Source organism: Marinobacter sp. G5_S1_61_S3, assembly GCF_054968585.1.
Window position 1 is genome coordinate 57,672 of sequence record NZ_JBQKUK010000010.1, and the last position, 109,750, is coordinate 167,421.

The following is a 109,750-nucleotide window of genomic DNA, read 5'->3' on the forward strand; positions in this document are numbered from 1 at the left end:
GTTGGGTGATTGCAAGCCAGGCGGCGATCAAGTCGCTGCGGCGTTTTCACATGTTCACCACCTCTGTCGCCAACACGCCGTCCCAGTTCGCGGGCGTCGCGGCACTCACCGGAGACCAGCAATGCGTCAAGAACATGGTGGACATCTACCGTGAACGCCGCGACAAGGTGGTGGAATTGGTCGACCAGACACCGTATCTGACAGGGTACAAACCCGGTGGCGCCTTCTTTGCGTTCCCGGATTTGCCGCCCCACGTGGACGGCTCCGATCTGGCGCTGCGAATGCTCAAGGAAACGGGTGTTTGCCTGGTGCCGGGAGATGCCTTCGGGGAAGGGTGCACGAACGCCGTTCGGATCAGTTTCTCGACCACGTGCGAGAAACTGGATGAAGCCTTCGACCGGATCATCCCCTGGATGGCCAAGCAGCAGTTCTGACCGTCATGTCGGCTCTGGACTCAGTGCTTGTGCAATGCCCCTACTGTTGGGAGACGCTGGATCTCAGCGTCGACCCTTCGGTGGAAGATCAGGAGTACGTGGAGGATTGCCAGGTGTGCTGTCAGCCCATCCTGGTCCACGTGGTCCTCGACGAGAACCTGACCCCCTCCGTGACTGTCCGGGCCGAGAACGAATAACCGCCCGCCAACCTTCGGCGGGGTCTATTTATTCCTGAACGATGATTAACCTGCCCGGCTTGCCCGGGCAGCCACCTTGGCTCAGGATAGGAGGAACTGCAAAGGAGAGTCTTTCGATGGTCAACGCATCAACCCGCCTGTTTTCGGCCGTTATTCTGTTATCCATGTTTGTGCTAGGCGGCTGTGCCAGCCTGTCACCCTATTCCATTTCCGAAGCGACGTTGGAGCGCCACTTTCAGGATACCGTCAGTGACTTTGATCGCCGGCAGCTGCAGAGCGGGTCGCCACTTAGCCTGAGTCTGAGCAATGCGGACATTACCCTTGGCCCGGATGGCCGTGACGTGGCGGTCATTGACCTGAGAGGGCAGGTCGCCCTGAATGCGCTGATGGCAAAGCTGCCAGTCGATATTGCCCTGAAAGTGGAAGGAGCGCCTGTTTACGACAGTAAGGAGAAAGCGATCTACATTCGGCGGCTGCAACTGTTGGAAAGCAGTATTGATTCGTCGTTTTTCAAAGGGGATCTCAAACCGGTTACGGATAACGTCATGAGGGTGGTTGCCCAGATGCTGGAAACCATGCCGGTGTATCGGCTGGATGAAGCGGACTTCACCCAGCGAATGTTCGGTATGGTGCCCATGGACGTGAGGGTTGCGCCCGGGCGGCTGGAATTCGTTATGGCCGAGTAAGTGATTCCAGGCGTTCGCGCACGGCGGCGCCGATTTCCTGTGTACCCCTGGATTTGCCGGCGTTCTCCGCCAGATCAGCGGCTACTGCATCAAACAATTCCCGCCCGGCCGCTGCCACAGCCGGGTCTTTCCGCCCCAGCCACTCCAGCATGCGTGCCGTGGTGAACAGCATTGCTGTGGGGTCGGCCAGGCCCTGGCCGGCAATATCCGGTGCGCTGCCATGGGTTGGTTCGAACATCGAGGGCATGCCGTTTTCGTCGGGGTTCAGGTTGCAGGAGGGCGCCACGCCCATGCCGCCGGACAATACGGCTGCCAGGTCGGTCAGGATGTCACCCTGCAGGTTGCTGGCCACCACCACATCGAACGCCCAGGGCGCCTGAACGAACTTCATGCAGGCCGCATCCACCAGTTCGTGGTGCGTTGCTACGTCGGGGTACTGTTTCGCCATTTCTTCGAAGGCTTCGGTGTACATGTCGCCCCAATAGCGCAGGGCATTGCGTTTGGTCACGATGCACACCTGGCTTTCGCAGGTTTTACCGTCCAGAGTACGGAAGTGTCGGGTGCGGCCTTCTTCGGCGCGTGCGGCGGCTCGCAGGCGGGCCTGCTCGAAGCCATAGCGGATAATCCGGTCGGTCGCCCGGCGGGTGAATACTTCCATCTGGGTAGCCACTTCATCCGGTGCGCCCTTACGGAGCCGTCCGCCCTGGCTAACGTACTCGCCCTCGCTGTTTTCTCGAATCACCAGCATGTCGATGTCTTTGGCGCGCTCATCCGCCAGATACTGACGGGCACCGGGAAGCAGTCTGGCGGGCCGTTCGCAAACCCACTGATCAAATCCCTTGCGCATGTCCAGCAGGGGGGCCAGGGAGATGCTGTCTGGCAGCAGGTAACGGTCCGGGTCGTCGACCGGGCCGGGGTCGCCCAGGGCACCCAACAGAATCGCATCATAGGATTTTAATTGGTCCAGAGCATCAGCCGGCATGGATTCGCCGTTTTCTTCGTGCCAGGCATGGGATGGCCAGGGAAAGCGTGTCCACTCCATCGGCAAATCGTGTCGTTTGCGCAGGGTCTCCAGGCAGTGTACCGCCTCGGCAACCACTTCAGGACCGATGCCATCACCGGGGGTCACCGCAATTCGGGTTTTCTGGGCCATTCCGGATACTCCTTCCTGTTGCTGTGATCGTAGAGTCAGTCGTGTGATTCAGTGTAGTCATGTGCCATGGGGATTCCACACCATTTAATCCCTCGTTTGTTTTACCAGTTATGGATTGCTGGTTATAGTGCTGTGGTTGACTAATTTTACTGAGGATTTGCCTTGTTCTATCGCCTGATTACCGTCGTTGGCGGACTGTTGTTTGTCATCATCCTGTTCGCGCTGATCTGGTTCTTCTGCAAACAGTTCCTGCTTCGCCATGGCGTCAAGGAGCAGGTATCTGATCGCGCCACGGTGCTGGCCACCTGGACATTTGCTGGCGTCAGTGTGGGGCTGGTGTTTGCGGTGTTGGGTGCCTTTATTCTTGGCCCCTGGGCGTTCTACCGCACCTTGCGAGGGCACGACACTGAGGTGTCTGATGGGGCCGCGATCTGGTGGGGCTTCGGCATTGTTGTAGCGTCACTGGGTATTACCGCCGCCGGATTTCTTGGTTTCCTGAAACTGGTGGGGGCCTACTGAAGGTGGCGCTCACACGATGCTGGCCAACTGCTCCCGGAACCAGATGAGCGCTGGCTCCCTTTCATAGGCCTTGTGCCAGTATAGATGCACATCGATACCGGGTAGGTCCACCGGAGTGGTCAGAATATCGATGTCAGCCCGTTCCGCGATGATCCGCGCGTAGTTTTCCGGCATGGTCAGCAACAGGTCGGTTCCCTCAGCTACCCGGCAGGCGGCGTAGTAGTGCTGGCATCGCAGGCGAATGTTTCGCTGCACTCCGAACCGTGAAAGCTCAAAGTCCTCAATGCCGGGGCCCTCCGACCGGGACGAAACCAGTACATGCTTGGCTTCGAGATACTTGTCCAAGGTCAAGCCGCCGCCGGTAAGCGGGTGGCCCTTTCTCGCCAGCACCACCAACCTGTCGTGTCGCAATAGTTCATGGCCCGTCTGATTGCTGACCGGCAACAGCACATCCACCGCAAAATCCAATTTGCCCGCTGCTAGCTGGGTTTCCATATCCCGCCGGGGCACCCGCTGGCTGACAATCTCCAACTCAGGGTAGCTTTCCAGCCGGCCCATCAGTTTGGGCAGGAACGTCGACTCGAGGATGTCCCGCAAGGCCAGCGAATAGGTTTTGCGCTGATTGGCCGGGTCGAAGGCGTGGAACTGGTTCACCGCACTCTGTATCTGGGTCAACCCTGGGCGCATGGACTCCAGGAAACGACGGGCCAGGGGAGTGGGCACCATCTGGTTGCCCTGACGACTGAACAATGGGTCATCAAAATGCTCCCGCAGACGTGACAGGGAATGGCTGACCGCCGGCTGGGTGAGGTGGAGGGCCCGGGCGGCACGGGTCAGACTGCCCTCCCGGTAGATGGTGTCGAATACATGCAGCAGGTTCAGGTCCAGTCGATTCAGTGCCATAAGCATCTCCCCTTCGCGAATAAGCCAGTCTTATGATAGATGATAAGAATTATTCAGTCGCGTAATAGTGGATAGAAAACTAGACTGGCTCGATATCGGTCAAACCAAGAGGACATGGCAATGGATTTCAGTATTTCCGAGAAGGGCCAGGACTATCTCAAGCGCGTCAAAACTTTCATGCAGGAAGAAATCTTCCCGATTGAAGAGCAGTACCATAAGGAACTGATGGCGCAGGAAAACCGCTGGGTGGTGTTGCCCATCATCAAGGAACTGAAAGCAAAGGCCAAAGCACAGGGCCTGTGGAACATGTTCTTCCCGGATGAGAAATACGGGTGTGGGCTTCTCAACTCCGACTATGCCCTGATTGCCGAAGAAACTGGCCGCAGCTTCATTGCCCCGGAAATCTTCAACTGCAACGCGCCGGACACCGGCAACATGGAAGTGCTGATCCACTACGGCTCCGAAGAGCAGAAAGCCGAGTGGCTGCCCCGTCTGCAAAGCGGTGAAGTGCGCTCCGCTTTCTGTATGACAGAGCCGGCTGTGGCATCTTCAGACGCCACCAACATGGAAGCCACGGCCACTGTGGATGGCGACGAGGTTGTTCTCAACGGTCGCAAATGGTGGAGCACTGGCGTTGGCCACCCGGATTGCAAGGTTGCCATTTTCATGGGCCTGACTGATCCGGATGCCCACAAGCACCGCCGTCATTCCATGGTGTTGGTGCCGCTGGATACCCCTGGGGTCAAAATTGAGCGAATGCTGCCGGTGTTCGGCGCCTACGACGAGCCCTACGGTCACGGTGTTGTGTCCTTCGACAACGTGCGCCTGCCCAAGACTGCATTTATTGCGGGCCCCGGCCGTGGCTTCGAGATTGCCCAGGGCCGTCTTGGGCCGGGGCGTGTTCACCACTGTATGCGTGCCATCGGTGCGGCGGAGCGTACTCTGGAATTGATGATCAAAAGGGCGACCAGTCGTGAGGCGTTTGGTCGGCCGATCGCTAAACTGGGCGGTAATCCGGATGTCATTGCCAATGCCCGTATGGCGATTGAGCAGGCGCGACTGCTGACGCTGAAATGCGCCTGGGCATTGGATACCAAGGGTATCTCTGGAGCCTTGCAGGAAGTGTCCATGATTAAGGCGGTTATTCCGAAGATGCTTCAGCAGATTGTGGACGATACGATTCAGATTCACGGTGGTGCGGGTGTCAGCGACGATGATTTCCCGCTGACTCAGCTGTTCGCCTACGCTCGGGTTTTGCGCCTGGCTGATGGCCCTGATGAGGTTCACCGTGCGATGGTTGCTCGTCTGGAGCTGGCTAAATACCGGAACTGAAGCTTGGGTGCCTGGGGACGGAGGGAGGCTGTTTCAGAAACACGCTCCTTCGGCACATCCATGTGGCGCTTGGACTCCGCCATCCATGGCTCCGTACAGTTTCTGAAACAGCCCCCTCCGTCCCCTGCTAACTCAGGGAGTCGGCATGTGGGGCCATTGCGGGCTCTTGCACCGAAACTAAAAACGATAGAAAACAGCGGAAGACAACGATGACACAGCGAGTATTTATTACCGGCGGGGCCAGCGGCCTGGGCCGGGCTATTGCATTGCGGTATGCCAAAGAAGGCGCGAAGGTCTGTATTGGCGATATTAACCCCGAGCAGGGTATTGCCGTAGAGCAGGAGATCAACAACGCCGGTGGCGAAGGTTACTTTGTTGAGTGCGATGTGCGCCGGCTGACCGACCTTGAGAAGATCTGCGAGGACCTCACCGGCAAATGGGGTGGGGTAGACGTGGTGGTGAACAACGCTGGTGTCGCTTCCGCGGGCTCGATTGAAGACACCACCATGGCCGACTGGGAATGGATCATGGACATCAACGTGTTGGGTGTCGTTCGTGGCTGCAAGGCCTTTACCCCGCAGTTCAAGAAGCAGGGCTCCGGCGCGTTCGTGAACATCGCCTCCATGGCCGGGCTGATGCTCGCGCCGTTGATGAACAGCTACAATGTGTCCAAGGCCGGTGTCATCGCGCTCTCGGAAACCCTCAGCCAGGAGCTGCGAGACTCCGGTATACACGTTAGCTGCGTATGCCCGGCGTTTTTCCAGACCAACCTGACCAGCAGCATGCGGTCGGATATTCCGGGGATTCAGCAGAACGTCAACAAGCTGATGAAGCGTTCGACCATCACCGCCGAAAACGTGGCCGACGATATTGTCCGCTCGGTGGAAAAGAAGGATTTCTGGGTGCTGCCACACGCCAAAGAGCGCCGTATGTGGGTTCTAAAGCGCCACGCGCCCAAGGCGTTTGACTGGTTGATGCATCAGGAAAGCAAACGTTGGATGAAGAAAATGGGCGGCAAGGCTTAAGTCATCATTTAACACAGAATCAGGAAGTAAGGGAGAGCCGAATGACCCAGATCGACCAGGCTGTTGATATCCGCGAAGGCGAAGAGCTGGATATTGCGGCCGTTGACCGCTTCATGAAGCAGGCCATCCCGGACCTGGAAGGCGCGCCTGCGATCAAACAGTATCCTGGTGGCGCATCCAATCTGACGTACCAGGTGGACTATGGCGATCGTTCTTACGTGTTGCGCCGCCCGCCGTTTGGCCATATTGCCAAGTCTGCCCACGACATGCTGCGGGAAGCCAAGGTGATGCGGGCTCTCAAGCCCGAATTCCCGTATGTTCCGAACATTGTCGCCATCTGCGACGACCACGACATTCTGGGCTGCGATTTTTACATCATGGAGCGCCTGAAAGGCATCATCCTGCGCCAGGATTTCCCCAAGGACTTTGAGCTCAGTGAGGCGGATACTCGCAAGCTGTGCCTGAATGTGATCGACAAACTGGTGGACCTGCACAATGTCGATGCCAAGGCCACCGGCCTCGATAAGTTGGGTAAGGGCGCCGGTTATGTGCAGCGCCAGATTGGCGGCTGGAGTGACCGTTTCCGCAAGGCGAAGACGGATGACGTGGGTGACTTTGAAGCGGTGATGGGCTGGCTGAATGACAAGATGCCGGACGACGTTGCCCAGGTGGTCATCCACAACGACTACCGCTTCGACAATGTGGTGCTCAATCAGGACAACCCGTTCGAGGTGATTGGTGTTCTGGACTGGGAAATGGCGACCATCGGCGACCCGCTGATGGACCTCGGCAACAGCCTGGCCTACTGGATTGAGGCCGATGACGAAGGCCCGTTCCAGATGCTGCGGCGTCAGCCGACCCACCAGCCGGGCATGCTGACCCGCAAGGAAGTGGTCGCTTACTATGCGGAGAAATCCGGCCGCAAGATCGACAACTTCGATTTCTACGAGATCTATGGTCTGTTCCGGCTGGCGGTGATTGTCCAGCAGATCTATTACCGTTTTTACCACGGCCAGACCAAAGACAAGCGATTCGCCGCCTTTGGCCATGCCGCGAACTACCTGGAAAAACGCTGTCAGCGACTGATCGAGGCGAGTGACCTGTAATGGCAACGATCTATCTGATTCGCCACGGGCAGGCCAGTTTCGGCAAGGAAAACTATGACCAGCTTTCTCCTCGTGGTTGGGAGCAGGGGCGTGTCCTCGGCCGGTGGCTTGCGGGCAAGGTGACGCCCAACGCGGTCTTCGGCGGCAACATGGAGCGCCATAGGGAAACGGTAGAGGCGATCGCCAGTGGTTACGGTGATGCACTGCCAGACATGCAGGCGGTGGATGGCTTCAACGAGTTTGATCATACCCAGGTGGTGGAGCGTTTGCGCCCCGAGTGGCAAGACCGCGAACGCATGGCGCGTGATCTGGCCGCCTTCCCCAAGCCGGCAAGGGCGTTCCAGCAGGTGTTCGAGGAAGCCATGCAGCGCTGGGTCAGTGGCGGACACGATCACGAATACACCGAAAGTTGGCAAGCGTTCCGTCAACGGGTGATTACGTCGCTGGAGCAACTGATTGAGTATGCCGACGGTGGCGAGACCCTGGTATCCACATCCGGCGGCCCGATTGCCGTGATCGCCCAGCACCTGCTGGAACTGAGTGATCGCAAGGCCCTGGATATGAATTCCGTGATTGCCAATACCAGTGTTACCCGGGTTCTGCATTCCGGGGCCCGGCGCAGCCTGGCGGTGTTCAACAATTACAGTCACCTGGAAGCCGAAGATCCCTCCCTGGTGACCTTCCGATAACGAACTGAGGTGAAGAATGAGTAAGCAAGACCTGTTTGATCTGAGTGGGAAAGTGGCCCTGATCACCGGCGCCAGCCGTGGCATCGGCGAGAGCATCGCCCGCACCCTGGCAAACTACGGCGCCCATGTGATTGTCAGCAGCCGCAAGATTGACGGTTGCGAGGCGGTTGCCAGTAGCATCCGCGAAGCCGGGGGCAGCGCCGAAGCCTATGCCTGCCACATTGGCGAAATGGATCAGATTGAAGACATCTGGCAGCACATCGAATCGAAACACGGCAAGCTGGATGTTCTGGTGAACAACGCTGCAGCCAACCCCTATTTCGGTCCCATCGAAGACACGGATCTGGGCGCCTACCACAAGACGGTGGACGTGAACATTCGCGGCTATTTCTTCATGTGTGCCCGCGGCGCACAGATCATGAAGAAGAATGGCGGTGGGTCCATTATCAACGTGGCCTCGGTCAATGGTGTTAACCCTGGCCATTTCCAGGGTATCTATTCCGTCACCAAAGCAGCGGTGATATCCATGACAAAGTCCTTCGCCATGGAACTGGGGCAGCAGAAGGTTCGGGTAAACGCCCTGCTGCCGGGGCTGACCGACACCAAGTTCGCCAGTGCGCTGACCAGCAACGAAGCCATCAAGAAGCAGGCGATGGCCCACATCCCCATGAAGCGGGTGGCAGACCCGGACGAAATGGCCGGCACGGTCCTTTACCTGGCGTCGGGTGCTTCCAGCTATACCACAGGCACCTGCATTAACGTGGACGGCGGTTACCTGACGATCTGAGCCGGGCGTCCTGACGTTAGCCGTTAAGGCTTCCGGTACCCTCGCTGGTGCAGGCGAGGGTATCGAAATCGCCCTGCATGGTTGCCGCCTGTTCCAGCAAGTGGTCAAGGTGGCGCTGGTCGGCCTGCTGCAGTAAATCGGTCATCAGGCCCGCCATGGCTGCCCGGCTTTCCGACATCATCCGCTGGTATCGTTCCCCCCGAACTTCCTCGTAGTTGCTCATTAGATAATGGACTCGATCTGAAAAATCGTCGCTGTCTCGCGTTGCCAGGGCATCGATTAACGCCTGTTGCCAATTCCGACGCCCCTCCAGCCAGATTTCAGTCTGCTTGCCCCGGCCTTCCGACCAGGCGTTGACCGTGTCACGCTGTCGCTCGTTGAGGGACCCCAGCCAGCGTTCAACCCGTTCCATCGTGCGCTCGGCCCGGGCTTCCCGGGTTTGTTCCGGGTTGTCCGCCAGGAACTCGTCTTCCAGCTCTTTTTGGCTCTCTTCCATATTGCTGGCCAACTGTTGAACCTGTTCATCGCTGAGGCTTGATAACAGGCGTGTGGCTGCCGGCCTTGCGCGCTCCATGAGTGGGGGGAAAAAGGAAAGCAGCTGTTCCTGGTGGTGGGTAACGGTGGATTGACTCAGGTTGCCAGAGCGAACATCGCTTTTTAACTGGGCAAGCCACTCGGAATAGCGTGGCAATTCAGTGGCGCAATGCCATTGGCGGAGGCCACGGATGTCCTGTTCAAGCCGGGATTCCTGTTCGGCGGTCATGGGTATGTAGTCGTCCACCCACCATACGATGCCCCAGTCCGCATAGCGATATGCCATCTTGGTGGAGCTGCAGCCGGCGAGGAGTACGAGGCCCAGCAGCGCAATGGAAATAATCCGAATCATGATCGGTCCTCGGGAAAAGCGGGTAACCTGATCCAAAAACGATGAGTGACGTATAACACCTCAGAATCAGGTTGAAGCGTTGATTCTTTGCATCTTTTGAAAAAACTTGCCCCGGTTAAACCGGGGCTTTTTTATGGGTAAGTGGCAACGGGGTGATCAATTCTCCCGCGCTTTGATATTGCCCTCTTCGTCGGAGATGACAATCTCTACCCGGCGATTTTGCTGCCTTCCGCCAGAGGTGTCATTGCTGGCAACGGGGAACTGCTCACCAAACCCTTTTGTCTCAACGCGGCTTCTGCTGATGCCCATATCGACAAGGGTATCGCGAACGGCTTCCGCACGACGCTCGGACAGCCCCTGATTGTAGGAGGCCTCACCGGTGCTATCGGTGTAGCCTTCCACCCGCACACGCCGGTTTTCATACTCGGCCATGAACTCGGCCAGTCGCCTGACAGTGGCTTCACCGGAAGACTTCAGTTCGGCCTTGTTGAGATCGAACAGCACATCTCCGAGGGTCAACACCATTCCCCGGTCGGTTTGCTCTGCCTGCATGGCTTCCATTTGCAGGCGAAGCTCTTTGGCTTCCCGCCTGGCCTGTGCCGCTTCGTCAGCGCGCATCTGCAGTTCCAGCTCCTTGCGACGCGCTTCCGCGGAATCAATCTGCTCCTGCAGCTCTGCGCGCTCTCCCTGCTCACCGGCTATTTGTGCATGCCGGTTGGCAAGATAAGCCGCGTGTTCAATCTCGGTAACGTCCGCACCGTCCGCGAGCAGAGTTTCAGCACGGGACAATTGCTCCCTTGCGTTCCTCAACTGGCGATCACCACTGCGGGCTACGTTCGGGTCGTTGCGGATTTCCTCATAGGCGGCCCGTGCTTCATCGACCTTTGCGTTATCCTGGGGCGTGCTGGCGCAGCCTGCCACGAGGACAGAAACGCTTACTGCCATACCCAAAGTCATGTTGCGCTTATTCATAACCATCTCCCGTTTCCGATGAGGCCTTTACTGGCGTTCGTCGATTCGCTTGCGAAGAGACTCAATATTGCGATTGACCTCATCAACCGCTTGTCTTGCTTTCGCGGTTTCCGAGCGAGCGCCGGCCAGTTGCGCATCCACGGCTGCCTTTTCGAGTAAGCGGCTTGCCTCAAGGTATTGTTCGCGATTGATCAATTCCTCGGCATCCGCAACCCGGTTCTGAGCCTGATTCAAGAGTACGGGTTCAAAATCCCTGGCATCGGACGACACCGCCTGCTGAATGGCAGACTCGGCGGACCGGAGTTCACCATCCGGTCGCTCAACCGAACTGGCGCAGCCTCCGGCAATGACAGCGATGCTGATTACACCTGCAGCACCTAACATCGAAGTATGCTTGCTCATGCACAATCTCCTTCCAGTGAGGAACGGGGCGATATAGCCCCGTCCAGACTCTTGTTGGTACTTGTCTTTGGCGACACCCCTGAAGGCTCCGCCATTTAAGCACCTAGTGCTACTGCTACGCTTAAGATTAGCAGCGGGATCTGATTACGGCATGAAGGTATGGAAATAAACTTGGTAGGGAGAGGCGTCGCTACAACGGATCTGTTGCCGAATGCGCCACAAAAGGTTGCGGGTGCGGGGGGTGGGCTTTGGGCCGGTAAATGACAGAACGGTAACCACCGAAACCCGGCAGCTACCGCTTATTGGTTTGGTTCAGCGTATTTTTGTGCCGCTGGATTGGGCCCTGGAGAGGGTGGTTCCGGTGGGCGGACGGTAGTGAAGGGAGTAGATAATCCGGTCCAGCACGGCCTGACCATTCCAGGCAGGGTCGTTGTTGACCATGCCGACAATGGCCCAGGTGGTGTCGGTGTCGTCGCGGGTGAAGCCTGCAATGGAGCGCACGTTCTCAAGGTAACCTGTCTTGATGCGCCCTTTGCCGTCCAGGCCGGAATTCCGCAGCCGTCTGGCCATGGTGCCATCCATCGCGATCAACGGCATGGAGGCCATCAGGTCCGAAGCGAAAGGGCTGTTCCAGGCGTGCTGTAGAATCTGCGCACCCTGGCGCGCTGTAATACGGCCCTCGCGTGTCAGACCCGCACCGTTTTCGATCACCAGGCCAGCGGTATTGACGCCTTTTTCCTGTAGCCACTCGTTAACGACGCGAATACCGGCCACACGATCGTCTTCTTCATCTTCCAGGCGATTCTCGGCACCAATGGTAAGGAGCAACTGGCGAGCCATCACGTTGCTGCTCCACTTGTTGATGTCCCTAACCATCGTTACCAGATCCGGAGACGTGGTCCTCAGCAACAGGCGGGCATCATCCGGCGTTTTGGCCAGCAGGCTCTTGCCGTTGATGTCGATGCCCATGTCTGAAAGCAGTGAACGTATCATGGATGCGGTGTACTGTTCGTGAGGCAGAAGCGACAGATAGGCCGTGGTGCGGCAGCCCTGCGGTAATTCGCCTGACACCCGAACGGTGACCCGGTGGTCCTCGTGGAAAAATGGCTCCCAGGTAAAATGACGGCGAGCGGGGCAGGGGGCTTCCGCAGTAGCGATCACCCGATTGTCGATCACCACGTCGTTCAGCGAAGGCGCGCTCCAGGCCTGTGTTCCGCGTTCATCCGCGCGAACCTGAAAGTGAATCAGGTTGAGATTGCTCAGGTACGGCGACGGCTTTACCAGAAACGGAGCGTGGGGGTTGTCACCGTTGTCGTCGAAAACGGGTTGCTCGTCTGCGATGCGGAACACATCACCGTCCAGCACCAGATTGCCATTGATGGCACTGATACCCATCCCGCGAAGCTCGTTCAGGGTGCTCCAGAGCCGTTCAATGGTCAGCTTGGGATCACCCCCCATGTCAACGTAGAAATTGCCGTTGAGAGTGTCGCCCACAAGCTCGCCATCGGTGTAGAAGCTGGTGTCCCAATGATAGGTGGGCCCCAGGATTTCCAGCGCCGCATAGGTGGTGACCAGCTTCATGATAGAGCCGGGGCTCATCAAGGCATCTGCATTGATGTACTGCTCGATGCCCGGCCCGTTCATGGGGATGGCCGCGAGGCTCAGCGCCTGTTCGTCGTTCAGGGATTCGGTGGCGTAATCCCGCACCTGATTGCTCCAGGTCTTATTGGTGCCACCAGCTTCGGCTGACTCCGAGGCAAAAACACAGGCGGACCCGACTGCCAGCACTGCAGTCATGGTGGAGACCACCATGCCACGGGCCACCCGACCATGCTGGCGGATAGTTCCATTACGGGACGTGTTCGGGTGGCGTCGTGCCTTCAGCAACATGGTGTGGCGCTCATTGATTCCAGGTGCATTAACAATAGCTCATATTCTAAGCGTGTACTATGTGGAAAGGCTCTACATGACGTTAAAAAATGCCAGTAGGGGCGTTGTTTATATTGCGTTTTTGTTAACGGATGTAAGCGCCTATGCTAATCAACTGGTTAGCATTTGTACAACCTCTTGATTAGTATGATGGAAACAGAAAATGGAGTGAGTATGGCGCACGAACTGACTCGGCGGCGATTTCTGGCTGCCATGGCCGCGGCAGGTCTTTCATGTCGGATGCCTGCGCTGATGGCTGCTCCGAAGGGGGATGTGATGACGAATCCCATTCCTTCCTCCGGCGAACGGGTGCCTGCCGTGGGCATGGGTACCTGGCGTACCTTCAATGTCGGCGGTGACCAGTACCTGATTGATCAGCGTACCGAGGTACTGAAAACCTTTTTCGATCTCGGTGGCACCCTGGTGGACTGCTCACCCATGTACGGCTCGGCGGCAGAGGTGATGGGCGAGGCGTTGGACACCCTCAATGCCCGTGAAAAACTGTTTTCCGCCACCAAGATCTGGACCGGAGACGGCGATGCAACCCGGCAACAGGACCGGGAATCCCGCAGGAAGTGGGGTATAGAGCGTTTTGACCTGCAGCAGGTACACAACCTGGTGGCCTGGCAGCAACACCTGGCAACCTTACAGCAAATGAAAGCCGATGGTGACGTGCGCTATATCGGCATCACCACCTCCCATGGCCGCAGGCACGGAGACTTTGCACGCATCATGGAGACGGAACCGCTGGACTTTGTGCAGCTGACCTACAATGTGCTGGACAGGGAGGCGGAAGACCGACTGCTGCCTTTGGCGAGGGAACGCGGGATCGCCGTGATTGCGAACCGGCCTTTCCAGGGCGGGCGACTGTTCCGGCGCTTCCAGTCCGAAGCACTGCCGCCCTGGGCCGATGAGGTGGGCTGCCGCAACTGGGCGGAGTTTTTCCTGAAGTACATCCTTTCCCACCCGGCGGTTACCTGTGCCATTCCGGCCACCACCAGCGTTGAGCATATGAAAGAGAACATGGGCGCCCTATACGGTGCTTTGCCGGATGAGAAACAACGGCGCCGAATGGCGGCCTATGTCGCAGGGCTGTGATGGGGACCACCTGGCTCAGCTATTCCCTGTCGGATTTCCTGATGTTCGGGCCGGAGGTGTTTCTTCGGCTCTTTGTTCGCATCAACCAGGATCTCTGGCCATGGCAGGGTGTTGCGGTGGTGATGGTGATCGCGATTGGCGCCTTACTGGTACGTGGGGACGCGATGGCGAGGCGCAGTGCACTGCTGCTGGTGGCCGCGGCGTGGCTATGGAGCGGGGCCGGCTTCCTGATGCATTACTACGGGCCGATCAATCTGCCGGCAATCTGGTTCGGCTGGGCCTTTGTCCTGCAGGGTGCCTTACTGACGGTGGCGGGGCTGTTCTGGCCCTGGAATGCGGCAACGAACCGGCCGATATGGTCTCGCTGGCTGATGGGCATCGGCTGGATCGCATTGATGGGGCTGTCGCCTCTCCTCGCAGTCGCTCAAACCGGCAATGGTCAGGCAGCAGCGCTGTTCGCCGTTACGCCGGACGTCACCGCGTTGGGCGCGGTGCCCTGCATGCTGCTGTTTCCCCGCCGGGTGCGGTGGTTGTTTCTACTATTACCACTGATATGGTCACTGTTCAGCATGGCGACCCTTTGGACATTAGGCACCTGGGTGCTGGCGGTCATTCCGGGTACCACGCTGGTGTTGGCGGCGATGGCCTGCTTCGTCAGTCCCAGGCAGGCGCGAAATCCGGATTAGCGATCCGATCACCACGGTCCAGGCCGTCAATTTCCGCAATTTCATCCTCGCTGAGCGTGATGTTCAGCGCGTCGAGGTTGGACTTCTGGTGCTTGGGCCGGGTTGACGACGGAATCGGTACCACGCCTCGGGAGGCCACCCAGGCAATGGCAATCTGCGCAGCAGACGCATTGTGTTCGCGGCCAATGCGAGCCAGGGTTTCATCGTCCATTACCTTGCCCACCGCCAGCGGCATGTAACCGGTTACGGTAATGCCCAGCTTCTGGGCATGCTCCACCACCTTGCGGTTGGCGAGAAACGGATGCACTTCCACCTGGTTGGTGAAAATCGCCGTGTCACCCAGTATTTCCTTGGCCTTGTCCATTTGCGCGCAGGTGAAGTTGGACAGCCCAATGTGGGTGGTTAGCCCTTCGCGTTGCGCGTCGCGCAGTGCACCCAGGTATTCCTCCATGGGGATGGCGTCGCCCGGCGATGGCCAATGAATCAGTGTGAGGTCGACATGGTCGGTCTTCAGTCGCGACAGGCTGTCGTGCAGGCTGTTGATCAGGTCGCTGTGCTGGAGCTGGTCGTGCCACACCTTTGTCGTCAGGAAAATCTCCCGTCGTGGAATACCGCTTGAGGTAATGCCATCGCCTACTTCAGCCTCATTCCCGTACATCTGGGCGGTATCGATATGCCGGTAGCCAAGGGAAAGGGCACTCTTCACGGCGTCTCGTGCATCGTTGCCCTTCAGGCGGAATGTACCCATACCGATGTTCGGAAGTGTGCTGAATGCCATAGTGTCCTCCTTCGTGAACGCTGTGACTTATATGTGGTGCCCGCCCGCTGGTTCTTCAAGTGGCGGGTGGTTATCATACCGGCCTTCGGAACCCGCAAGCGAAACCATGGTTGAGGTCACGTTATGCTGACAGGGCAATGCCTGTGCGGCGATATAAAACTTGAATACGACGGCCCGTTGGGGCCGATTGCCCTGTGCCACTGTAGCCAGTGCCGCCGGGCTCACGGCAGCGCATTTTCCGCCAGTGCGCCGATCCAGAAAATCCATGCCCGTTTTACGGCGGGTGAGGATCTGATCCGTGAATACGAATCCCGGCCGGGAAAGTACCGTGGGTTCTGCCCCAGGTGCGGTAGCCAGTTATACAGCCGCGTGGATGCCATCCCCGGTATACTGCGCCTGCGGGTGGGCGTGATCAATGAGCCCCTGGAAAAGGGGCCGGCATCACACGTTTATGTGGGCTCCAAGTCGGACTGGTTCACCATCACCGACGATACCCCGCAGTTTGAGAAAACCGAGAGAACCAACGATCCTCACTGACGCGTCGTTGCTTTCTTCGTCGAACTATTCTGCTGGAACTATCCGGTAGACCTTGCCGTTGTCCGCGTCCGTCAACAGCCACAATGCACCGTCGGGCCCCATTCGCACATCACGGATGCGTTCACCCAGGTCTTCGAGAAGATCTTCTTCTTCCCTGACCGTGCCGTTCTCAATGCTCAGGCGCACCAGCTTCTGCATTTTCAGGGCGCCCACAAACAGATCTCCCCGCCACTCCGGGAATTCGTCACCGGTATAGAATGCCATGCCCGAGGGGGCAATGGACGGGTCCCAATAGTGCAGCGGGTCGGTCACGCCCTTCATGGTGGTTTTGCTGGTAATGGGCACCCCGGAGTAGTCGATGCCATAGGTGACGTCTGGCCAGCCGTAGTTGTTACCCGCACGGATGATATTGATCTCGTCGCCACCCCTGGGGCCGTGCTCATGGCTCCAGATGTCGCCTGTTTGCGGGTGAACGGTCATGCCCTGAATGTTGCGGTTGCCGTAGGTGAAGAAGGTGTCATTCACTGACGGGTCGTCGACAAACGGATTGCCCGGCGCGGGGGCGCCGTCAACGGTCAGGCGGTGAACGCCGCCGGCATCGTCATCGGTGGCCTGGGCACGATCCATTTCACCCCGGTCGCCCACCGCGACGTACAGATTGCCATCGCGATCAAATTCCATGCGGCCCGCGAAATGACGGCTGGTGTTGCCTCGGGGGAGGGCCTCGAAAATCACTTCAACCTCTGACAGCCGGTCGCCGTCCAACGTTGCACGAGCCACTCTGGTCGTCAGCCCGTCGCGGCTGATCTTATGGGCGTAACTCAGGAACAGAGTGCGATTGTTTTCGAAGTCCGGATGCAGGATTACATCCAGCAGGCCACCCTGGCCGGAGACCACCAGCTCGGGAACACCGGCAATTGGCTTGTCCTGCAATTCACCATTCTCGATTCGGCGTAGCCGGCCTTCGCGCTCGGTCACCAACTGTGAACCATCGGGGAGAAAGGCGAGGCTCCAGGGATGTTCCAGGCCTTCCGCGACCGTATCCAGACGAAAGTCGGCTTTGTCTGAGCTGAACGTTTGCCCGAAGGCTGGCCCGGCCGCTGCCAGCCCAGCCAACGCCAGTAGAGTCGCGATGTTGCCGAGTCGATTCATAGAATGATCTCCGTGCCAGGTTATTCCTGCATCGATAAAGTCTAGCATTTGATACGAACGGAATGGCCGGCAGTATCAGGCGATAACATTACGACTAGGCATTACGACCCTGACGTCACCAAAAACATTAATGAGAACTATTAACATTTGGGCGAGTATCATGTACTGTTACTTCAATATCAACGGGAACCATCCATACCCATGGACACAAGGAGACGTACAATGACCCCGGAAGAGGAAGCGATTGAAGGGCTGAAACTGGCCGCCGGCGCCGGTGTGTTTGTTCTGATCATAGCCAGCCTCCTGGTGCTCTGGTGACACGTCCCGTCGGTCACGCTTTACCGTGCCGGCTTAGCCCCCACAAGAAGTAGACGCCACCAACCAGCGCAGCCAGCAAGCCCGCCGGTAACTGGTTGGGGAAGACCACAATGCGCGACAGGTAGTCCGCCAGGGCCAACAGAAGGCCACCCACCAACCCGGCCACGATCAATTGCCTGCCAACGGTTTGCTGCCCCAGTACCCGTGCCAGGTGCGGTGCAATGAGCCCTACGAAACTCAGAGGGCCAATCACCACCGTAGCCGATGCAGTCAGTACCGCGGCAAGCAGCAGCAGTAGCAGGCGGGCTTTAGTGACCGGAAGCCCGAGGGACGATGCCGAAGTATCTCCCAGAGGCAAGAGCGTCAGGGGCCTTACGATCAGCGCCAAAACGCCGCAGATAAGAAGGATGAATCCCAGCAGCCCAAACGCTTCGGTTTCGGAAACCAGCCAGGTGGAACCGTACATCCAGTTCAGCAGTTGTGACGCGACGGTGCCGCCGGAGGCCATGACCAATCTCAGCCCCGCATCCATGAATACATACAGGGCCAGGCCGCCCAGCAGCAGTTGGTTACCGGCGAATCGATGTTTTCGGGCCAGGAGAATCAATAACCCGAGTGCGCCGGCCGCGCCGAGCGTCGCAGCGCCAAGCTGCCCGGCCCGGCCTACATCCGCGCCGGTGAGCACGATAAGAACCATGGCCAGCGCGGCGCCGCCGCTGATACCCAACATCTCCGGGCTCCCCATTGGATTACCTGTCATCCGCTGAATCAGCGTGCCGGCGAGACCCAATGCGACCCCTGCCAGCATGGCGGCCAACAGGCGCGGGCCGCGCCACACCCAGGCATTGTCCCATTGGGTGACAGGTGTCCAGTTCCAGCCATCCAGGCCCGGGGACCAACCCATGGAAACGACAACGGTCAGTGCGATCAGCCCGGTCACGATACCACTGACCAGCAACGGCGCGCGCCGCCTGGGCTGGAAGCCCGCAAGGTTGGATTCCTGCCCGGGCATGTGATGGGTGTTTCTGAAACCCTGTAACGCCAGCAGGATGATGGGGCCGCCAATGAGGGCCGTGGTGGTTCCCGTCGGCACCAGGGAGCCATCACCCCAGGTAGATGCCCAATGCGCCAGAGTATCCGCCAGCAGCAATAGCCCGCCGCCCATGAGCGTGCTCCACAGGATGCGACTGGCTAATGTACGCGCGCCCAGCAGGCGTGCCAGTACCGGCGCTGCCAGCCCCACAAAGGCCACGACGCCCACCCGGCTGACAACCGTTGCCGTCATCAGTACCACCAGGAACAGAGCCAGTGCCCGAATAAGCCCGACCCTGGCACCCAGTGAACTGGCGGACGACTGCCCCAGTTGCAGCACCTGCAACGGGCGCATCAGCAGCAATATCAGCACCGAGATGATCAGCACGCGGGGCCACAGCTCCATGAACGGCCCCCAATTGTTCTGTACCAGGGAGCCGGCGCCCCAGATGAAAAGATTGCCCAGCCACTCACCCTTGAGCAGCAGAAATGCCATGTTGAGGGCGCCCAGGAAGAAGGTGATGACAAGGCCGGCAAGGATCACCGTCACGGGTGAAAAACCAAGCCGCCACGTCAGGGCGATGACCATGCCGATGGCGATGAGGCCACCTGCAATGGCCACCAGATCCGGGCTGAAGGCCAGTAACCCGGGCGCGAACAGCGTGGCAACGGTCACCCCGAATTGGCCACCCGCTTCCACACCGAGGGTGGTAGGCGAAGCCAGTGGGTTGCCCAGCACCTGTTGGGTAACCGCCCCGGCCAGACCCAGGCCGCAGCCAATCAGAATGGCGATGGATACACGTGGCGCCCAGCTGAAGTGAGCCAGAACCGATGAATAGTCGTCCGGATTGAAGGCCCAGAACGCTGACACCACAGCGCCGGCATCCAACTGGTTGAGCCAGGGAGCGGCGCTGGCAAGTAACGCGCCCAGCAAGAGGAGTGTGGCGGCGATGGGCAGCCTGGCGGGCATATCAGGCCGGGAAGCAGGCATGCCGGAGGTGCTAGCGTACATTGTCAGAGCCCCCGGCCAGCAGGCTGTCTGTCAGCATGGTGGCCAGCCGTTTCACCGGAAAAACCCCGCCAAACGGCCAGATGGCGTCGATCTCGTAAACCTGATGGCGGTTGACCGCTGGCAGGTACGTCCAGAACGGGCTGGCGGCCAGGGTGTCTGCAAGCCCGGGGGCGGTGGGCGCAATCACCACAATACGGCTGTCTTCATAAGGGGCTATGGATTCCAGGCCCACCACCGAGAAGCCCCAGAAGTTGCCTTGCCGGGGCCAGGCGTTTTCCAGCCCGAGGGCATTCAGGGCACTCTGGTAAAGGCCGTTGGGGGCATAAATACGCACGTGGCGGGCGTCCATGAAATTAACCAGTGCAACCGGCCGGTCTGTCAGTCCCGCCGCTTCCAGCCGGCGGCGTTGCGTTTCCAGAGTGGTGTCAATATCCGCCAGAATCGATTCGGCGCGAGCCTCGCGGCCCAGCATCTCGCCGAGGGTGGTCAGCATGTCACTGGCTTTCTCGAAGGGTTGACTGCCCTCTTTGTACACACTGATAACGTAAGTGGGGGCGATACGCTCCAGCAGTTTTGCGGCGGGCGCCATTTCGGCACTGGTAACAATCAGATCCGGTTTGAGTTCGGCAATGGCTTCGAGGCTGGGGGCGACGCGGGTGCCGATGTTGGCAACCTCCTCTGGAAGCTGCGGCTCATTCACCCACACGTCATAGCCATCGCGGTCAGCGACGCCCACGGGCGTCACGCCCAGCAACAGCAAGGCTTCTGTGGCGGCCCAGTTGAGGGCAACAATCCGCTCAGGTTGCTCGTCCAGGGTGAGGGTGCCGCCTTCATGCTGCCAGGTGCCGGCGCTGGCGGGCAGCGACAGAGCACCAATGAACACCATGGCAATCAGGGTTTTAGCCACACGCTCAGTGCACATACGAGACCCACTGGCCCGGCGCCCGCTCCATCACCCCCATTGGTACGCCGTAAATGGATTCCAGGATTCCCGAGTCCATGATGTCGCGTGGGCTGCCATCTGCAATCAACCGGCCGCCTTTGAGGGCCACCAAGCGGTCGCAGAAGCGGGCGGCCAGGTCGACATCGTGCAGTACCACAATCACCGTCAGTTCCCGTTCTTCGGCCAGGCGGTGCACCAGGCGCAGGGTTTCCACCTGGTGTTTGACGTCCAGGGCGGAAATCGGCTCGTCCAGCAGCAGGCAGCGAGTTTGTTGCGCCAGCAGCATGGCAATCCAGGCGCGCTGGCGTTCGCCGCCGGAGAGCGTGTCCACAGAGCGGTGCTGGAAGTGGTCGAGCCCGGTATCGTGTATGGCCTGGTCGATGAACTGGTGGTCTTCGCCGGTATAGCGGCCTAAAGGCCCGCGCCAGGGATAACGCCCCAGGGCAACCAGTTCCCGTACGGTGAGGCCGTCTGTGCCCGGTGGATGTTGGGGGAGGTAACCGACCGTACGGGCGAATTCCCGCGCGCCGGTGGTCCGGAATGAGCTGCCAAGAAGGCTTGCATTGCCCGAAGAAGGCGACATCTGGCGGGCCAGCACTTTCAATAACGTGGACTTGCCGGAGCCATTGTGACCGAGCAGGGCAGTGACCTCGCCTTCACGAAACTCGATGTTGATGTTGTCAAGGATGGCAGCGTCACCAATGTGCACGCCCAGGCTGGATACTTCAAAGAACGCAGACATGCAGGCTCCCGTGGATCTGAGGGCCTGCAGAATAATCTAAATGCGAATTACTATCAATGTATGCCTGGCAATGTATGGCGTGCTGTCAGGCCTGACCGGTCTGTACGCGCCATTGTGCGGAATAGGGGCCGTTGTTCTCCAGCAGTTCCTCATGGCGGCCGGATTCCAGAATGCGCCCGCCGGCTACCACGGCAATGGTATCGGCATCCACAATGGTGGACAGCCGATGCGCGATCATGATCACGGTGCGATTGTGCCCAATCCGCTTCAGGGAGCGCTGGATGGCCGCCTCGGTTTCGTTGTCCACGGCACTCGTGGCTTCGTCGAGCACCAGAATGGGCGGGTCTTTCAGCAGTGCGCGGGCCAGTGAAAGGCGCTGGCGCTGGCCACCGGAAAGCCGAACTCCTCGTTCACCCACGGCGGTGGCAAGCCCTTCGGGCAGTGCCTCGATGAATGACCAGGCCTCCGCCGTCCTGGCCGCTTCGATAATCTGTTCGTCACTCGCGCCGGGGGAGCCGTAGGCGAGATTGTCACGAATGCTGCCCTCAAACAGGTATACGTCCTGGCTGACCAGGCCGATGGCCTCCCGCAGGGACTTCAGGCTGACGGACTGGATGGGCTGGCCGTCGATGCGGATCTGGCCGCCCGTGGGGTCGTAGAAACGCAACAACAGCTTGATCAGTGTGGACTTACCGGAACCGGTCGCCCCGACCAGCGCCAGGGTATTGCCGGCTGGTACCGCTACCGAAATGTCGTCGATACCGGCACCGCTGGACGGGTAGTGGAAGCTCACGCCCTCGAAGGTGACTTCGCCCTTCACCGGCTGTTCCAGCGTTTTGCCGGATTCATCCCGAACGTGAACCGGCTCAGCCAGCAGGTCCAGGATGCGGCGGGTGCTGGCCATGGCCCGTTCAAACAGGTCGATTACTTCCGCAAGGCCGGTCAGAGGCCACAGCAAACGTTGGGTCAGGAACACCAGCACGCCGTAAGCACCGACGTTCAGAGAGCCTTCCAGGGCCATCATGCCGCCAACAGTAAAGGTGGCCAGGAAACCCGCCAGGATCGCCATGCGGATCACCGGAATAAACGCGGAGCTGATGCGAATAGCCCGGCGGTTTGCGTCCACATAGGCTTCACTGCTGGCTTTCAGCCGCTCCGCTTCCCGGTTTTCGGCTGTGAAACTCTTGATGGTGGCAATGCCGCCCAGGTTGTTGGCCAACCGGCTCGACAGGTCACCGACCTTCTCGCGCACGTCGGCGTACAGCGGGCCAGCCTTGCGCTGGAAGTAGAACGCGCCCCAGATAATCAGCGGAATGGGAGTAAACGCCAGCAGGGCAATGAGCGGTGACAATACGAAAAACACAGCGCCTACGGCAACGACCGTCACCACCACCTGAATCATGGCGTTGGCGCCGCCATCCAGGAAACGCTCCAACTGGTTGACGTCGTCGTTCATGGTGGCGACCAGTTGCCCGGAGCTGCGGGCTTCAAAGAAGCTCATGTCCAGCTTCTGGGCATGCTCGTAGGCGTCTTGCCGCAGGTCGGACTGCAGGCGTTGGGCCAGGTTGCGCCAGAGGATCTGGAACAGGTACTCGAATATCGATTCGCCGGCCCAGATAAAGAAGGTCAGCACAGCCAGGATGGTGATCTGCTCCTGAGCGGTCTCAAAGCCCAGGCCCGCCACAAAGCTTTCTTCCTTGTTTACCACCACGTCGATGGCGATACCAATCAGGATCTCCGGTGCGATATCGAACAGCTTGTTGATGATGGAGCAAGTGGTGGCGGCAATGATCTGGCGACGATAGCCGCGAGCGTATTTCAGCAGTCGGCCCAGGGCGGCAAAGCTGCTGGTGGTGTGGGGGGAAGACTCTGTCATGGTTCGCTCCGCTTGCGCCAGAAAGCGGCAAGGGTAGCGGATTTGTCGAGAATTTAAAATGGAATCATTATCACCTACTGGCGTTCTGTTGCAGCCAGCGGTCAAGCTTGTCGGCGAATTCCTTGCGGTCGGTCTGGCTGAAGGGCGCCGGGCCACCGGTGACCTGGCCAGCATTGCGCATTTCTTCCATGAAGTTGCGCATGGCCAGGCGCTGGCGGATATTCTCTTTGGTGAAAGCCTGGCCGCGCGGGTTGAACACGTCCGCGCCTTTTTCGATGGCTTCGGCAGCCAGGGGGATGTCCTGGGTGATCACCAGATCGCCTGTCTCCATCTGGTCAATGATGTCGTTGTCGGCCACGTCGAAACCCTGGGGTACCTGCCGGCGTTTGATGTAAGGGCTCGGGGGCAGGTTAATGGCGTGGTTGGCGATGAAGGTGGTATCGACCTGCCAGCGGGTGGCGGCGCGGCAGAGGATTTCCCGAATGGGCACGGGGCAGGCGTCGGCGTCGACCCAGATTGGCATGTTTGGTTCCTTTGTTGGTTCGGTGCTTGGTGAAGTTTACCTTTTGATGATGTGAGCCTGGTAGGTTTGGGGTGCGTATTAATTACGTGGTTGCATGCTTTGCGGGTGGAGGATCGACAAACTTATGAAAACTCACAGTTTTCTTACTGCACTTCTTGTGTTTTCGCTGGGGCTGATTTCCCTTTTTGCAGGAACTGCGTACGCCGATGAATCAGAGGCCTGGGAGGCTCTCCGGGAAGGCCGGGCGGTTTTGATGTTGCGACACGCCCTGGCACCGGGAACAGGCGACCCCGCGAACTTTGATGTCGACGATTGCAGCACGCAGCGAAACCTGAATGCCGAAGGGCGCGAGCAGGCGCGGGCTTGGAAGGTCTATTTGGCGGAGCATGGCGTTGAGGAGGCCAGGGTCTTCAGCAGTCAGTGGTGCCGCTGCCTCGATACCGCGCGGGGAATGGATGTGGGGCCGGTGAAGGAGATGATGTCGCTGAACTCGTTTTTCCAGAACCGTAGCAACTCAGACATGCATACCCAGCAGACCATCGCCATTGTGAATGAAATGGAGCCAGGCCTGCCAGTGGTGCTGGTATCCCATCAGGTAAATATTACGGCACTGACCGGCATATACCCATCGTCGAACGAGGGAGTGGTTATGGCACTGCCGTTGTCAGAAAACCCGACGATACTGGCGCGTGTGTCGCCGGGGAGTTAGGCGCTCAAATCCAGGGCTCGATGTTCCCTATCTATCGGTCAACCGGCCTTCAGGCGTGGGAGGTCGTACACCTCCTGCCCGCTCAGGTGAAGGTATTTCTGGATCACCAGCAGTGCAATGGTCTGTTCCATCTGCTGATCGAAAAACTTCTCTACATACCGGTTGGCGTTGGCAATGATGGCCTCTGCCTGTTCAGGGTGATTCTGGTAATAGCGTACTTTTTCCGGCAGGTCAGAGTGGTCATCGGCCAGTTCTACATAGTGATAACCGGGCACCAGTGAGCCTTCCATGAACCAGGTTTCAAAGCGGGGCCGGCGCATCAGGCACAGGGAATTGGAGGCCATGATCCACTTCAGGTTCGTCGCCACATCAATGCCTTCCACGCTCACCACAAACTGGTGCTGCAGCTGTTCCTCAATGCTCATGAAGTCCTTGTGGTAGGGCTGGGGTGCGGGTTCCTTATGTTGAGTGCAGCCAATATCGCAGAGGGGGTGGTCATTAAAGCGGGTAGCAAATTCGATGCGGTGCTGGCGGTTGGATTTGCCGCGCCACACCGCCAGGGGCTTCTTTTGGCGGAAAGGTGTCGGGTCCTCTACAAACTGGTAATGCCGAACCGAGTTGAGTTTGAGCAATACTGAGTTACGGTTGGAGGCATCACGACGTACCGGGCGGCTTTTCACGAAACGGGGTTCGTTCGGGATTTCGGTTACATCACCGAACTGGTAGTCCACTTTTCGGTTCCGGGGGAAACACTGGATCAGATTGCGAAAATCGAAGCAGTAGGCGCTGCTTTTGCCGGCGAAGGTAAAGTCGCCGGCGGGTTCGGCGGTTGCTGGTAGCGTGAACGGGTTTGAAAGGCGATTGTAGTACGCAACCCTTGCGTCAATCGCCGCTCTGCGTTCGCCCGTCATCGCCTCGTATTCCGACATCAGCAGGTCGCACTGCCATTGCCAGTAGGCTCGAGGAACCAGGGAGCGCACCGCGTTCCCGGAGTAATAACCCAGTTTGTGCAGGTTCTTGGAAAAATTGTCACCGACTCGCATTGTGGTCACCAGACGTTGGTTTAGATGCCCATACCGTAGTGGGCAGAGCGCAAGGAAATGTCAGGTAAACATCAATAAAACATCAAAGTGTGTCAGGAGGATTAAATGAATGAGCGATCTTCAAAGCCCCTGTCGCCGGTGTTGGCCGGGCCTGTTCTCCGGCATACCTCTCTCAACCGGCTTACGCTCTGGCTGGTCGGCTCCTGTGCGCTCGCCCTGAGATTGCGCCTGTATCTGCAAGATGCGGATGAGCCATGGATGGACCGGGTACTGACAGAGAAGGACGTCACCAGGGTGCGATTCGGCGCCTCCGCCTACCTCTATCTGATCGACGTTGGATTGAACGACCCGTTGCCAGCCAACACGCGCATCGGTTACGACCTGGGCGTTTCGGACGACACCGTGGATTCGGTCGGGAGCGACGAGCGATGGATACGGGAATGGGCGCCACACCTGTGCCTGCCGGGCGCCGAGCGGCCTGACTTCGTGATCCGGGAGCGATTGGACCGGATCGCCCATGGTTCCTGCCGGCGGCCCCATTCCGCCGCTGCCGACGGTTTGGTGAGAGTGGATCAATCGTTACTGGAAGCCAAAGGCGATATCACAGAGCGGCCAGCATTGTTGTTGATGACCGGCGACCAGATATACGCGGACGACGTGGCCGGCCCCATGCTGCGGGCCATACATCACCTGATCGACCGTTTGGGTTTGTATGAGGAAACGCTCTCCGGCGGTTCGGTCAGCGACAGCAAAACCTTGCGGGAAAACGCAGACACCTACTTTCATAGGGAAAAGCTGCTCCCGGATGTGCGTAGCAATGAAGCGCTGATCGAGCGATTCTTCGGCGGTGTGCGAAAACCGGTGTTCACCACTGCCAGTGCCCACAACCACCTGATTTCCCTCAGCGAAGTGATGGCCATGTACCTCTTGGTGTGGTCGCCTGTGTGCTGGGAACTGGTCGAACGGGACCAGCCTGCGCTGGCTTCCAAGGATGCCGCCGTTTTTCAGGACCAGCAGGCCGCCATCGATGACTTCGTCGCTGGCCTGCCACAAGCTTCCCGGGCGCTGGCACACTTGCCTACCTACATGATCTTTGACGATCACGACGTGACCGACGACTGGAACCTGTCTGCCCTTTGGGAAACCACCACCTATGAACACCCGTTTTCCCGGCGCATCGTTGGCAATGCCCTGGTGGCCTACCTGTTGTGCCAGGGCTGGGGCAACAACCCCGACGCCTTCGATGACATCATGCCCGCCATCAAGGAACTGGCCGCCTCCGCAGAGCAGGATGGCGTGTTTAATCACGCCGGGCAGGACCAACTGATTGATGATCTGCTGCAGTTCCAGCGATGGCACTACACCCTGCAGACGTCACCTAAAGTGGTGGTGCTGGATACCCGCACCCGCCGATGGCGAAGCGAGCTTAATCGGGCGCGGCCTTCCGGCCTGCTGGACTGGGAAGCGCTGACCGAATTCCAGCAGGATGTGATGGGCGAAGACGCTGTCATTGTGGTGTCGCCTGCGCCCATGTTCGGTGTAAAACTGATTGAAGCCATCCAGAGTGTGTTCACCTTCTTCGGCAAACCCCTGGTGGTGGACGCTGAAAACTGGATGGCCCACCGGGGTGCTGCCAACGTTCTGCTCAATATCTTCGGCCACTCCCGCACACCGGAAACCTTCGTGATTCTCTCGGGTGACGTACATTACTCATTCGTCTACGATGTTCGACTGCGGCACAGGCCGGAACGGCCCAGAATCTGGCAAATTACCAGCAGCGGCCTCAAGAACGAATTCCCCCACACCCTTATGGAGTGGCTGGATAGGATCAATCGCTGGTTGTACGCGCCCTGGTCCCCGCTGAACTGGTTTACCAAGCGCCGGCGCATGCGAGTGAGCCCCAGGCTGCCCGAGGGGCGTGATGCTGGCGAACGGCTATGGAACAACGCCGGTATCGGCCTGGTAGAGCTGGATGGAACCGGTGCGCCAACCAATATCCAGCAACTGAATTCACGCTATGGCGGCACACGTTTCCTGAAACCGGAACGCCACGGACCTGACGACGACTTCCATTGAAACAACCATTGATGAGGTAACAAGGAACATGAGCCCACTCAAAAAACTGGCCGCCAGCGCCCTGATCGCCTGCAGCACCCTGATCGCCACACCCGCACTTGCTCACGACTATTCCAACGAAAACGTCACCATCGACCACCCCTGGAGTCGCCCAACACCCCCGGGTGTGCCCGTGGGCGTTGGCTACATGGCCATCACCAACCACAGCGATAAAGACATCACCTTCACCAGCGCCACCACACCCAGGGCGAAGAACGTCTCCATTCACGAAAGCGCGATGAAAGACGGCACCATGACCATGCGCCCGCTGAAAGACGGACTGACCATCCCCGCCGGCGACACCGTGGAATTGAAACCCCACAGCTATCACCTGATGCTGGAAAAGCTGGAGGCGCCTTTGAAAGAAGGGGAGAGCATACCGCTGACGGTGAGCTTTGAGGGCGCCGAAACCATGGAGGTTGAACTGAAGGTTGTGCCGCTGGATGGGGAGATGAAGATGCAAGGGGATGGGATGGATCATTCCGGGCATTGACCGATGGGGGCTGGAGTTATACGAACGCGTTCGTATAACGCCGAATCCAGTACCTTGGGTGCGCCATTTAAGTTTATGAACTATATTGGGTTTTTGGGGCAATATTCGGGAAGGTATGTGGAGTTATGCGAATGCTGGATATACGCCCGGATTTTTGCGAACGAGTTCGTATAACACGCTGTTATGCTTTAAAGCGGAGTTTGAAATGAAGTCTTTCCTGTTCGCGGTTTTGCTTTTGATCTCCGGTCATGCATTTGCTGCTGATACCTATGCATTTTGCCAAGCGCAGATTGATCAAATGCGAGAGCTGACTTCCTACCCAATAGAAAATTTGAATGCGTACAAGGGGATGCTCGCAAAAACCACCTCTTTAGAGGAGCTGGGGGAGCTGACCGGCAAAGACTATGCTCAATTCGTTCCAATGGCCCAGAAGCATCAAGGGATCACTCGAGCCGAGGCGGAAGTTAAAACGCTGGAATTATTCAAGACCATAGAGATAAATGCGTTGAGCCGGGCTATTAAATTCCACGGCCTTTCGGATGAGCAAACATGGAGCACGCTTTTTGATAGATGCGTTTCGGAAAATCAATAGCATAACCAACTGTTGTAGTTCGTTCCAGGCCTATCGGCCGTCCACCGGACGCCTACTACGCTGCGCTCCGTAAGCGCCGCTAAACCAGGGCGTTAGGCTTTAGATTGTAAAAGGGCTTTGCAATATTATTGAGGATAGAAATGCTAGGAGAGTTGATTTCAGAGTTGCGGCTTCAGGCAGCTGATCGCATTAGAAACCCTTTACTTGGACCATTCACTGCTGCGTGGATGGTTTCAAACTGGAAGCTTCTAGCGGTACTTATCGGAAGCAGTGCAACTGTTGAGCAGCGGATTAGCATTATTGAACAGAACTATCTAAATATTAATAACCTATTGATTGCTCCACTTCTATTCGCAATCTTCTATGCGCTCGTTTTGCCTTGGATAAACTTTGCAATCCAAAAACTCCAAGAAGTAGCAAACCTGCACAGGAGAAAGCACAAGCTAGAGGTTGATACTGATTTTTTAGTGGCCTCTGTTGCGAGAGCTGAAGCTCAGGCAAACCTGAATAGAATTTTAACCAAAGACCAGTTGGCCCGTGAGCAGCAGGACGAGATCAATCAGCTGAAGAACGAGTTAACCGAAATGCAGAACCTTGCACAAACTCGTATCGCTGAGAAAGAGGCCGAACTGGAAAAGAGAAAACAGGAGTATGAGAAGAGAGCGTATCGAGACACTTCAGAGGCAGAGAAAGAGAAACAAAAAATCGAAGCTCTCAGAGATCAGTTACAGAGTGAGCGGGACAAAGCGAGATATGAAAGTGAGCGTGTGAGAGCGGAACTAGAGCATAAGCAGCGAGAGATAGAAAAGAGCCTTAGTGATGGTTTTGCCTATCAATTGGCTGAGAGTAACGCTGATTTTGAGAGCCTCCTAATGTCGAAGAGGTTCAGACTTTTTTACAACCCAAGCATGGGGTTGGATCAATCCAAGAATATTAGGTTCGGGCCTGGTGGCAAAATCAGTGAGGGAGGGAATGACAACGAGAATACATGGAGAATTGTAAATGGAAAGCTTGAGCTAGTTCAGGCCGATGGGCATGTACACAGTCGATTTTTCTATCTTCCAGATAGCCAGATGTTTATACACACAGGCGACAACGATACTAAGTCGATTCGTGGCCAATATATAATTCCAGATGGGAAGTAGGCCTAGCAATGCCAATCAGTGCGAACCATTTTTCATTCCGCTTTGCTCCATTACAAATGGTTGCCTGTTGGCGGCATTAAAACTTAAGGGGCGGGAACTTGGCTCTCGACCTTTCATAAAAAACTTAATCCAGATGCCCTACAAAAAGACTTTGATGTTTATACCAAAAAACCAGTTCTACCTGACTGTATTCAGAGTATCGAGGTGGTGTCTGGGTATTAGTTTTAACAAATGCGGTCAAGGGAAGCTCCTGACGTCGCGCCCCTGCCGCTGGCGTTTTAGGGTATAAGTTGAGGAAATTCTGTGACTCGGCCTATCAGTACTCCCGAAGAGAAAATCGCTGGCTCAGAGCTTCTTTCTCACCTGGCCGCAATTGGCAGGTCGGTAACACCTATTGAGCGAGAAATACCGGATAGGCCAGATTTGTGCTTCCTTCTTGATCAGTTTCGTGTTGGCTGTGAATGCGTACAGGTTCCGCCTGCTCGAGTATTTAAATACCTACATACACGATTCAAGCAACTAGAAAAATCAGACGCGGCGGCAGTTCGAATTATCTGGCCTCAGGAGCAGCATTTCTGGATTAAAGAAGCCATCGAGTCGAAGAACAAGAAGATTGGAGCGTACAAGAAAAATTGTAATGCAGATAAGATCTGGTTGCTCATTCATGATCCCCTAGCCCAGAACATAAACCTAGTTCGGTCTGACAATGATGAAATTATGCACCTAATTAAATATTCTGCGAATAGACATTCACATGGCTTTGACGAGGTCTATTTTTTCTCAAAATTTTCGGGTGTGACCAAGATCTTCCCAGTGAGTGATGCCTGGGCGTCTGTGAACTTTAATTTCTCTGATGGCTATCCTACTTCTGGCTTTGTGCAGGGAAGAGGAAAATATACTACCACAGCCCATGGAGCGGAGCCGAGAGTTTACGATTATGGCATCGTGACGCCAGAAATAATCGAAGTTCCGCCGCAAGATCCGGAATTCAGAAAACATCGGCCGAGCTATAAACTACAGAATTACCGACTTACGATAGTTACGGGGGCGACCAGTGCCGAAGCTAAATTCGACCCCGTTGATGAGTAGCCCTAACCCATATGAGCCTTCTATGAATCAATAGGCAATAGTCATTTTTTTGGCCGCGCCAGCGGCCAACCCAAACCGTGAGCGAGAACGCCTTCTTCGTCAGTCTTGTGGGGCTTCAGGTACTCACAGCAAACACACATAGGGGCTCTCTTGCGTCGCTTTAGGCCACGGCCCGGCCGGTCGTTCCAACGGGGGTAGAGGCACCAGCTATTAAGCCTTCAATCCCATTCCGAGGGCGTGCATACCGCAAAAAATAGGGCTTTTGAGCCTAGCCAACCTTTGGGTTAACATCTGATATTCGTAGGGAACTCAAGGAAAGGAGAGCAGGACACATGGAATGTCCAACCATTTCCGGACTTCGGCTGGATTCCGAAGATCTGGAGGCTATCGAAGCCATTCGAAAAGCGCAGCGTAATGGGAATATGCTGGAAATCATGTTGCCGGCAGGTGTTCTAACCACCATTTTCCTTGGCAACAACTCCACACAGGCTGCGTACAATATCCACTCCACGGATTGGGCTCAGTTTGCAGAAGCAATGACCCACATTTCACCAATGGTCAAAAAGAGAATTGTGACCATCTCCCAGATGCAACGTTTACGCGCTGGCTTGTCCTACGAACAGACTCAATTTTGGCGAGCAGTCGAGGCGGGGTGTCAGCCATGAGAATGGGTAAAGCAGCTGTTGTTCTGTGTTTAAGTTGGCTTTCCGCATCGTGTCAGGCCGGGGATGCGTCTGTCTCTAAGCGGTATATCGAGTCAAATATAGAGCGATTGGAAGCGGCGATCGTGAAGTGTGATTCAATGGCTGCTGAGAACGGCATGCCGGATTCAGACGTTGTCGATCTACTCCGGCAGTACGAGTATGAAGACGTGCGAGCCTTCCTCATTACCCGAAGTGCGGCGATGGCGAATGAGTGCCAAAAGCCCCACCTGACTGATTTGGCATACACAATTGGCATGCTAGAGGCATCTACTGCCTACGCTGAGGTCGATGATTTGATTTCCAGCGTGAAATCCCTGATGTACGGAAAGGAAACATGGGCGCTCAAGGAAAGGTATCTGCAGTTGCCGGACGACATGAGGGAAAATCTCGAGGCGATACCATACTTCCAGGAGCCTTTTCGTGATATTCCAATAATCGAAAAGCTGGAATCTGCGAATAGGCCGTAAACATTCGCTGTACATGGATGGCCTTTACGCCGCTCCGTTCTGTTAAAACCATCGGTGAGCTTCGCGTTAACTTCCACGGAAGAGCAGAGTGAAATTCGAAGTATCGAGCAAGCTTGAAATCAGCCCAGATGAGGTCAGCGAGCTTCTCACCATGAGAGGAGTAAACTCGGAGCTGAGCCCTCTTATACGCATGACCGCGCCTCCCCAATGGGCGAACCGACCGATCTTCGAGTGGCCTACGGGGCGAGTGCTTTTTTCGAGCTGGATACTGCTTTTTGGGATCATCCCGATTGACAGGCACACGTTCTTTTTCCAGAGCATGGATCGTCAACGGGGCTTTACGGAGACGTCTAGTTCTTTAACCAACAAATTGTGGCACCACTGTCGGGACATTGATTGGAGTGGGGCAAACTGTCTGGTTACCGATACTGTTGAGTTCCAATGCAGAGTGCCCCTAATGACATACCTACTCGCGCCAGCTTACCGGTTCGTCTTTCGGCACCGTCACAAGGTGCTAAGGTCATGCTATGGGGGCAGTGCAGTTTAACCAGTCAACTAACTGTAGTTCCGCCGGTGCTGCAGGAAAGGGATAAAGCCCGGTTTCGGCGTTTTGAATCAGGGAGTAGCCATCGATGGAGTGGCGCAAGAACGAATACCTTATCACCGACGACAAATCCCGGGTGCAACTGGATGTTGTCCACCGCTTGCTTGCCGCAACCTATTGGGGTAGCCGTCGTCCGAGGGAAATCGTAGACAGTATGGTTGCGGGTTCCATTTGCTTCAGTCTTTACCGTGGTTCGATGCAGATTGGTTTCGGGCGAGCCGTCACCGACAGTGTTACGTTTACGTGGGTAGCGGATATTGTCGTTGAGCCGGAGTTTCGCGGTGCGGGTCTGGGGCAGTGGATTGTGGAATGTTTGGTTGCGCATCCGGCTATTGAGGGCACTCAAATGGTGTTGCAAACCCGTGATGCTCAAGGGTTGTATGAGAAGTTTGGCTTTTCTGGGAACAGCGCTCTCATGAGCACCAACGTTGCTGGTTTATAGAAAGTGATTGAAATCACGGTAGCCTCGGCACTGATCGTCCTGTACCTGGTCTTGAATCGTGAGGATGTCTACGAGGTGCAGGTTGCCTATGCATCAGCTTTCATGGTGATTTATCTGGCGATCTATTTGTACGTTCCCCCCAAACTGGGGATAACGGCTACTCATTTGGGCCATATTTTCGGGTTTGTCCCGGCGGTCTCCTTTGGGGCAATTCTGTTCCCGGAATTGAATGCTCGATTTCCGGTCGGAGTTACCAGGTTCTGTGGATGGCTTGGGTTGGTGGTGGTTTTCTCAATCCTTTGCGTTTTGAAGGTCTTTGTTTGGTGAGCATTAGCCTTACTGGTGCTCTGTCACCAAGTTTGTAAGTGTTTGTATGGGTATATGGTGAAACCACGATGTACTTCGCAGTTGTAACTATGAAACGGCTTTTGCGGCCGTTTATGGCGGGTGTTCGATGAAATGACGATTTCCATCCCTGGTATAAGAAACAAACATGGCGCCACAACTGCGGATGTGGTTGCAGAGCAGATTGCGCTTTGCAAAGCGAACCTTTTTACAATTGAGAAGGTTGCTTTTTTTCGCAGGCCCAGAGAAAAGCGAGACGAAATCAATCGCAGGTTGAGAGGGTGTCATGATTTCATGGGTATGGCTGGTTCTCGAAAATTCGGCTGTCTCTATCGCGAAGTGGGTCTAAATCCTGAGATCCCAGTAGTCTGCGAACACGCTATTCCGGTATCAGCAATGGTGTCCTTATACGAGGCAGGAATTCCCTTTGAGGAGTTAGTATTCTTCCCAGTAGCTCGAATTGCCAGAACCTCAGATCAAAAGTTTGGCCGCCTAGGCCTCACAAAATCTGGGCATGACCTTGAGCGGCCGTTCTTGCGCTACCATACCGCCGGAATAGAGGTTGAAACCCACTTCGGTGAAAAGATTTCCTGTAAGGACTGGAGCATTGAAGATCATTGGAACTTGGTAGATGAAACGCCGGAACTCTCAAACATTCGACAAGAAGTGATGGATAAGCTCTCAGTCGATCAATGTACGGTGTGAAAGCTACGTTACATTTTACGGCTCCGATCTTGAGGTTTATACGGCAGAGCCGTATATTCTGGTAATGCTATTCATCGAAACCTCAACGTTCACCAAGCTATTGCCGAACTACCTCACGGACGAGGAATACCGTGGGCTTCAAACCTACCTTTTGCAGAAGCCGGATGCCGGGGATCTAATCAAAGGCTCGGGTGGCGTTCGTAAAGTTCGATGGGCACCAGCGGGTTCGGGAAAGAGCGGTGGTATCAGAGCCATTTACTACTGGAAGAAGTCTGACCACGAGATATGGATGCTCACGCTGTACAGTAAATCAGAGCGCGCCAGCATTCCTGGCCATACGCTCAAGCAGATAGCGGAGGCGATCAAAAATGGGTGACAGGAACCTTGGAGCAGAGATTCTTGACGGTATCAATGAAATCAAGCAATTCAAGAAGGGCAAATTGGCTCTACGAACACATGAGCTTTCTGAGCCCTCACCGCCCAAAGTGATTAGGCTGAAGTTGAATATGTCGCAATCAGCGTTTGCAGGTCTAATGGGAGTGAGCGTGCGAACTCTTCAGGATTGGGAGCAAGGACGCAGGGAGCCACAAGGCCCAGCGGTTGCTCTTTTGCGCATTGCTGAACAACACCCGGAAGTTTTTAATCAGCTTCACTGACCAAGATGAGGTGTCATCAAGCTATGTACCGGATGCCAGAACCCCCGCTTCGCTGTGGCTGTGTCATCGGTGATGGTGGGAGTTGTAAATAATTATGGGCATAGAGATCGCTGACATACTAAAAGAGCATTCCGTCACCTTAGTCTTTGCAGTGATGGTGTCGGTTGTTGGGCTAGCTCTGAAAGTTGCCAAAAGCATTTACGACTTCTATGAGGAGTACATTATTCGTAGATCATATAGGCGAATTGCTGATCTATCCGAGATAGTCAAGGAGTCTGGGCTTCATAGGGATTTTCTAAGTGACTTGAAAAACAATGAGGTATTTAGGGTGGTCTCTGGAATAAAGTCATCACCAAAAAAGTCGAAAGCGTTAATGCGACTTTATTTATCGGGTAACGTTTCTCTTGATAGATTGCAAGGAATCTCGAGGTATTTGGAGCCCTCCTCTGACGGCGGACTAAAGCTGTCGATATCTAGGTTCGAGAAGTTCGCCTCTTTATACTCTTTAGTCTCGGCTTCGATAATTTTCTTTCTTGGTCTTCTGATGGCCACTCAGCTACTGTTTTCAGATAACAGTGTAACCAGCTTCCTAGGAATGTTAGTGATGTTGGTTTTTTCATTCTTGGCAAGGCTTATGTCTAAGGACTTCAGAAATTTGCGAGATGTAAAGAAAATCGATCTCAGCGAGGTATCTAATAACTCACTTGCAGATGAACGCTGATATATCGATTGAGTGAGGCATTGATGTGCCGCGTCACCTGCAGATCATAGAAGAGAATCCTATGACTAAGCATGTCGGTTCTTGCCTGTGTGGCACAGCGAAATTTGAGGTCCATGGGGACTTCGACAGCTTTTACCTGTGTCATTGTGAGTATTGCCAGAAAGATACGGGATCCGCTCATGCGGCAAATTTATTCTCGCAGTCAGCTAAATTGGTCTGGCAGTCGGGTGTAGATGCTGTGACTTCCTTTACGCTCCCTGGCACTCGTCATAACAAAAGCTTCTGTAAGTTGTGTGGTTCGGCATTGCCAAACACTCAGGTCGCAGGTTTGCTCGTTGTTCCCGCAGGGTGTTTGGACACTGAAGTCTCTGTGTTGCCAACTGCGCACATCTTTACATCGAGCAGAGCGGTTTGGGACGAAGCGATTGGAGACGTGCCAGAGTTCGAGGTCCTGCCAGAGTGAGCTAGGATCACATAACCAGAGATTCTTGGCGGAAGAGCATGCTCTGGCGCGTTTAGCAGAGTGAAATATAAAAAACCGTTCAAACCAACCGGTACTTCGCTGTGTTCGGCACCGGCGCTTTAAAGTAGACGTTACCTCAGTTATGAAACAACAATCGCAATCTGAAGCAGATATTGCTCACGAGGATCGAGTGGTCCTGTTCGACGGAGTGTGCCGATTGTGTTCCGCTTGGGCGCGGTTCCTCATCAGGTTCGATAGAGAACGTCGATTCAAGTTGGCGACTGTTCAGTCACCTGAAGGCCAGGCCATTCTGGAATCGCATGGTTTCCCAACGGATTCATTCGAAACCATGCTGCTTGTTGAAGGGCCCAACATATACACGAAGTCCTCAGCGTTTTTCAGAGTAATGCTTCGGTTACCATGGCCGTGGCCACTTTTCTGTATTGGCTGGGTTGTCCCCTCAGTCATTCGGGACTGGCTTTACGACCGCATCGCACTAAATCGTTACAAGCTTTTCGGTCGCTATGAAGTTTGTATGATTCCGGATAAAGATCATGATTCGAGGTTCCTGGGCGAGTAGCCCATTTTTTAGCTATGCAGTCTGCCGTGGCGCTATCGCCTTTATTTGGTTCTATCATGGCTTGATTCCGAAACTGCTCTATCCGCATGAGGATGAACTGGCTATGGGGATGGCAGCGGGCTTTTCACCGGCTGGTGCGTTGCAGTTGGCAACTATCAGTGGCGTACTAGAGATCACCATGTCGGCTGTTGTCTTGATATTTTGGCGCCAGCGATGGCCGATAGTCGTTACATTGATTGCAATGATCGGCTTGCTGGCATTTGTGGCTCTGATGCAGCCCATGCTGCTTGGGGCAGCCTTCAACCCTGTGTCAACGAATGTCGCTGTAGCCGCGCTTTCAATCGTTAGTTTGCACCTTCTGAGCGTGGTAGAGAGTGGTAACCACGAGGATTAATGGCGAGCTCATTAGCCTCGGTAACCCAATTTCAGACGGTAGCTTGGTAGTGTATTACCATCAGCTACTCGTGCACCCAGATCAACACGGTAAAGGTGTTGGTAGGAAAATAGTTGAGGCGATGCAGCGGCGAATGCCAAAGATATGGACTTACCCGGCCTTCGTTTGCACGAACTCTCTGGCACCCGGGTGAAGTACTGCGAGAGCTTTGTCTTGAGCCCCTTGGCCTCCCTGTCACGGCGGCGGCTAAAGCATTGGGTGTTAGCCGCAAAACGCTAAGTGCCGTGTTGAATGGCAAAGCTGGTATCAGTCCTGAAATGGCGATCCGGCTCTCTATTGCTTTCGATACTTCGGCAGAAAGCTGGTTGAATCAGCAGTCCCAATATGAACTCTGGCATGCCGAACAACATCGCAAAGAGCTCAACGTGAAGAGGCTTGTTGCAGCCTGAAGCAGCGCATAATCAAGCCATACAGCTAATGCCATTTTGTTGCGCTACATGGGCGCTGCCAAACAAAGGTGTTGAGTAATAGTCTAAAACACGGAAGAGATGGTTATGATCAGGGATGTGGTCTTCCCCGCAGATAGCGATGAGTTAAGAAAGCTTATTCTCGAGTATGCAGATTGGCTGGGTATCGATCTTTCCTATCAGGATTTTGAGGGAGAGATGGCCTCGCTCGAAGCACTGTTCTCGCCGCCTAGCGGCCAATATACATTCGCAATAGAAAGTTTTCGTATCGCCGGTGGTGTTGGGTTTAGACGGATTGAGGAGTACACAGCCGAGGTGAAGCGCCTGTACGTACGTCGACAGTATCAGGGTAAGGGACTCGGGCGTGTGCTCATGGACAATCTGCTATTGAAGCTGAAAAGAATGGGTTATACCCGAGTCGTTTTGGACGCCGTGCCTCCTACGAAAAAAGCCCAGGAACTATACGAGTTAATGGGCTTTGAGGAAATCGAGCCCTATTTTTTCAACCCGACGCCCGGCACCAAATTCTATGGCCTTGATCTGCAGAGTTATGCTCTGGAGTCAAATGCTTAACGAGGTCAAGAGATGCTACTGATGTGGCGCACATGTTGCCTCGTTTCATTCCAATGGATGCTGAGGACTTTTACTATCCAGGTGGTAGATCACCCGCTTACACGGTTATTAAGATTAATATGATGCAGGGGCGCACCTCGGTGATTCGGAAGGTTCTAGTTAAGGAGTTATTCAGCAAAATCGAGTCGGAGGTTGGCATTCGTTTTGTGGCAATTGGAAAAGAGACTTGAATGACAGCAAAATTTAGCCAAGCGAAAGAAAAGCTTTTAAGCACGGGTTACCCGCGTTGGCGCAATATTCTATCTTGCGTGATTCTTGTGCTACTCGCTACGGGGGCAGTTTCGGCTTGGTGGTATGCGTATTACACAGCAACTGACGTAGAGTGCCACAAAGGTTTTCTGTATTTCTCAGTCGTGTGGCTGGTTGTGCAATGGGTGGTGATCGGGTATTTATTCCGATATCAAAATATTCCGGCCTTTGCGCGGGGCGGCATCAAGTTACTGATACTTCTTGGTAATGTGTGGTTTGGGCTTTTCATTTTTTCACTCCAACCGTGTGCCTCATAGGTCAAGCACATCACCAGAGACTATGGTTTCGACCCCCAAGCCTCAAATAAAGGCCATCTCACCTTGCTGCCAGTAGAAAATAGCAAGCTGCGATGGTAATTCTCTATACGTGTCGGTGGACGCGCTAAAGTAAGCCACTACACCCTGACCCTGCATCAAAGGAATGAATCGGATGGCGAGTGAAAGCTGGTTGTTAATTGGTGGACTGGTCGCCATCGTTGTAGCGGTTGTCCATTCAGTGCTTGGCGAAGTTCTGATTTTCCAGCGAATGCGTAAAGAGACAATTGTCCCAACGCAGGGGCAGCCGGTCCTCAGAGAGCGTTACGTTAGAATTTTGTGGGCCACATGGCACATCGTTTCTGTATTCGGTCTGGCCATTGCGGGGGTACTCATTTTCATGTCTCTTCATCCGGTCACCGATGTCCGAGGCTTGTTTCTCCGAGCGGTGGCAATTTCAATGGGCGTGTCCAGCGCATTGGTACTTTTCGCAACTAAAGGAATGCACCCGGGGTGGGTTGGGCTACTGATCGTGGCGATATCATCGGCAATGGCATTTTGAGAATGCTGCATAAACACAGCAATATTGAGGTCTAGTAAGTTGAGAAGAGTATTAATGAGCGCCTGCCTTCTAGGGAAACGGGTTCGATACGATGGTGGGAGCCTTTCGATGAATGATCAGCTTGTAGAGATCTGGATAACAGAAGGTCGGGTTGTTTCAGTGTGTCCCGAAGTTGAAGCCGGAATGAATATCCCAAGGATGCCTGCGGAGATTTACGGAGGAGGCGGGAACAATGTATTAGACGGCGAATCCGACGTTATTGAAAAGGGCGGAAATATTGTCACCGACGATTTTATTGCAGGTGCTTCTATTGCTCTGGAATTGTGCAAAAAGTTCAGTATTGAGATAGCGATACTGGCCGATTCCAGTCCTTCTTGTGGAAGTTCATTTATCTATGACGGTCGCTTTTCAGGTAACCGAACTCCAGGCATGGGTGTTACGGCTGCGTTGTTACGTCGGCATAATATCCAGGTATTTAGCCAATATGAGATAGCAGAAGCTAATAGCGCCATCCACGCGACAAGCGCGTGATGGTCCTTTTCCAAGGCACCACCTGAACCATGATTAGAACGGAACGATTGATACTTCGGCAATGGGATGTCAGACCTACCTATGCTGCGCTTTTCTGCGCAGTGCAGCCACACGTTAAACAGTTCATTACTCATCTTGAATGGCTGCCACTGCCGATATATGATCCGTATATAAATCGTATATTAAGGGGCTGCTATGGGAATTGTTAAGATTGACGATGAATTACACGGGGAGATCCGCAAGGCAAGTGCCGTGATGGTTCGCTCTATCAATGCTCAGGCTGAATATTGGATAAAAGTTGGCATGCTTGCCGAGGCGAATCCCAGCATGTCGTTCTCCGAAATCATGTGCGACCAAATGAAAATGGCCGAGGTAGACATAAGGAAGGCTGTCGGTGGCTAGTGTAAAACGGAAAAGCACCGAGGAACTGAATGCAATGCGGGAGTCCGGTCGGCTCCTCGCAACGGTTTTCGACTACCTTGATGGCCATATCGAGATCGGCGTATCTACTATGGATATCAACGATCTTGCGGAGAGGTACATCGTCGATCAGCTGAACGCTCGCCCAGCGAGTAAAGGTCAGTATGGGTATCAGTATGTTCTGAATAGCTCTGTAAACCGGGTTGTATGCCATGGCGTTCCTTCGACCGCTCAGAAACTGAAATCCGGGGATATCATCAACGTAGATATCACGTTAGAGCAGGGCGGATTTATCGCTGACTCCAGTAAAATGTACATGATCGGCGACGTACCTCCGGTCGCCAGGCGTTTGGTCGATAAAACCTATGAAGCCATGTGGGAAGGGATTCGAAGCGTAAAGCCTGGTGCCACACTTGGAGATGTCGGCCATGCCATTCAAAGCCACGCCCAGAAGAACGGCTATTCAGTTGTTCGCGAGTATTGTGGGCATGGGATTGGTCGAGAAATGCATGAAGAGCCACAGGTTCTGCACTATGGCCAGCGTGGAAAAGGGTTGGTCCTCCAGGAAGGCATGGTGTTTACAATAGAGCCCATGATTAACCAGGGTAAGGCCAAGGTTAAGTTGAAGAAGGATGGGTGGACCGTTGTCACCAGTGACAAGAAGCTGTCGGCTCAGTGGGAGCATACAGTGGCCGTTACCTCCGATGGTTATGAGGTACTGACACTCCGGGCCGAAGAGCATAGTTAAGAGCCTTTAAGTCCACGGCTTTTTCGTTGCGGCGGCGCCTTCACTACAAAACCGTGGACTTCCCTCACTTCAATAGACAGGCATCGATAACTCCGCAATAGCCTTTGTTATCACCTGCTCTTAAGCAAGCCCCTCCAACATTCCCTGAAGGCGCTGCTGTGCCTGCTCATTCAAAGGAAGAAGAGGCTTTCTCGGGTTGCCGACATCGTTGCCTTGCAGGGCCAGGCCGGATTTCACCGCTGCCGCCAAGCCCGATGAAACGATAAACTCCAGAAACGCGTACTGCCGGTAAAACAGCTCTTTGGCTTTCTCGTTTTCACCTTGCTTAACGGCATCATACAGCTGCTTCGGCTTGTCACCGATCAGGCAGGGGGCCGCCGTACACCAGCCGGTGGCACCCGCATTGAGGGCTTCCAGGGCCATGTGGTTGCAGCCATTAAAGAATGGCACTTTGCCATCCGATAGCGTGTAGATTTTATGCATACGCTGAATGTCGCCGGTGCTTTCCTTGATCATGCTGGCGTTCGGGATGCGCTCAACCATTTCCAGCATGAATTCTGGGGACATATCCACGCCGCAGGTGGCGGGGTTGTTGTAGATCATGATGGGCAGTGGGCTGGCGCTTGCGACTGTTTCGTAGTGCTGGAAGATTTCCGCCTCGCTCAACTTGTAGTACGAGAATGGCGAGAGCATGATCGCGTCCGCACCAATTTGATAGACATGCTGCGCTTTTCGCACAGCCTGTTCGGTGGTCAGCTCGGCGATGCCGATGACCACCGGCACCTTACCCGCAATATGCCGCACCGTGTACTCGGCCACCTGCTTCCATTCCGCTTCACTCAAATAGGCGGCTTCACCGGCACTGCCCAAGGCCGCTATGGCGTCCACTTTGGCTTCAAGCAGCACATCGATGACGTCGCCGAGCTTATTGAGTTCAACCTGTTTATTGTCCTGGCTAAAAGGGGTTACCGGATAGCCAATGATGCCTGATAGGTTCATGTCCTGTTCCTCGAAAAAAGGTTGTTAAATGCAGTCCGCGTGGTGTTTAAGCGCCTGCCGTGCGTAGTAGGCAAAATTCACTTTGTTGCGCTTGTCGGTGGATACCCAGTCGTGTGCTTCTCGGGCCAGCTCGTGTGGCAGCGGCTTGATCTCTCCTGCAGCCATCGCAAGCAGCTGCAGCTGTGCCGCGCGCTCTATCAGCACGGCCAGGTTGCAGGCCTCTTCGATCGTCTTGCCGGTGACCAGTTGGCCGTGGTGGGAGAGGAATACGGCGCGGTTGTTGCCCAGGGCGTTTGAGATCAGCACGCCTTCCTCATTGCCTACGGGGACACCAGGCCAGTCCGCGACGAACGAGCAGTCGTCGTACAGAGCGCAGACGTCCATCTGGGAGATCTGCAGGGGTACCTCCAGCATGGCCAGCGCAGCCACGTGGGTCGGGTGGGTGTGAATAATGCAGTTAACCTCCGAATGCTCTTTGTAGATCCAGGTATGGAAGCGGTTGGCGGGGTTGGGCATGCCTTCCCCTGCCAGCGACTTGAGATCATGGTCGACAGTGATCAGGTTGTCGGCCGTAATCTCGTCGAACCCCAGCCCCAGTCGCTGGGTCAGGAAGGTGTCGCGGTGCCCGGTACGACAGGTGATCTGGCCCGCCAGACCCGAGTCATGCCCCTTGTCGAACAGAATGCGACAGGTGAGTGCGAGCTTCTCACGGTCGGACAGCTCCATATCCTGAATCATGCTTTGCATATCGCGTTCGGTACTCTGCATCAGTGCCTGCTTGCTTGCGGCGGCGGTCTTCATACGAGTTCTCCTTGGTGTCAGCTTTGACGTGGGGAGTACGATATCGCTATTCTGGACCGGCAATAAGAGCCAGTTTTGTTAGGTTATCTGGTCCAGTGGAGAGTCAGGCATGTTAAGACCCTGGAAAACGCAGCTGTGGCTGGAGGACAGCCCCGGCAAAACCCTGCATGCAAGATTGCTGAATACGTTGACGGTGGATATCAAGGAAGGCCGGCTGTCGCCGGGGAGCATGCTGCCGGGCTCCCGCTCACTGGCCGAGCAGTTGGGTGTAAATCGCAAAACCGTGCAACAGGTGTATGAAGAGCTGGAGGCCCAGGGCTGGCTGGTTACGCGCCCGCGGTCGGGAACCTTTGTGTCCGAGACCCTGCCCGAGCAGGGGCTCTCGTCCTCTGACCATCAACTGGTTAACAGTACCAACAGGACTCGATCCGCCTCGGAGCTGGTGGAAATCCTCTATCAGGACGCGCTTAGCGCCTACGACGCAGTGCCGGTCACCAATGACGGCACCCCGGATTCCCGGTTGATCCCCTATCAACTGCTGGCGCGCACCTATCGACGGGTCTGTATTGAGCTGAGCCGCAACTCCAGGCTGGGCTATGGCGATCCCAAAGGCAGTGTTGATCTGCGCAAGTCGGTTGCGAAAATGCTGTCTGGTGACCGCTTTATGAATTGCTCAGCCGAGCAGGTGTGTATTGTCAGGGGTAGCCAGATGGGTATCTATCTCGCCTCCCGTATTCTGGACCCGAGTAAGGGGGCCATCGTGATGGAAGACCTCTGCTATCTGCCCGCCCGGGCAGCCTTCGAGTCGAATGGTTTCAAGGTGCTGAAGTGCAGGCTGGATGGCCAGGGGCTGGATATCGAACACCTGCAGGCTTTGCTCGCCGAGCATTCGGTTGCCGCTATTTATGTCACACCGCATCACCAGTATCCCACCACCGTTTGCTTGCCCATGGATCGTCGGCTAGCACTGTTGGAACTTTCCAAAGCACACAGATTCGCGGTGCTGGAGGATGATTATGATCATGAATTCCACTACGAGACGAACCCTGTTCCCCCACTTGCGAGCTTGCCCAATGCCGAGAACGTGGTGCACATTGGCTCGATGTCCAAAGTATTTGCGCCGGGTTTAAGGCTTGGCTACATCGCAGCGGACACCCGGTTCATCGAACGAGCTGCGCAGGAAATCATACTAATTGACCGCCAGGGCAATACAGTCACAGAGCAGGTTTTGTCTAACCTGATGGAGTCTGGTGAGGTCCGGCGCCACATTCGTAAGACGCGCAAGGAGTATGAGGCCCGGCGTAATTTTGCTGCGACCGAGTTCACCCGGGTGTTTGGTGACAAGGTATCTTTTACTTTGCCTACCGGCGGAATGGCTATCTGGGTTGATATTTCCAAGCTGGCCAAAAGCCGGGAGCTGGATAGCCTGCCAGGTAAGGATTCGACCCTTAGTACTGCCTATACGGACGATCAGGTGGCGCCGACTCACCTGCGATTTGGGTTTGGAGCGTTAAGTAAAGCTGAGATAACCCAATCGGTGGAGTTGTTAGCGGAGGAGTTGAACTCGACAGGACGTTAGACAGCGAAAGTGCGGCGCCTCAGCAATCAGAGGCGCCGCGAGTGGAGGCAACGATTACTTCAGATCTGAGATGCTTGCCCCAAAGTTGATATGGAACGGAGCCCCTTCCAGGACAAGAGCCGGGACTGACTTGACTCCGGCTGCCTCGGCTTCGGCGATCCTCTTCTTGTCGTTGCCGAGATGGACCACTTCAACATCGTAGCGAGAGCGATCAATCGCCTCGGCAACATGGTCCTCAGCGGCGACACATACAGGGCATCCTGCGTGGTAGAAAATAGCTTTGCCACTCATTATTGAACTCCTAGAATCAGTTGGTTGATTGGCGTGCGCACGACTAAACGATAGAGTTGGCAGAGTGCGTTGACTAGTGGGCACAAATGAGTGGGCTGGGCACCTTTTGGTGTAATTTGTCGAAACTAAAGGAGAAAATTTCTTGCAGACTCGCAGTACCTATCGAAAGTTGGAGGATATAGTGGGCTGCAAATGGTCGGTTTCCGTCCTTCTCGCCGTGGAGAAGGGGATTAACCGGCCGGGGGCCCTTGAGCGACATATTGAAGGAATCTCGGCAAAAGTCCTCTCTGAACGACTTCGAAAACTTACGGCATATGGCCTGATGGACAAGGAGAGCTTCCCGGAGGTCCCACCGCGTACCGAGTATTCGCTTACTAAGTCTGGTCAGAGGCTCATCAAAATCATTCAGCAAATCCAAGATCTCGATGTCGAAATGAGCGAAAAGAGTGAAAAGTCTGTGTAGATGCAACTATCACATAACGCATATGATCCTTCTCGGAATCAACAGAGAATAGGCATTTTGTTGGCCGCGCCAGCGGCAAACTGAACTCATGAGCGAGAACATTTGCCTCGACAGTTTTGTTCAGCTTTCAGACGATTAGCGACTCACCGGTTAGAGCTAAATGAACCTCAATCTGCGGGAGACAAAATGAAGGTAAAACGAATCGTTACCAACATAGCGGCGGCAACCCCCTCCGAAGCAGAGAAATTCTACTCGGCTATTTTTGGGCTTAAGGTTGTGATGGATCATGGATGGCTAAGAACCTATAGCTCGGGCGAGGAAATGATCACTCAGGTAAGCGTGGCATCGGAAGGGGGCTCGGGAACGCCAGTTCCTGATCTGTCTATCGAGGTTGATAACCTGGAGATCGCTTTGGAGAGAGTGAAGAATGGAAATATTGAGATTGAGTACGGCCCGGTAAGTGAGCCCTGGGGTGTCCGCCGGTTCTATGTTCGTGATCCGTTCGGAAAGCTCATCAATGTATTACAGCACGAGTAACCGTTGGGGAATGCTCTAACGGTTCGTTCCGTGTCAGATGGTAAAAATATGGAACCCGTTGTTCAGGAAGAAACCACTGGTTGTGGTATAGCCGCAAGTGCAGCTTTAGCAGGCATCAGTTATGCCGAGGCTAAACGGACTGCAAACGCGCTGGGTATTTACGCCGACGATACGGCGCTTTGGTCAGAGACAGATCATGTCCGGAAGCTTCTACAGGAGTTTGGTCTCTCGGTGTCGCCTAAAGAAACGCCATTTGAGTCCTGGGACTGCCTTCCCGACAAGGCGCTCTTGGCTATCAAGTGGCACGTAGAGCGTGATAAGCCGTTCTGGCATTGGGTAATTTTTGTCAGAGAGCGTGGTGATGCAAAGGTGTTGGATTCCAGGAAGGCACTGAAAGCAAATGTCCGCCGGGATTTCGGGCGCATGAAACCCAAGTGGTACATTGAGATATAAAGCGAATAGGCCGCAGCAGTGGTGGCCTGCACCGGTTCATGGGTTTGGTTCAAAAGGGAGCCAAAATTCAAACTGAATGTTAGGTATGTAACAGTCGATTCAGTCTAGGTTCTGACGGGATCAAACAAGCAGACAAGGAGGTGTACAGATGAAGCAAATGGGTCGCTGTCTCTGCGGAGGCGTTCAATCGTGAAAGAAACCCCGTCAGCAAAGCTTGTATCGTCAGCTAATCATACCGCCTCGCCATTTGGCACTCAGTTTTGCGATCATATGACACTCGTCCGTTTTGCCGATGGGCGTTGGTCTGAGGTGGAGACACTGCCGGTAGGACCTTTGCCGCTACACCCAGCATCTCATGTGTTGCATTATGGCAGTTCGTGTTTCGAGGGCATGAAAGCTTTTCGGATGCAGAATGGCGGCGTTCGTATTTTTCGCTTCGACCGCCATGTTGAACGCTTCCAGCGCAGCGCCGAGTTGCTTTGCTTGCCTCTGCCGCCCGCCGACATTGTCGAAGCAATGATCCGCCAACTCGTTGATTTATGTCTTGACGATATACCGGAAGCACCTGGTGCGCTCTACCTACGGCCGGCACTGATTGGCACGGAGGAGAACATCGGTGCGGCGGGTGCGCCCTCTGCACAGGCCATGCTCTATGTGTTGGCGTCGCCCGTCGGAGATTATTTCTCGAGAGGTGGTCATGGTTTGACTATCCTGATCGAAGATCAGGAGTTGCGGAGTACTCCCGGCTTCGGTCAGGCGAAAGCCGGAGGTAATTATGCCTCAGCGCTTCGCCATGTCGTTAAAGCCAGGAAAGAACATGGAGCAGATCAGGTGTTGTTCTGCCCGAACGGCGATGTGCAGGAAACAGGGGCGTCGAACTTCTTCCTGATCAATGATTCTCAGCTGCTCACGAAGCCTTTGGATGCGTCGTTTCTGCATGGCGTCACCCGGGATTCGGTAATAACCCTTGCTCGAGACTTGAACTATGACGTCATCGAACGAGATTTTACCGTTGCTGAGGTCATGGATTGGATTCAGACCGGAGAAGCCGCGTTATCCGGAACAGCGGCTGTTCTTTCTGGTGTGGGGTCGTTTGTGCACAAAGGCGCTACATACAAGGTAGGCGATGGTAGCGCCGGCCCTAACACTCGAAAACTGAGCGACGCACTGCGGGCACTGCAATCTGGTAGAACTGAAGATAGATTCGGCTGGCTGAGCTGATTGTTGCTTCTGGAGTAGCGACGTGAAACTCAAGGAACTTTTAGAAGAACTCGAGACGCTAGGGAAAGAGAACGATGCGTCGGTAGAGCAGAAAGATCGCAAGTACCTCAACATCACCAGGGATACCGGGGAGTTCTTGTCGGTACTGATAAAAGCTGGCGCAGTGAGACAGGTTCTGGAGATCGGAACGTCTAACGGTTATTCCACCTTGTGGATAGCGTCCGCGCTACCAGAGGATGGACATGTGACCACTCTGGAAGTGTCTCCGTTCAAGATTAGTCAGGCCAAAAGCAACTTCAAACGTGCCAATCTCGATCATAAGATCACTGTGGTACAAATGGGCGCCGTCGATTATCTCGGGCAAGCTAGCCGTTTGTATGATCTGGTTTTTCTTGACGCCGACCGCGCGAGCTACGTTCAAGTTGCTGACCAAATCGTTTCCCTCATTCGGCCCGGGGGCATTCTGGTGTGTGACAATGCGGTTTCGCACGCTGAGGAACTGAGGGAATTCATTGATTTTGTCGACAGCACTGGCGGGTTTACCACCACTACTGTGCCGGTAGGCAAAGGTGAGTTCGTGGCGTGTAAAAAAACATAATCAAGACTGGTGGTGGGAACGCTTGGAACCGGTTTCTTTACAACCTCGTTAAGCACCGGCGGATGCGCGCGTGTGTGGTCCGCTGCGGAATGTTATCTGATTGGAACGGAGGCACAGATGAAATCCATCGCAACGTCACTCATGTTTGTTGGAGAGCAGGCTGGGAAAGCCGAGGAGGCCATCAGGTTTTATACCTCGCTATTCGTTGGTTCAGAGATCGACGATATTCAACGTTACCAGGCCGGCGAGCATGAACCAGAAGGTTCTGTGAAAATGGCGAAGTTTAAGATAAACGGTCGAGAGTTTATGGCGCTCGACAGCCACCTTGATCACCAATTTACGTTTACGCCCTCCATGTCGCTGTATGTTGAGTGCGAATCGGCGGGCGAAATTGAGGAAGTATTTAAAGCCCTGGCAGAAGGTGGCTCAGAGCTAATGCCGCTGGATAATTATGGTTTTAGCCAGAAATTCGGGTGGTTGAATGATAGGTATGGTGTGTCTTGGCAGCTAAACCTGTCGAACTAGTGTGGCGACAACTCCAGCCCAAAACCGTGCGCAGTGTTACGCAGTTTCCGCGGTTGCCGGAGGCCCTACATTGAACGCATAGGAGACTCAGACAATGGCGACAGATAAACAGCCACTACCGGAGGTCGTTTCTCCGGAACAGTGGAAAGCGGCGCTGGATCAGCTTCTTGTAAAAGAGAAAGAGTTAACCCGGGCACGGGATGCACTGAACGCTGAGCGTCGGAAGTTACCGATGGTGAAGGTGGCCAAGCGCTATACGCTCCAGGGAGAAAATGGCGCAGCGTCCCTGCTCGATTTGTTTGAAGGGCGCCGTCAGCTCATTGTTTATCACTTCATGTTTGCCCCGGATTGGAATGCTGGCTGCGACGGTTGCTCCTGGTTGGTAGATGCCATGACTCACCCGGCCCACCTGCATGCTCGCGATACGTCGTTGGTTATGGTGTCACGTGCACCAAGAGAAAAGCTCACGCAGTACAGGTCGCGGATGGGATGGACGGCGCCTGTTCCATGGTATTCGTCTTACGAGAGCGACTTTAACGTCGATTTCGGCGCAACCACGGATAACGGCGAAAGGCACGGTGCCAGTGTTTTTATTCGCGACGGAGATGATATCTACCGCACCTACTATACGGGTGCGCGTGGCGTCGAATATCTCGGCACTCTCTGGACATATCTGGATTTGACCCCCTTTGGTCGTCAGGAGACGTGGGAAGACTCACCGGAAGGCTGGCCGCAGACGGAGCCCTATGTCTGGAATCGCCGCCACGACGAGTACGACGTCTGACAACTCATATGGAGGAAAGATGATATGAACACGGCTCCCGCACCCTATCCCATCGGTAAGCCTGGCACTCCCTGGGGTGAGGTGGAACGTGCTGAGTGGTTGTCACAGCAGACCCGTCAACGGAGCTATGAGTCTGATGTGTTGAGCGTGATCGAGCGTCTGCGCCCACGTTTTGATGTGGAAGAATATGGCCGTCTGGATTATGGCGCCAACCATTATCCGCTGATGGCGATTCGCAGCCGCGACTGGCGTGAGGATTTGCCAGTCGTGCTGATAACAGGCGGGGTACACGGCTATGAAACCAGCGGTGTACACGGCGCACTGCAGTTTCTTGATCAGCATGCGGCGGATTACGCGGGCCGTGTCAATCTGTTGGTCGCGCCGTGCGTCAGCCCTTGGGCATACGAGCGCATTCATCGCTGGAACCCGAACGCGGTCGACCCGAACCGTTCGTTCCGAGATGACGGTTTGGCGGATGAGGCGGCGGCGCTTATGCGACTGGTGGCCCCCGTTCGCGATCATGCATTGATGCATATCGATCTGCACGAGACCACTGATACGGATGAAACCGAGTTTCGTCCCGCGCTCGCGGCCCGAGACGGCAAGCCGTTCGAGCCGGGGGAAATTCCTGACGGCTTCTATCTGGTCGATGACAGCGAAAGCCCAGAGCCCGAGTTCCAACAGGCGTTGATTGAGGCGGTGGAGCAGGTCACACACATCGCACCGGCTGATGGTAACGGCGAGATCTTTGGCTCACCGGTCGCCGCTCGGGGCGTCATTCAGTACCCGCTCAAACAGCTGGGCCTGTGTGCCAGTATCACTAGTGCTCCATACAGAACCACCACCGAAGTCTATCCCGACAGCGCACGAGTGACCCCCGAGCAATGCAATGCAGCGCAGGCTGCTGCCGTGTGTGCGGCGATCGACTACGTGCTGGTGAGCCCGTAGGGAAGGACAGTCATGATTCTGCAACTAACGTGGGTCGTTATGAGCAGCACAAATGTTTGAGGGGCTGCTCAACCCCGGCGGCTTCCAACTGTCTATTCCGTAATTTGTCTCTGGTTGAAAAAGCCCCTTCCGGCCGTAACGTCATGATGAGTGAGGCGAAAATTCCCCATCACTCAATTGCACCAGTGGGAGGTAAGCAATGGCAAACGCACAAAACTGGAAACGCGAGCGGGAACAGTATCAGGCGGCCTGGGCCAAGTACCAGAACGTGGCTGAGCGGATAGATGCCAAATACGAAAGCCTCGATAGTGGCATCAAGGACCAGGCGCCCGCCGAGGAAGATCTATCGGAGCTACAGGAAGCCTGGAAAGAGCTTGAGAACGCTCGTGAGCGCCTTGGTGAGTATAACAATGAGCTCCATGAGCGGCATATGGCCCAAGGTAAAAGCATGTGATTTTGTTGAGCAAGACCGCGCCATTCTGAGGAAGCGCTAGAGGCGTATCCTGAACGCGTGTCTAGATAGCTTTTATCCGTGTCAAAGGCCGGAGAGTAGTGCTACTCTCCGGCCTTTATATTTGGATGGCAGTTAAAGCCAGGTCAGGCCCGCGCTGATAATGATGCCGGTGACGATCAGCAGCATCAGGCAGTAGCCCATGATGTCCTTGGCTTTCAGCCCAGCGATGGCAAGCACCGGCAGAGCCCAGAAAGGTTGCAAGAGATTGGTCCAGGCGTCGCCCCACGCAACCCCCATGGCCACTCTGGATATGTCAGCGCCAAGCTCCTGTGCAGCAGGCAGCATAACCGGCGCCTGAACGGCCCACTGGCCGCCGCCGGATGGCACAAATATGTTGACCACCCCGGCGCTGATAAAGCTCCAGAATGGCAAGCTCTCGGCGCTCGCAATGGACACAAACCCTGTTGAGATGCTTGCTGCCAGTCCGGAAGCTGTCATTACGCTCATGATGCCGGCGTAGAACGGAAACTGGATAACGATGCCGGCGCCGCCTTTCACGGCTTCATTCAGGCTGGCAAGCAGGCGCTTTGGGGTCTGGTGCAGGATGATGGCAACGAACAGGAACATGAAGTTCACGATGTTCAGGTTCAGCCCGCGACCCTCGATAAAGTATTGGAAGATGAATGCGATACCACTGAATCCGATCAGCCAGGCAAGTGTTCTGCTGTTCTCCAGATAGTCGGCCGGGCGATTGATAACAACCGAAGTGTCGGGCTCATCGTCCAGGATTTTGGGGTCCGCGTACACGCTGTCTCTTTCGTTGGGCAGCATGAGGCGGTTAACCAGGGGCACAATAATAAAAAGTGCAGCGACGATGGCCAAGTTGAAGAAGGCGAAGATGGTTTCACTGGTGCCGATAACGCCGATCACATCTGCAGTGAAGTGGTTTTCGGTGGCAATCGTCAGTGGGATGGAGCCTGCAAGCCCGCCGTGCCAGACAATGAACCCGGAATAGGCACTGGCAATCAGCAACGGATAGTGTACGCGGATTTGCCGGGCGAGGGCTTTGGCAAACAGCGCGCCGACCACCAGGCCAAAGCCCCAGTTGATCCAACTGGCGATCAGCGCGATGAAGGTAACCAGTACAATTGCCTGGCCCGGTGTTCTGGCAAGGCCTGCAATCCGGTTCAGGATGCCACGCACCAGTGGGGTGCTCGCCATCATGAAGCCGGTGACCAGTACCAGCAGCATTTGCATTGAGAAGGTCAGCAGGTTCCAGAAACCGTCCCCCCACATCTCTACTACCGCCATGGGGCTATGCCCCTGGAACGCCATAGCGGCAACGAATGACAGCAGTGTCAGTATGATGACGAATAGGTAGGGGTCCGGTAGGTATTTGTCTACCAGACTGACCATAGGTTTGGCTGCTCTGTCTAACACATTGTCCCCCAATATTTTTTTCAGCTTGTTTTGTTGCTGGCAAGCTAAACTAAAAGCCTGGGGTAGCACCAACTATCCTTTCGCCGTATTGCATTACTCATTCATTGGGGGAGGGGGTACTCCCACCTTCGTCTATTGCTCCCAGATAGCCCGATTTCTATAATCAATCGTTGGTCCGCTGCCTGATAGCGGCACAGCGATCTTCACAATCCCAATAAAAAGGAAAACCACATGTTGAAACGTCGCTCTCTTCTTGCTGCCGCGGCGGCTACCCTGCTGTTCAGTGCCGTTGCTCAAGCCGACTACAAGGATGAATACACCGTTTCCACCGTACTGCCGTCTGCGTTTCCCTGGGGCCAGGCTGCCGACAAATGGGTGGAGCTGGTGAAAGAGCGCTCCGATGGGCGTATCAACATGAAAATCTACAGCAACTCCCAACTGGTTTCCGGTGACCAGACCAAAGAGTTCTCGGCGATGCGCTCCGGGCTGATCGATATGTCGGTGGGGTCCACCATCAACTGGTCGCCTCAGGTGCCCGAGCTGAACCTGTTTTCCCTGCCTTTCCTGATGCCGGATTATGCCGCCATCGATGCGATCACCCAGGGCGAGGCTGGCGAAGCTGTCTTTGCCGCGATCAAGAAGCGTGGTGTTACACCGCTGGCCTGGGGCGAGAATGGCTTCCGCGAGCTCTCCAACTCCAAGCTGACCATCGATGAGCCGGCCGACCTGGATGGCCTGAAAATACGCGTAGTCGGTTCGCCGCTGTTCCAGGATACCTTTACGGCCCTGGGCGCTAACCCCACCCAGATGAGCTGGGCCGATGCCAAGCCGGCGCTGACCACCGGTGCCGTCGACGGCCAGGAGAACCCGCTATCGGTCTTTGACGTGGCGCGTATCGATCAGGTTGGCCAGAAGTACCTGACCCGCTGGCACTACATGGCAGACCCGCTGGTGTTTGCAGTCAGCAACAGCATCTGGGACCAGTTCAGCGAGGAAGACCAGGCGCTGCTGAAGCAGGCGGCGATTGATGCAGGCCAGTGGGAAATCGAGAAATCCCGTAGCGAAATCGATGCGACCCTGGCCGCCATCAAGGAACGTGGCGTAGAGGTCACCGAACTGACTGATGAGCAGCGTGATGCCTTCATGAAGGCCACCCAGTCGGTTTATGAAACTTGGACTCCGCGCATTGGCGAGGATCTGGTCAAGCAAGCGCAGGAAGCGGTCGCCAACCGTAACCAGTAAGCGCGATCTGTTCAGGCGCCCACCGTTGCAGGTGGGCGCTCTTTCCGAACCGGAGTTACCATGCCGTCCCGTCCTCCCAAATTCCGGCTCGATGCCTGGCTGGCCACCATTGCCCTGGTTGCGATCTGCTTGATCAGCCTCGGCAATGTGATCGTGCGCTACGCGACAGATGCCTCCTTTGCCTTTACCGAGGAATTCTCGGTGTTCCTTTTGGTGGTGCTTACCTTCGCAGGCGCTGCGGTGGCTGCGCGACACAACCAGCACATTCGCATTGAGTTGATCGAGCACTATCTGCCGCCCTGGGCACGAAAGGTGGTGTTTGTCCTGCAATGGCTGGGCGGGGTGACAGTCCTGGGGATCATGACGTGGTATGGCAGTACCTTCGCCATGCAGGAATACCAGTGGGAGTCATTGTCACCAGGCCTGGGATTACCTAACTGGATTTACGTGATCTGGCTGCCGCTACTATCTGCAGCCATCATTATCCGCCTGACCCAGAACCTTGTTGATCGCCTTCGCGGCCGGGAAGCCCCAGAGGTGATCCATGAGTCCTGATCTGCTGATGATTGGCAGTTTCCTGCTGGCGTTGCTGTTGGGCATGCCGGTCGCAATTGCCCTGGGCCTGGGCGGGCTGGTGGGTATCGTCGCGGGACTGCCGCCCGCGATGCTGGGCACGTTTGGTACCAACACGTATAACAGCGTGGCCAAATACCCGCTGATTGCGATTCCCCTGTTTATCCTGACCGGCCTGATCTTCGAGCGTGCGGGCGTTGCCGCCGCGCTGGTGCGGTTTGCCCAGTCGATCATCGGCCCCCGCCATGGTGGGCTGACCGTTGTTGCGGTGCTGGTGTGCCTGATCATGGGTGGCATGAGCGGTTCTGGTCCAGCTGATGCGGCCGCTGTTGCCATGGTGATGCTGCCAAGCATGCAGAAGGCCGGTTATCCGAAGCCGTTTTCGGCGTCATTGATTGCGGCTTCGTCGTCCACAGCAATCCTGATTCCGCCGTCCATTGCATTGATTCTTTATTCCATCGTGGTGCCTGGTGTTGATCTGCGGGCGCTGTTCGCCGCCGGTATTTTTCCGGGCATTCTGGCGGGCGTGTCCCTGCTGGCGCCAGCGTTGTATTTTGCGAAGAAGTACCGTTGGGAAGACCCCGAAGCGGTAGAACGCCCGCCTTTCTGGCCCAGCCTCAAGGCGGCCTTGCCCGCGCTGTTTGCACCGGTGATCATTCTTGGCGGCCTGCGCTCAGGCCTGTTTACGCCCACTGAGGCGGCCGTGGTGGCGGTGGCATACGGCGTGCTGGTCGGTTGCGTGTTGTATCGCAATCTCAGTCTGCGGAACCTCTGGGGCCTAATGACAGACGCCGCCGTTACCTCCGGCGTGGTGATGTTTATCATTGCGCTGGCGGGCATCTTCGCCTGGGCGGGGACGACGCTGGGTACTTTCCAGCACCTTGCGGATGCCTTGTTGTCGCTCTCGGAAAACGGCTGGGTGCTGTTGGGTCTGGTGATGGTCCTGGTGCTGATTGCCGGGATGCTGCTGGATGCCATCTCGATCTACCTGATCCTGATTCCGATTGTTCTGCCGCTGATGAATCACTTTGGCTGGAACCCGATCTGGTTTGGCATATTGCTGGCCATGAACATCGCCATTGGCCAGTTCACACCACCGGTCGCCGTGAACCTGATGGTCACCACCCGCATCGCCAACATCCGCCTGGAACACACCATCGGTTGGGCCATGGTGTTTGTGGCTGCGATGGCTCTTAGCCTGGTGTTGGTGATGCTGGTGCCGGGGATTGCGTTGTGGTTGCCACAGAAGCTTGGTTATGTGGTGGGGCCGTGGTAGTCCGGTTTGGTGCCATACCAAATACCATAGGAACGTCTAGCAATGGCTAAAACCAGAAACATTGAGTCAGTTGTCGAACTTCAGGGTGACTTGGCCAATAAACATAAGGCGTACAAGCCTGGTGAGGAGAACTCTTCCGAAACTCTTCATGTCCAGATAGCGGAAGACTTTGAAACGTTACAGAAAAACGGCTATGTCATTATCGAGGGCCTGCTTTCCAGCTCAGAGCTACAGTCCATTCGCCAAGCGACCGGGCCGCTTCTGGACAAGCCAGGGCGTAACAGCTTTGAAGGTGTAAAAACACAAAGGGTTTATAACGTTCTGGAACAAACGCGGGTGATCGATTCACTGGCGGTTCATCCAAGAATCACAGGCTTGCTGAGTCGCCTGTTTCAGCCCAACTACTTGCTCAGCCAGGCACAGATCATCAATATCCTGCCTGGAGAAGCAGCCCAACCTTTGCACTTCGATGACGGTTTCTATCCCGTTCCGCGGCCACGAAAACCCTTTGGCGCCGCCACCGTTTGGGCTATTGATGAATTTACCGAGGACAACGGGGCAACCGTTCTCATTCCAGAAAGTCACTTGCTCGGGCAGGAAATAGTCACCGACCGAAGTAAAACCATTCCAGCCATTATGCCTGCCGGTTCTGTGGTGTTTTTCCTGGGTACAACGTGGCACGGAGGTGGCGGAAACCAGTCCGATTCTTCTCGTCTCGCGGTGACCTGTCAGTATTGCGAGCCATGGCTCAGGCCTCAAGAGAACTTCTTTCTTGAGTTGAGCCAGGAAACCCTGAAGAGTATCCCGGAGCATTTGCTGAGTATGGTGGGATACTCTATTCATCCGCCGTTTATGGGAATGGTCAATGGCATGCATCCCAAGCGGACTCTGAAGAATCGAACTCAACCGTGAGATAAGAATGACCATCCAGAATTTGCTCGGTGGTGATTTTCCGATTGGCATCAGCCGCTATTGCCCTGTTGCAAGCAACGGCCGAAGCTGAAGGGCGCGGGGACTTTTTGCCGTTGTAAGCCGGGTAAAATGGCAGTGGCCGTAAAGAAGTGTCGGCTGCAATGCTTACACGAAAATGGGCGGGTGTGGGTGAGTAATCACGTTCACAATATCCTATGACTGAACATGTTCTCTATCACTATTCCAAGACCAGAAAACAGCGGGCGAAACTGTTCGTTCGGATGGGTGTTGTTTGCTGGGTATACGTCATTGCCTTGTTGCTTTATGAGGAATTTGGAGAACAATCAGTCCCGGAAAGCCTGTACCTGGCCACGCTGATTGTGTTTCCGGTGGCCAGCGTCATTCTGTTTCTGATTGCGCGGTGGCATATCCGCAACCCTGCTACCTATCGTGCGGTGATCACACCTGAACGGTTTGTGGTCGAGTATCCCAAATCTGAGCAATGGTCGTTCAGTGTGAACGTTGCAGACATCAAGCGTTTTGAGAACCGGCAAACTCGGTCCCATGCCGGCAAGGGCATACCGGAGCATGGGATTCTTATGAAAGATGGGAGTTTCCACCACATTTCCATGAACTATGGAAACAACATTCGGGACATGTACAACGCCGTAAAAGCGGTGAACCCCGACGTCGTATTTCCATACAAGGTGAACACTAAGGCGCAGGGTCTAGGTATCAACAAGGATTACGATACTTAGTGCCAACAGGTTTTCGCGCGCGATACTCAGGCACCGGCAACCCACCAATTCCCCAATCCTCCAGCGCCACTTCATCAATCACAACCATTGTCGAGCCTGGATTCTTGTTCAGTACCTGAACAAGCAGGTCGGTAACGCCCGCGATCAGTTCCGCTTTCTGTTGCGCAGAAGGTCCCTTGCCCTCCGGGCCGCCTTCGCGGGTAATTTTGATATTGACGTACGGCATGGTCAGTCTCCCTGGCTTGTCATTTCATAGTGAAAGATTTTGGCCATGATGGCCCAGCGGCCTTGATCGTAGATCAGGGTCAGGAAATCGGTGTAGTCGCGGCCCATCATGGTCATTTCCACTCGCGCGAACGCGAGAGTCGGGCCTCCCGTTTCGATCGAAATGATGCGCTCGTTGCGGGTTTCTCCGTTGCTTGCTGGCGGCACCCGTTGATCCAGCACCTGCCGGTATTCGTCGAACGACAGTACCCGGTAATCCTCTGGTGTTGCACTCACATACTGGGCGTGCGGATGGAACACGCCAGAGAGCATGGCGCTGTCGGCCTTGTGCAGTCCTTCAAAATAGGTTTCGAGCAGGACCGGGATGGCTTCGTAAGGCTTGGGTGAGTTCATTGTGCGACCAGTCCTTCCGACAACATTGCGGCTTTAACGCTCGGCCGGGCCGCCATGCGATTCCAGAGGGTGTTCAGGAACGGCCAATCCTTGAGATCGATCCCGGGCACGGCGGCCCAACTGCACACTACAAAAAGGTAGGCGTCAGCAACGGTGAAGGTGTCGCCCACCAGATAGGCTCGACCATCGTCGAGCAGAGACTCCAGGTAGTCGAAATGGCGGAGGATGGTCTCCAGTGCCTGGGCACGCTGTTCGTCCGTTGCGCTGGCTTTGAAGAAGGGGCCAAAGGCCTTGTGCAGCTCTGATGCAATGTAGTTCAGGTGCTCCTGCAAACGGGCTCGCTCAAGGGTGCCTACGTCGGGTATCAATGTAGTTGATTCCGCCAGGTATTGAAGGATCGCAGCGCCTTCGGTCAGTACCGCTCTGCCGGTATCCAGCGCCGGCACATAACCTTTGGGGTTGACGGTTTTATAGTCGATACCGGACTCGGTGCGCTGGGTTTGGGTATCAACGGGCTCAAGGGTGAAATCAATACCCAGTTCTCTAAGTACAATGTGTGTCGCCAGTGAGCAGGCGCCGGGCTTGAAATACAGTTTCATGGGTGGATCTCCTCTGTGTGATAAGCACTGGGCTTGGACACAGAGGAGATTACTGCCTGCAATAAGAATAAAATAATATTGAGTTATTATGATAATGATAATTTAATAGAATCATCTTTGGGTGAAGAAACAAGAGGCGTCGATGAAGCTGGAGCAATTGCGTGTACTGGATGCCATCGTGACGCAAGGCAGCTTTCGCAAAGCGTCTGAGGTGCTCTACAAATCCCAGCCCGCTTTGAGCCAGGCTATCAAAAGCCTGGAAGAGGAAACCGGGCTAACCCTGCTGTCCCGGGAGAGTTACCGCCCGGTGCTTACCCCAGCCGGTAAGGCCTATTACCGCCAGGCACGGGGTGTGCTGGACCAGGTACAGGCTCTGAAGGAGTTGGCCGGCAAGTTGTCGGCCAGCCAGGAAGCGGAGGTGCGGCTGTCGGTATCCGCCACTTGTCCGTTGGGTAATCTCCTGTCAGTGATTGGTGAGCTCAAGGAGGCATACCCAGCCACGGATATCCGGCTGATGTCGGATGCCATGGGTGGCAGTGCAGAACGACTCATGGCGGGCGAGGTTGATTTTATCATCGCCACAATGGATGGTCTTTCCACAGAGGCAGTTCATGCTTCGCCCTACACCGCCGTGAATATCATCCCGGTAGCCCATCCCGGCTATGGTCCGGCAAGCAGTCGCAAGCGGCTGAGCAATGCTGAAATGCGCCCGTACGTTCAGGTTGTGGTGGCGGGTACCGGGCAGGGGCAATATGACCAGAGCCGGGACGTGGTTCCGGAGAGCCTACGGTGGACGGTGTCGGATTTTGCCGCTAAAAAAGAGATTGTGCTGGCCAGAATGGGATGGGGCGGTCTGCCGGAGCACTTGATTGCCCGTGAATTGGAGGCCGGCGAACTGGTAACGCTTGATCTGAAAGGTTACCCGATCCGCCGTTCACAGCTTCATCTGGTGCGTCGTCGGGAAGGCGCTCTGGGGGTGGTTGCCCATGAGCTTTGGGAGCGACTCTCCACCAATTAAGAATCTAGAGGTAAAAAATGACCATCCAGAATGTGCTGGGAATTGATCTGCCCGTCATCCAGGCGCCAATGGCCGGTGTGCAGGGGCATGAACTGGCTGTAGCGGTGTCCAATGCTGGAGGGCTGGGCTCGTTGCCCTGTGCCATGCTTAGCTCTGAGGCACTGCGAAAAGAGTTGGAAGCACTGACAAGCCAGACCAGTAAGCCCTACAACGTCAACTTCTTCTGTCACACGCCCCCAGAGCCAGATGCCGATGCAGAGCATCATTGGCGCAAAGCGCTGTCGCCATATTTCGACGAGTTGGGTATCGATTCTAATGATGTATCCGCGCAAGCGGGAAGGGCCCCTTTCAGCTCTGAGGCAGCGGATGTCTTGGCGGACTTCAAGCCACCGGTGGTGAGTTTCCACTTTGGCTTGCCGGCACCCGAGTTGATGGCTCGTATAAGAGGGTGGGGCGGGAAGATACTGTCGACCGCCACAACCGTGGACGAAGCGCTTTGGTTGGAGGCGCAGGGCGTCGATGCCATTATCGCGCAAGGGCTTGAAGCGGGCGGCCATCGCGGGTTTTTTCTGTCGCGGGACATCAGTACTCAGGTCGGCACTTTTGCCTTGATTCCACAATTGGTAGACGCGGTGAACATTCCCGTTATCGCCGCTGGCGGTATTGCAGACTCCAAAGGCGTAGTGGCTGCAATGGCGCTTGGGGCGGCCGGAGCGCAGATTGGCACCGCGTATTTGTTGTGCCCCGAAGCTCAAACCAAAGCAGTGCATCGCGCCGCCCTGAAATCAGAGACCAGCCGTGTAACCGCACTGACAAATCTGTTTAGCGGTGGCGCCGCCCGGGGTATTGTGAACCGAATAATGCGTGAATTGGGGCCGATGAGTTCCAAAGCTCCTGCTTTCCCCCTGGCATCATCCGCCATTGCACCATTACGTGCGAAAGCCGAAGCTGAGGGGAGCGGTGACTTTTCGCCTCTGTGGGCGGGGCAGAATGTTGGTGGCTGCAAGGAGGTTTCGGCGGCAGCTCTTACGCGGGAACTGGCAGGTTGGGTGGGTAAGTAACTTCAAAACCGAGTGACAGGCTCAGGAGCAAGTTTGCATGGAAGATTGAGACTTCCGCGAATCAGCAAGCCAGAGCCGGTGATGTTTGAGGGCTAGTCGACGCTATGATGCAGCGAGAAGCCAAATTAACCTTGTCTTCGTAGTTGCCTGCAATAGACTGATAACAGCAGCCGGAAGCCCGTCTTAGGGTGTTGTGGCAGCTTGATAATCTGATAATCAAAGAAAGGCCAACCAATGAGAGGAATAATCGTGCCCGCTATCTTTCCTTTTTACCGCGCAGCGGCTTTTACCCTTGTTCTGATCTCCGGGCCGGCTCTGGCGGCTGACCCTGTGGTGGTGTCGTCCAAGATCGATACGGAAGGTGCTGTGTTGGGCCAGATGGTCCTGCAAACCCTTGAAGAAGCCGACATTCCGGTTGAGAATCGCCTGCAGCTCGGCGCGACCAACATCGTGCGCAACGCCATCAAGGCTGGTGAGATAGACCTGTATCCGGAGTACACCGGCAATGCTGCTTTCTTCCATGACCAGGCAGATCGGGACATCTGGAAAGATGCCGCCAAGGCTTACGAGCAGGCTGCCAGCCTTGATAAGAAGGCCCATAACATTGTCTGGCTAACACCGGCGAAAGCCAACAATACCTGGGCCATGAGTGTGCGGGGCGATCTGGCACGTGAGAACGGCTTGAACACGCTTGAAGATCTGGCTTCCTATATCAATGGCGGCGGCGCCTTCAAGTTTGCGGCCAGTGCCGAGTTTGTTGAATCCGCCAGTGCCTTGCCGGCGTTCCAGGAAGCGTACGGTTTCAAACTGGGGTCTGATCAGTTGCTGATCCTGTCCGGCGGCAACACTGCTGCAACGCTCCGGGCTGCGGCCCTGACCGACAACGATGTGAATGGCGCCATGACCTACGGCACTGATGGTGGTCTGAACGCACTCGATCTGAAGGTGATGGAGGACACATTGGGTGTCCAGCCGGTCTATCAGCCCGCGCCTATCGTGCGCGCAGAGGTGCTGGAAACGTATCCGAACATCCGCGAAGTTCTTGCGCCGGTCTTTGAGTCACTGGACCTGGAGACTCTTCAGCGCCTGAATGGCCAGGTTGCGGTGAATGGTGTGCCTGCCGAAGCAGTTGCGCGGGACTATCTGGATTCCCTGGCTCAGGACTAAGATTTGGCGATCACCGAGACTTTGCGCCCAAACCGAGTCATTCCGGTGCTTGGGGTGTTGGCCCTGGCACTGGTCTGGTTGCTGGACCTTGGTACTATCCAACCCAACCGTATTGTTCCGGGCACCGGCCATGGCCTGCTTTCGGCCGTGGGATGGACAGGGGCAGGGCTGGTTACGGGGATTCTGCTGGCGACCATTGTGCTGTCCACATTGCCGTTGCGTCGGCGCTATGAGCTCCTGCTCGGTTTGATTGGGCTTTCACTGGCAACGATGCCGCTGTTGCTGGATATGTTTGCCGCCCTCCATCTGCCCGAGGGGGCGCCCTACGCCCGTTCGTCGGTCGGGGCAGGGTTCTGGTCTCTTCTGTTCCTGCTTTCGCTGATGTTGATTGAGACCCTTGGCCGGCTCGAAGCCCGGCGTTGGTTGCAACTGATACTGCTCGTGTTTATCGGTGGGAGCTGGATTGTCCTGCTGCGTGGCGAGGGCCTGGAGAGTCTGTCCCTGGTGCGGGAGTTCAACGCTCGCCCCGACAAGTTCCAGCAAGCGCTCTGGACGCACCTGGCCCTGGCATTGGGTGCGGTCGCCATCAGTGCCGGCCTGGCGTTCGCCCTGGCGCTTAAAATGATCCGCAGCCCCGCCTGGCAGCGCCCTCTTCTGGGCGCCGTGAGTTTTCTGCAAACCATTCCAAGCCTTGCGGTGTTTGGTTTGCTGATTGCGCCACTCAGTGCGCTCTCGTCAGCGCTCCCGTTTCTGCAGGATCTTGGCATCCGGGGAATTGGTTGGGCGCCAGCGCTGCTGGCGTTGATCGCTTACAGTTTGCTGCCGATGGTGCGCAACACCTTTGTGGCCATTACCGAAGTTCCCGAAAGCCTGGCCGATGCGGCGCGGGGTATGGGTATGAATGAACACCAGGTGTTTTATCAGCTCAAGCTGCCGTTGGCGCTGCCGGTGATGATTGAGGGTGTACGTATCACAACCATTCAGGCAATCGGCCTTACTGCGGTAGCCGCCCTCATCGGAGCGGGTGGTTTCGGTGGTTTTATCTTTCAGGGGCTGGGGCAGGCGGCTATGGACCTGGTGTTGCTCGGCGCCTTGCCTACGATTGCGTTGGCGCTGCTTGCCGATGCGTTACTCACGATGCTGGCGGCCAGTCTCAAGCCGACACCGGCAACGGCCTGATAGGGGAAGGAACTGGTCGGATGATTGAACTGAAAAATGTCTCCCGGCGTTTCGGCGATACTATCGCAGTGGATGGGGTTAACCTGACCATCGAAACCGGTGAAGTCTGCGTGCTGGTGGGCAGTTCCGGCTGCGGTAAATCGACCACGCTGCGCATGATCAACCGTCTTTTGCCCCACAGCGTTGGCGAGATATTGGTGGATGGTGAGGACATCACCACCATGAATCCGGAACAGCTGCGGCTGAACATGGGGTATGTGATCCAGGGTACGGGGCTGTTTCCTCACTGGACGGTGGCGCGCAACATCGCCATGGTGCCCAGGCTATTGAACTGGCCGAGGGAGCGGATCGACGCACGCGTCGACGAGTTGATGACCTTGCTGGATCTCGACCCCAGCGCCCACGCCAACAAATACCCCCAGCAATTGTCTGGCGGCCAGGCGCAACGGGTCGGTGTTGCGCGGGCACTGGCGGCGGACCCCAACATTTTGTTGATGGACGAACCTTTCGGTGCATTGGATGCGATAACGCGGGAAAACCTCCAACTGGAAATGCTGCGGATCCAGAAGCAGGTCCGTAAAACCACTGTTTTCGTGACCCACGATATTGATGAAGCACTGAAGCTGGCCACCCGCATTGCCGTGATGGATCAGGGGCGCATCATCCAGCATGACACGCCGGAGAATATCCTCCGACATCCAGCATCTGACTTTGTTGAAAACCTGATTGGCAAGCAGGACCGCGGTCTGAAACTGATGAGCCTGCGGCCTGTGCGGGACCTGATGGCCAATCACACCGAGCCGCGGCAGTCCGAACCTGGGGAGCATGTGCTCAGGGAGGAGGACAGTATTCGCCTGGCCCTGTCCGTGATGCTCTGGCAGGACCTGCGACAGGTTGCGGTGTTCAATGCGCAAGGGCAGGAGACGGGTGTGATTACCCGTGAACGCATTATCCAGGAAGGCGTGTAATGCGTGTCTGGTTACCTGCCACTCTTTTGGCCTCGCTGCTGCTCGCGCTGAGTGCCGGCATGCCGGTGCTGGAGCCATTGTTTAACTGGGTGCAGCCGGGCAAGCAGCAGGTGATCTATGACCGGGAGAGCTTTTTATTCCTGCTTCAGAATCACCTGATGCTGGTCGTCGTATCGGCGGCCGTGGGTACGTTCGTTGCGGTGGCTGGCGGCATCTTTGTTACCCGTCCTTTTGGCCGCGATTTCCTGCCTCTGGTCGGCCAGGTGGCTTCTATTGGCCAGACCTTTCCTCCAGTGGCTGTACTTGCGTTGGCGGTACCGGTGCTTGGTTTCGGCGAGGCACCGATTCTTCTCGCGTTGGTCCTTTATGGCTTGCTTCCCATTCTGCGTAATACCCTGGCGGGTCTGGAAGGTATCAATCCGGCTGTGCGGGAGGCCGCACTGGGTATGGGCATGTCGCCAGTGCAGGTCCTTGTGCGAGTAGAACTGCCCCTGGCCGGAAGGGTCATTCTCGCGGGTATTCGAACCTCTGTTACTATCAATATCGCGACCGCCGCTATCGGCTCAACCATTGGAGCCCGCACCCTGGGCGATCCGGTGATTGCCGGGCTGGTGAACGGCAATACCGCGTATGTGCTGCAAGGGGCGATTCTGATCGGGTTGCTTGCGCTGACAACGGATAGCCTGTTTGAAGCACTTGAACGATTCTGGGATCGTCGATTGCAATCCGTAGGAGTCTAGATGGGTAGTTATCTGCTGTTCGTAGTTATCGCTATAGCGACTGTCCTCAGCCCGGGGCCAGGCGTTATGTTGACACTGACCAACGCCATTCGGTTCGGTGTGTCCGGTGCCTTCGGCGGAATTCTGGGGATTGCCTTTGGTACGTTCATTGTTGCGGGTATTTCAGCCACAAGCCTGGGCATTGTACTGGCGACGTCGGCGACGGCGTTTAGCATCATGAAGTTTATTGGTGCCGCCTACCTGATTTATCTGGGGGTAAAACTGTGGCGGTCTCCTGTTGCGGAAATGGAGGAAGCGGCGGCGGCAGCTCGGAGCAGGAAACTCCAGTTTCTTGAGGGGCTGACATTGCAACTCACAAACCCGAAAGCCGTATTCTTCTTCCTGTCTGTTTTTCCTCAATTTATTGATTACTCGACTGAATTTGTCGGCCAGTTTGCCCTTTTGGTCGTCACTTACAGCGCTTTGGTTGTCGCCATCCACTTGCTGTATGCGCGCCTCGCCAGATCAGCCCGTGGCTGGCTTTCTTCCGAGAAAGGTGGGCAGTTAGTCAATAAACTGGGTGGGGCGACGTTTGTTGGTTTTGGGGTGGGGCTGGCAACGGCGAGCAGGTAGCGGCGAATCACTTCCAGCGCTTGTATGGGTGCTTCAGTCGTTGGAAACTGCTCCATTGTCTGTGGTGTAGCCATCGGTTAGATTTCCCAAACATGTCGGCGATAAGGTCAAAGAAAGTGGTAATGCCTAGTGCATGTCGAGGGGAGGAAAAGCATGGAGCAAAGTGAAACAAACTCTCAGTTCAACGCGGAATTACTTTGTCCGGCGAAGCCCGGCGAAGGCGCTCCCTGGGCCTTTATCGTTCTGCCCCGGGAGGCAAGCGAAAAGCTTCCCAGGCGGGGAAGAACAACGGTAGAGGCCAGCCTCAACGGTCATCATTTTCAGGTAACGCTCGAGCCCGATGGTCAATTGAGCCATTGGCTAAAGGTGAGCAAGGAACATCTCGAAGCTGCAGGTGTGAGCGTCGGTGATGTTGTTGATTTGGGCATCAGGCCGGTGGACCAGGAACCTGAACCAGAAGTTCCCTCGGACCTGCAAGAGGCGTTGGAAGCGGCTCCTGAGGCTCGGGTGGTTTGGAATGAGACAACCACCATCGCGCGTCTGGACTGGATTCATTGGATTGTCTCAGCCAAGCAGGCAAAAACCCGGACGAAGCGGATTAGCGATGCGTGCGACATGCTGGCCTCGGGAAAGCGGCGCGTTTGCTGCTTTGATCCTTCAGGGTATTACAGCAAAGCACTCAGTGCGCCCAAGGCGGCGGACACACAGGAGATTGGATGAGCAAGCCCGTTGTTTCAAGCCCCCTGCGGCGAGCTTTCCCGCTTGTCGCAATCCTTTTGCTCACCGCCTGCGATGCGCCACAACTTCTTCCGCCTGACGCCCGCCTTCCGGACGGCAGTACCTATTCCGGTGATATTCAGGATGGTTACTTTCACGGTGAAGGCGTTCAGGAATTTGCCAGTGGCATGGTCTACACCGGCCAGTTTCAGGAAGGCTACTGGCACGGCCATGGTGAGCTCGAATCTCCGGCGGGTTGGCATTACGAGGGCGAGTTCCAGAAAGGGACGATGTCGGGACAGGGCGTAATCGAAGACGACGGCAGTCGCTACGAGGGGGAATTCCGGAACGGTGAGTTTCACGGTGAGGGGCGTTACGAAGCCGGTGGCAGTGTCTATATCGCTGAGTTTGAAGATGGCGAGCCCGTGGAGGGAAAACACGTTACGGATTACGGCACCTACGAAGGGGAGTTCCGTGACTGGTATTACCACGGGGAAGGCAGCTACGCCTTTACCGGCGAATCGGAGGATCTGGGCAGCCTCACAGGAACCTGGGAGTTTGGTGAGTTCGTCGATCAGGAAGAGTACGTCGCGGAAGCACCTGTCCCGGAAGAACCAGCGCTTTTGACCGAGACTATTCTCGTCGAAGACCGTCAGCGCCTGAACAACCAGATCGAGAGCCTGGCACCGGAACAGGCGGGGGCGGCAGACGCCTACTTCCTGGCCGTGGGTGGCGACGGCACCGAGTCGGTGTTCATGCGCGATATCCAGGTTGCCAAAACTGGCCTTCAGGCGCAGTTCGATGTGGAAAACCGCGCCATCATGCTGCTCAATCACCGGGACTATGAAACGTTTCCTCTGGCTACCCGGCCATCCATTGCCTCAGCTCTGGAGGCATTGGATGCGCAGATGAATCCTGAGGAAGACCTGCTTGTGGTTCACCTGGTCAGCCACGGTATGCAAAACGGACAACTGCTGTTGCAGCAACCCGGTATCGAGTTGCCGAACCTCTCGCCGCAGGATTTTGCGAAAATGCTGGAACCACTGAACGCGCGCCGAAAATTGCTGGTAATTTCGGCATGCTACTCCGGCCAGTGGATAGAGCCACTCAAGGACGAAGACACACTGATCATGACCTCCGCGCGGGCAGACCGTACCTCTTTCGGCTGTGGTGATGACTCGGAAATGACCTGGTTCACCAAGGCGGTTTATCAGAGTGTGGGGCTGTCATTGGCCGACCCTGATGCCATGTTCGAGGACATCAACCAGCAGATCCGAACCTGGGAAGAAGAGATTGGTATGGAGGAATCGAATTGGTCCTATCCCCAGTCGCACGTGGGTGAGAACCTGCGAGAGTGGTTGAGCCAGATGCCTCAGCCTGCACCTTAGAAAGCTAAAACACCGTGACGAGCTCGCGATGGACCCGATGATCACAGCCGCTGGCCGAGCGCTTGCGATGGGCGACCCGTTGGCCGCGCTGAACTGCGTTGCCTTGCGCGACGACGCGCCGTCGCTTGCGCTGCGTGGCATCGCCATGGCCCAGCTCGGAGAACTGGACCGGGCCAGGGTGTTGATAGGCAACGCTACCCGTGCTTTTGGTTCGCAGAAACCGTTGGCACGCGCAAAGTGCATTGTGGCCGAGGCGGAAATTGCGCTTGCTTCCCGTGATCTCGGCTGGCCATCCCGCAAGCTTGACGCAGCGCGCGAGGTGCTGGAACAGCATGGCGACCGGGTGAATGCAACGCATGCGCGCTATATCGATATCCGGCGCCGGCTGCTGATCGGTCGACTCGATGAAGCTGAGCTCGAACTGGGGGTTATGGACGTAGCCTCGTTGCCGCCGGCGTTGAGAGCCATCCATGAACTTATTGTTGCCGGGATCGCTATGCGGCGCCTGGAAACCCAGGTGGCACGCGATGCGCTCCTGCAGGCCGAACGCGCCTCACAAAACGCCGGTATTCCGGCTCTTGTGGCTGAAGTCGCCAGTAAAGTTGAACTTCTGGGCTTGCCCGCCGCTCGCCTGACCAGGATGGGTAGTGAGCGGTTGCTGCTTCTGAATGAAGTAGAAGCGTTAATGGCGTCCCAGGCGTTTGTGGTCGACGGGTGCCGTTTTACCGTGAAGCATAAGGAAGCTGTTGTGTCACTCGCGACGCGCCCTTTGCTGTTTGTGTTGCTTCGCATCATGGCTGAAGCCTGGCCCAAAGAAGCATCCAGAGACGAGCTGATTGCACGGGCGTTTCGCATGAAACAGGCTGATGATTCCCATCGTGCGCGTCTGCGGGTGGAGATCGGGCGCCTTCGTGAGTTATTGAAGCCGTTGGCAACCGTGGATGCCACCTCACGGGGTTTTGCACTGGTGCCCCATGAGGCGTGCGAGGTGGCCGTCCTGGCACAGCCAGTGGAGGAAAAGTACGCGCCTATACTGGCACTGCTTTCCGATGGTGAGTCCTGGTCGAGTTCCGCCTTGGCTCTGGCGTTGAATATCGGCCAGCGCAGCGTGCAGCGGGCACTCGATACGTTAGCGACAGAAGGCAAGGTTTATTCGTTTGGCCGGGGCCGCAACCGCCGCTGGACAACGCCACCCATTGCCGGATTCGCGACAATCTTGTTACTCCCTGGTTCACTGGCCCTTGGCTAATATGGGGACGTGATTCAGTCAACCAGGAGATGACCATGAAACAGTTTAGTGCAGAGATTCTCAACGAGTACGGCCCCTTCCACGGAGCTGAGCAGATCCATGGGGTTACATTCGATGGGCAGCGCGTCTGGTTTGCATCCGGTGACAAACTGAATGCAATCGATCCGGATAGCGGCAAGCCGGTCGATTCCCTTAGTGTGCCCGCACAAGCCGGGACCGCTTTTGACGGACACCATATTTTCCAGATTGCGGACAGCCAGATTCAAAAGGTTGATCCAAAAACCGGCGAGGTACTTGGAACCATCCCTGCGCCAGACGGCTGCTCGGGGCTGGCATGGGCGGAAGGTTCTCTCTGGGTGGGGCAGTATCAGGCGTGCAAGATTCATCAGCTGGACCCGCAAACAGGGAAGGTTCTTCGTAGCATCGAATCCAACCGACATGTGACCGGTGTTACCTGGATCGACAGCGAACTTTGGCACGCCACCTGGGACGGTGACGACAATGAGATCAGGCAGATCGACCCTCAGACCGGGGACGTTCTGAAAAGCATTGCAATGCCGTCCGGCGTTGGCATATCGGGGCTTGAGGCCGATGGCCGTAGTCGCTTCTTCTGCGGAGGTGGCCAGAGTGGGAAGTTGAGGGTTGTTCGTCGTCCGGATTAGCTGCCCAAACCATCCATGGACAGGTGGCTCAGTGGGGTTGTTGCAGGCGCATCCTACGCATCCTAGATGTCTCGTGATTCAAACTCTGTATTGCGCGGATCAAGTTCCTCAACCCCCAATCCTGCTTCCGGAGTGACGGTGTAGTACTGCTCCTGCTGCTCCACAGTTGGGTGTTGGCGCTTCGGCCCCGCAACCATGAACAGGATCAGCCCTCCCAGCATCAGGGCATTGCTGACGAAAAGGCCCCGCGGCCCCAGAAGGTCCATGAACAGGGAACTGACCAGCGGGCCGATGATGCTGCCAATGCCGTAACTCAGTAACAGTGCTGTGCTCGCTGCGGTGATCTGGTGGGTTTCCATCAGGTCATTGGTGATGGCCACAGCGATGGGGTAGATGGCAGCACTGATGCCCATGTACAACCCGACAAACAGCACCAGGGCCACCATGCTGATGTTGCCAATAATGGCCGCAGCCAGACTGCACACGGCAGCGACGATGGCGGCCACCAGCATGACCCGGTATCGGTCGAAGCGGTCGCACAGTTGCCCGATGGGCCAGGCCATCAGCATGGCAGCCACGATGGCCGAAGCCATGAAGTTGGAGAGCTGCCCGAGGTTCAGGCCAATCTGATTGGCGTACACTGGTCCCATGGCATAGAAGGCACTGATGAGCAGCCCGGCGATCAGTGCGCCGAGCGTGCCCGTTGGTGACTTGTTATAGAGTTTACGTAATGACAGGCGTTCACCCTGCGAAACCGACGGTGACTCCCGGCGGGTCATTGTCAGGGGGGTGAGGGCGAGCACCACCAGGATGGTGGCCAGGGAAAAGGGAATAAAGCCCGCCGGGTCGGCGACGCGTATCAATACCTGACCCCCGGCAGTGGATAGGAAGAAGATGACCTGGTAAATGGCAAACAGGCTGGCCCGGTTACGGTTGTCGGCCTTGCTGCTGAACCAGCTTTCCATCACGATCATCAGGCCGGCCATTACGAAGCCGCCCACGGCCCGCAGGCCACCCCAGAGTCCGGCCTGGACGGCCATTGGATAAATCAGAATCGAGGCAGAAAGCACCGCGGCGAAAACCGCGAACGCGCGGATGTGTCCCACCTTTTCAATGATGCGCCCGGCATAGAGCGTGCCGGCCACAAAGCCGATGGAGTAGAACGCCAGGATCCACCCGATCACACTGGCGCTGAAGTCTTCGATGCTGAGCCTGAGCCCCAGCAGGGTCATGAGGAAAGCGTTACCCGCGATGAGCAGAATGATGCTCAGGATCAGTGACGTCAGGCTGATGATGGTTTGCCGCATCAATCGTCGGTCCCCGCTTGTCCGCTAGTCTGGATGTCCGTATAAGTTTGTGGGGTGGTGCGGAAATACTGTAGTGATGGTCTCGCTTGAATTAAAGGGGCCCATCCGATTCGTCTGTGGTGTGAATTCGTGCGCTGTTGAGAACAGCGCTTCAGAGGTGAGGTAGAAAGTTCATTGACGCCGGAACAAATCTATACCCTGCTGGAAACCATCCCCGACGCCCGTGACGGTCTCACCCGCACGGAGCGGATCATTCTCTATGTGTTACACGAAACCCAGCATGAGTTAAAAGGTCGTAACGTGCCAACGGTTATGCTCTATGGCCGGGTGGTGGAATACGTCAACATCAGCGAAGCGGAGCTCCATGTCTATCTGGACAGGTTGGGTGTGAGGGGCGGCTGAGTTGCCCCAGGTCATTGATTTTCGCCGTTCATTATTTGCGCAAACGCTAATCCACTGTTAGGTTTCTAGTCAGGGCTTCATCCTGAATTCATAGGGAGAGCGCATGGCAGACACCGTCACTGACTTGCTGGTCCGCTACTGGGCCACCGGCTTCTTCATCGTTGCCACATTGGGCCTTTGTGCCTTTATGGTGGGTGCCTCCAGCTTGCTTGGAGGGCGTAGCCGGGGTGTCAGCAAATCCCTCCCTTTTGAGTCCGGCATCGTCGGCACCGGTGATGCCAGACAACGCTTTTCCGTCAAGTTTTATCTGGTCGCGATGCTGTTCGTGATCTTCGATATCGAAGCCGTGTTCCTGTTTGCCTGGGCCATTGTCATTCCCGACGTGGGCTGGACAGGATTCTGGGGCGCGGCGGTTTTTATCCTGATTCTGCTGGCCGGTCTGCTCTATGACAGTCGTACCGGTGCCCTGGACTGGGCCCCGGAATCATCCAGCGGTAGACCTCGTAGTCCGGCAGGCTGATTCAACGCACCCGATTATGGCGCGGGCCAACGGTGATTTCGCTGTTGGGACCAGCGCCCATGGAGGCGCAGCATGTCCTACACACTGACCAGGGCGGAACCTTCGCCGGACGGTGACACGCAATACCCTGTACGGCAACAGGAACCGTCGGAAGATCCGGTGAAACGCCAGCTTGAACGCAATGTGTTCACCGGCAAGCTGAGCGACGTTCTCAATTCCGCGGTCAACTGGGGCCGCAAGAATTCCCTCTGGCCCTACAACTTCGGGCTGTCCTGCTGCTACGTGGAAATGACCACGGCCTTCACCGCGCCCCACGACATTGCCCGTTTCGGCTCCGAAGTTATCCGCGCATCGCCCCGACAGGCGGATTTCATGGTGATTGCCGGTACCTGCTTTATCAAGATGGCACCGGTGATCCAGCAACTGTACGACCAGATGCTGGAACCCAAGTGGGTAATCTCCATGGGCTCCTGCGCAAACTCCGGCGGTATGTACGATATCTACTCGGTAGTGCAGGGCGTCGACAAGTTCCTGCCAGTGGATGTGTATGTGCCCGGTTGCCCGCCCCGGCCAGAGGCCTTTCTGCAGGGGTTGCAGTTGCTGCAGGACTCCATTCAGGAGGAGCGCCGCCCGCTGTCCTGGGTGGTGGGCGATCAGGGTGTCTATCGGGCGGAGATGCCGTCCCAGCGTGAAAAATGGCGGGACCAGCGCATCCAGGCCACCGAACTGAGAACGCCGGACAAACTGTGACAAACGCAACGATGACGACAGGCACCGCTGACTTAGAGAGCCTGCTGGGCGATTTTAGAGAGGATGTACTGCATGTACAGCCCACGCTGACGGGCATGCCCGTATTCTGGGTGTCTCGTGAGAGCATCGTGGATATCCTGACCCACTTGAAGCGGCAGCCAGCGCCATTTTCCATGCTCTATGACCTGTCGGCCGTGGATGAGCGCTTGCGTGGTCACAGGAACGGTCTGCCAGAGGCTGACTTCACCGTGTTCTACCACTTGCTGTCGGTGGAGCGTAATGAAGACCTGATCCTGAAGGTTGGGCTGCCAGAGAGCGATTTGCGGGTGCCCACCGTTAGCAACGTCTTCGCCAATGCCAACTGGTACGAGCGGGAAATTCTGGACATGTTTGGCATCGCCGTCGCCGGACACCCGCATCCGGAGCGGATCCTGATGCCGCCGACCTGGACAGGCCACCCGCTGCGGAAGGATTACCCCGCCCGGGCCACCGAGTTTGACCCCTATACCCTGACTGTGGAAGGCCAGGATGCCGAACAGGAAGCCATGCGGTTCGACCCGGAAGCCTGGGGCATGCAGCGTGAACGCGACGGGGCGGAGTTTATGTTCCTCAACCTGGGGCCCAACCACCCATCCGCCCATGGAGCTTTCCGCATCGTGCTGCAACTGGACGGTGAGGAAATCGTCGATTGCGTGCCGGACATTGGCTACCACCACCGGGGCGCCGAGAAAATGGCCGAGCGCCAGTCGTGGCACAGCTTTATTCCCTACACCGATCGCATTGATTACACCGGTGGCGTGATGAACAACCTGCCTTATGTGCTGGCCGCAGAAAAACTGGCCGGTATTGAGGTGCCGGACAGGGTGAAGGTGATTCGGGTGATGATGGCCGAGATGTTCCGCATCACCAGCCATCTGCTGTTCCTCGGGACGTACCTGCAGGATCTGGGGGCCATGACGCCGGTGTTCTACACCTTCAGCGACCGGCAGCGGGGCTACGAGGTGATCGAAGGCATTACCGGTTTTCGCATGCACCCGGCCTGGTACCGCATTGGCGGTGTGATGCAGGACCTGCCACAGGGTTGGGAAAAATTGGTGCAGGGCTTTCTGGACTGGATGCCTGCACGCCTGAAGGAATACGAGCGGGCGATGATGGAAAACGCCATCGTGCGCGAGCGGACCCGCCATGTGGCGGCCTTCAATACAGCCGAGGCACTGGAGTGGGGGGTGACCGGGCCTAACCTGCGGGCCACCGGCTGCGATTTTGATTTGCGTAAGCAGCGGCCTTACTCCGGTTATGAACAGTTCGATTTTGAGGTGCCGCTGGGCCACAACGGGGATGTGTTCGATCGGGGACAGTTGCGTATCGACGAAATGCGCCAGAGCCTTCGAATCATCCAGCAGTGCGTCAACAATATGCCCACGGGTGACTACAAGGCAGATCATCCGCTGACGACGCCGCCACCCCGGGAACGCATGCTCCAGCACATTGAAACCCTCATTACCCACTTCCTGCAGGTGTCCTGGGGGCCGGTGCTGGAACCCAATGAATCCCTGCAGATGATTGAGGCCACCAAGGGCATCAACAGTTATTACCTGACCAGTGACGGCAACACCATGAGCTACCGTACCCGCATCCGCACCCCGAGCTTCCCGCACCTGCAGCAGATACCGGCGGTGATGCGTGGAGGCTTCGTGCCGGACCTGATCGCCCACCTGGGCAGTATCGACTTCGTGATGGCAGACGTGGACCGCTGATGATGGCAACAACACCGCAGACACATCGGCTTATCGGCACCGACGGATTCGAACTTGATCCCGCGGACGAGGCCGCGATGCTGGGAGAAGTGGGGCACTACGAGCAGCCTCAGGCCGCGTGCATTGAGGCCCTGAAAATCGTCCAGCGCCGATACGGCTGGGTGCCGGATGGTGCCATTGGCGCCATTGCAAAGGTGCTTGGTATCGGCCCCGCGGCGGTAGAGGGCGTGGCGACCTTCTACAGCCTGATTTTTCGACAGCCGGTGGGTCGGCATGTGGTGCTGGTCTGTGACAGCAGTTCCTGTTTTCTGAGTGGTTTCGACGAATTGAAACAGGCGTTGGCGAGCCATCTTGGAATCGACTATGGCCAGACCACAGAAGACGGCCGGTTCACCCTGCTGCCGGTCTGCTGCCTGGGTGCCTGCGATGGCGCGCCGGCGCTGATGATTGACGATGATACCTATGGCCCGGTGTCGCCGGACGACCTGCCGGGCCTGCTGGAGGGTTACCCATGAGCGAGTCCATTTCCAGCCAGCGAACATCCGTGCGTTATCGCAGCCGGCTGTTGCAACCGGAGGCGGACCGTCATCCGGATACCCATCCGCTGACCTGGCGGCTGCGGGACGACGGCGAAGTGATCTGGCTTGACGAATACCTGCGCAAGGAAGGCTACCAGTCGGTTCGCAAGGCGCTGGACAACGGCGACCCTCAGGCCATCATCGCCACCATGAAAGACGCCAATGTACGAGGTCGCGGGGGTGCGGGCTTTTCTGCCGGGCTCAAGTGGAGCCTGACCCTGCAGGGCGGCGACATGCCCCGGGGCTACCTGATCTGCAATGCGGACGAAATGGAACCAGGCACCTTCAAGGACCGCCTGCTGATGGAGCAACAGCCTCACCTGCTGATCGAAGGCATGATTCTGGGGGCTTTGGCCAACAATTCCTTTTACGGCTACATCTTTCTACGCGGTGAATACGTGGAGGCAGCGCGAGTTCTGAACCGAGCTCTGGACGAAGCCAGGGAGGCCGGTTGGCTGGGCGCCAACATTAATGGCAGCGGCTTTGATTTCGACATTGCCGTGCATACCGGCGCAGGGCGGTACATCTGTGGCGAGGAAACCGCGCTGATCAATTCGCTGGAAGGCAAACGGGCCAACCCCCGTGCCAAGCCGCCGTTCCCGGGCCAGTCCGGGGCCTGGGGCAAACCCTCGGTGGTGAACAATGTGGAAACCCTGTGCAACGTGCCGGCGGTGATCCTCAAGGGTGCGGACTGGTATCAGGCACTATCCGGTGATCGCACTGACGACGGTGGCAGCAAACTCTATGGCGTGTCCGGCCCGGTGGAGAAGCCCGGCCTGTGGGAATTGCCCATGGGGACAACCGGCGCAGAAATCCTTGAGCGGGCTGGGGGTATGCGTGGCAACCGATCACTCAAGGCCTGGCTGCCAGGCGGCGCCAGCACCGGGTTTCTGTTGCCGGAGCATCTCGAGCTGCCGCTGGATTTCGACACCGTGGGCAAGGAAGGCAGTCGTCTGGGGACGGGGTTGCTGACGGTGGTACCTCAGGAACAGAGCATGGTGGCGCTGATGCGCAACCTGGAGGAATTTTTTGCGCGGGAATCCTGTGGCTGGTGCACCCCCTGCCGGGACGGGCTGCCGTGGACGGTCAAACTGCTGTGGGCACTGGAACTGGGGCAGGGTGAAACTGGCGATATCGAACTACTGGACAAGCTGGCGGCGGACTGCGGCCCAGGGCTGACCTTCTGCGCCCATGCTCCCGGCGCCGCCATGCCGTTACAGACGGCCCTCAAACACTTCCGGCAGGAGTTTGAGCAGGGCGTCAGCAAACCCAGGGGTAAGGCCCATCAGGACCCGATTCCGGTGGGAGAAATCTGAGCGAAAGTCATCGAAGGATAGGCAGGCAACATGGCGACGATTCACGTGGATGGACAACGCTATACGGTCAATGGAGCCCACAACCTGCTCCAGGCGTGTCTGTCCCTCGGCCTGGATATTCCCTATTTTTGCTGGCACCCGGCCATGGGCAGTGTGGGTGCCTGCCGCCAGTGCGCGGTCAAACAGTATAAGGACAAGGACGACGACAAGGGCATGGTGGTGATGTCCTGCATGACGCCAGCCGCGGATCAGACCCGCATTGATATCGACGATGAGGAAGCCAAAGCCTTCCGCGCCAGTGTGGTGGAGTGGCTGATGATCAACCATCCCCACGACTGCCCGGTGTGCGAGGAGGGCGGGCATTGTCACCTGCAGGACATGACGGTGATGACCGGCCATGATCGCCGCCGTTACCGGTTCCGCAAGCGCACGCGCCGGAACCAGTATCTGGGGCCGTTCATTGCCCATGAGATGAACCGGTGCATTACCTGTTACCGCTGTGTGCGTTTTTACAACGACTACGCTGGTGGTACCGACCTGGGGGCCTTTGGTGCCAAGGATAATGTCTATTTCGGTCGCTACGAAGAAGGCATTCTGGAAAGCCCCTTCGCCGGCAATCTTACGGAAGTATGCCCCACCGGCGTGTTCACGGATCAGAGCCATTCCGAACGTTACACCCGCAAGTGGGATCTGCAGTTTGCGCCCGGCATCTGCCACCAGTGTTCAATGGGTTGCAACATCAGCCCGGGGGAGCGGTACGGAGAGTTGCGCCGTATTGAAAATCGCTACCACGGTGAGGTGAACGGGTATTTCCTCTGTGACCGGGGCCGGTTCGGCTACGGTTACGTCAACCGGGCAGATCGGCCGCGACTGCCGGAATGTCGGGAATCGTCAGGCAGTGATCCGGTCAGCCTCGAAGTGGACACCGCTCTGGCCCGTATCAGCGACGCTCTGCGCCATTCCCGCCGGGTGATCGGCATCGGCTCGCCACGGGCCAGCCTGGAGAGTAATCACCAGTTGCAGGCATTGGTCGGCGTGGAAAACTTTTCCACCGGCATTGAGTCGCGGGAACAGGCCTGCCTTGACCTGATGAATCATCTGCAACGCCATACCGGCCTGCCAACGCCCACGCCCCGCGAGATGGAAGATCACGACGCCGTGTTGGTTCTGGGCGAAGACCCGGTCCAGAGCGCCGGTCGTCTGGGCTTGAGCCTTCGTCAGGCCGCGCTGTCGCGCCGTGAGGCACTGGGCGAGACTATTGGTGTGCCGGCCTGGAATGCCGAAGCCCTCAAAACTCTGGCGCAGGATCGTTACCACCCGCTGTTTATCGCCTGGCCCACGACCACGGACCTGGACGATGTGGCTGCGGCTCGCTATGCCTTGAGTCCCGATGAGATTGCCAGCCTTGGCTTTGCGGTGGCCCATCGGATCGACCCGGCCGCCCCGCCGGTGGAAGGGCTTTCCGAGGCCATGGCTGAGGCTGCTGAAACCATTGCCACTGCTTTAATGGCGGCGGAGCGTCCGCTGGTTATCAGTGGTGGATCGCTGGCCTCCGAACCGGTACTGGAAGCGGCCGGGAATGTGGCCCGAGCATTGTCCCGGCGCGCAAAACGGGGCGGGCTGGCACTGATACGGCGCGAGGCCAACAGCACGGGCTTGTCGCTGATGGGCGGCCAACCGCTGGACTGGGCACTGGAAGAGCTGGCTAAAGGCGACGCGGATGCCGTGGTGGTGCTGGAAAACGACCTGTACCAACGACTGCCCCGGCAAACGGTGGATACAGCACTGGCGCAGGCAGAGATCTGCGTGGTGCTTGATCATCAACGCACAGCAACGGCCGAGCGCGCCACCTTCCTGCTGTCCGCGGCCAGTTTCGCGGAGGCGGACGGTACGCTGGTTAATCTGGAGGGCCGGGCGCAACGCTTCTTCCAGGTATATGACCCCGGTTACATGCGGCCGGAAAGCCGTATTCATGAAAGCTGGCGCTGGTTGCACGCACTGGCGGTGAACCTGCAAGGCGAGAAGGCCGGTGATATCACTCTGGATACCGTCATTGCGGCGTGTGTCGAGGCTCATCCAGAGCTGAGCGGTATGGAGGAGGCCGCTCCCGCCTCACACTACCGCATTGATGGTCTGCAGCTGGCGCGGGAGCCCCACCGGTACAGTGGCCGTACCTCCATGCGGGCGAACCAGAACGTCAGCGAACCACGGGTGCCGCAGGACCCGGATTCCGCGTTTGCCTATTCCATGGAGGGCTACAGCGGTTATCACGAACCCCGGCAGCAGGTGCCCTTTGCCTGGGCGCCCGGCTGGAACTCGCCTCAGGCCTGGAACAAGTTTACCGACGAAGTAGGCGGGCATTTGCGCGGCGGTGACCCCGGCGTGCGTTTGATGCGCCCGGTTCCGGGGCAGGGCCATTACAGCCGGCCGCCTCAACGTGCCGAGGGCGTCGAAAGTGGAGAACGCTCGCCAGCTTTACGGGCTCTGATTCTGCCAAGACTGTTCGGTGGCGAAGAGACGTCCTCATTGGCCACGCCCATTCAAAAACGTACGCAAACGCCCAGTGTCACCCTGAGCCGGGAAGACGCTGAACACTTCTCGGTCCGGGGCGGTGACACGGTGACCATTCTTGGGGAAACGCTATCAGTGGTTCAGCAGGATGGCTGGCCTAAAGGCTGGATCGGTCTTCCCGCCGGGCTGTTTGCCGGACTGCTTCCGGGAGAACCGGTAGCACTGGACAACTCCGCCGGAGGTGAACCATGAGCTGGTGGACTCCGCAACTGGCTGCCATTGCCTGGGGGATGTTCCAGGCCCTGGTGATCCTGCTGGGCGCCGTGCTGCTGGGTGCAGTACTCACGATTGTGGAGCGCCGCCTGCTTGGGCTCTGGCAAGACCGTTACGGGCCCAATCGGGTCGGGCCGTTTGGCACTCTGCAACTGGTTGCGGACATGATCAAGATTTTCTTCAAGGAAGACTGGATACCGCCATTCGCCGACCGGCCGCTGTTCGTCCTGGCGCCGGTGATTGCCTTTGCCTCATTGCTACTGTCGTTTGTCATTATCCCGATTACCCCCGGTTGGGGCGTGGCGGACATGCACATTGGCCTGCTGTTTTTCCTGGCCATGGCTGGGGTCAACGTCTACGCGGTGTTGCTCGGGGGCTGGTCCAGCGGCAACAAATACGCCCTGCTGGGCGCCATGCGAGCCACGGCCCAAACACTGTCCTACGAAGTGTTCATGGGGTTGTCGCTGATGGGGGTGGTGGCCATGGCCGGGTCGTTCAACCTGCGAGACATCGTCAACGCCCAGGAAGGTTTCTGGTTCATCATTCCCCAGTTCTTCGGTTTCGCCACCTTCCTGATCGCCGGTATTGCTGTCACGCACCGCCACCCGTTCGACCAGCCGGAAGCGGAACAGGAACTGGCCGACGGGTACCACATTGAATATTCCGGCATGAAGTTCGGCCTGTTTTTCATCGGCGAATACGTGGGCATGGTGCTGGTGTCGGCGCTGATCGTCACGCTGTTCTTTGGTGGCTGGCACGGCCCGTGGCTGCCGCCAATTCTGTGGTTTGCGCTCAAGACCGGCTTCTTCCTGATGCTGTTTATCCTGCTGCGGGCATCGTTACCCCGACCCCGATACGACCGGGTGATGAGTTTTGGCTGGAAGGTGTGCCTACCGCTGACACTAATCAACTTACTGGCGACGGGGGCGGTGATGCTCCTGGTGGCTGAATAAGGGAGGACTTATGGAAAGAGAAAAGGTCCCGATCATCAAACACATGCTCTGGCTGTTGCCGGCCACCTGGTCGCAATTGCGCACCCTGGGCATGGTGTTCATGCACAGTTTTCGCAAGCGTGAGACGGTGAACTACCCGGAACAACAGGTCTATCTGCCACCGCGCTACCGCGGCCGCATTGTGCTGACCCGCGATCCGGACGGCGAAGAGCGTTGCGTGGCTTGTAACCTGTGTGCGGTGGCCTGCCCGGTGGATTGCATCTCGCTGCAGAAGGGGGAGCAGGAAGACGGCCGCTGGTACCCGGAGTTCTTCCGCATCAACTTCTCCCGCTGCATCTTTTGTGGCATGTGCGAGGAAGCCTGCCCGACGTCGGCCATCCAGCTGACGCCGGACTTCGAGATGGGCGAGTATGATCGCCAGCAACTGGTGTACGAGAAAGAGGATCTGCTGATCAATGGTCCCGGTAAAGACCATGACTACCACTTCTACAAGGTAGCGGGCATGGCCATCGGTGGTAAGGACAAGGGGCAGGCCCAGAACGAGGAGGCGCCGGAGGATGTGCGCACGTTGTTACCCTGATAGTCACTGCAATAGCGACCGTAAGCCGGAGGAGGCAATCTGATGGAGCTGGCCTTCTATGTCAGCGGACTGGTGGCGGTGCTGGCGACCATTGGCGTGATCACCGGCACCAGCCCGGTTCATGCGGTGGTGTATCTGATCGTGTCGCTGATCGCCGTGGCACTGGTGTTCTTCGCTCTGGGAGCACCGTTTGCCGGTGCCCTGGAAATCATCGTGTATGCCGGGGCGATCATGGTGTTGTTTGTGTTCGTGGTGATGATGCTGAACCTGCGGTCGGATGCAGAGCGGGAACCGTCCTGGCGGAATCCTCGCCATTGGGCAGGGCCGTCGTTGCTAACGTTGCTGCTTCTGGGTGCCCTGGCGGCCCTGATCGGTCAGGGTGGCATGGAGCAGATGATCGATGGTGAGCTGCTGACCGCACGAGCCGTGGCCCTGACCCTGTTCGGGCCCTGGTTGATGGTGGTGGAGCTGGCCGCCATTCTCCTGCTGGCGGCCCTGGTGACAGCGTCCCATGTGGGCCGGCGATCAAATCCTTTGCGAAAGCAGAGGTCAATGGACAACCGCAACCAGGGAGGCAACTCATGACGGGAATTCCCATGGAGCATGGGCTGATCCTGGCCGCCATTCTGTTCAGCCTGGGGCTGCTGGGGCTGATGCTGCGTCGCAGCATGTTGTTTGTGCTGATGAGCCTGGAAGTCATGCTCAACTCGGCGGCGCTGGCATTTGTGGTGGGGGCCACGGCCTGGAACCAGCCGGACGGCCAGGCCATGTTCCTGCTGGTCATTACCCTGGCGGCGGCGGAAGCCAGTGTTGGGCTGGCGCTGATGATTCAGCTCTACCAGCGCTTCCGCTCCCTGAATCTGGATGCCGTTAGCAGGATGCGTGGATGATGGCGATGGCAGTGACTCTTTCGTTTCTGTTGCCTTTGGCGGGCACATTGATCCTGGCGTTCAGCGGCGGACGCTTGGGCGCATTGGCCAGTTCCGTCGTGGGCGTCGGTAGTGTGGGGCTGGCGGCGCTGGCCACGGCCTGGGCGACGATGGCTCATGCCGGCGGCAGTGAAGGAATAACCCTTTGGACCTGGATTGCCGTCGGGGATTTCCAGCCCACCATCGGCCTGGCAGTGGATGGCCTGGCGCTGGTGATGATGTCAGTGATTACCGGTGTGGGTTTCCTGATTCACCTATTCGCCGCCTGGTACATGACCGGTGAGGAAGGCATTACCCGCTTCTACGCCTGGATGAACCTGTTTGTGTTCAGCATGATGCTGCTGGTGCTGGGAGACAACCTGCTGCTGCTATTCCTCGGCTGGGAGGGTGTCGGCCTCTGCAGCTATGGTCTGATCGGCTATTACTATCAGGGCAGTGCCAACGGCTGGGCGGCCTTCAAGGCGTTCGTGGTAACCCGCATTGGCGACGTGTTCCTGGCGCTCGGGCTGTTCCTGATCTTCATGGAGCTGGGCACACTCGATATCCAACAATTGCTGGCCCTGGCTCCGCAGCAGTGGCAAGAAGGCAGTGCCACCGCCAACCTGGCGGCGTTACTGGTACTTGGTGGTGCCCTCGGCAAGTCGGCTCAGGTGCCACTGCATACCTGGTTGCCCGACGCCATGGCTGGCCCCACGCCGGTGTCAGCGCTGATCCACGCGGCGACCATGGTCACGGCGGGCGTGTACCTGATTGCCCGGCTCAATGGCCTGTTCCTGCTGGCCCCGGATGTGCTCCTGCTGGTCGGCGTGATCGGGGCGGTGTCTCTGCTGCTGGCGGCCTTTGCGGCTCTGGCCCAAACCGATATCAAGCGCGTGCTGGCCTACTCCACCATGAGCCAGATTGGCTACATGTTCGTGGCGTTGGGGGTAGGCGCGTTCGATGCTGCGATCTTCCATCTGGTGACCCACGCCTTCTTCAAGGCCCTGCTGTTCCTGTCTGCCGGGGCAGTGATCATCAGTTGCCACCACGAACAGGACATGCGGCGGCTCGGCGGGCTTTGGCGCAAGCTGCCCGTGGCTTATGGTGGCTTCCTCGTGGGCGGCGCGGCGCTGGTGGCATTGCCACTGGTGTCGGCTGGCTTTTTCAGCAAGGACGAAATCCTGTGGCAGGCAATGGCGGCTGACCAGACCGGCCTATTGATTGTTGGATTGCTGGGCGCGGTGTTGACCGGCATCTATACGGTTCGACTGATCCTCGGCACCTTCCATGGCGAGCCCGGAAGCGACCACGCCCGCCATCCGGAATCCGGCACCAACCCACTGACTCATCACCTGCCGTTGATGGTGCTGGCGGTGCTGTCCACCTTTATCGGCGCCTGGCTCTATCCGGGCCTTGGCGGACTCTTCCCGGACGCACCCGGAGAAGCAGCGGACACCGGCCATACCCTGCTGCAGGTACTTGCCATGGGTGCCGCTATTGCGGGTTTGCTGTTGGCAGCATGGCTGTTCCTTTGGCGGCGTGACTGGCTTGCAAAACAGGTCGGGCAGGGCATAGGCGCTCGTCTGTGGAGGCTCTGGCACCATGCGTGGGGTTTTGACGCCCTGTTTGATCGGGTGCTGGTGCAGCCCTGGCAGTGGATGGTGAAGGTTCTGAGGGTGGATCTGCTGAACCTGGTGATGAATCTGCCAGCGCTATTGGCGCGTGCGCTTAACGCCGGGCTGGTGAAAAGCCAGAACGGTCGCGTGCGCAGCTACGCCCTGGTGATGGTACTGGGCGCCACGATCATCCTGCTGGCTCTGGCGGTGTTGCCGGGAGGGCTAGCATGATCCTGGTGTGGCTGATCCTGATCCCGTTTGTGGGTGGGCTGCTGTGCTGGCAGGCGGACCGTTGGGGCGACAGGGCGCCTCGCTGGATAGCGCTGGCCACCATGTTGTTTGTTCTGGTCATCAGCCTGGTGCTCTGGGTAACCGGTGATTTTGCGTTGCCGGGCGAGGTCACCAGGCATTGGCTGCTGGAATGGAGAACGTCCTGGATCCCGCGTTTTGGTATTGAGATTCATCTGGCGATGGACGGCCTGTCGCTGATCCTGGTGGCGTTGACCGGCTTCCTCGGCGCACTGGCCGTGCTCTGTTCCTGGCACGAGATTGACCACCGTGTGGGCTTTTTCCACCTGAACCTGCTGTTCATCCTCGGTGGTGTGGTGGGCGTATTCCTGGCGCTGGACCTGTTCCTGTTCTTCCTGTTCTGGGAAATGATGCTGGTGCCGATGTACTTCCTGATTGCGCTCTGGGGGCACAGCGGCTCGGCGGGGCAGACCCGGATTCGAGCCGCTACCCGATTCTTCATCTACACCCAGGCCAGTGGCCTGCTCATGCTGGTGGCGATACTCTCACTGGTGTTCGTGCATTACGCCAACACCGGCGAACTGTCCTTCAGCTACGACACCTTGCTGGATACCGAGGTCCCGGAGGCGCTGGCGCCGTGGCTGATGCTGGGCTTCTTTGTGGCCTTTGCCGTGAAGCTGCCGGTGGTCCCATTCCATGGCTGGCTTCCGGATGCCCATGCCCAGGCGCCGACCGCCGGCAGTGTCGATCTGGCCGGTATCCTGTTGAAAACCGCCGCCTACGGCATCCTGCGGTTTGCGCTGCCGCTGTTCCCGGAAGAGTCCCAGGCGTTTGCGCCTGTCGCCATGACACTCGGGCTGGTGGGCATTATCTATGGTGCCGTACTGGCGTGTGGACAGCAGGACATCAAGCGCCTGATTGCGTATACCAGTATCTCCCACATGGGCTTCGTGCTGATTGCCTTGTATTCAGGCTCGGAACTGGCGATTCAGGGTGCGATCATCCTCATGGTGGCCCATGCCTTCTCCAGTGCCGGGCTGTTTATTCTCAGCGGCCAACTGTATGAGCGCATTGACACCCGTGACATGCGGATCATGGGCGGCTTATGGGGTCGAATCCCGGTGCTGCCCGGTTTTACCCTGTGTTTCGTTGCCGCCTCCCTGGGTATGCCTGCCACCGCCAATTTCGTGGGTGAATTCATGGTGCTGTTTGGCACCTTCCCCAGCGCGCCGGTCGTGGTGGTGATTGCCAGCGTGGGGCTGGTGCTGGCGGCGATATACTCCCTGCTGCTGATGCAGCGGGTGCATTATGGCCCGGAATACCGCCAGGGCGCCCTGAGAGGGCCGGACGCGCGAGAATACGGCATGATGTTGGTGCTGCTTGTGCTGACGGTGATGGTGGGGCTCTATCCTCAGCCAATACTCGACATTACCGCCCCGATAGCGGGCCCGGCTGCCGAGCTGTTTGAGCAAGCCGGGGCAGAACTGGCCAGCCGCGCAGGGGAGGTGAACTGATGCTGACCCTGGCAAATCTGGTTGCACTCGTACCACTGATCGTCGTTGGTGCCACCGCGGTGATCGTCATGCTTGGCGTAGCCTGGCAGCGGCACCATGGTGCCACAGCGTTGGTTTCGGCCGTTGGGCTGGTATTGGCTCTGGCCTGCGTGCCTGTGGCCTCCACAGCATTGTCATCGCCGCCACTGATGACTATGGATGGGCTGGCGTTAATGGGCAGCGTGCTGGTGCTCCTGTGTGCGCTGGTCACGGTCGCCCTGAGTCATCATTACCTCACCGGTTACATCGGCCCCAAGGAAGAGTTTTACCTGTTGCTCTTGTGTGCGGTGACCGGGGCACTGGGGCTGGTGGCCAGCGACCATCTGGCGACCCTGTTCATCAGCCTGGAGCTGCTGTCGATGCCCCTCTACGGCATGTTGGCCTATAGCTTTCGGGCAGAACGGTCTCTGGAAGCCGGCATCAAGTACCTGGTTCTGTCTGCGGCCGCGACGGCGTTCCTGTTGTTTGGCATGGCGTTGATCTATGCCCGTACCGGGCATCTCGACCTGGCGGGCCTGGCGACGGGGCTGGCAAACACCTCCGATGCGTGGACGCTGGCTGGGGCTGTGTTGATGCTGGTGGGGCTTGGCTTCAAGCTCTCCATTGTTCCCTTTCATCTCTGGACGCCGGACGTATACCAGGGTGGGCCTGCGCCGGCCACCATTTTCCTCGCCACGGTCAGCAAGTTGGCGGTGTTCGTGCTGTTACTGCGTCTGGTGACCGTTGCGCCGGTGTTTAACAGCGACTGGTTGAACACGCTGATAACACTGTTGGCCTTGATCACCATGTTGGGGGGCAACCTGTTGGCGTTGTTCCAATCCAACCTGAAACGACTGCTTGGCTATTCCTCCATTGCCCATTTTGGCTACCTGATGGTGGCTATCGTTGCAGGTGGGGCACTGGCGGTAGAAACCGTGGGGGTTTATCTGGTGACCTACCTCGTCACCACACTGGCAGCCTTCGGCGTGGTTACCCAGCTGTCCAGCCCGTTCAGTGGTGAAGATGCCGCCGGACTGCACTATTACCGTGGGCTGTTCTGGCGCCGTCCATGGCTGGCAGCCGTGATGACCGTGAGTTTCCTGTCCCTGGCTGGCATCCCGCTCACTGCAGGGTTTATCGGCAAGTTCTATGTATTGGCACTGGGGGTTGCTGAAAACCGCTGGTGGCTGGTGGGCGGTATCGTCGCAGGCAGTGCCATTGGCCTGTTCTACTATCTGAGGGTGATGGTCACCCTGTACCTGCCGGAACCCGGAATGCGCCGGATGGACGCCACCAACGACTGGGGTAACCGCATTGGTGGGCTGACGCTGCTGGTCGTGGCCGTGTTGATCCTGGTGCTGGGTGTTTATCCCTCGCCAATGATCCAGTGGGTGGCCGGGCTGTCGACAGCTGCGTTCTGACCTCCCGTTTTGGCCGGATCAGTGATCGTTAATGGCCTAATTATCGTTAATGGCCTAATTATCGTTAATGACCTAATTATCGTTAATGACCTAATTATCGTTAATGACCTAATTATCGTTAATGACTTCGTGCTCGAACCGGCCAAGAACCACCATGATGATCAGCGCCAGCGCCGTGACCATGCCGGCCAGGGCGAGGTTGCCGATGCCGCACGCAACGCCAACTGCGCCCGCTGTCCAGATGGATGCACCAGTGGTAATACCCTGAATACTGCCACGGCTCTGAATAATGCTGCCAGCACCCAGAAAACCGATGCCGCCGATGACGCCCTCAACGATCCGCGTGGGATCGATTCGTGCCGAGGGGTCGCCTTCGGCCGTGGCGAACAGGATATGAATCCCCATCATAATGAAGGCCGAGGCCCCCAATGACACCAGCATGTGGGAGCGCAGGCCTGCGGCTTTGCCTCTCAATTCCCTTTCCAGCCCCAGTAACAGGGCCAGCCCAGCCGCGGCCAAAAGTCGGAACAACATATCCATCAGGGGGATTTCACTGTCGAACATCGTGTGTCTCCTTTGTTGTTATTAAGCGATGAATGAGTGAATGGGGCGTCTATTTTCCTAGCAGTTCACCGACCGGGCGTAAATTAACGACATGGTCGCACAATGACTTGACGATCATCAGGATTGGAGTGGCAACCACGAGGCCTACGGGTCCCCAGAGCCAGCCCCAGAACAGCAGGCCGATAAAGATGGCAACCGCGTTGAGGCTGGAGATATGGCTGGTAAGCCAGGGCGTCAGCAGATAGCCCTGAACGCTGGTGATGGCCAGTGACGTGCCGGCAACAATGATCGACATCTCCAATTCGCCAAACTGGATAAAGGCGGCCACACCTGTGCCCATAAGCACCAGGAACGGACCCAGGTACGGCACGGCACTGGCGACGCCTGCCAAAACACCCCAAAAGCCGGCCTGTTCAACGCCCAGTGCCAAAAACGCCAGCCAGGTCAGCACGCCCACAAATACGGCACCTACAAACATCACAAACAGGAACTGCCGTACGCTGCGATGGAACTCGTTCATGATTCGGGCGGCTTTACGCATTCGTGCGAAGGATGGCCCGGATATTTTGACGATCTTGCGTCTGTACAGCGAGCCAATGGCGAGCACGAAATACACCAGCAACAACGCCGAGAAGCACTGGGAAATCAGCACCAGCGCTGCCGGGGAACCCTGAAGTACGTAATCTTTGATCTCGAGGGGTTCGTCCACCACGCGCACGGGCGTTGCACCCGATCGGGAGGCGTCTTCGTTGCCCTGATCGGGGCTGGCGGTGGCTTCAATTTTCTTTGCGGCGGATTGCGCTTTTTCCATCATGCTTTCCCCGTCCTTGGGGCGGCTGGCTTCATTCTGCTGAAACTGTTCGATGGCCACCGGTATCTTGTCCAGCATAGCCATGGCTTCCTGCTTCAGGGGAATACTGGCTCCGGCAATAATACCTATAAGCAGAATCAACACCACAGCCGCCGCCAGGGGGCGGGGTACTCTCAACCGATTGATTGTAGCGACAAGGGGTTCAAGGGCGTAGCTGATTAACACCGCCACCACCAGTGGCAAAAGAACCGCCTGGGCCCAGTCAATAAAATAAAGGGTTGCGATACTTGTGAGTGTGATAAGCGACATGCTGCGCATGTTGATGGCGTCAATCAGCGCCTGACTGTTCTGGGAGTTGTTGTCTGCTCCCGACTCCTCACGCTTTGTCTTATCGCCGTTCTCCATGGGATATTGCCTCCGTGTCTAATCGGTAAAACCGTTGCAGCGCTTCGTAGACTTCCGGCTGTTCCGCTTTCAGGTGCTCCGGTTGTTGGTAAAAGGCTTCCGTCAGCACTGCAAAAAACTCGGCGGGTTCGGTGGCGCCGTATGGGTCCAGCCAGGGCTTCTGGTGATGTTGAAGCGACTGTCTCAAGTGTTCATAGGCCTGGGTCATTGTTTCCTGCCAATGTCTTGCCTGTTCGCCACTGAGTGGCGGAGCGCCGTCCGCAGTGCCGTCCAGGTAGTCCAGCTGGTGGGCGAATTCGTGAAGAATGACGTTGTGGTGCCCATCAGGGTTGACGGCACCTTCCTCGCACTGTGTCCAGGCCAGAACCACCTGTCCATAACTTGAGGCTTCGCCGGCGCGAATCTCGTTACTCTCGCTCACCACCAGGCCATCATGCTCAATATCCCTGACACGATAGGCATCCGGATAGACCAGGATACTGCGGATGTCGTCGAAGTCGGAATAGCTGCGGTTCATGATGAGCAGGCAGGCATGTCCCGCGATGGTCAGGCGTACGGTGTCGTCCACCTCGAACCCATCGCAGCCGTAAAAGGATTTCTCCGCCAGGAACAACTGTACATGCTGTTCCAGTTGTCGTTTCAGCTTGGCCGGCAACCCGGGGAATAGGGGCACCTGGGACTCGAGCGTCGCGCGCCAGTTCTCCGGAAAGGGAGTTTGAAGCTGTCTCTCGCGACGCCAGTTGCGGTAGAAAAACAGATAGAAAACCGAGGCGGCAATCACGGACATCGCGCAGAGAGTGTAGATCAGCATGGGCAAGATTCCGGGGCCGTGTGGTGATTTGACATTTTAGTTCAGTTTGCTAATTAATTAGGTGTTGGGTAGCAACATTCCCACCGTGCGATTGAATTCTGATGCCGTTCATCATAGGGGGTTGTAGGGCGGCCGTCAGGGAACTTTTCGTTACTTCCTATCAGTAGTGGCCACCAGGTCGTTCCGTGGCATGGAAGCATAAAGGAATCTGCTCCATGTATATCGTAACCAATAGAACCGTCGATGAAAGCAAACACTCAGAGAGTGAGGCCTTTGGCAGTAAACCCATTGAAGGCCCCAACGAGTTGCGGCTGGCGGAGGCATCCCGCCGGCGAAACCGCTGGCATATTGATATCCTGCCTGACCAGATCACACCGCAAATGGCGAAGAGTGTCGATCTTAATCCCGACAATACCTACCCGGCGAGCGCCTACGTGGCCCGCAAACTGATCGAGAGATCCGGCCACGGCGCTGGTGCGCGCCCGAACGGAAGAAACCTGCTGTTGTTTGTTCATGGTTACAACAACGATATGACTGATGTGCTTGATCGTGCCGAAAGGCTGGAGCAGAACTTCGGCGTTGAAGTCATTGTGTTCAGTTGGCCCGCCAATGGTGGAGGGTTGCACGGCGTGCTCAGCTACAAGAGCGACAAGCGGGACGCCCTCGCCTCGGTAGGGGCATTCAATCGCGTGCTGGAGAAGCTGGAAGCCCTGGTGAGCGACTTTCATGCGCAGTACGTGATGGATCTGGAGGCGCGTGCGGAAGCCCGGTTTGCAGACAACGCCGCCGCGTGGGACCGCTACTTTGCGAAGGAAGTCGAGAAGCACTGCCCGTTCACTGTGAATCTGATGTTGCACAGCATGGGGAACTATCTCTACAAGCATTTGCTGGGGAGTTCGGTGTACAGCGGAGATCGGCTGTTGTTCGATAACGTTGTGATGGTGGCCGCGGACACCAATAATGAAAACCACGCCGAGTGGGTGGACCGAATTCCCTACCGCAATCGTCTCTATATCACCATCAACGAAAACGACGGAGCACTAAAGGCCTCACGCCTGAAAATGGGCGAACAGCAGAAAGCCCGGCTTGGCCATTACCTGCGCCGGCTGGATTCCAGGGTGGCGACCTATATCGACGTTACCAGCCAGCCTCATGTCGGGGATTCCCACGCCTACTTTGAGGAGTCGCCGTTAAAGAACGCGAAAGTTCTGGATTTCTTCAAAGCATCGTTGAATGGAAAAGTGGCTGAGAAGCCGACTCGTTATGATCCGTCACGAAACGTTCACCGATTGTGATTGCGGATTTCAGTTAACCCCAAATCGCCGCTCTCGCTCAAACCGGAAGAATCCGTCTCGTTCCTCAAGGGCAATGGTTTTGGCAGAGCGCCCGAAGTGTTCTGCACGCAAATCGTCCAGCGCTTTATCCAGTTGATCTCCGGAATAGCGCCGGGCAAGTTGGTTTCGTTCGGCCATGTAGGCTTTGCCATTTTGCCAGCGTTCGTTGCGTTGCTGGTCCTGCTTTGAAAGGCGGCTGATGGCTTCTTCCGGATAGCCCATCTGGCGGCGCAGGCTGTTGATGCGTTCCTGGCGAGCGTCTGCCGATAAGGTGTGGAGGTGGCTCTGAACAGCGTCGAGGCTGAACAAGGTGCGAGCCATCACGTCCGGGCCAATAAGCCGTCGGGCCATATCGTTGTTGTAAAGCTGTTCTACTGAGGTTTTAAGCTGGTGCGCGGTTTCTTCCGGGGTGATTTCGTGGGCTTGGTCCAGTCGCTGCAGTTCCGCCTGAAAGGCGTCCTGATTCGCATGCATGGGAGACTCCCGCTCGCCCCATATACGGCTGGCCTCGTCACCGAACAGTGCCTCCCGTTTTTCCCAGAGCGCTGTCTGGCGTTCGAGCATGGGCATGCCCTGCAACAGCAGCCGGTTGTCTTCCAGCCATTGCTCGTACGCGGAGAGCTTTGCAAGGTCTTCATTGCTCAGGGCTGATGGCCCCTGGGATTGGGCCGGCGGTGATGTAGCTGGTTGGCCGGGCAGCACCGGAGTGGACGAGGTCTCGGACGTCAAAGGCTGTACGGGCGTCGTCGACAGGCTAAGGATAAAGCCGGCCGTGCCCAGAATCACCACGGCCAGCCCTGCAAGCCAAAGGGATGTTTTCACAAAGTATTTTCCTGTTCACCGGTTGTCAGGGAGCCTTTCAACGTCGTTGACGGCCCCCTGGTTGAGTTACAGCAAAGGCTGGAGTTTCGGCCAGATCAACTCTGCGATCTTTTGGGAGCCACTATCGGCCGGGTGTATGCCATCGAAGATGATGTCGCTCTCCGTCACCACCTGTCTTGGGTCCACGAAGGTACAGTCGAGAGTGGAATATTCGCAGGCCCTGGCGAGGATTTTGTTGCCGTAGTCGACCGCCTGTTTCATGCTTTTAAGACGGAAAAGGCCGTTCTTGGTGTAGTAGTAACCCACCAGCACGCCGTTCTCCACGCCCGCATCGGACAATTCGTTCAGATAGTTCACGCCGTCCACATACAGATCATCGATCAGATCCTTGCACTTGCTGCTGAGGCGGCCGAACTGATACCACTGGGTTTTGCAGTTGTATGGGTCAAGGGCAATCGCCGGAATAAGGATGTCGTTACCGCCGCCATTACCAACCATGGTGCGGATGTCGGGATTGTCCTCCTGTGCGGTGGCGAACTGCTCGACAACAGAGGGCGCGAGGAACCCACCGGTGAGTTCGGCGCCGGAGACCGTGTAGCGGCGGAAGGTTTCCCCGGCTTTGGCTTCCAGTTCGTCCTGGATCTTGCCGGACAGGGCGAAGATTGAGTCGCCCAGGAATATCACCTGGTCGTTGTCCGCATCAGAGACCTGGGGATTGCTGAGCAGTTGTCCCAGCTGGCCGCAGCCTGTCATAGCCATGGCCATCGCAGTGACCGCCAGGAGTCGAAACAGGGAATGGCCTTTGGAGGAGGTGTCTCTTTCGTCACAGTGTCGGATCTTGTTCATTATTGTGTCTCCGTTGTTGGGGATGAATGGTGCCTGGCGAGACACCATTCATTCGCAACTTGCACAAATTATGATCAGCGCAACAGGTCGGAAGTGGCCGTTTTTTTGTCTTTTTCGGCGGGATGAGCTGGAGTGTGACTGGCCTCTCGAAACGATGTGTTCGCTTTTGACCGGCAGGTTATGGTCTGGAGTGATCGGTGAGCTCATTCAGCAATTCAGAAGCACCCCAGGTTTTTTCCGTTTCCTCCCGTTGATGCATCAGTCGCACGAGTTTGCGGTTGACCGGTGCGTCCGTACCCAGCTTTTCCGCCAGTTTCACCACTTCGCCATTGATCCAGTCAATTTCGGTTGGGCGCCCGGCCTGGAGGTCTTCCCACATGGAGGAACGTGCAACAGGATCGATGGTGAGCATCCGTTTGGCTAGTCGGGTAAACAGCCAATCTGGTAGTGACATCACGGAAGGAATCAGTTTGGTAGGCAGGCCTGTGAGTTTTACCGTGGGTATGCCTGCCGATTTAAGGAGCTCTAGCGTCTCTCTCTGAGCCATTGCCAGGCAGCGGCGATAGTCCCTTTGCGAGAGCTCTTCCAGCAGCGGAACGCCAGAAAGGGCGTTGACCGGGTTATTCAGATTGAGTAACAGCTTGGACCACATCACCGATTCGATATCGCGCCGCAGTTCCAGGGGGAGCCCGGCATGCTCAAACCAGGACAGGGCCGGCTGCAGTGACGGGTGCCGGTCGGCCATCAGGTGGCCCTGAGTGCCTTGATGGAAATGCCCCGGCTCCTGTTGCAGCACGTTGAATGGAACCATCCCGGCCAATACGTTGGCGTTGGGCATAGCGGCCTGGAGGTGCTCTGCGTTGGAGATTCCGTTTTGCAGGCTGACCACCGGTATGCCCTCGCTCACCCAGGGCGCGAGCTGTTTGCCGGCCTCGGAGGTGGCGGCGGATTTGACCGTTACCAGCACAAGATCGGCGTTGCCTGCCGCCTCGGCAGAGGTCACATACTGATGCTCGGTCAGCTGGCTGTGGAAGCGAAACCCTTCATAGTCAGTGACCGTCAGTGGGGAGGTTCGGAGGCGCTCCTGCATGGTCTTTCGGCCCACCATGACCACGTTCACACCGGAAGAAAGCAGCCTGCCTCCGAGGTAACAGCCGATACTGCCAGCGCCAAATATAACGACCTTGAAAGAACTCTGCGTCACGGGCTTTGCCTTATTGTTTTCCCAAATAGTGGAAGGGCTGCCCGCGAGAGTCAACTATCAGGCGGAGCTACGGGGTGAGATGATCTTTCCCGCCAACGACAGTGCCCGGCGATTTTTCTCTCAACTTGAGGGTTGAACACTGCAGTGGTGAGTCCGTATAACGGACCTTTATCCCAATAACAGGAGGCTGTCATGCCTGAACAAAGAACCGTTGTGATTACCGGGGCCAATCGCGGCATCGGGCTTGAGTTGGCCCGTCACTTTGCAGGTGAAGGCTGTGACGTGATTGGCGTATGTCGGGAAGCGTCTCCCGAGCTCAAGGAGGTGGCGACTCGAGTCATTGAATCTGTTGACGTCACCACGGCAAGTGGACTTCAGTCATTGATTGACGGCGTGAAGGGCCAGTCGACCGACCTGCTGATCAATAATGCCGGCCTGCTGCAGGATGAAAAACTGGGCAGCATTGATTTCGATTCCATTCGTACCCAGATGGAAATCAACGCTTACGCGCCATTGAGGGTGGCGGAAGCGCTGGTGTCCCAGATACCTTACGGCGGTAAGATTGCCAACATCACCAGCCGGATGGGCTCCATCGCGGACAACGACTCTGGCGGCCGCTATGGCTATCGTGCGTCCAAGGCGGCGCTGAACGCCTTTGGCAAGTCCCTGGCGATGGACCTTAAGCCAAAGGGCATTGCGGTGGCCCAGCTCCATCCCGGTTATGTGCAAACCCGTATGGTGAATTTCGGCGGACTGATTACGCCCGAGGAGTCAGCAAAGGGCTTGGCGGCGAGAATCGAGGGCCTTAACCTGGAAAACACGGGCTCCTTCTGGCACAGCAATGGTGAGGAACTGCCTTGGTAATAACTTGCCAGGGGGCCTCGCTCAGTGGCATAGGTGGCTGACAAAGCTGGAGACCGGTGGGTGCCGGGCAATCGTCTCGGGGCAGATGACCACCAGTTCCTTTGCAAGCCCGGGATCGCTGACGGGGATGGCTCGCAGGGTGCCTGCTCGCACTTCGTCAGTGACCGAAGCCGCCAACACCAGCGAAATACCCACCCCCGCCTTGACCGCCTGCTTTACGGCTTCGGTACTGCCCAGTTGCATCGATACCTCCGGAAAAGGCCCGTCGTCGCCAAAGAAATTAGCCAATAAACGGCCAGTGCCGGTCCCTGGCTCGCCGCCCAGCAGCGTCATTCCTGCCAGGGCTTCCCGGTTGATCTGCGTCATATCGGCACAGGGGTGGCCAGGCGGCACAATCAACACCACTGGCTCCTGTTTCCAGTCACGGGCCTGGAAGCCGGGCTTGGGGTGCCACCACTCCATGACTGCGATATCCAATTCGCCGCTGGTGAGCTGTCGTGCGATGGCGGGGTTATTGTCGATCACCAGATCCACGTGCGGAGAGGTCTTCCGGTCCATGAAGGAGCGAACGTGAGGCTGCAGCATGTAGATACCGATGTTGGAGCTGGCACCTACCCGCAGACTTGTTCCGGTGACCGCCTCCCGCGCGCGTTGGTCCAGGCGTAACATGCTAAGGGCGAACGGCATCAGCGCCTGGGCCGCCCTGGTGGGTTCGCAACCGGACTTGCCGCGTTGGATCAATAATACGTCCAGCTGCTCCTCCAGTTTCTGAATGTGCTGGGATAGGGTGGGCTGGGCGATGCCGAGGTGATTGGCGGCGGCCTGGAAACTGCGGTGCTGAACGAGGGTGATAAAACTCTTGAGCCAGACCAGGTTCAGCATACTGTTCCCTTGGGTTCGAGCGGTGAGTTGACCGCGTCCTGGGGCTGATGGCCTCTGAGCGCCTGAAGGATGTTGTCGGCTGCCCGCTGTTCGATGGCAAATCTCACGTCCCTGACGGCCGAGCCCGTGTGTGCGGTGAACAGGGTGTTCGGGTGGGCCAGCAGTGCCGGATCAATCCGCTGCGGGCGGTCCGGTCTGGCCCAGTCTTCCATTTCAAACACGTCCGCCGCGTAGCCACCCAGATGTCCGTACGTCAGCGATTGCAGAACGGCTGCCTCGTCCACGACGGAACCCCGGCAGGGATTGATCAGAAAACTACCGCGTTTCATCTGGCGCAGGCGGTCAGCGTTGAGCGTGTGCAGGGTATGTTCATTAAGCGCCAGGGCCAGTATGACGATGTCGGATTCGGCCAGCAGGTCATCAAGCTCTGACCTGGAAAGGCCCAGGGCGTCTTCTTCGGCAGCCGGTAGGCTTTCCGGTTGTGAGTACAGTATTCGTGCGCCCCAGCCCTGGAGCCGTGTAGCCACGGCTTTGCCGATGGCTCCCATGCCCACAATACCAATGGTCGAGCCTTCAATGCCGAGGCCATAGAATTGAGGCTGCCAGCCCTGGAATTCTCCGGAACGGACGAACTGGTCTGCTGGCCGGATCTGGCGAATCAGGCCTATGGTTAATCCAACGGTGAGTTCGGCGGTGGGCACGGTCAGCAAATCGGGCACGAAGGTCAGCCAGACTCCGTGACGGGTGCAGGCGTCCACGTCAAAGTTATCGAATCCCTTCAGGGCAGCGCCGATCACTTTCAGGTCGGGGCAGGCCACCAGAAATTCCTCGCTAACGCGATCTGGCATAAACGCCATCATGGCATCGGCCGTAGCCGCGCGAGCTCTCACCGAACCCGGTGGCAGGGTGACGGCAGACTGGTTTGTGATCAGCTCGCAGTGGGGCTCCAGGCTGGCAAGTATACTGTCGTGGACCCGGTGGGTGATGACAACTCTTGGTTTCATTCGCTGTCCTTATTTGAATGTCTTACGGAGGTGGCCGCTCAGGCTGTCCACCATCGTTACCATCAGCAGTATGACAATGAGGATGGCACTGACTTCCTGATACTGCATGATGCGCAACGACCCCATGAGCTCGAAGCCGATACCGCCGGCACCGACCATGCCCATGACGGTGGAGGCGCGAAAGTTGTATTCCCAGCGATAGATCGACACATCGGCAAACTGCGGCAGCACCTGTGGCAGAACCGCGTGCCAGAGCACTTGCAAACGCGTGGCTCCGGAGGCATCAGCGGCCTCAACGGGGGCTTCATCCACATGCTCTATGGCTTCTGCGAAGAACTTGCCGACCATACCGATGGAATGCAGGCCAAGGGCCAACACCCCTGGCAGTGCGCCAAAACCCACGGCCGCGACGAAAATAATGCCCATGATGAGTTCCGGTACGGAACGCAGGCCGTTCAGCAGGGTGCGGGTCAGGCGAAACACAGCAGGATGGGGCGTGGTGTTTCGGGCCGCCAGAAAGGCCAGGGGCACGGAGGCTGAAACCGCAATCGCGGTGCCGGCGATGCTCATCGCCAGTGTGTCCAGCAGGGGCGATACCCAGTCCATCACATTGGTGAAATCAGGTGGTAGTGATTCTCGTAACAGGGTGGCGATCGCGGGGACGCCGTTAGCAAGGGTGCGGAAGTCGAGCAGGTCCACGTACCAGCTGGCGAAAAAGACCACCGCCAGTACCAGGCCTGCCTGCCAAAGCTTGCTCCGCCAGCCCCGTGCGTGTTCGTCCAGCACGGAAGCCGACGGAGCCGGCGACAGGGCCGCCGGTTCCGTCGTCGTGTGAGTCATAAAGCCTCTTACATCTTCGCGAAATCAAGGTTGAGCAGGCCGCCCATCTTGCGGATCACGTCGTAGTCGGAATCCTCGATAGCGGCAAACCCCTCGGCCTTAAGGTTGTTCAGGATTTCTTTGTCATTAATGCTGATGAAGGCGTCGCGTATCTTTGCCTTGAGGTCCGGGTTCAGGTTTGACCGCATGGCCCACGGATACTGTGGGAACTCGCCGCTGTAGCCAAGAATCCGGACGTTGTCGCGATCAATCAGGCCACGGTCCATGACATGCTGGAAGATGACTTCCGACAGGCCGCCGGCCTCAGCGTTGCCGTTGGCCACGTTCACCGCAACGGAATCGTGGCTGCCGACGAAGTGGGCTTCATAGTCCCTGTCTGCTTCCAGTCCGGCAGATTCAAGCAGCACCGTTTTGGGGATGAGGTGGCTTGAGGTGGAGGCGCGATCGCCATAGGCCATTTTCTTGCCCTTGATATCGTCATAGGACTTCACGCCCGAGTCCGCATTGGCGATGAGGATGGAACGGTACGTGGGTTTGCCGTCTACAATCATGGCGGCGAAAGGCTCGATGTCGCTTTTACTCTTCGCCATCACGTAGGACAGTGGGCCGAAATAGCCAAGGTCGATACGGCCGAAGCGCATGGCTTCGATCATGGACGAATAGTCCGTTGTGACGATCAGTTCCACTTCTTTCCCGAGGGTGCTTTCCAGGTAGTCTTTCAGAGGCTGGTTGCGCTTGATCAGTTCAGAGGCATTTTCATCGGGGAGCAGGGCGACCTTCAGCAGATCCGGGTTGGGGTCTGCTGCGGAGGCCTGCATGTTCATTCCCATCATCAGGCAGAGCACTAACACGAGGTTGAATAACGGTTTCATTGGGCGATCTCCAGTTGCTTGGTGGGATGGTTCGATGGTTGAGGGTGGGAGGTCTGCGCGGCGGTCTTGCCGGGGTCGGAAACTGCAACGCTCGCGCTGTGGTAGATCTCATCAAGATGGTGTTGCTCCAGCTTTGCCGGTTCCGCATCGAATACGATCCGGGCGTTTGCCAGGCCGATGATGCGATCGGCAAACCGCCGGGCGTACTCCAGCTGGTGCAGTGACATTACGGCGGTGATACCGTCCTCCCGGCAGATATCGCGCAAGAGTGTGAGTACCCGTTCGGACGTTGCGGGGTCCAGACTGGCGACAGGCTCATCCGCGAGGATCATGGACGGCTGTTGCGCCAGGGCGCGGGCGATACCCACCCGTTGTTGTTGGCCGCCAGACAGTTGATCCACCCGCGCAAGGGCCTTTTCACCAAGACCAACACGCTCCAGGCAACGCAAGGCGTACTCCAGTTCCGCCCTCGGTAGGGGAAACAGGCTGCGCCACGTACTGTGGTAGGCAAGCCGGCCTGTGAGTACATTCTGGAGCGCGGTATGTCGTTCGATGAGTTGGTGGTGCTGAAAGACCATGGCAGTTCTACATCGGTGCCGGCGGACCGTCCTGCTGGTCTTCAGGGTGCCGAACTCAGCCGAGATCACCGTGCCGGTGGTGGGTTGCACCAGATGATTGAGTGAACGCAGAAGGGTCGATTTGCCCGCGCCCGAAAGGCCGAGTAGTACCGTAAACTCACCTTTGTGGAACTCGACGGTGGTAGGTCGCAGCGCCAGGACGTTGCCGGGGTATGTTACTCCCATGTCCTCGATGCGGAGCATCATATCGGGGGAATGCACAGACGGCATGGAATCACCTTTTGCAATACATAAGCTCGCTTTATTGCGAGTTACAATGCAACGGTAATCCTTGAGGGTGACAAAACAGTGTCAGGTAGGTGACAGGTCAATGACGAAATTATGAAGGGGCAATAAAAAAAGGCAGCCGAAGCTGCCTTTTTCAAACGTGCTGACTGTTATTTAAACAGCAACAACGTTCTCTGCCTGAGGGCCTTTCTGGCCGTCAGTTACGGTGAACTCAACCTGCTGGCCTTCTGCCAGGGTCTTGAATCCGCCGCCTTGAATAGCGCTGTAGTGAACGAATACGTCAGGGCCGCTTTCACGAGTGATGAAACCAAAGCCTTTTGCTTCGTTGAAAAACTTAACAGTACCGGTAGTAGTCGACATAATCATAATCCTGAAATCGATAATTTAATGTGCCGCCAGACCATCTTGAACGATGACTGATCAGCGTTGTGCGGAAACAAAAAACGCGCGGAATCAAAAACAGGACGGACAACTACCAAAACAACAGAGATGCGTCTTATTCGTGAAATGCTGTGCTAAATCTTTCCTACGAAACGAACTTTACTCCTATGTCCCCGGAATTGCCAAGTTTATTTGTAGGCATTTACCGATGCGATCCAAAATCAAAACAATTACTCTGAGAGTCAGAGGCCCGTTATTTGGGAAATTGCCGTTTGGAACGAGGGTGAACTCATGAAATACATCTTCGAGGTTCGCATACGAGAAGGGCACACGGCAGAGGAATACGCCGATGCCTGGGTTCGTGCCAGCGAGATCATCCAGCAGGCGCCGGGCGCGCGCGGAACAGAGCTGCACCGGAAAATTGGTGACCCGAATGTGCTGATTGCCATCGCCAGTTGGGACAGCAAAGAGCAGCGGGATGCCATGGAAGGGCAGCATAACCCGGAAGTGGCCCGAATCATCCGCAGCGCCGCGCCATTTTGCGAAATTACGCCGCTTGGCGAATTCGAGGACCCTGAGTGGGTAGTTATGCCGCCTGGTAAGCGAGGTAGATGAGTGGCCATGGCTCGAAAACGCCCGCAGATCCCATCCACGGCCGCATTGGGATTCCAGGCCGGCATTGGTGTGGTGGGGCTGCTGGCGATTTTTCTGTTCGGTATACCGGTTCAGTACGATGGTTTGAGCTTTGGCTCGGTCGTTCTATGGGGAGTGGCCGGCAGTGTGGCAACGTACGTCGTGATCATGATGCTGACCTGGCTTCCGGGCCGGCTTCGTGACTCTCTGGAATCCCAACTGGAGCAGTTGCATCGTTTCGCCTGCGAGTATTCCTGGTCGGTGCTGGTAGCCTTGGCAGTCTTCGCAGGAGTCGGTGAAGAATTGCTGTTCCGCGGGGCGATCCAGGGTTGGCTGGCCCAACACACCCACGATGCGGTTGCGATAGTCGCTGCGTCGGTGCTGTTTGGCATGGTGCATTATCTTTCGTTCACCTACTTTCTATTGGCGACCGGGTTGGGAGTGGTGTTGGGAGTAGCGTATGCACTGACGGACAGCCTGCTGCTGGTAATGGTCTGGCATGGTGTTTACGACATGATTGCGCTGTACTGTCTGCGTCGGTTTCCGGAATGGTTTGGGGTGCGGGTTGGATAAACCAGAAACACATCGTCTGTTCTTCGGGTTGGAAATCCCCGATTCGGTGAAGCAGCGTCTGGTGTCAATTCAGCAACCGGTTGCAGGGGCGCGCTGGCAGCGACCGGATCAGCTGCATCTTACGCTGGTATTTCTCGGTAGTGTGGCCAGGCAGCGGTTGCCAGATGTATGTGATGCTGCCCGAAACCTGCCAGTTGGACAATTTGATCTCACCGTTTGCGGCCTGGGCTGCTTCGGCCGACCGGACTTTCCAAAAAATCTGTGGGCCGGAGTTCAGCCAGCGGATAAACTGGCTGAGCTTCACGAGGTGCTTAACCAGAGTCTGTGCATGCCTGGGTTTGAGCAGGAAAAACGCCCGTTCTGCCCACATATCACGTTGGCTCGTTTCAAGAGGCAGCGTGGGTCAGTCGCCGAATTGCTTGAGTCTCAGGAACGACAACCTATAGGGACCTTTTCGGTGGGCGGGATCGCGTTGTTTGAAAGCACACAGGGGACTCATGGGGCTGTCTATCAGATCATTGAACGGTTTCCCCTCGCCGGAAATCCCGAGAGACTTTGCCGCTAACACGATGTAAGGGGAGTCAAATGTTCCACTACGAAACCGAACCAAGATTCAGCGACACCGACGCACTTGGCCATATCAATAACACGGTTTACCCGGTCTGGTTTGAGCAGGCGAGAACACCGGTGTTCCGTATATTCCATCCTTCCCTGGAGCCGAAAGGCTGGCCACTGATTCTCGCCCGCATGGAAATTGATCTCAAAGCCCAGTGTTACTGGGCCACGCCTGTTAAGGTGCGATCCGGCATTGGCAAAGTCGGCAACTCTTCCTTCGAGGTAATCCAGGAAGCTTGGCAAAATGGTGTTTTGGTTGCGCGTGGCGTTACCGTGCTGATTCATTTCGACTACGAGACTCAAAAGTCGGTCCCCATCCCTGAAGCGGTTCGTAGCGAGCTTGCAGTGCATACTTTTGAGGCATAAACCGCTGGATTGCCAACCACAGTTCCGGAGACAACGTGGACACGCTTAACAATAACGAAGTGGAACGGATTTTTTCATCGGCACCGTTTGTTGCAGATATTGGTCTGGAACTGGTGTCTATCAAAACCGGTGAATGTCGCTCCCGTCTGGTACTGGCGGAACGGCATCTGCAGCAGGACGGTTTCGTGCACTTCGGGGTGCAGGCTACGGTGGCGGATCATACGGCCGGTGCTGCCGGTGCCTCCGCTGTTAAATCCGGGCAGATGGTCCTGACATCGGATTTCTCGCTGAAGCTGCTGCGGTCAGCCAGCGGGACACATATCGAGTGTGTCGCCACTGTGCTCAAGGCAGGCTCCACGTTAACCGTGGTAGAGTCTGAGGTGTACTGTGGCAAGGCCGGCAACATGAGGCTTGTCTCCAAGGCAACGGTGACACTGGCCATTGTCAGCCCCAAAAACAGGTGAGGTGGCGTGCAGTGAAAGACATTTTTCGAAAGCTGTTCTGGCCCATTCTCTGTTTTTTTGAGAAAGGTGGAAGCGCCGAGGGTTATCGTCAGTCGCATCGTAAAATACTGCTGGTGGTCGGTTTTCTGTTCCTGGTTCTGTCCGGGGTGTCGCTTTTCTTTTCAATCTTCGCGGAAACCTTCAGCGCTTTGTTACCTATTGTGCTGTTTTTCGTGATCAGTCTGGTCTGTTTCGTGGTAGGACTGCTAGGCAGCGATAGTGCTGTAGCCCGGATCTGGGGCGCCCGATAGGCCATGGGCCCCACCATTCCGCCGGAAAGCTTTATCGACCTGCTGCTGGACGCACTCTGCGTTGTAGATCGCGATGGCTACGTTCGCTACGTCAGCGCAGCCAGTGAGCGGGTATTTGGTTATCTGCCGGAGGAAATGATTGGACGGCGAATCCTGGATTTTGTTCATCCGGAGGACCTTGAGAAAACGCGTCAGGCTGTCAAAGAAATCCTGCGGGGAGAGCTGAAGCCGCACTTTGAGAACCGTTACATCCGCAAGGATGGCTCAACAGCCCATATCATGTGGTCTGCCCGTTGGTCTGAAAAGGAACAGATCCGCGTGGCGGTCGCCCGTGATGTGACCCAGCGCAAGCGGGCCGAGGCTATGCAGGCCGCCATGTATGCCATATCGGACGCAGCGAACAGTTCGGATAGCCTGCCTGCCATGTTCCGGCGAATTCACCAGGTTGTGGAAGGCCTGATGTCAGCGCCTGCTTTTATGGTGGCGCTCGTGGATACGCAGGGCGGTGAGTTGTACTTTCCCTATAATGCCGACCGTCATGAGACGGGAACCCCCGGTTTCTCTCAGGATATCGGTTCTCTCTGTGAACAGGTCATCCGTTCCGCCAGGGCTCTGTTGCTGACGCCCGGAAGCAGCGTGGCTTTCTCGCCTCAGGCGATCGATACCTCGCACGTTGAGGTACGTCACCACTGGCTGGGTGTGCCGCTGAAATCATCCCAGGGTGTGTTCGGCGCGATTGCCGTACAAAGGCAATCAAAGAGTGCGTGTTACACGGACGAAGACAGAGAGCTGTTGGAGTTTGTCGGCATACAGGTTGCCGCCGCGGTGGAGCGTAAGCAAATGCAAGCGCAATTGGAGCATATGGCCAGGTACGACCAGCTGACGGAATTGCCGAACCGTAGCCTGGTCCTGGACCGGATTCAGACAGCGCTTGCGCGTGCAGCCAGGGAAGTCGGCTTTCTGGCGATACTGTACCTCGATCTGGATGACTTCAAACAGGTCAACGATACCTACGGACACGCCGTCGGAGATCAGGTCTTGCAGGAAATGGCTCGCCGATTGGTGCAGGGGGTTCGGGCCGCAGATACGGTTGGTCGGCTGGGTGGCGATGAGTTCATCGTGCTGCTTGATGGAATTGAACAGCCAAGTGACGCGGACAGTGTTGCTGAAAAATTGCGGGCAACTCTCAGTGAACCCTACGAGTTGCCGATGGCATCCCTGACATTGATTCCAAGTATTGGTGTGGCTGTCTATCCCGAACACGGGGACAACCATGAAGCACTGATTCGCTACGCAGACAGCGCCATGTACCGGATGAAAAAAGGAAGACCGGATCCGGTGTCCTGAACGTTTGCGTGTTACTCCCCGGCTCGTTTCCTGGCTTCGAAGTTTTCAAGCTCAACGTTGATGGCGTTGGTCGAAATCACGATTTCGTACAGCGAATACAACAATGAGACCGACAGTAATATCAGGCTGATGCCGAACGCGATGGCCCCTGCAAGCTGAGCTCCCACAAACAGAACAAACATGGACATGGTGCAGACAAAAAAGCTGAGCACACCGTAAGCCTGCATCCGTTTGGTCAGCAAAATGCGTTTTCGCAGCATGCTGATCTGGCGGGCGATAAGGGCATGGTCTTCTTCCGTATCCATTTGCTTAAGCTGGCGTATCAATTGCGCCAGAACAAGAAAGCGATTGGTGTAGGCCAGCAGCAACAGTGAAATGGCGGGAAACAGAAGGGCGGGGGTGGTCAGTGTCAACGTCGACTCCTTGATCTGCACGGACAGGTTTGACCAATATAGCAGGCTTTGTCGGTTGCTGTAGCCCCATCTCATGCTTGGCACTTTGGCGCGGCTTCCAGGATTCATCACGGTGGTGTTGACGTTTTTGGTTGTGCCAGTGTCGTATTGGTTCAACCTGATAACTGAAAACAGGGTCACATTAGAGCTATCGACAACCCGGTAGGGGGAGATAGCAATGGCCGTTAAATTTGAGCAAGCACTTCTGGATTATCCGCAGCAACGGGCGGGCGCCGCCCGCCAGCCTGACAGTGTTGACCAGTCCGACCGTCGGGTTCCTATTAACCTGCGCCAATCCGGCCCCACGCCGGTGGAGATGTTGATTTCCACCCGCGTGCGCAAGTCGCCCTACTGGCATCTGGCGTACGAAGCCGGATGCTGGCGGGCGACCGTTTACAACCGTATGTATCACCCCCGGGGCTATGTCCGCCCTGAAGATGGCGGCGCTATGGTGGAATATGAGTCGCTGATTCATGACGTCACCATGTGGAACGTGGCTGTAGAACGCCAGATTCAGGTCAAGGGCCCGGACGCGGAACGTTTCGTGAACTATGTGATCACTCGAGATGCCACCAAAATAAAACCCATGCGTGGCAAGTACGTCATCCTTTGTAACGAGGACGGCGGCATTCTTAATGACCCGGTTCTGCTTCGTGTTGCCGAGGACGAATTCTGGTTCTCCCTTTCCGATAGCGACCTGGAATTCTGGTTGCGTGGCGTCAACATCGGGATGGGCTTTAACGTCACCATCGCGGAGATCGATGTGGCGCCGGTGCAGATCCAGGGCCCCAAATCTGAGGCGCTCATGGCTGACCTGTTCGGTGAGCGCGTGAAGGAGATTCCGTACTATGGCTTGATGGAGGGCCAGGTGGCCGGTCATGACGTGATTATCTCCCAAACCGGTTTTACCGGTGAGAAGGGTTACGAGATTTACCTCAAGGAAGCCACCAAATACGCCGAAGACCTCTGGTACACCGTGCTTGCCGCCGGTGAGGCCCACAATCTGAGAGTGATTGCGCCGGCGCATCACCGCCGAATTGCTGCCGGTATCCTTTCCTGGGGCCAGGATGTGGATCAGGAAACCCTGCCATTCCAGTGCAATCTGGCGTATCAGGTGCCTCGCAACAAGGACGCGGATTACATCGGTAAACAGAAGCTCGAGAAAGTCCGCGAGCAACTGGACGCAGGCAGACCGCCGTTCAGCCACATCATGGTGGGCATCCGTTTTGGCGGTGGCCAGGTAACCGACTATGCCAACGACTTCTGGCTGGTCAGCGGACCGGACGGCGGCGAGCCGGAGGGTTATGTTACCTCGCCCTGGTACTCGCCCGAGCTGGAAACCAACATTGGGTTGGCTTATGTACCCTTTGATCTACGTGCCGTTGGCACCCGCCTGACGGTCCATCTGCCGGTGGAATACGCCGCTACGGATGGCTCAACGGCTGTCGAGGCGGAAGTGGTGGAAGTGCCTTTCCGGCCTTCGGTGAACCCCAATGCCCGAGAGCGGGCGCGGGCGAAGGGAATCGACTTCGCGGACTAGCAACGCAGTGGGGCAGACAGGTAGCAATGGGGTGTGCGATTCATGAAACTGGTGAGTGATACACAGCCGTTCAGTGCCCGCGACGAGGAAGCCATCGCAAGGATGCAAGCCCTGGTGCGTTGGGCGTCCATTGAGGCAACACCCCGCCAGATACTCGCGCAGGAGCACTTGCCGGATTTGCTGCCGCGAGGCACCTGTGTCTATGTGCCTTTTCTGCCAAAAGGCGAGTTCAGCGATACCCTGCGGGCGTGCCGTCATTTACTGAACGTTGGTATGCAGCCGATTCCCCACGTACCCGCACGTATGGCCGAGAGCCGCGGGCAACTTCGGGATTGGCTCTCGCAACTGAATGAAAGCGGCGTTGACCGTTTACTGCTAATTGCAGGCGACAGCGATGCGATCGCCGGACCTTTTCCAGACACGCTGGCGGTTCTGGAGTCCGGCCTGCTGGCCCAGTTCCAATTCCATGGTATCGGTGTCGCTGCCCATCCGGACGGGCATCCAATGGCGGACCGGGCTACCCTCATCCAGGCCCTTGGCATCAAACGCGAATACGCGCGCACGACGTCAACAAGGCTCTGGGTGGTCACTCAGTTCACCTTTGACGCCAACGTGGTCATCGACTGGCTGCAAAGCCTGGGCGACATCCTGGAAGAAGTGCCGGTGTACATTGGCATGGCCGGCCCGACGCGAGTGAAAACGCTCATTGCCTACGCGGCTCAATGCGGGGTGGGAGCATCGGCCCGTCTGATGCTGCGACGCCCTGGCAGCGCCAAACTGTTGCGTGCGTGGTCGCCGGACGGAATGGTGCGCGCGCTGGTCCAGTACTGCCTGGACAACCCGGACACCTTGCTACGGGGTATTCATCTTTTCCCGTTCGGTGGCCTGCGCCAATCGGCGCAATGGATTCAAGAACACAGCGGGTCCGTTGAGGACCAGAGAGGCCAGTTTCATGAGTCTTCAGTACAGTAAGCTGACACCCGCAACACCACCGGAAACGGACTTTCCGCCGCCGGGCACACCTGACATTGAGATTGCCCGCTCGGTCCAGCCTCAGTCCATTCTGCTGCTGGCCCAGCAGCGTTTTGGTCTGCCGGGGGAGAGCCTGGTGCCGTTCGGCCACTACAAGGCCAAACTGGATATGGCCTATGTGGACACCTCTGATAGTGCACCACGGGGCAAACTGGTACTGGTGACCGCCATTACGCCCACCCCGGCGGGGGAGGGCAAAACCACCACCAGTGTTGGGCTAAATGATGGCTTCAACCGCCTGGGCGTGCGTTCGTCCGTGTGCCTGCGGGAACCTTCCCTGGGCCCGTGTTTTGGCATGAAAGGGGGCGCTGCCGGCGGGGGGCGGGCACAGGTAATTCCGATGGAAGACATCAACCTGCATTTCAATGGGGACTTCCACGCCATCACCACGGCTCATAATCTGCTGGCGTCATTGATCGACAACCACATTCACTGGGGGAATGAGACGGGCCTGGACCCTCGCTATGTGAGCTGGCGGAGGGTGATGGACCTGACCGACCGCTCCCTGCGCAACATGGTGTGTGGTCTTGGTGGTGCGGCCCATGGTGTGCCCCGGGAAACCGGGTTCGACATTACCGTGTCGTCTGAGATTATGGCGATTCTGTGCCTGGCGGATGGCCGGGCGGACCTGAAGCAGCGGCTGGGCAATATCATTATCGGCAGGCGCTCTGATATGACCCCGGTGACCGTTCGTGACCTGGGTGTGGAAGGGTCGCTAACCGTGCTTCTGAAAGAGGCACTGCAGCCCAATCTGGTCCAGAGCCTGGAGCACAACCCGGTGTTCATCCACGGCGGGCCGTTTGCCAATATCGCCCACGGCTGTAATTCCGTGACCGCCACCCGTGCGGCCCTGGCACTGAACAATGTGGTGGTTACCGAGGCGGGCTTTGGCGCCGACCTGGGGGCAGAAAAGTTCATTGATATCAAATGCCGGCACACGGGCCTGCGGCCAGACGCCGCTGTGGTTGTCTGTACCATCCGGGCGCTCAAGATGCAGGGTGGGGTCCCTCGCAGCCAACTCTCCGTTCCCGACCTTGCCGCCTTGAGGGAAGGTGCCGCCAACCTGGAGCGGCATGTTCGTAATCTGCAGCAGTTCGGACTGACGCCAGTGGTGTGCATCAACCGTTTCCCGGACGATACCGAGGAGGAAATGTCGCTGGTGCAATCCATCAGTGAGTCTCTGGGTGTGCGTGCAGTGCCTGCCGACCATTGGGCCTTGGGGGGTGAGGGTGCCACCGAACTGGCCCAGGCGGTGCTTGATCAGATGGACGAAGGCACACCGGAAGTGAACTTTCTCTATGAAGACAGCCTGCCGTTGGCGGATAAAATCCGCACCATCGCCACGCGTATCTACCACGCCGGTAGCGTGGAATTCACCACGGTGGCGAAGCGGCAACTGGAGGAATACGAAAGCCTGGGGTTTGGACACCTGCCCGTGTGTATTGCCAAGACCCAGTACAGCTTTTCTGCGGATTCGTCGGTGAAGGGAGCGCCCTCCGGCCATATGCTGCCGGTAAGGGAAGTGCGGCTGGCGGCCGGTGCCGGCTTTGTGGTGGCGGTGTGTGGCGACATCATGACCATGCCCGGTTTGCCACGCCATCCCGCGGCACTGGACATTGCGTTGGATGAAAACGGCTTGGTGGTGGGGTTAACCTGACCCGGTGTTCTCGAAAATGCCATAGGTCGGCTCAGACCGGGCGCGTCTCAATGCCTGCAGAGAGGAGGACGGCAGGCTTGCCATGGAATCGGTAAAAACCGCGCTGGAAGAGCCCTGGGAATAAATTTCCATTCGCTCGTGTTTGGGCGCTCGCCCCATGGTCTTGCGATAGCATCGGCTGAAGTGGGTGGCGGACACGAACCCACACATGGAGGCGATTTCCACAATCGAGCAGGATGTCTGCTTGAGCAATCGGCGCGCCCGGTTAAGGCGCACCCGCAGGTAATAGCGCGAAGGCGTGCAGCCCGTGTGCTTGAGGAACAACCGTTCCAGTTGCCGCCGCGAAATGCCGGCCAGTGTTGCCAGCTCCTTCAGTTCGATGGGCTCTTCGATATTGGCCTCCATCAACTGGGCCGCCTCCGCCAGTTTGGGTTGGGCGCAGGCCAGTCGCGGGTGCATGGGCATCGGTTGCTGTTCACTTTCCTCGCGCACCCGGTCGCACACAAACATGTGGGATATTGCATTACTGAGCTCCTGGCCGTGACGCCTTGCCAGAAAGCTGAGCATCATGTGCATGGGGACGGTACCACCGGTACAGGTCATGCGTTCCCGCTCGACGGTGAACAGGCGGTTGTTGGTCTGTACCCGTGGGAAACCCTCCTGCATGGCCTCCAGACATTCCCAGTGGGCGCTACAGGCATGACCGTCGAGAAGGCCTGCGCTGGCCAGGACATAGGGGCCAGTGCAGACCGCCCCAAGGAGGATGTGGCGACGGGCCATCTGCTTCAACCAGACGACCTCTTTGCGGGAAAAACTCCGGGTAACATCAATGCCGGCCACCACGATCACCAGGTCAAACCGGTGCTCTTCCTGGATCGACCCGTCGGGCAGCATGGTAATGCCATCGCTGGCACGGGCAGGTTCGCCTTCGGCGGTAAGCAGCTTCCAGGAATAGAGTTCAGTACCGGACAATTGGTTGGCCATACGCAGTGGCTCAACGGCCGTGGCGAGGGCAATCAGGGTGAAATTATCGATCAGCAGGAAGCCGACCCGATAGGGCTCTTGGGCGGGCCTGTCTGTGTGTGAGCCTGTATCAGCGGTCATGGTAAACCCCCTTGCCCCGCCTGGGCCTGTCGCGGCAATGTCTGGCTGTCACACCAATTGTATTACCTCAACCTGAACACTAGTTGTTGCCTTTTGATAGTGCAATAAGTGATCAGTTCCAATGTGATCTCATTCTATGCTGGCGGTTCGGTAGCGAATGGTCCACAACCGACACGGGACTTTGCAGAATGATCCAGAAGCGACGTTTATGCCATTGTTCCGGTCGCTCAGAACTGTCGTAAACCATCGTTCGAATGTCGTCAGCAAGCAGGCGGCGGATCGCTGAAGGCGCTATCCTTGAAGCACACCCTAAGGTAGGAGTCTGCAAAGTGGCTGTCAGTCTGTTTGAGCTGTTCAAGGCAGGCATTGGCCCGTCCAGTTCTCATACCGTCGGGCCCATGGAGGCCGCGCGCCGGTTTGCAGGTGGCTTGGCTGATGAACGCCTGCTGGCTTCCGTGCACCGGCTGAAGATATCCCTGTATGGCTCATTAGGTGCTACCGGGAAGGGGCATGGCACTGGCCCGGCTGTGATGATGGGTCTGGAAGGAGAGCGGCCGGCCCGGATTGATCCCGAGCAAATGCCGGGTCGGCTTGAGCGTATTCGACGTACAGGAACCCTCAGCCTCGCCGGTCATCATCCGATTCGTTTCCGCGAGAGTACCGATATCGTGTATTACCGACGGAAATCCCTGCCAGAACACCCCAACGGCATGGTCTGTCAGGCATTTGATGAGGACGGGCAGTGCCTGTGTGAGCATACCTATTACTCGGTAGGCGGTGGTTTTGTGGTGGCGGCAAACGCTGACGGCAGCCTGGAAATCCGTGCAGACGACACGCCCATGCCTTATCCCTTCAACAGCGGGAAAACCCTGTTGGCTCTTTGCCAGGAACACGGGCTCACCATCGCCGACATTATGTGGGCCAACGAGCAGGCCTGGCGTACGCCTGATGAGATTCGAGCGGGTATTCTTGAGCTCTGGCGGGTGATGCGTGAGTGTGTGAAAAACGGTATCCGCCATGAGGGGGACTTGCCCGGAGGCCTCAAGGTTCGGCGCCGGGCGGCGTCGCTGTATCGCTCGCTGATGGATAAAACGCGAGTGGACCTGATATCGCCGTCATTGAGCGCGCTCGACTGGGTGAATCTCTATGCCCTTGCCGTGAATGAAGAGAACGCGGCCGGCGGTCGGATTGTGACCGCACCGACCAACGGTGCCGCCGGTATTATCCCTGCGGTGCTGCATTATTACTGGGAGTTCTGCCCCCAGGCTGACGAAGACGGCATTGTCCGCTTTATGCTGACAGCCGCGGCGATTGGCGTATTGTTCAAGGAAAATGCGTCCATTTCAGGGGCGGAAGTGGGCTGCCAGGGCGAAGTGGGATCGGCCTGTGCGATGGCCGCTGCCGGGCTGGCTGCAGCGACGGGTGGCTCACCGGAACAGGTTGAGAACGCGGCCGAAATCGGTATGGAACACCATTTGGGGATGACCTGTGACCCCATTGGTGGGTTGGTGCAGATTCCCTGTATTGAGCGCAATGCCATGGCATCGGTAAAAGCCATCGACGCGGCCATCATGGCCTTGCGGGGAGACGGCAAGCATTTTGTGTCCCTCGACAAGGTGCTGCACACCATGCGCGAAACCGGCCGCGATATGCTGGACAAGTATAAGGAAACCTCAAGAGGCGGGCTGGCGGTCAACATCATCGAGTGCTGACCGCCAGTGTTGGCTGAACGACAGCGTTCAGGACTTGACCCGCTCGTTGTCCGGATCAAATAGCGCCCGATAGCCGACGGCTTCGATACGGATGGGGTAGTGCTCC

127 protein-coding genes and 1 pseudogene (2 of these 128 only partly in view) are annotated in these 109,750 nt (G+C 56.9%); 91 read left to right on the top strand and 37 right to left on the bottom strand.

Features of this window, described 5'->3' with window-relative positions; genetic code table 11:
• From ACTRWH_RS11265 to ACTRWH_RS11275, 3 genes are all read left to right on the top strand, one after another.
• On the top strand, positions 1-434 hold the 3' end of the coding sequence (locus tag ACTRWH_RS11265) for a pyridoxal phosphate-dependent aminotransferase (protein ID WP_036204271.1). Its footprint begins 793 nt before the window's first position; 434 of the gene's 1,227 nt are visible here — the last part of the coding sequence; its start codon lies beyond the left edge, outside the window; it ends in the stop codon at positions 432-434.
• Between the two features lie 5 nt (positions 435-439).
• Entirely contained in the window at positions 440-631 is a 192-nt protein-coding gene (locus tag ACTRWH_RS11270; protein WP_007152033.1) for a CPXCG motif-containing cysteine-rich protein, read from the top strand.
• A gap of 116 nt (positions 632-747) precedes the next feature.
• Positions 748-1,317: a YceB family lipoprotein gene (locus ACTRWH_RS11275; protein WP_036204273.1), complete on the top strand. Its 570-nt coding sequence runs from the start codon at positions 748-750 to the stop codon at positions 1,315-1,317.
• Here ACTRWH_RS11275 and ACTRWH_RS11280 read toward each other — a convergent pair.
• Positions 1,304-2,470, bottom strand: coding sequence for an isocitrate/isopropylmalate dehydrogenase family protein (locus ACTRWH_RS11280; RefSeq protein ID WP_036204275.1), 1,167 nt, complete (start codon positions 2,468-2,470; stop codon positions 1,304-1,306). The genes ACTRWH_RS11275 and ACTRWH_RS11280 overlap by 14 nt on opposite strands.
• A 162-nt stretch (positions 2,471-2,632) precedes the next feature.
• On the opposite strand from ACTRWH_RS11280, the gene ACTRWH_RS11285 reads away from it, so the two are divergent.
• Positions 2,633-2,989, top strand: a complete 357-nt coding sequence (locus ACTRWH_RS11285; protein ID WP_036204277.1) for a hypothetical protein — start codon at positions 2,633-2,635, stop codon at positions 2,987-2,989.
• Between the two features lie 9 nt (positions 2,990-2,998).
• On the opposite strand, the gene ACTRWH_RS11290 is transcribed toward ACTRWH_RS11285, so the two are convergent.
• Positions 2,999-3,892, bottom strand: coding sequence for a LysR family transcriptional regulator (locus ACTRWH_RS11290; protein ID WP_085681464.1), 894 nt, complete (start codon positions 3,890-3,892; stop codon positions 2,999-3,001).
• 120 nt (positions 3,893-4,012) lie between these two features.
• Between ACTRWH_RS11290 and ACTRWH_RS11295 the strand changes: the two genes are divergently transcribed.
• The 5 genes from ACTRWH_RS11295 (at position 4,013) to ACTRWH_RS11315 (ending at position 8,831) form a co-directional block, all read left to right on the top strand.
• Positions 4,013-5,224: an acyl-CoA dehydrogenase family protein gene (locus ACTRWH_RS11295; protein WP_036204281.1), complete on the top strand. Its 1,212-nt coding sequence runs from the start codon at positions 4,013-4,015 to the stop codon at positions 5,222-5,224.
• 209 nt (positions 5,225-5,433) lie between these two features.
• A complete protein-coding gene (locus ACTRWH_RS11300; RefSeq protein ID WP_462826414.1) occupies positions 5,434-6,249 on the top strand; it encodes an SDR family oxidoreductase in 816 nt (271 codons plus the stop codon).
• A gap of 41 nt (positions 6,250-6,290) precedes the next feature.
• Entirely contained in the window at positions 6,291-7,355 is a 1,065-nt protein-coding gene (locus tag ACTRWH_RS11305) for a phosphotransferase family protein (RefSeq protein WP_126810476.1), read from the top strand.
• Positions 7,355-8,044 (top strand): histidine phosphatase family protein, encoded by a 690-nt coding sequence (locus ACTRWH_RS11310; RefSeq protein WP_036204287.1) that lies wholly within the window; start codon positions 7,355-7,357, stop codon positions 8,042-8,044. Before ACTRWH_RS11305 ends, ACTRWH_RS11310 begins: the two co-directional genes overlap by 1 nt.
• Before the next feature lie 16 nt (positions 8,045-8,060).
• Positions 8,061-8,831, top strand: coding sequence for an SDR family oxidoreductase (locus ACTRWH_RS11315; RefSeq protein WP_036204289.1), 771 nt, complete (start codon positions 8,061-8,063; stop codon positions 8,829-8,831).
• A 16-nt stretch (positions 8,832-8,847) separates the two neighbouring features.
• Here ACTRWH_RS11315 and ACTRWH_RS11320 read toward each other — a convergent pair whose 3' ends face one another.
• From ACTRWH_RS11320 to dacB, 4 genes are all read right to left on the bottom strand, one after another.
• Positions 8,848-9,717 carry a DUF6279 family lipoprotein gene (locus tag ACTRWH_RS11320; RefSeq protein WP_379866878.1) on the bottom strand — a complete coding sequence of 290 codons (870 nt, stop codon included), beginning with the start codon at positions 9,715-9,717 and terminating at the stop codon, positions 8,848-8,850.
• 156 nt (positions 9,718-9,873) lie between these two features.
• Entirely contained in the window at positions 9,874-10,689 is an 816-nt protein-coding gene (locus tag ACTRWH_RS11325; protein ID WP_041336782.1) for an OmpA family protein, read from the bottom strand.
• 27 nt (positions 10,690-10,716) lie between these two features.
• Positions 10,717-11,091 (bottom strand): DUF4398 domain-containing protein, encoded by a 375-nt coding sequence (locus tag ACTRWH_RS11330; protein WP_036204295.1) that lies wholly within the window; start codon positions 11,089-11,091, stop codon positions 10,717-10,719.
• 312 nt (positions 11,092-11,403) lie between these two features.
• Positions 11,404-12,981, bottom strand: a complete 1,578-nt coding sequence (dacB, locus tag ACTRWH_RS11335) for a D-alanyl-D-alanine carboxypeptidase/D-alanyl-D-alanine endopeptidase (protein ID WP_087148984.1) — start codon at positions 12,979-12,981, stop codon at positions 11,404-11,406.
• 213 nt (positions 12,982-13,194) lie between these two features.
• On the opposite strand from dacB, the gene ACTRWH_RS11340 reads away from it, so the two are divergent.
• Entirely contained in the window at positions 13,195-14,118 is a 924-nt protein-coding gene (locus ACTRWH_RS11340; RefSeq protein ID WP_177190602.1) for an aldo/keto reductase, read from the top strand.
• Complete coding sequence (locus ACTRWH_RS11345) at positions 14,118-14,804, top strand: DUF6064 family protein (protein WP_091641797.1); 687 nt, start codon at positions 14,118-14,120, stop codon at positions 14,802-14,804. The genes ACTRWH_RS11340 and ACTRWH_RS11345 overlap by 1 nt, the downstream gene beginning before the upstream one ends.
• Here the strand turns inward: ACTRWH_RS11345 and dkgB are convergent.
• Positions 14,773-15,582 (bottom strand): 2,5-didehydrogluconate reductase DkgB, encoded by an 810-nt coding sequence (gene dkgB / locus ACTRWH_RS11350; RefSeq protein WP_041335107.1) that lies wholly within the window; start codon positions 15,580-15,582, stop codon positions 14,773-14,775. The genes ACTRWH_RS11345 and dkgB overlap by 32 nt on opposite strands.
• 123 nt (positions 15,583-15,705) lie before the next feature.
• On the opposite strand from dkgB, the gene ACTRWH_RS11355 reads away from it, so the two are divergent.
• Entirely contained in the window at positions 15,706-16,119 is a 414-nt protein-coding gene (locus ACTRWH_RS11355) for a GFA family protein (RefSeq protein WP_091641795.1), read from the top strand.
• 24 nt (positions 16,120-16,143) lie between these two features.
• Here the strand turns inward: ACTRWH_RS11355 and ACTRWH_RS11360 are convergent, their stop codons facing one another.
• From ACTRWH_RS11360 to ACTRWH_RS11385, 6 genes are all read right to left on the bottom strand, one after another.
• The gene (locus ACTRWH_RS11360; RefSeq protein WP_091641792.1) at positions 16,144-17,271 is read right to left on the bottom strand and encodes a PQQ-dependent sugar dehydrogenase; all 1,128 of its coding nucleotides are present in this window, start codon (positions 17,269-17,271) and stop codon (positions 16,144-16,146) included.
• A gap of 331 nt (positions 17,272-17,602) precedes the next feature.
• Complete coding sequence (gene fhuB, locus ACTRWH_RS11365; RefSeq protein ID WP_462826415.1) at positions 17,603-19,633, bottom strand: Fe(3+)-hydroxamate ABC transporter permease FhuB; 2,031 nt, start codon at positions 19,631-19,633, stop codon at positions 17,603-17,605.
• Complete coding sequence (locus ACTRWH_RS11370) at positions 19,623-20,555, bottom strand: iron-siderophore ABC transporter substrate-binding protein (protein WP_036204309.1); 933 nt, start codon at positions 20,553-20,555, stop codon at positions 19,623-19,625. The genes fhuB and ACTRWH_RS11370 overlap by 11 nt, the downstream gene beginning before the upstream one ends.
• A complete protein-coding gene (locus ACTRWH_RS11375; RefSeq protein WP_041336165.1) occupies positions 20,545-21,318 on the bottom strand; it encodes an ABC transporter ATP-binding protein in 774 nt (257 codons plus the stop codon). Before ACTRWH_RS11375 ends, ACTRWH_RS11370 begins: the two co-directional genes overlap by 11 nt.
• A gap of 85 nt (positions 21,319-21,403) precedes the next feature.
• Complete coding sequence (locus tag ACTRWH_RS11380; RefSeq protein ID WP_462826416.1) at positions 21,404-23,194, bottom strand: ABC transporter transmembrane domain-containing protein; 1,791 nt, start codon at positions 23,192-23,194, stop codon at positions 21,404-21,406.
• A 70-nt stretch (positions 23,195-23,264) separates the two neighbouring features.
• On the bottom strand, positions 23,265-23,717 hold the full coding sequence (locus ACTRWH_RS11385) for a YaiI/YqxD family protein (protein ID WP_041336161.1): 453 nt from the start codon (positions 23,715-23,717) through the stop codon (positions 23,265-23,267).
• A gap of 124 nt (positions 23,718-23,841) precedes the next feature.
• Here ACTRWH_RS11385 and ACTRWH_RS11390 point away from each other — a divergent pair, with 124 nt between their 5' ends.
• Positions 23,842-24,426 (top strand): histidine phosphatase family protein, encoded by a 585-nt coding sequence (locus tag ACTRWH_RS11390; RefSeq protein WP_126810464.1) that lies wholly within the window; start codon positions 23,842-23,844, stop codon positions 24,424-24,426.
• A 38-nt stretch (positions 24,427-24,464) separates the two neighbouring features.
• On the opposite strand, the gene ACTRWH_RS11395 is transcribed toward ACTRWH_RS11390, so the two are convergent.
• A complete protein-coding gene (locus ACTRWH_RS11395; protein WP_041336153.1) occupies positions 24,465-25,469 on the bottom strand; it encodes a glycosyl transferase family 90 in 1,005 nt (334 codons plus the stop codon).
• Between the two features lie 105 nt (positions 25,470-25,574).
• Between ACTRWH_RS11395 and ACTRWH_RS11400 the strand changes: the two genes are divergently transcribed.
• The 25 genes from ACTRWH_RS11400 (at position 25,575) to map (ending at position 40,848) form a co-directional block, all read left to right on the top strand.
• Positions 25,575-27,545, top strand: a complete 1,971-nt coding sequence (locus ACTRWH_RS11400) for a metallophosphoesterase family protein (RefSeq protein WP_462826417.1) — start codon at positions 25,575-25,577, stop codon at positions 27,543-27,545.
• 28 nt (positions 27,546-27,573) lie between these two features.
• Positions 27,574-28,077 carry a copper chaperone PCu(A)C domain-containing protein gene (locus ACTRWH_RS11405; RefSeq protein ID WP_462826418.1) on the top strand — a complete coding sequence of 168 codons (504 nt, stop codon included), beginning with the start codon at positions 27,574-27,576 and terminating at the stop codon, positions 28,075-28,077.
• A 205-nt stretch (positions 28,078-28,282) separates the two neighbouring features.
• Positions 28,283-28,669, top strand: coding sequence for a hypothetical protein (locus ACTRWH_RS11410; protein ID WP_085681453.1), 387 nt, complete (start codon positions 28,283-28,285; stop codon positions 28,667-28,669).
• Positions 28,670-28,809: 140 nt separating this feature from the next.
• Positions 28,810-29,814 (top strand): coiled-coil domain-containing protein, encoded by a 1,005-nt coding sequence (locus ACTRWH_RS11415; RefSeq protein ID WP_085681452.1) that lies wholly within the window; start codon positions 28,810-28,812, stop codon positions 29,812-29,814.
• Positions 29,815-30,117: 303 nt separating this feature from the next.
• Entirely contained in the window at positions 30,118-30,903 is a 786-nt protein-coding gene (locus tag ACTRWH_RS11420; protein ID WP_085681451.1) for a hypothetical protein, read from the top strand.
• Positions 30,904-31,235: 332 nt separating this feature from the next.
• A complete protein-coding gene (locus tag ACTRWH_RS11425; RefSeq protein ID WP_085681450.1) occupies positions 31,236-31,568 on the top strand; it encodes a hypothetical protein in 333 nt (110 codons plus the stop codon).
• On the top strand, positions 31,565-32,074 hold the full coding sequence (locus ACTRWH_RS11430) for a hypothetical protein (protein WP_157665619.1): 510 nt from the start codon (positions 31,565-31,567) through the stop codon (positions 32,072-32,074). Before ACTRWH_RS11425 ends, ACTRWH_RS11430 begins: the two co-directional genes overlap by 4 nt.
• Before the next feature lie 632 nt (positions 32,075-32,706).
• Positions 32,707-33,120: a GNAT family N-acetyltransferase gene (locus ACTRWH_RS11435; protein WP_085681447.1), complete on the top strand. Its 414-nt coding sequence runs from the start codon at positions 32,707-32,709 to the stop codon at positions 33,118-33,120.
• 3 nt (positions 33,121-33,123) lie between these two features.
• Positions 33,124-33,447 carry a hypothetical protein gene (locus ACTRWH_RS11440; RefSeq protein ID WP_085681446.1) on the top strand — a complete coding sequence of 108 codons (324 nt, stop codon included), beginning with the start codon at positions 33,124-33,126 and terminating at the stop codon, positions 33,445-33,447.
• A gap of 132 nt (positions 33,448-33,579) precedes the next feature.
• The gene (locus ACTRWH_RS11445) at positions 33,580-34,170 is read left to right on the top strand and encodes a hypothetical protein (RefSeq protein ID WP_085681445.1); all 591 of its coding nucleotides are present in this window, start codon (positions 33,580-33,582) and stop codon (positions 34,168-34,170) included.
• Positions 34,171-34,234: 64 nt separating this feature from the next.
• Complete coding sequence (locus ACTRWH_RS11450; protein WP_012137896.1) at positions 34,235-34,546, top strand: type II toxin-antitoxin system RelE/ParE family toxin; 312 nt, start codon at positions 34,235-34,237, stop codon at positions 34,544-34,546.
• Complete coding sequence (locus tag ACTRWH_RS11455) at positions 34,539-34,826, top strand: helix-turn-helix domain-containing protein (RefSeq protein WP_012137897.1); 288 nt, start codon at positions 34,539-34,541, stop codon at positions 34,824-34,826. Before ACTRWH_RS11450 ends, ACTRWH_RS11455 begins: the two co-directional genes overlap by 8 nt.
• A 94-nt stretch (positions 34,827-34,920) precedes the next feature.
• Positions 34,921-35,547 (top strand): hypothetical protein, encoded by a 627-nt coding sequence (locus ACTRWH_RS11460; RefSeq protein ID WP_075195942.1) that lies wholly within the window; start codon positions 34,921-34,923, stop codon positions 35,545-35,547.
• A 61-nt stretch (positions 35,548-35,608) separates the two neighbouring features.
• Positions 35,609-36,010 (top strand): GFA family protein, encoded by a 402-nt coding sequence (locus ACTRWH_RS11465; RefSeq protein WP_075195941.1) that lies wholly within the window; start codon positions 35,609-35,611, stop codon positions 36,008-36,010.
• A 142-nt stretch (positions 36,011-36,152) separates the two neighbouring features.
• Positions 36,153-36,590, top strand: coding sequence for a thiol-disulfide oxidoreductase DCC family protein (locus tag ACTRWH_RS11470; protein ID WP_085681444.1), 438 nt, complete (start codon positions 36,153-36,155; stop codon positions 36,588-36,590).
• Positions 36,565-36,984: a DoxX-like family protein gene (locus tag ACTRWH_RS11475; protein WP_085681443.1), complete on the top strand. Its 420-nt coding sequence runs from the start codon at positions 36,565-36,567 to the stop codon at positions 36,982-36,984. Before ACTRWH_RS11470 ends, ACTRWH_RS11475 begins: the two co-directional genes overlap by 26 nt.
• Positions 36,965-37,177, top strand: a complete 213-nt coding sequence (locus tag ACTRWH_RS11480) for a GNAT family N-acetyltransferase (protein ID WP_127400810.1) — start codon at positions 36,965-36,967, stop codon at positions 37,175-37,177. The genes ACTRWH_RS11475 and ACTRWH_RS11480 overlap by 20 nt, the downstream gene beginning before the upstream one ends.
• Positions 37,098-37,433 carry a HigA family addiction module antitoxin gene (locus ACTRWH_RS11485; RefSeq protein WP_227517777.1) on the top strand — a complete coding sequence of 112 codons (336 nt, stop codon included), beginning with the start codon at positions 37,098-37,100 and terminating at the stop codon, positions 37,431-37,433. The genes ACTRWH_RS11480 and ACTRWH_RS11485 overlap by 80 nt, the downstream gene beginning before the upstream one ends.
• A gap of 105 nt (positions 37,434-37,538) precedes the next feature.
• Positions 37,539-38,024: a GNAT family N-acetyltransferase gene (locus ACTRWH_RS11490; RefSeq protein WP_157665618.1), complete on the top strand. Its 486-nt coding sequence runs from the start codon at positions 37,539-37,541 to the stop codon at positions 38,022-38,024.
• Positions 38,025-38,077: 53 nt separating this feature from the next.
• Positions 38,078-38,254 carry a tautomerase family protein gene (locus ACTRWH_RS11495; RefSeq protein WP_083637225.1) on the top strand — a complete coding sequence of 59 codons (177 nt, stop codon included), beginning with the start codon at positions 38,078-38,080 and terminating at the stop codon, positions 38,252-38,254.
• The gene (locus tag ACTRWH_RS11500; RefSeq protein WP_075195937.1) at positions 38,255-38,590 is read left to right on the top strand and encodes a hypothetical protein; all 336 of its coding nucleotides are present in this window, start codon (positions 38,255-38,257) and stop codon (positions 38,588-38,590) included.
• Between the two features lie 172 nt (positions 38,591-38,762).
• Positions 38,763-39,149, top strand: a complete 387-nt coding sequence (locus ACTRWH_RS11505) for a hypothetical protein (protein WP_085681440.1) — start codon at positions 38,763-38,765, stop codon at positions 39,147-39,149.
• Positions 39,150-39,188: 39 nt separating this feature from the next.
• Positions 39,189-39,680 (top strand): 2-thiouracil desulfurase family protein, encoded by a 492-nt coding sequence (locus ACTRWH_RS11510; protein ID WP_227517776.1) that lies wholly within the window; start codon positions 39,189-39,191, stop codon positions 39,678-39,680.
• Between the two features lie 195 nt (positions 39,681-39,875).
• Complete coding sequence (locus ACTRWH_RS11515; RefSeq protein WP_085681438.1) at positions 39,876-40,082, top strand: ParD-like family protein; 207 nt, start codon at positions 39,876-39,878, stop codon at positions 40,080-40,082.
• The gene (gene map, locus ACTRWH_RS11520; RefSeq protein ID WP_126810456.1) at positions 40,075-40,848 is read left to right on the top strand and encodes a type I methionyl aminopeptidase; all 774 of its coding nucleotides are present in this window, start codon (positions 40,075-40,077) and stop codon (positions 40,846-40,848) included. Before ACTRWH_RS11515 ends, map begins: the two co-directional genes overlap by 8 nt.
• Positions 40,849-40,968: 120 nt before the next feature.
• Here the strand turns inward: map and ACTRWH_RS11525 are convergent, their stop codons facing one another.
• On the bottom strand, positions 40,969-41,847 hold the full coding sequence (locus ACTRWH_RS11525; RefSeq protein ID WP_085681436.1) for a dihydrodipicolinate synthase family protein: 879 nt from the start codon (positions 41,845-41,847) through the stop codon (positions 40,969-40,971).
• 24 nt (positions 41,848-41,871) lie between these two features.
• Positions 41,872-42,648, bottom strand: coding sequence for an aldolase (locus tag ACTRWH_RS11530; protein WP_085681435.1), 777 nt, complete (start codon positions 42,646-42,648; stop codon positions 41,872-41,874).
• A 109-nt stretch (positions 42,649-42,757) separates the two neighbouring features.
• Here ACTRWH_RS11530 and pdxR point away from each other — a divergent pair, with 109 nt between their 5' ends.
• Positions 42,758-44,227: a MocR-like pyridoxine biosynthesis transcription factor PdxR gene (gene pdxR / locus ACTRWH_RS11535; RefSeq protein ID WP_085681434.1), complete on the top strand. Its 1,470-nt coding sequence runs from the start codon at positions 42,758-42,760 to the stop codon at positions 44,225-44,227.
• Between the two features lie 54 nt (positions 44,228-44,281).
• Here the strand turns inward: pdxR and ACTRWH_RS11540 are convergent, their stop codons facing one another.
• Positions 44,282-44,518: a thioredoxin family protein gene (locus tag ACTRWH_RS11540; RefSeq protein ID WP_085681433.1), complete on the bottom strand. Its 237-nt coding sequence runs from the start codon at positions 44,516-44,518 to the stop codon at positions 44,282-44,284.
• Between the two features lie 142 nt (positions 44,519-44,660).
• On the opposite strand from ACTRWH_RS11540, the gene ACTRWH_RS11545 reads away from it, so the two are divergent.
• The 9 genes from ACTRWH_RS11545 to ACTRWH_RS11585 all read left to right on the top strand — a co-directional run bounded on the left by ACTRWH_RS11545 (position 44,661) and on the right by ACTRWH_RS11585 (position 50,501).
• Entirely contained in the window at positions 44,661-44,981 is a 321-nt protein-coding gene (locus ACTRWH_RS11545) for a winged helix-turn-helix transcriptional regulator (RefSeq protein WP_085681432.1), read from the top strand.
• A 186-nt stretch (positions 44,982-45,167) separates the two neighbouring features.
• The gene (locus ACTRWH_RS11550) at positions 45,168-45,518 is read left to right on the top strand and encodes a VOC family protein (protein ID WP_085681431.1); all 351 of its coding nucleotides are present in this window, start codon (positions 45,168-45,170) and stop codon (positions 45,516-45,518) included.
• Positions 45,519-45,548: 30 nt separating this feature from the next.
• Positions 45,549-45,971, top strand: coding sequence for a hypothetical protein (locus ACTRWH_RS11555; RefSeq protein ID WP_227517775.1), 423 nt, complete (start codon positions 45,549-45,551; stop codon positions 45,969-45,971).
• 189 nt (positions 45,972-46,160) lie between these two features.
• Complete coding sequence (locus tag ACTRWH_RS11560) at positions 46,161-47,192, top strand: branched-chain amino acid aminotransferase (protein ID WP_085681429.1); 1,032 nt, start codon at positions 46,161-46,163, stop codon at positions 47,190-47,192.
• Between the two features lie 22 nt (positions 47,193-47,214).
• The gene (locus ACTRWH_RS11565; RefSeq protein WP_085681428.1) at positions 47,215-47,790 is read left to right on the top strand and encodes an O-methyltransferase; all 576 of its coding nucleotides are present in this window, start codon (positions 47,215-47,217) and stop codon (positions 47,788-47,790) included.
• A 117-nt stretch (positions 47,791-47,907) separates the two neighbouring features.
• Complete coding sequence (locus tag ACTRWH_RS11570; RefSeq protein ID WP_085681427.1) at positions 47,908-48,315, top strand: VOC family protein; 408 nt, start codon at positions 47,908-47,910, stop codon at positions 48,313-48,315.
• Positions 48,316-48,409: 94 nt separating this feature from the next.
• Entirely contained in the window at positions 48,410-49,099 is a 690-nt protein-coding gene (locus ACTRWH_RS11575) for a DUF899 domain-containing protein (RefSeq protein ID WP_085681426.1), read from the top strand.
• Positions 49,100-49,123: 24 nt separating this feature from the next.
• Positions 49,124-50,047 carry a M14 family metallopeptidase gene (locus ACTRWH_RS11580; RefSeq protein WP_085681425.1) on the top strand — a complete coding sequence of 308 codons (924 nt, stop codon included), beginning with the start codon at positions 49,124-49,126 and terminating at the stop codon, positions 50,045-50,047.
• A 199-nt stretch (positions 50,048-50,246) separates the two neighbouring features.
• Positions 50,247-50,501, top strand: coding sequence for a hypothetical protein (locus ACTRWH_RS11585; protein ID WP_085681424.1), 255 nt, complete (start codon positions 50,247-50,249; stop codon positions 50,499-50,501).
• 132 nt (positions 50,502-50,633) lie between these two features.
• On the opposite strand, the gene ACTRWH_RS11590 is transcribed toward ACTRWH_RS11585, so the two are convergent.
• Positions 50,634-51,941, bottom strand: coding sequence for a short-chain fatty acid transporter (locus tag ACTRWH_RS11590; RefSeq protein WP_085682041.1), 1,308 nt, complete (start codon positions 51,939-51,941; stop codon positions 50,634-50,636).
• A 231-nt stretch (positions 51,942-52,172) separates the two neighbouring features.
• On the opposite strand from ACTRWH_RS11590, the gene ACTRWH_RS11595 reads away from it, so the two are divergent.
• The 5 genes from ACTRWH_RS11595 (at position 52,173) to ACTRWH_RS11615 (ending at position 56,702) form a co-directional block, all read left to right on the top strand.
• Positions 52,173-53,183, top strand: a complete 1,011-nt coding sequence (locus tag ACTRWH_RS11595) for a DctP family TRAP transporter solute-binding subunit (RefSeq protein ID WP_075195921.1) — start codon at positions 52,173-52,175, stop codon at positions 53,181-53,183.
• 60 nt (positions 53,184-53,243) lie between these two features.
• Positions 53,244-53,738: a TRAP transporter small permease gene (locus ACTRWH_RS11600; protein WP_075195920.1), complete on the top strand. Its 495-nt coding sequence runs from the start codon at positions 53,244-53,246 to the stop codon at positions 53,736-53,738.
• Complete coding sequence (locus ACTRWH_RS11605; protein WP_085681423.1) at positions 53,728-55,032, top strand: TRAP transporter large permease; 1,305 nt, start codon at positions 53,728-53,730, stop codon at positions 55,030-55,032. The genes ACTRWH_RS11600 and ACTRWH_RS11605 overlap by 11 nt, the downstream gene beginning before the upstream one ends.
• A 42-nt stretch (positions 55,033-55,074) precedes the next feature.
• Positions 55,075-55,944, top strand: coding sequence for a phytanoyl-CoA dioxygenase family protein (locus tag ACTRWH_RS11610; protein ID WP_085681422.1), 870 nt, complete (start codon positions 55,075-55,077; stop codon positions 55,942-55,944).
• Positions 55,945-56,159: 215 nt separating this feature from the next.
• Positions 56,160-56,702 (top strand): hypothetical protein, encoded by a 543-nt coding sequence (locus ACTRWH_RS11615; protein ID WP_085681421.1) that lies wholly within the window; start codon positions 56,160-56,162, stop codon positions 56,700-56,702.
• Here the strand turns inward: ACTRWH_RS11615 and ACTRWH_RS11620 are convergent.
• From ACTRWH_RS11620 to gstA, 3 genes are read right to left on the bottom strand one after another with little or no spacing between them, the layout of a single operon-like run.
• A complete protein-coding gene (locus ACTRWH_RS11620) occupies positions 56,680-56,928 on the bottom strand; it encodes a tautomerase family protein (protein WP_085681420.1) in 249 nt (82 codons plus the stop codon). The two genes, ACTRWH_RS11615 and ACTRWH_RS11620, sit on opposite strands and share 23 nt — an antisense overlap.
• Before the next feature lie 2 nt (positions 56,929-56,930).
• Complete coding sequence (locus tag ACTRWH_RS11625; protein ID WP_085681419.1) at positions 56,931-57,320, bottom strand: nuclear transport factor 2 family protein; 390 nt, start codon at positions 57,318-57,320, stop codon at positions 56,931-56,933.
• Positions 57,317-57,919 (bottom strand): glutathione transferase GstA, encoded by a 603-nt coding sequence (gene gstA, locus ACTRWH_RS11630; RefSeq protein ID WP_085681418.1) that lies wholly within the window; start codon positions 57,917-57,919, stop codon positions 57,317-57,319. Before gstA ends, ACTRWH_RS11625 begins: the two co-directional genes overlap by 4 nt.
• A 142-nt stretch (positions 57,920-58,061) precedes the next feature.
• On the opposite strand from gstA, the gene ACTRWH_RS11635 reads away from it, so the two are divergent.
• From ACTRWH_RS11635 to ACTRWH_RS11685, 11 genes are all read left to right on the top strand, one after another.
• Positions 58,062-58,937: a LysR family transcriptional regulator gene (locus ACTRWH_RS11635; protein WP_036204370.1), complete on the top strand. Its 876-nt coding sequence runs from the start codon at positions 58,062-58,064 to the stop codon at positions 58,935-58,937.
• Positions 58,938-58,954: 17 nt separating this feature from the next.
• A complete protein-coding gene (locus ACTRWH_RS11640; RefSeq protein ID WP_350036184.1) occupies positions 58,955-59,998 on the top strand; it encodes an NAD(P)H-dependent flavin oxidoreductase in 1,044 nt (347 codons plus the stop codon).
• 234 nt (positions 59,999-60,232) lie between these two features.
• Positions 60,233-61,165: a glycine betaine ABC transporter substrate-binding protein OsmF gene (gene osmF, locus ACTRWH_RS11645; RefSeq protein ID WP_085681415.1), complete on the top strand. Its 933-nt coding sequence runs from the start codon at positions 60,233-60,235 to the stop codon at positions 61,163-61,165.
• 3 nt (positions 61,166-61,168) lie between these two features.
• A complete protein-coding gene (locus tag ACTRWH_RS11650) occupies positions 61,169-62,344 on the top strand; it encodes an ABC transporter permease (RefSeq protein ID WP_085681414.1) in 1,176 nt (391 codons plus the stop codon).
• Between the two features lie 20 nt (positions 62,345-62,364).
• The gene (locus ACTRWH_RS11655; RefSeq protein ID WP_085681413.1) at positions 62,365-63,312 is read left to right on the top strand and encodes an ABC transporter ATP-binding protein; all 948 of its coding nucleotides are present in this window, start codon (positions 62,365-62,367) and stop codon (positions 63,310-63,312) included.
• A complete protein-coding gene (locus tag ACTRWH_RS11660) occupies positions 63,312-64,052 on the top strand; it encodes an ABC transporter permease (RefSeq protein WP_085681412.1) in 741 nt (246 codons plus the stop codon). Before ACTRWH_RS11655 ends, ACTRWH_RS11660 begins: the two co-directional genes overlap by 1 nt.
• A complete protein-coding gene (locus ACTRWH_RS11665; protein ID WP_085681411.1) occupies positions 64,053-64,664 on the top strand; it encodes a LysE family translocator in 612 nt (203 codons plus the stop codon).
• A 153-nt stretch (positions 64,665-64,817) separates the two neighbouring features.
• Positions 64,818-65,384: a YdeI/OmpD-associated family protein gene (locus ACTRWH_RS11670; protein ID WP_085681410.1), complete on the top strand. Its 567-nt coding sequence runs from the start codon at positions 64,818-64,820 to the stop codon at positions 65,382-65,384.
• The gene (locus ACTRWH_RS11675; protein ID WP_462826421.1) at positions 65,381-66,769 is read left to right on the top strand and encodes a C13 family peptidase; all 1,389 of its coding nucleotides are present in this window, start codon (positions 65,381-65,383) and stop codon (positions 66,767-66,769) included. The genes ACTRWH_RS11670 and ACTRWH_RS11675 overlap by 4 nt, the downstream gene beginning before the upstream one ends.
• Positions 66,770-66,797: 28 nt before the next feature.
• The gene (locus ACTRWH_RS11680; protein WP_428399029.1) at positions 66,798-68,018 is read left to right on the top strand and encodes a helix-turn-helix domain-containing protein; all 1,221 of its coding nucleotides are present in this window, start codon (positions 66,798-66,800) and stop codon (positions 68,016-68,018) included.
• Between the two features lie 35 nt (positions 68,019-68,053).
• Positions 68,054-68,680, top strand: a complete 627-nt coding sequence (locus ACTRWH_RS11685) for a Vgb family protein (RefSeq protein WP_428399027.1) — start codon at positions 68,054-68,056, stop codon at positions 68,678-68,680.
• Positions 68,681-68,742: 62 nt separating this feature from the next.
• Here ACTRWH_RS11685 and ACTRWH_RS11690 read toward each other — a convergent pair whose 3' ends face one another.
• On the bottom strand, positions 68,743-69,987 hold the full coding sequence (locus ACTRWH_RS11690) for an MFS transporter (RefSeq protein WP_428399025.1): 1,245 nt from the start codon (positions 69,985-69,987) through the stop codon (positions 68,743-68,745).
• A gap of 174 nt (positions 69,988-70,161) precedes the next feature.
• On the opposite strand from ACTRWH_RS11690, the gene ACTRWH_RS11695 reads away from it, so the two are divergent.
• From ACTRWH_RS11695 to nuoN, 14 genes are all read left to right on the top strand, one after another.
• Positions 70,162-70,389: a hypothetical protein gene (locus ACTRWH_RS11695; RefSeq protein WP_462826422.1), complete on the top strand. Its 228-nt coding sequence runs from the start codon at positions 70,162-70,164 to the stop codon at positions 70,387-70,389.
• 103 nt (positions 70,390-70,492) lie between these two features.
• Positions 70,493-70,909, top strand: a complete 417-nt coding sequence (gene ndhC / locus ACTRWH_RS11700; RefSeq protein ID WP_041335332.1) for an NADH-quinone oxidoreductase subunit A — start codon at positions 70,493-70,495, stop codon at positions 70,907-70,909.
• A 72-nt stretch (positions 70,910-70,981) separates the two neighbouring features.
• Positions 70,982-71,659, top strand: a complete 678-nt coding sequence (locus ACTRWH_RS11705) for a NuoB/complex I 20 kDa subunit family protein (protein WP_075195905.1) — start codon at positions 70,982-70,984, stop codon at positions 71,657-71,659.
• A gap of 11 nt (positions 71,660-71,670) precedes the next feature.
• Positions 71,671-73,416 (top strand): NADH-quinone oxidoreductase subunit C/D, encoded by a 1,746-nt coding sequence (gene nuoC, locus ACTRWH_RS11710; RefSeq protein WP_075195904.1) that lies wholly within the window; start codon positions 71,671-71,673, stop codon positions 73,414-73,416.
• Entirely contained in the window at positions 73,416-73,931 is a 516-nt protein-coding gene (nuoE, locus tag ACTRWH_RS11715; RefSeq protein ID WP_075195903.1) for an NADH-quinone oxidoreductase subunit NuoE, read from the top strand. The genes nuoC and nuoE overlap by 1 nt, the downstream gene beginning before the upstream one ends.
• On the top strand, positions 73,928-75,310 hold the full coding sequence (gene nuoF / locus ACTRWH_RS11720) for an NADH-quinone oxidoreductase subunit NuoF (protein ID WP_075195902.1): 1,383 nt from the start codon (positions 73,928-73,930) through the stop codon (positions 75,308-75,310). The genes nuoE and nuoF overlap by 4 nt, the downstream gene beginning before the upstream one ends.
• A gap of 30 nt (positions 75,311-75,340) precedes the next feature.
• Positions 75,341-78,073 carry an NADH-quinone oxidoreductase subunit NuoG gene (nuoG, locus tag ACTRWH_RS11725; RefSeq protein WP_462826423.1) on the top strand — a complete coding sequence of 911 codons (2,733 nt, stop codon included), beginning with the start codon at positions 75,341-75,343 and terminating at the stop codon, positions 78,071-78,073.
• The gene (gene nuoH / locus ACTRWH_RS11730) at positions 78,070-79,047 is read left to right on the top strand and encodes an NADH-quinone oxidoreductase subunit NuoH (protein ID WP_462826424.1); all 978 of its coding nucleotides are present in this window, start codon (positions 78,070-78,072) and stop codon (positions 79,045-79,047) included. The genes nuoG and nuoH overlap by 4 nt, the downstream gene beginning before the upstream one ends.
• A 31-nt stretch (positions 79,048-79,078) precedes the next feature.
• Entirely contained in the window at positions 79,079-79,627 is a 549-nt protein-coding gene (gene nuoI, locus ACTRWH_RS11735) for an NADH-quinone oxidoreductase subunit NuoI (RefSeq protein ID WP_036205735.1), read from the top strand.
• Between the two features lie 42 nt (positions 79,628-79,669).
• On the top strand, positions 79,670-80,212 hold the full coding sequence (gene nuoJ, locus ACTRWH_RS11740; protein WP_462826426.1) for an NADH-quinone oxidoreductase subunit J: 543 nt from the start codon (positions 79,670-79,672) through the stop codon (positions 80,210-80,212).
• Positions 80,209-80,517 (top strand): NADH-quinone oxidoreductase subunit NuoK, encoded by a 309-nt coding sequence (gene nuoK, locus ACTRWH_RS11745; RefSeq protein ID WP_007151973.1) that lies wholly within the window; start codon positions 80,209-80,211, stop codon positions 80,515-80,517. The genes nuoJ and nuoK overlap by 4 nt, the downstream gene beginning before the upstream one ends.
• Positions 80,514-82,382: an NADH-quinone oxidoreductase subunit L gene (nuoL, locus tag ACTRWH_RS11750; protein WP_462826427.1), complete on the top strand. Its 1,869-nt coding sequence runs from the start codon at positions 80,514-80,516 to the stop codon at positions 82,380-82,382. The genes nuoK and nuoL overlap by 4 nt, the downstream gene beginning before the upstream one ends.
• Positions 82,379-83,914 (top strand): NADH-quinone oxidoreductase subunit M, encoded by a 1,536-nt coding sequence (nuoM, locus tag ACTRWH_RS11755; protein ID WP_462826428.1) that lies wholly within the window; start codon positions 82,379-82,381, stop codon positions 83,912-83,914. The genes nuoL and nuoM overlap by 4 nt, the downstream gene beginning before the upstream one ends.
• Positions 83,914-85,353: an NADH-quinone oxidoreductase subunit NuoN gene (gene nuoN, locus ACTRWH_RS11760; protein ID WP_462826429.1), complete on the top strand. Its 1,440-nt coding sequence runs from the start codon at positions 83,914-83,916 to the stop codon at positions 85,351-85,353. Before nuoM ends, nuoN begins: the two co-directional genes overlap by 1 nt.
• A 108-nt stretch (positions 85,354-85,461) precedes the next feature.
• Here nuoN and ACTRWH_RS11765 read toward each other — a convergent pair whose 3' ends face one another.
• Genes ACTRWH_RS11765 through ACTRWH_RS11775 form a run of 3 tightly spaced genes read right to left on the bottom strand, consistent with a single transcriptional unit; the run spans position 85,462 to position 87,944 of the window.
• Positions 85,462-85,917: an MgtC/SapB family protein gene (locus tag ACTRWH_RS11765; RefSeq protein WP_075195894.1), complete on the bottom strand. Its 456-nt coding sequence runs from the start codon at positions 85,915-85,917 to the stop codon at positions 85,462-85,464.
• A 49-nt stretch (positions 85,918-85,966) separates the two neighbouring features.
• Positions 85,967-87,133, bottom strand: a complete 1,167-nt coding sequence (locus ACTRWH_RS11770) for an AI-2E family transporter (RefSeq protein WP_036204413.1) — start codon at positions 87,131-87,133, stop codon at positions 85,967-85,969.
• On the bottom strand, positions 87,117-87,944 hold the full coding sequence (locus tag ACTRWH_RS11775) for a M90 family metallopeptidase (RefSeq protein ID WP_085681397.1): 828 nt from the start codon (positions 87,942-87,944) through the stop codon (positions 87,117-87,119). Before ACTRWH_RS11775 ends, ACTRWH_RS11770 begins: the two co-directional genes overlap by 17 nt.
• 215 nt (positions 87,945-88,159) lie before the next feature.
• Between ACTRWH_RS11775 and ACTRWH_RS11780 the strand changes: the two genes are divergently transcribed.
• Positions 88,160-89,239, top strand: coding sequence for an alpha/beta hydrolase (locus ACTRWH_RS11780; protein ID WP_462826430.1), 1,080 nt, complete (start codon positions 88,160-88,162; stop codon positions 89,237-89,239).
• A gap of 9 nt (positions 89,240-89,248) precedes the next feature.
• On the opposite strand, the gene ACTRWH_RS11785 is transcribed toward ACTRWH_RS11780, so the two are convergent.
• From ACTRWH_RS11785 to ACTRWH_RS11795, 3 genes are all read right to left on the bottom strand, one after another.
• Positions 89,249-90,100, bottom strand: a complete 852-nt coding sequence (locus ACTRWH_RS11785; RefSeq protein WP_075195892.1) for a lipase secretion chaperone — start codon at positions 90,098-90,100, stop codon at positions 89,249-89,251.
• Positions 90,101-90,166: 66 nt separating this feature from the next.
• The gene (locus ACTRWH_RS11790) at positions 90,167-90,946 is read right to left on the bottom strand and encodes an SGNH/GDSL hydrolase family protein (RefSeq protein ID WP_036204420.1); all 780 of its coding nucleotides are present in this window, start codon (positions 90,944-90,946) and stop codon (positions 90,167-90,169) included.
• Between the two features lie 178 nt (positions 90,947-91,124).
• Positions 91,125-92,150, bottom strand: coding sequence for a 2-dehydropantoate 2-reductase (locus ACTRWH_RS11795; RefSeq protein WP_462826432.1), 1,026 nt, complete (start codon positions 92,148-92,150; stop codon positions 91,125-91,127).
• A gap of 192 nt (positions 92,151-92,342) precedes the next feature.
• Here ACTRWH_RS11795 and ACTRWH_RS11800 point away from each other — a divergent pair, with 192 nt between their 5' ends.
• Positions 92,343-93,014, top strand: coding sequence for an SDR family NAD(P)-dependent oxidoreductase (locus ACTRWH_RS11800; protein WP_462826433.1), 672 nt, complete (start codon positions 92,343-92,345; stop codon positions 93,012-93,014).
• Between the two features lie 21 nt (positions 93,015-93,035).
• Here ACTRWH_RS11800 and ACTRWH_RS11805 read toward each other — a convergent pair whose 3' ends face one another.
• From ACTRWH_RS11805 to ACTRWH_RS11830, 6 genes and pseudogenes are all read right to left on the bottom strand, one after another.
• Positions 93,036-93,896 (bottom strand): LysR family transcriptional regulator, encoded by an 861-nt coding sequence (locus ACTRWH_RS11805; protein ID WP_075195889.1) that lies wholly within the window; start codon positions 93,894-93,896, stop codon positions 93,036-93,038.
• On the bottom strand, positions 93,890-94,900 hold the full coding sequence (locus ACTRWH_RS11810) for a phosphonate dehydrogenase (protein ID WP_136633391.1): 1,011 nt from the start codon (positions 94,898-94,900) through the stop codon (positions 93,890-93,892). Before ACTRWH_RS11810 ends, ACTRWH_RS11805 begins: the two co-directional genes overlap by 7 nt.
• A gap of 9 nt (positions 94,901-94,909) precedes the next feature.
• Positions 94,910-95,740, bottom strand: a complete 831-nt coding sequence (gene phnE, locus ACTRWH_RS11815; RefSeq protein ID WP_091641696.1) for a phosphonate ABC transporter, permease protein PhnE — start codon at positions 95,738-95,740, stop codon at positions 94,910-94,912.
• A gap of 8 nt (positions 95,741-95,748) precedes the next feature.
• Positions 95,749-96,612, bottom strand: a complete 864-nt coding sequence (gene phnD, locus ACTRWH_RS11820; protein WP_036204430.1) for a phosphate/phosphite/phosphonate ABC transporter substrate-binding protein — start codon at positions 96,610-96,612, stop codon at positions 95,749-95,751.
• A gap of 13 nt (positions 96,613-96,625) precedes the next feature.
• Positions 96,626-97,460 (bottom strand): annotated as a pseudogene (phnC, locus tag ACTRWH_RS11825) (phosphonate ABC transporter ATP-binding protein); the annotation flags it as partial.
• Positions 97,461-97,631: 171 nt separating this feature from the next.
• The gene (locus ACTRWH_RS11830) at positions 97,632-97,838 is read right to left on the bottom strand and encodes a cold-shock protein (protein WP_007151952.1); all 207 of its coding nucleotides are present in this window, start codon (positions 97,836-97,838) and stop codon (positions 97,632-97,634) included.
• Between the two features lie 312 nt (positions 97,839-98,150).
• Between ACTRWH_RS11830 and ACTRWH_RS11835 the strand changes: the two genes are divergently transcribed.
• The 7 genes from ACTRWH_RS11835 to ACTRWH_RS11865 are packed head-to-tail and all read left to right on the top strand — an operon-like array spanning position 98,151 to position 102,147.
• The gene (locus ACTRWH_RS11835) at positions 98,151-98,474 is read left to right on the top strand and encodes an antibiotic biosynthesis monooxygenase family protein (RefSeq protein ID WP_036204434.1); all 324 of its coding nucleotides are present in this window, start codon (positions 98,151-98,153) and stop codon (positions 98,472-98,474) included.
• Positions 98,475-98,480: 6 nt separating this feature from the next.
• Positions 98,481-99,065 (top strand): CPBP family intramembrane glutamic endopeptidase, encoded by a 585-nt coding sequence (locus tag ACTRWH_RS11840; protein ID WP_177190601.1) that lies wholly within the window; start codon positions 98,481-98,483, stop codon positions 99,063-99,065.
• Positions 99,058-99,630, top strand: coding sequence for an RNA 2',3'-cyclic phosphodiesterase (gene thpR, locus ACTRWH_RS11845; protein ID WP_462826434.1), 573 nt, complete (start codon positions 99,058-99,060; stop codon positions 99,628-99,630). Before ACTRWH_RS11840 ends, thpR begins: the two co-directional genes overlap by 8 nt.
• Before the next feature lie 20 nt (positions 99,631-99,650).
• On the top strand, positions 99,651-100,046 hold the full coding sequence (locus ACTRWH_RS11850) for an acyl-CoA thioesterase (protein ID WP_036204438.1): 396 nt from the start codon (positions 99,651-99,653) through the stop codon (positions 100,044-100,046).
• Positions 100,047-100,081: 35 nt separating this feature from the next.
• Positions 100,082-100,510: a PaaI family thioesterase gene (locus ACTRWH_RS11855; RefSeq protein WP_036204440.1), complete on the top strand. Its 429-nt coding sequence runs from the start codon at positions 100,082-100,084 to the stop codon at positions 100,508-100,510.
• Positions 100,511-100,521: 11 nt separating this feature from the next.
• Positions 100,522-100,800, top strand: coding sequence for a hypothetical protein (locus ACTRWH_RS11860; protein ID WP_091641693.1), 279 nt, complete (start codon positions 100,522-100,524; stop codon positions 100,798-100,800).
• Between the two features lie 3 nt (positions 100,801-100,803).
• Positions 100,804-102,147, top strand: coding sequence for a diguanylate cyclase domain-containing protein (locus tag ACTRWH_RS11865; RefSeq protein WP_286809979.1), 1,344 nt, complete (start codon positions 100,804-100,806; stop codon positions 102,145-102,147).
• 11 nt (positions 102,148-102,158) lie between these two features.
• Here the strand turns inward: ACTRWH_RS11865 and ACTRWH_RS11870 are convergent, their stop codons facing one another.
• Positions 102,159-102,560: a DUF2721 domain-containing protein gene (locus ACTRWH_RS11870; RefSeq protein ID WP_036205745.1), complete on the bottom strand. Its 402-nt coding sequence runs from the start codon at positions 102,558-102,560 to the stop codon at positions 102,159-102,161.
• A gap of 217 nt (positions 102,561-102,777) precedes the next feature.
• Between ACTRWH_RS11870 and ACTRWH_RS11875 the strand changes: the two genes are divergently transcribed.
• Genes ACTRWH_RS11875 through ACTRWH_RS11885 form a run of 3 tightly spaced genes read left to right on the top strand, consistent with a single transcriptional unit; the run spans position 102,778 to position 106,828 of the window.
• Positions 102,778-104,139 carry a glycine cleavage T C-terminal barrel domain-containing protein gene (locus ACTRWH_RS11875; protein WP_462826435.1) on the top strand — a complete coding sequence of 454 codons (1,362 nt, stop codon included), beginning with the start codon at positions 102,778-102,780 and terminating at the stop codon, positions 104,137-104,139.
• A gap of 42 nt (positions 104,140-104,181) precedes the next feature.
• On the top strand, positions 104,182-105,111 hold the full coding sequence (locus ACTRWH_RS11880) for a methylenetetrahydrofolate reductase (protein WP_462826436.1): 930 nt from the start codon (positions 104,182-104,184) through the stop codon (positions 105,109-105,111).
• The gene (locus tag ACTRWH_RS11885) at positions 105,092-106,828 is read left to right on the top strand and encodes a formate--tetrahydrofolate ligase (RefSeq protein ID WP_462826437.1); all 1,737 of its coding nucleotides are present in this window, start codon (positions 105,092-105,094) and stop codon (positions 106,826-106,828) included. Before ACTRWH_RS11880 ends, ACTRWH_RS11885 begins: the two co-directional genes overlap by 20 nt.
• Here the strand turns inward: ACTRWH_RS11885 and gbdR are convergent.
• On the bottom strand, positions 106,820-107,932 hold the full coding sequence (gene gbdR / locus ACTRWH_RS11890) for a choline metabolism transcriptional regulator GbdR (RefSeq protein ID WP_462826438.1): 1,113 nt from the start codon (positions 107,930-107,932) through the stop codon (positions 106,820-106,822). The two genes, ACTRWH_RS11885 and gbdR, sit on opposite strands and share 9 nt — an antisense overlap.
• A gap of 329 nt (positions 107,933-108,261) precedes the next feature.
• On the opposite strand from gbdR, the gene ACTRWH_RS11895 reads away from it, so the two are divergent.
• Positions 108,262-109,644, top strand: a complete 1,383-nt coding sequence (locus tag ACTRWH_RS11895) for an L-serine ammonia-lyase (protein WP_462826439.1) — start codon at positions 108,262-108,264, stop codon at positions 109,642-109,644.
• 27 nt (positions 109,645-109,671) lie between these two features.
• Here ACTRWH_RS11895 and ACTRWH_RS11900 read toward each other — a convergent pair whose 3' ends face one another.
• A protein-coding gene (locus ACTRWH_RS11900) for an FAD-dependent oxidoreductase (protein ID WP_462826440.1) crosses the window boundary here: on the bottom strand, positions 109,672-109,750 show its end. It continues 2,492 nt past the right edge of the window; the window shows 79 of its 2,571 coding nt (coding positions 2,493-2,571); the start codon falls outside the window, past its right edge; the stop codon is at positions 109,672-109,674.

What these genes read in the sequence shown, in the direction of transcription:
- ACTRWH_RS11270 (WP_007152033.1), top strand. Translation starts at nt 440, where the DNA reads ATGTCGGCTCTGGACTCAGTGCTTGTGCAATGCCCCTACTGTTGGGAG.
- ACTRWH_RS11275 (WP_036204273.1), top strand. Translation starts at nt 748, where the DNA reads ATGGTCAACGCATCAACCCGCCTGTTTTCGGCCGTTATTCTGTTATCC.
- ACTRWH_RS11280 (WP_036204275.1), bottom strand. Translation starts at nt 2,470, where the DNA reads ATGGCCCAGAAAACCCGAATTGCGGTGACCCCCGGTGATGGCATCGGT.
- ACTRWH_RS11290 (WP_085681464.1), bottom strand. Translation starts at nt 3,892, where the DNA reads ATGGCACTGAATCGACTGGACCTGAACCTGCTGCATGTATTCGACACC.
- ACTRWH_RS11295 (WP_036204281.1), top strand. Translation starts at nt 4,013, where the DNA reads ATGGATTTCAGTATTTCCGAGAAGGGCCAGGACTATCTCAAGCGCGTC.
- ACTRWH_RS11300 (WP_462826414.1), top strand. Translation starts at nt 5,434, where the DNA reads ATGACACAGCGAGTATTTATTACCGGCGGGGCCAGCGGCCTGGGCCGG.
- ACTRWH_RS11305 (WP_126810476.1), top strand. Translation starts at nt 6,291, where the DNA reads ATGACCCAGATCGACCAGGCTGTTGATATCCGCGAAGGCGAAGAGCTG.
- ACTRWH_RS11310 (WP_036204287.1), top strand. Translation starts at nt 7,355, where the DNA reads ATGGCAACGATCTATCTGATTCGCCACGGGCAGGCCAGTTTCGGCAAG.
- ACTRWH_RS11315 (WP_036204289.1), top strand. Translation starts at nt 8,061, where the DNA reads ATGAGTAAGCAAGACCTGTTTGATCTGAGTGGGAAAGTGGCCCTGATC.
- ACTRWH_RS11320 (WP_379866878.1), bottom strand. Translation starts at nt 9,717, where the DNA reads ATGATTCGGATTATTTCCATTGCGCTGCTGGGCCTCGTACTCCTCGCC.
- ACTRWH_RS11325 (WP_041336782.1), bottom strand. Translation starts at nt 10,689, where the DNA reads ATGAATAAGCGCAACATGACTTTGGGTATGGCAGTAAGCGTTTCTGTC.
- ACTRWH_RS11330 (WP_036204295.1), bottom strand. Translation starts at nt 11,091, where the DNA reads ATGAGCAAGCATACTTCGATGTTAGGTGCTGCAGGTGTAATCAGCATC.
- dacB (WP_087148984.1), bottom strand. Translation starts at nt 12,981, where the DNA reads ATGTTGCTGAAGGCACGACGCCACCCGAACACGTCCCGTAATGGAACT.
- ACTRWH_RS11340 (WP_177190602.1), top strand. Translation starts at nt 13,195, where the DNA reads ATGGCGCACGAACTGACTCGGCGGCGATTTCTGGCTGCCATGGCCGCG.
- ACTRWH_RS11345 (WP_091641797.1), top strand. Translation starts at nt 14,118, where the DNA reads ATGGGGACCACCTGGCTCAGCTATTCCCTGTCGGATTTCCTGATGTTC.
- dkgB (WP_041335107.1), bottom strand. Translation starts at nt 15,582, where the DNA reads ATGGCATTCAGCACACTTCCGAACATCGGTATGGGTACATTCCGCCTG.
- ACTRWH_RS11355 (WP_091641795.1), top strand. Translation starts at nt 15,706, where the DNA reads ATGCTGACAGGGCAATGCCTGTGCGGCGATATAAAACTTGAATACGAC.
- ACTRWH_RS11360 (WP_091641792.1), bottom strand. Translation starts at nt 17,271, where the DNA reads ATGAATCGACTCGGCAACATCGCGACTCTACTGGCGTTGGCTGGGCTG.
- fhuB (WP_462826415.1), bottom strand. Translation starts at nt 19,633, where the DNA reads ATGTACGCTAGCACCTCCGGCATGCCTGCTTCCCGGCCTGATATGCCC.
- ACTRWH_RS11370 (WP_036204309.1), bottom strand. Translation starts at nt 20,555, where the DNA reads ATGTGCACTGAGCGTGTGGCTAAAACCCTGATTGCCATGGTGTTCATT.
- ACTRWH_RS11375 (WP_041336165.1), bottom strand. Translation starts at nt 21,318, where the DNA reads ATGTCTGCGTTCTTTGAAGTATCCAGCCTGGGCGTGCACATTGGTGAC.
- ACTRWH_RS11380 (WP_462826416.1), bottom strand. Translation starts at nt 23,194, where the DNA reads ATGACAGAGTCTTCCCCCCACACCACCAGCAGCTTTGCCGCCCTGGGC.
- ACTRWH_RS11385 (WP_041336161.1), bottom strand. Translation starts at nt 23,717, where the DNA reads ATGCCAATCTGGGTCGACGCCGACGCCTGCCCCGTGCCCATTCGGGAA.
- ACTRWH_RS11390 (WP_126810464.1), top strand. Translation starts at nt 23,842, where the DNA reads ATGAAAACTCACAGTTTTCTTACTGCACTTCTTGTGTTTTCGCTGGGG.
- ACTRWH_RS11395 (WP_041336153.1), bottom strand. Translation starts at nt 25,469, where the DNA reads ATGCGAGTCGGTGACAATTTTTCCAAGAACCTGCACAAACTGGGTTAT.
- ACTRWH_RS11400 (WP_462826417.1), top strand. Translation starts at nt 25,575, where the DNA reads ATGAATGAGCGATCTTCAAAGCCCCTGTCGCCGGTGTTGGCCGGGCCT.
- ACTRWH_RS11405 (WP_462826418.1), top strand. Translation starts at nt 27,574, where the DNA reads ATGAGCCCACTCAAAAAACTGGCCGCCAGCGCCCTGATCGCCTGCAGC.
- ACTRWH_RS11410 (WP_085681453.1), top strand. Translation starts at nt 28,283, where the DNA reads ATGAAGTCTTTCCTGTTCGCGGTTTTGCTTTTGATCTCCGGTCATGCA.
- ACTRWH_RS11415 (WP_085681452.1), top strand. Translation starts at nt 28,810, where the DNA reads ATGCTAGGAGAGTTGATTTCAGAGTTGCGGCTTCAGGCAGCTGATCGC.
- ACTRWH_RS11425 (WP_085681450.1), top strand. Translation starts at nt 31,236, where the DNA reads ATGGAATGTCCAACCATTTCCGGACTTCGGCTGGATTCCGAAGATCTG.
- ACTRWH_RS11430 (WP_157665619.1), top strand. Translation starts at nt 31,565, where the DNA reads ATGAGAATGGGTAAAGCAGCTGTTGTTCTGTGTTTAAGTTGGCTTTCC.
- ACTRWH_RS11435 (WP_085681447.1), top strand. Translation starts at nt 32,707, where the DNA reads ATGGAGTGGCGCAAGAACGAATACCTTATCACCGACGACAAATCCCGG.
- ACTRWH_RS11445 (WP_085681445.1), top strand. Translation starts at nt 33,580, where the DNA reads ATGACGATTTCCATCCCTGGTATAAGAAACAAACATGGCGCCACAACT.
- ACTRWH_RS11450 (WP_012137896.1), top strand. Translation starts at nt 34,235, where the DNA reads ATGCTATTCATCGAAACCTCAACGTTCACCAAGCTATTGCCGAACTAC.
- ACTRWH_RS11455 (WP_012137897.1), top strand. Translation starts at nt 34,539, where the DNA reads ATGGGTGACAGGAACCTTGGAGCAGAGATTCTTGACGGTATCAATGAA.
- ACTRWH_RS11460 (WP_075195942.1), top strand. Translation starts at nt 34,921, where the DNA reads ATGGGCATAGAGATCGCTGACATACTAAAAGAGCATTCCGTCACCTTA.
- ACTRWH_RS11465 (WP_075195941.1), top strand. Translation starts at nt 35,609, where the DNA reads ATGACTAAGCATGTCGGTTCTTGCCTGTGTGGCACAGCGAAATTTGAG.
- ACTRWH_RS11470 (WP_085681444.1), top strand. Translation starts at nt 36,153, where the DNA reads ATGAAACAACAATCGCAATCTGAAGCAGATATTGCTCACGAGGATCGA.
- ACTRWH_RS11475 (WP_085681443.1), top strand. Translation starts at nt 36,565, where the DNA reads ATGATTCGAGGTTCCTGGGCGAGTAGCCCATTTTTTAGCTATGCAGTC.
- ACTRWH_RS11490 (WP_157665618.1), top strand. Translation starts at nt 37,539, where the DNA reads ATGATCAGGGATGTGGTCTTCCCCGCAGATAGCGATGAGTTAAGAAAG.
- ACTRWH_RS11495 (WP_083637225.1), top strand. Translation starts at nt 38,078, where the DNA reads ATGGATGCTGAGGACTTTTACTATCCAGGTGGTAGATCACCCGCTTAC.
- ACTRWH_RS11500 (WP_075195937.1), top strand. Translation starts at nt 38,255, where the DNA reads ATGACAGCAAAATTTAGCCAAGCGAAAGAAAAGCTTTTAAGCACGGGT.
- ACTRWH_RS11505 (WP_085681440.1), top strand. Translation starts at nt 38,763, where the DNA reads ATGGCGAGTGAAAGCTGGTTGTTAATTGGTGGACTGGTCGCCATCGTT.
- ACTRWH_RS11515 (WP_085681438.1), top strand. Translation starts at nt 39,876, where the DNA reads ATGGGAATTGTTAAGATTGACGATGAATTACACGGGGAGATCCGCAAG.
- ACTRWH_RS11525 (WP_085681436.1), bottom strand. Translation starts at nt 41,847, where the DNA reads ATGAACCTATCAGGCATCATTGGCTATCCGGTAACCCCTTTTAGCCAG.
- ACTRWH_RS11530 (WP_085681435.1), bottom strand. Translation starts at nt 42,648, where the DNA reads ATGAAGACCGCCGCCGCAAGCAAGCAGGCACTGATGCAGAGTACCGAA.
- pdxR (WP_085681434.1), top strand. Translation starts at nt 42,758, where the DNA reads ATGTTAAGACCCTGGAAAACGCAGCTGTGGCTGGAGGACAGCCCCGGC.
- ACTRWH_RS11540 (WP_085681433.1), bottom strand. Translation starts at nt 44,518, where the DNA reads ATGAGTGGCAAAGCTATTTTCTACCACGCAGGATGCCCTGTATGTGTC.
- ACTRWH_RS11550 (WP_085681431.1), top strand. Translation starts at nt 45,168, where the DNA reads ATGAAGGTAAAACGAATCGTTACCAACATAGCGGCGGCAACCCCCTCC.
- ACTRWH_RS11570 (WP_085681427.1), top strand. Translation starts at nt 47,908, where the DNA reads ATGAAATCCATCGCAACGTCACTCATGTTTGTTGGAGAGCAGGCTGGG.
- ACTRWH_RS11575 (WP_085681426.1), top strand. Translation starts at nt 48,410, where the DNA reads ATGGCGACAGATAAACAGCCACTACCGGAGGTCGTTTCTCCGGAACAG.
- ACTRWH_RS11580 (WP_085681425.1), top strand. Translation starts at nt 49,124, where the DNA reads ATGAACACGGCTCCCGCACCCTATCCCATCGGTAAGCCTGGCACTCCC.
- ACTRWH_RS11585 (WP_085681424.1), top strand. Translation starts at nt 50,247, where the DNA reads ATGGCAAACGCACAAAACTGGAAACGCGAGCGGGAACAGTATCAGGCG.
- ACTRWH_RS11595 (WP_075195921.1), top strand. Translation starts at nt 52,173, where the DNA reads ATGTTGAAACGTCGCTCTCTTCTTGCTGCCGCGGCGGCTACCCTGCTG.
- ACTRWH_RS11600 (WP_075195920.1), top strand. Translation starts at nt 53,244, where the DNA reads ATGCCGTCCCGTCCTCCCAAATTCCGGCTCGATGCCTGGCTGGCCACC.
- ACTRWH_RS11605 (WP_085681423.1), top strand. Translation starts at nt 53,728, where the DNA reads ATGAGTCCTGATCTGCTGATGATTGGCAGTTTCCTGCTGGCGTTGCTG.
- ACTRWH_RS11610 (WP_085681422.1), top strand. Translation starts at nt 55,075, where the DNA reads ATGGCTAAAACCAGAAACATTGAGTCAGTTGTCGAACTTCAGGGTGAC.
- ACTRWH_RS11615 (WP_085681421.1), top strand. Translation starts at nt 56,160, where the DNA reads ATGACTGAACATGTTCTCTATCACTATTCCAAGACCAGAAAACAGCGG.
- ACTRWH_RS11620 (WP_085681420.1), bottom strand. Translation starts at nt 56,928, where the DNA reads ATGCCGTACGTCAATATCAAAATTACCCGCGAAGGCGGCCCGGAGGGC.
- ACTRWH_RS11625 (WP_085681419.1), bottom strand. Translation starts at nt 57,320, where the DNA reads ATGAACTCACCCAAGCCTTACGAAGCCATCCCGGTCCTGCTCGAAACC.
- gstA (WP_085681418.1), bottom strand. Translation starts at nt 57,919, where the DNA reads ATGAAACTGTATTTCAAGCCCGGCGCCTGCTCACTGGCGACACACATT.
- ACTRWH_RS11635 (WP_036204370.1), top strand. Translation starts at nt 58,062, where the DNA reads ATGAAGCTGGAGCAATTGCGTGTACTGGATGCCATCGTGACGCAAGGC.
- ACTRWH_RS11640 (WP_350036184.1), top strand. Translation starts at nt 58,955, where the DNA reads ATGACCATCCAGAATGTGCTGGGAATTGATCTGCCCGTCATCCAGGCG.
- osmF (WP_085681415.1), top strand. Translation starts at nt 60,233, where the DNA reads ATGAGAGGAATAATCGTGCCCGCTATCTTTCCTTTTTACCGCGCAGCG.
- ACTRWH_RS11655 (WP_085681413.1), top strand. Translation starts at nt 62,365, where the DNA reads ATGATTGAACTGAAAAATGTCTCCCGGCGTTTCGGCGATACTATCGCA.
- ACTRWH_RS11660 (WP_085681412.1), top strand. Translation starts at nt 63,312, where the DNA reads ATGCGTGTCTGGTTACCTGCCACTCTTTTGGCCTCGCTGCTGCTCGCG.
- ACTRWH_RS11665 (WP_085681411.1), top strand. Translation starts at nt 64,053, where the DNA reads ATGGGTAGTTATCTGCTGTTCGTAGTTATCGCTATAGCGACTGTCCTC.
- ACTRWH_RS11670 (WP_085681410.1), top strand. Translation starts at nt 64,818, where the DNA reads ATGGAGCAAAGTGAAACAAACTCTCAGTTCAACGCGGAATTACTTTGT.
- ACTRWH_RS11675 (WP_462826421.1), top strand. Translation starts at nt 65,381, where the DNA reads ATGAGCAAGCCCGTTGTTTCAAGCCCCCTGCGGCGAGCTTTCCCGCTT.
- ACTRWH_RS11680 (WP_428399029.1), top strand. Translation starts at nt 66,798, where the DNA reads ATGGACCCGATGATCACAGCCGCTGGCCGAGCGCTTGCGATGGGCGAC.
- ACTRWH_RS11685 (WP_428399027.1), top strand. Translation starts at nt 68,054, where the DNA reads ATGAAACAGTTTAGTGCAGAGATTCTCAACGAGTACGGCCCCTTCCAC.
- ACTRWH_RS11690 (WP_428399025.1), bottom strand. Translation starts at nt 69,987, where the DNA reads ATGCGGCAAACCATCATCAGCCTGACGTCACTGATCCTGAGCATCATT.
- ndhC (WP_041335332.1), top strand. Translation starts at nt 70,493, where the DNA reads ATGGCAGACACCGTCACTGACTTGCTGGTCCGCTACTGGGCCACCGGC.
- ACTRWH_RS11705 (WP_075195905.1), top strand. Translation starts at nt 70,982, where the DNA reads ATGTCCTACACACTGACCAGGGCGGAACCTTCGCCGGACGGTGACACG.
- nuoC (WP_075195904.1), top strand. Translation starts at nt 71,671, where the DNA reads ATGACGACAGGCACCGCTGACTTAGAGAGCCTGCTGGGCGATTTTAGA.
- nuoE (WP_075195903.1), top strand. Translation starts at nt 73,416, where the DNA reads ATGATGGCAACAACACCGCAGACACATCGGCTTATCGGCACCGACGGA.
- nuoF (WP_075195902.1), top strand. Translation starts at nt 73,928, where the DNA reads ATGAGCGAGTCCATTTCCAGCCAGCGAACATCCGTGCGTTATCGCAGC.
- nuoG (WP_462826423.1), top strand. Translation starts at nt 75,341, where the DNA reads ATGGCGACGATTCACGTGGATGGACAACGCTATACGGTCAATGGAGCC.
- nuoH (WP_462826424.1), top strand. Translation starts at nt 78,070, where the DNA reads ATGAGCTGGTGGACTCCGCAACTGGCTGCCATTGCCTGGGGGATGTTC.
- nuoJ (WP_462826426.1), top strand. Translation starts at nt 79,670, where the DNA reads ATGGAGCTGGCCTTCTATGTCAGCGGACTGGTGGCGGTGCTGGCGACC.
- nuoK (WP_007151973.1), top strand. Translation starts at nt 80,209, where the DNA reads ATGACGGGAATTCCCATGGAGCATGGGCTGATCCTGGCCGCCATTCTG.
- nuoL (WP_462826427.1), top strand. Translation starts at nt 80,514, where the DNA reads ATGATGGCGATGGCAGTGACTCTTTCGTTTCTGTTGCCTTTGGCGGGC.
- nuoM (WP_462826428.1), top strand. Translation starts at nt 82,379, where the DNA reads ATGATCCTGGTGTGGCTGATCCTGATCCCGTTTGTGGGTGGGCTGCTG.
- nuoN (WP_462826429.1), top strand. Translation starts at nt 83,914, where the DNA reads ATGCTGACCCTGGCAAATCTGGTTGCACTCGTACCACTGATCGTCGTT.
- ACTRWH_RS11765 (WP_075195894.1), bottom strand. Translation starts at nt 85,917, where the DNA reads ATGTTCGACAGTGAAATCCCCCTGATGGATATGTTGTTCCGACTTTTG.
- ACTRWH_RS11770 (WP_036204413.1), bottom strand. Translation starts at nt 87,133, where the DNA reads ATGGAGAACGGCGATAAGACAAAGCGTGAGGAGTCGGGAGCAGACAAC.
- ACTRWH_RS11775 (WP_085681397.1), bottom strand. Translation starts at nt 87,944, where the DNA reads ATGCTGATCTACACTCTCTGCGCGATGTCCGTGATTGCCGCCTCGGTT.
- ACTRWH_RS11780 (WP_462826430.1), top strand. Translation starts at nt 88,160, where the DNA reads ATGTATATCGTAACCAATAGAACCGTCGATGAAAGCAAACACTCAGAG.
- ACTRWH_RS11790 (WP_036204420.1), bottom strand. Translation starts at nt 90,946, where the DNA reads ATGAACAAGATCCGACACTGTGACGAAAGAGACACCTCCTCCAAAGGC.
- ACTRWH_RS11800 (WP_462826433.1), top strand. Translation starts at nt 92,343, where the DNA reads ATGCCTGAACAAAGAACCGTTGTGATTACCGGGGCCAATCGCGGCATC.
- ACTRWH_RS11805 (WP_075195889.1), bottom strand. Translation starts at nt 93,896, where the DNA reads ATGCTGAACCTGGTCTGGCTCAAGAGTTTTATCACCCTCGTTCAGCAC.
- ACTRWH_RS11810 (WP_136633391.1), bottom strand. Translation starts at nt 94,900, where the DNA reads ATGAAACCAAGAGTTGTCATCACCCACCGGGTCCACGACAGTATACTT.
- phnE (WP_091641696.1), bottom strand. Translation starts at nt 95,740, where the DNA reads ATGACTCACACGACGACGGAACCGGCGGCCCTGTCGCCGGCTCCGTCG.
- phnD (WP_036204430.1), bottom strand. Translation starts at nt 96,612, where the DNA reads ATGAAACCGTTATTCAACCTCGTGTTAGTGCTCTGCCTGATGATGGGA.
- ACTRWH_RS11830 (WP_007151952.1), bottom strand. Translation starts at nt 97,838, where the DNA reads ATGTCGACTACTACCGGTACTGTTAAGTTTTTCAACGAAGCAAAAGGC.
- ACTRWH_RS11835 (WP_036204434.1), top strand. Translation starts at nt 98,151, where the DNA reads ATGAAATACATCTTCGAGGTTCGCATACGAGAAGGGCACACGGCAGAG.
- ACTRWH_RS11840 (WP_177190601.1), top strand. Translation starts at nt 98,481, where the DNA reads ATGGCTCGAAAACGCCCGCAGATCCCATCCACGGCCGCATTGGGATTC.
- ACTRWH_RS11850 (WP_036204438.1), top strand. Translation starts at nt 99,651, where the DNA reads ATGTTCCACTACGAAACCGAACCAAGATTCAGCGACACCGACGCACTT.
- ACTRWH_RS11865 (WP_286809979.1), top strand. Translation starts at nt 100,804, where the DNA reads ATGGGCCCCACCATTCCGCCGGAAAGCTTTATCGACCTGCTGCTGGAC.
- ACTRWH_RS11875 (WP_462826435.1), top strand. Translation starts at nt 102,778, where the DNA reads ATGGCCGTTAAATTTGAGCAAGCACTTCTGGATTATCCGCAGCAACGG.
- ACTRWH_RS11880 (WP_462826436.1), top strand. Translation starts at nt 104,182, where the DNA reads ATGAAACTGGTGAGTGATACACAGCCGTTCAGTGCCCGCGACGAGGAA.
- ACTRWH_RS11885 (WP_462826437.1), top strand. Translation starts at nt 105,092, where the DNA reads ATGAGTCTTCAGTACAGTAAGCTGACACCCGCAACACCACCGGAAACG.
- gbdR (WP_462826438.1), bottom strand. Translation starts at nt 107,932, where the DNA reads ATGACCGCTGATACAGGCTCACACACAGACAGGCCCGCCCAAGAGCCC.